Below are 115,343 nucleotides of genomic sequence, written 5' to 3'. Positions count from 1 at the left end.
ACAGGATACTTTTGCGACTATACCGCGGCTTTTTTAAAAACCAACTGTGAAAAACCTTTAGGTTTGAGAGCATCTGTAAGTGATGCTATTTGGGTGGGCACACTTCTTCTAAGTAGAATAGGTCATAGGCAAGTATTTTGGGTTACGTTAATTGTACTAAAGCATCAATGTTAAAGATTCTTAAACAAAATTCAAATTCAAAGGCAAAAATAAAATTTGGAAATTATTTAGGTTAAGTGCACTAATCCGCAGTTTTAACATCAAATACGTCTCAATTTAGCTTATTTTAGGACTTATACAAAAACCAGAATAATACAATTCCCTATTTTTAACTTATCAAAATAGGTGAATAATTAAAAAATTGTTACTTATTTTTCGTTAATGGTAACAGATGGCTTAAATATTTGGAAAAATTCATCAGAAGACCTGATTTCTTCAAAAATCGGATCCACCAATGCTTTTTGATATATTAATTCACTAGCATTAATTGCTTTCTCTAATTGCAGTAATGCTACCTCCGTTTGTGCATTTTGGGCAGCGACCATCGCCAATCCATAAAAGCCGTACCCATAGTTCCTGCCTGACATCACAGACTCCTCAAATGACAACGTTGCGTTTGCGTAGTCTTTTGATAAGTAATAAGCCAACCCCTTATTGAAAAAATCCTTTGGTTCTGAATAAGCGTAATCAAAACGTAAAGTTGCCAACTTGTAGTCCCCTCTCATAATGTCTAATGCACCTCTTAGACTTTCGTTGTATTTCAGAAAATCTTGATTTCGCGTCAATACTGAAGCATCCGAGAGTTTTTTATATGCCTCCCAAATATTGCCTTGCAAAACTAGAATCTGTCCTTGATTATGCAAAACATATGGGTCGGTGCCTATTTTGGAAGCCTGATACAACAATTCATTCGCTTCTTTCCAGAGCTTAGCCTTTGTAGCCTGATCAAGCGTTCGCTGGGCTTGACGCATTTTCACTACTGCCAAATTGTTATATGGAACCACAGAACGAAAAAGCTCAGTCATTTTACTATAAATTTTAGCTTTATCCTCAAGCCGTGGAGTAGTTTCGCCTGCAATGGCCCAATCCGCTAAATCTAGATCAGAGCTAGCAGAATTATCATTCAATGCATTTTGAAGCAAGGCTGACTGAGTTTGGTTGAGCCCTGGAAGTGGTTTAGCTACCACTTCAATTTTTGCAGCACGTAAACCTGGAAACAATTCATTAGCGACCTGAGTAAAACCAGGGATCTTTTTGAGTGATAGGCTTTGAGACTGATAGTCAGAACCGTCTAACAATACTGCATAATATTGGTCTTTCCTTTGAGTGGAAAGCTTTTCGTATCCACGCAATTGCAATCGAAAATCAAACCAGTCATTTGTTCGAGCTTTTATTTCTGTCACATTCTCTTTAAGAGAGACATTTGATTCTAGTAAAAGTTTTTTTACTGCCTCTGCCCTATCCATTCCTAATTTGCTGCTTTTACCTTCTGAGCTTTCAGGAGATTGAGTACCTGTGATCTTAAAAGACATCACAGACGAATTTTCAGTCAAAAAAGATTTCAAATCAGCAATAGCTTTCTTGTTCGCAGCATTCATTTTAATAGTGGAAGAACCTGCGTCAAACTTGACTAAAAACTCTTGCGATCGTGAAAGATCTGCATCCAAGACTCCTGTAGAAATAAATAATCCTACTTGAGGTATTGGTTCATCTGGATTCACATTGCCTATTTTTGCTAACAAAGGCGTAGTAATCACACCTCTAGCTAGTATTTTTTTCTGATAAGGATCTGTCTGAGCTTTCTTACCTTGAAAAAACTGAGCTTCCAAAAAAGCACCTTCCATCCATGGTTCATAGGCCAATACAAATGATTCCTTGTATACGTATTCGGCAACTTTCTTAGTTAATTCTATATCTTCAAAGCGTATGAAACTCTCTGATGACTTGAATAATAAACTTAACTTGGGGCTTCTAGGACTTAAAGCTGATTCAATTGGAATGGTGCCTGACACCTCAAACCGAACTGAATCCCTAAAGAATTCCAACTTACCCGGTGTCACTTTAGAATCTTTCAAAAAATCGGTTTCGGGCACCATTATTGAACTGCAAAGCAGTGGCAATAAAAGCATTAAAAACAAAACAGGTTTTTTCTTAAACAATTGATCCAACATTCTTATTTATTAATACACGAGACTTTTTCTTTAAATTTACCGCAACGAACTCACCTATTACCATGGAAAAGCTGAAAATATTCTTCGAAGAAAGAGCATTTGGGGTTTGCTCACGCTTGGGTGAAAAGCTCAACTTCCCAATTGACAGCATTCGTTTATTCTTTATCTATGCCTCATTCGTTACAATGGGCTCACCAGTGATTTTATATGTGAGTATGGCAATGACCATGAAAATCAGAAAGTTCTTTCGAAAAAAGAACAACCCTGTTCTTTTTGATTAAAGCTGACCATAACTCTTCTTTCCTAAAACTTTCCAGTGCCAAAAGACTAATCCTACGTTTCCTTGTCTTTTCACCTCTTCCCTACCATTCAATTCAGGGAGAAATTTTTCTATAGAATTCTTTTTCAACTTAAAGTCTCGATAAGCATCTAATACTGCTCTCGAAAACTCCTTCTTTCCTTGAATCACAAAACTCAGGGCGGCCAAGTGTTCTAACAAAGATTTGACCACAAAAATCCTGAAAAACCGAGAAGAGTTCTCATTCTTGAAAATCATGCTGAGGCTATTCCGAATATTCAGGTACATCTTCTTGGGACTCGCCCTATCGAGCGTAGCTCCACCCAAATGATAAACTTCTACTGAGCCATTGTAACTTATTTTCCATCCTGAAGTCCGCATGCGCCAGCAGAGGTCTATTTCTTCCATATGCGCAAAAAAACCTGAGTCAAAGCCGGACAGTTGATGGAAAACTGTTGCATTTACAACCATACAGGCACCTGAAGCCCAATCCACATCGATCACATCGTTGTAAACTCCATTATCTTTCTCTATAGTATCCCATATCCTGCCTCTACAATAAGGATAGCCATAGGCGTCTAGGAAACCGCCTCCCGCACCTGCGTAGTCAAAAGTATCTTTGGCTGTCCAAGACAAAATCTTTGGCTGAAGTGCTGCGTAAGCTGGATGACTTACCATCCAAGCGATCAGATTTATATCCCAATCACTAGAAACTTCTACATCGGAATTCAAAAGAATATAGTAACCGTATTGACCTTTCAGCTGCGCAAGTCCTTCGTTATATCCACCAGCGTAGCCAAAATTTTCAGTAAGCTTAATTTGCTGAATCTGAGGATAGTTTTCTTTTAAAAAATTAATCGAGCCATCGGCACTTGCATTGTCTATTACCCAGACGTCATAAGTACTATACGCACAAACAGAAGGAAGAAATGTCTTCAGCATTTCTTCCCCATTGTAATTCAATATGACGATGGCGCAAGATTTCATGTGCTTATAATTTGTTTTTATAGGTCACATAGCTTATCGCGAACTTGATTCGGGACAAGCTCGCAAAGTTGAAAATCATCCTATGTGTGACGCTTAAGTCATGCCTATCTGCCTCAGGTACCCTCGATTTTATCCAAACATTCCGCCTAGATCCATTCCAGGTATGTTTGGCATCATGCCTTCAGTAGCAGCTTTCATCTCAGCTTTGATTTTAGCTTCTATAGCCGTCATCGCAATATTGGTAGCTGCTACGATTAGATCGCTTAACATTTCCTTGTCTTTTGGAGAAAGTAGCGAATCATCAAATTCAATGCTTACAACTTTTCTATCCCCATTCACAGATACTTTCACCATTCCTGCTCCAGATTCACCGGTTGCAGTAAGATGAACAAGCTTTGCCTGCGTATCCTTAATTTTAGCTTGGGCTTCTTTCACTTTGCCCATCATGCCCATTATATCAAACATATTTTCTTTGTTAAAACCTGCTGTAGGTGATTTTCAATTTACTTTAATCTCTCGATAGCTACTTCTATACTTACGGATTCCTGAGCTCCTGTTTCCAGATTTTTCAATGCGATTACATTCGCATCAATTTCTGAGTCTCCACAAATCCCAACAAATGGTATAGCTTTCTTAGAAGCAAAATCAAGCTGCTTTTTCATTTTGGTTAGGTCAGGATAAAGTTCTGCTTTGATGCCCGCTGCTCTGAATTTCTTCATTAAGCCCAAGGCATAAACAAATGCTTTATCGTCGAAGTGAGTTAAGAGAACTTTGGTGCTTTGAATACTGTCATCTGGAAATAAGCTAAGCTCCTCTAGCACATCATACAAACGATCCACTCCGAACGAAAACCCGACGCCAGACATTTTCTCCTTAAGTCCGAAATTCTCAGTCAAGTTATCATATCGACCACCTCCACTGACGGATCCAATTGAGACATGGTTCACTTTAACTTCGAAAATCGCTCCTGTATAATAAGAGAGTCCTCGAGCCAGCATAATATCGAGATCTACGAAATCCAGGTTTTCACCCATATCGGTCAAAATCTGAAACACCTCTTCCAACTCAGTTACTCCCTGAAGTCCAACCTCGCTCGTAGCAAGGAATTCTTTCAGGAAACTCAATTTACCAGCTTGATCAGCTTCCAACTTCACAAGAGGAACCAATTTCTCTATTGAGTCATCAGCAAAGCCTCGATCCGATAATTCTTCTTTAACTTTCTCCCAACCAATCTTATCCAGCTTATCTATGGCTACGCATAGTGGACCTTCCTTTCCAGCTTCGCCAATTGCCTCAGAAATCCCCGTCAGGATTTTTCGGTTATTCAGTTTGATACTGTAGTCATTCAGTTTTAATTTCTCGAAAACTGATCGGATCATAAGGACAATTTCTGCTTCGCAAAGTAAACTATCCGTTCCAACTACATCAGCATCACACTGATAAAACTCACGATATCTACCCTTCTGTGGGCGATCAGCACGCCAAACTGGCTGAATCTGAAAACGCTTGAAAGGAAAAGTCAAATCATTTCGATTCATCACTACGAAGCGAGCGAAAGGAACTGTCAGATCGTAACGCAAACCTTTTTCAGACACCTTAGTAAGTGTTTGCTTGTATCCATTTTGCAAATCTTCTTCGGATACATTTTTCAAGTAATCCCCACTATTCAAAACCTTAAACAGCAATTGATCTCCCTCATCGCCATATTTTCCAGTCAGCGTATTGAGATTTTCCATCGCAGGAGTCTCTATCTGATTGAAGCCAAAAAGTTGAAAAGTGCCTTTGATACTATCAAGGATATAATTTCTTCTGGCCATCTGGATGGTCCCAAAATCTCTGGTTCCTTTTGGCAGACTTGGCTTTTGCATAGCTTATTTTTTGGTGATTAGCTGCCAAATTTATTCAAAAAAAAGGAAACGCTCCCCCATATCACGAAAGTCGGAGAATTAAATCCTAATTATTTTAGGCTGAAAAGAAATCTTTATTTACTTTTGCGACTCGTTTCGAAACAATACAAATAAAAATATACGACCATGGCAGTTACTACACTGAAGAGAAAACTTAAAAGAAAAAGACAATCTCAGACCACACGTGTGATTAAGATCAAGCAATTGTCTGCTCAGCCTGTAATCAGAAACGTGGACGTTGAAGAGCTTAAGAAGTCTTTCGCGAAATAATATTTATTTCTGCAAAAACATAGAAGGCGATCATTTGATCGCCTTTTTTGGTTTGTGGATAATTTGAGATTTTAGACGTTAGACTTAAGACATTAGAATTATCCGCAGAAACTAGACCCCACTGCGACTGATCTCTGTAACTGAGAACTATTTTTGACTGCGACTGAAAACTGTGACTATCTCTAACTTTTAGCTCCACCTAATCACAATGTTGTCAACTAACTTCTCACAAAACCTTCCCTCTTTTCCCTAATTCCACCACCCGGAGATTTTTTATTTGCCCAGCCTCCAAATCAAACAGTAACATGGTCCGCATCACATGAAATCCATGCTGCCCTATAGCTCCAGGATTCATATAGAGGCAATTCACTGTTTTATCGAATTCCACTTTACATATATGTGAGTGTCCACAAATGAAAAGGTTGGGAGCCGATTCCATTATTTTACTTTTTATACCCTTGGCGTAGCGGGGAGGTTTACCCCCGATGTGCGTCATCAGCACCTTCACTCCTTCCAGCGTAAACTCCTGCCACTCCGGATAGGATTGCTGCATAGCCTTGTCATCAATATTCCCAAAAACAGCTCGTATAGGCTTTCCCTGAGGCAAAGCATCCATAACTTCAAAATTCCCAATATCACCTGCGTGCCAAATCTCATCTACCGAACCCAAGTGGGCTAGGGTTTTGTGATCTATATAACTATGGGAATCTGAGATGAGAGCGATCTTGGTAGGCATTTGAACTTAATCTTGCTAAATTTTCATTTCAATATGGAATGTCAATCTTTCACATCAAACTCATAAACCATGAAACTTCAAAAAATTATTTTCCTAATACTAGCGCTCACTTTAGTCAAGATTGACTTAACCTATGCACAATCTTCTGGGGTAAAAGCGATTAGTGTTTCAGAATTTGAAGAATTAGCCAAAAACAAAGGGGCTGTTAGGATAATTGATGTTCGCACGCCTGAGGAAAAAGCTGAAGGGCATATAGCAAACGCTATAAACGTTGACTACAAAAATGACAATTTCAAAAGTGAGATTGCTAAGCTAAATAAAAACAGAACCTACATTCTTTATTGCAAAACGGGGATCCGGTCTGGCAATGCAGCAGCTATTATGAAAGCAGCTGGATTTACTCATCTCTATTCTCTGGATGGTGGAATTGAAGCTTGGCAGGAAGCTGGAAAACCGATAGAAAAATGACAGTTATCAAATCAATCAACCCTTATTCTGGGGAACTACTAAAAGAATTTAATTCTTTAACCGAAAAAGAAATCCAAGCTAAGCTTAGTACTGGCTCAGTTGCATTTTCTATATGGAAGGAAACTGCTTTTGAAAAAAGAGCTGAGTTGATGAATAACGCAGCTAAAGTACTGAAGGAAAACCGAGAAAAATACGCTAGAATCATTTCTTTGGAAATGGGAAAAGTACTTAAAGAATCTCTATCAGAAGTAGACAAGTGCGCTTGGGCTTGTGAATACTATGCGGAGAAAGCTTCCGAATTTCTTCAAGCAGAGGCTATTGATTTACCTGATGGTAAAAAAGCAAAAGTCATCCATCAGCCCTTGGGAATTATCCTGGCCGTGATGCCATGGAACTTCCCATTTTGGCAGGTGTTTCGCTTCGCCGCACCCACCTTGATGGCAGGTAACGTAGGTATATTAAAACACGCTTCTAATGTCCCTCAATGTTCCTTGGCAATTGAAGAGGTATTTACTCTTGCAGGATTTCCCACAGGAACTTTCCAAAGCTTCCTAATTGATTCCAAAACCACCACGTCTCTTATTGAGGACGACAGAATTAAAGCAGTTACCTTAACAGGTAGCGAAAAAGCTGGCGCTTCAGTGGCCGCAGCAGCTGGAAAAAACATAAAAAAATCCCTACTGGAACTAGGGGGTAGTGATCCTTTCATTGTTTTGAAAGATGCTGACATTAGGAAAGCAGCTGAAACGGCCGTAAAAGCTAGGATGATCAACTTTGGCCAAAGCTGCATAGCGGCCAAACGATTTATTATAGAGGAAGAAGTTTATGAAGAATTCCTGTCATTGTTTGTGGAGCACTTTAGAAATCTGAAGCAAGGAGATCCTATGGAAGAGGATTCTGATTTTGCCTGTATGGCAAGACCAGATCTCGCAGAAGAATTATACAATCAAATTGACAAATCCGTCAAAGCTGGTGCTACCGTACTTTACGGTGGAGATAAACCAGAAGAAGGCTCGGCATTATTTCAACCAGCAATACTAACCGACATTCCAACTTCAGCTCCTGGATATTATGAAGAGCTTTTTGGGCCAGTAGCTACAATTTTCAAAGTGAAAAATGCAGAAGATGCAATCGCTCTGGCTAACGATTCCGAATTTGGATTAGGCGCTTCTATTTGGTCTGAAGACAAAGAAAAAGCAGAGAACTTAGCTAGCAAAATCGAAAGTGGAGCAGTGTTCATTAATGCCATGGTAGCTTCCAATCCCCACCTGCCTTTTGGTGGGGTGAAAAAATCTGGATTCGGCAGAGAACTGAGCAGATATGGGATTTTGGAGTTCGTTAATTCAAAAACCGTGTATTTAGGCTAATCAATTAGGGATTAAGCAGCCTTAATTTTTGGTTTTGGCCAATTCCTTTCTATTTTTACGAGCCAAAATTTTGTCATAAACTAATGAGAGAAATACAGTTTCGTGAAGCCCTCAGAGAGGCAATGTCCGAAGAAATGAGACGTGATAAAGACGTTTTTTTGATGGGCGAAGAAGTTGCTGAATACAACGGAGCTTACAAAGTATCCCAAGGAATGCTTGAAGAATTCGGTCCGGACCGTGTCTATGACACGCCAATTGCCGAACTCGGTTTTTCTGGGCTTGCTGTAGGCGCTGCGATGAACGGGCTTAAGCCTATCGTCGAATTCATGACTTTCAACTTCTCTTTAGTTGCTATAGATCAGATCATCAACTCTGCTGCAAAGATGCTAGCCATGTCAGGTGGAGCTTATAGTGTACCAGTGGTTTTCAGAGGACCTACAGGTAATGCAGGTCAATTAGGAGCAACACACTCCTCAAACTTTGAAAACTGGTTTGCTAATACGCCAGGTCTAAAAGTGATCGTCCCATCCAATCCCTACGATGCAAAAGGCTTGATGAAAGCTGCCATCCGTGATCCAGACCCAATCATTTTCATGGAGTCTGAAGTGATGTACTCGGACAAAGGCGAAGTGCCTGAAGGAGAATATTTACTTCCTATAGGTGTAGCTGATGTAAAGAGAAAAGGAAAAGACGTTACTGTGATTTCCTTCGGAAAAATGATGAAAGTCGCCTTAGAAGCTGCCGAAGAAATGGCAAAAGAAGGGATAGAGGCTGAAGTTATTGACCTTCGTACAGTGCGCCCTATAGATTACGCTACTTGCATGGAGTCTGTTAAGAAAACCAATCGTGTAGTGATCGTAGAGGAAGCTAACCCTATCGCGGGTATTTCTTCTGAGTTGACGTATCACTTCCAGCGTTATGCTTTTGACTACCTAGACTCCCCGGTAATCCGTGTGAACTCTATGGATATTCCTTTGAGCTACTCTCCTTCTTACATAGAGGCTACCCTCCCAAATGTGAAGAGAACAATAGATGCTATTAAGAAAGTATGCTATAAGTAGTTCTTTCTAACTTATAGTAAAGCCCGATTTCACCAGATGAAGTCGGGCTTTTTCGTTTTTAATCATAGCTGTTCTGTGTCACAAGTCGAGTGTCGGATGCAGTCAGGAAACTGCATTGGATTAGGCCCAAGTCTGAAGACTCTAACCTAGTAAGCATCTGTCTATCGTGAGGCACTTAAGGCGCAGCGTGACTTCCACTTCTCTCAGCCTAACAACCTATAAACTAATACAAAAAACATAATGAAGCACTTGTGTTTTCTGTATTAAATCTATGCTCTGCGTGCTTAAAAATCACCAAGCACAAAAAAGCCCGCCCTCAGTTGAGGACGGGTTTTTTTCTTGTAACCCAATCTACTATTTACTGTTTTTAATTTTATTTATTCTGAGTCATTTCAGCTCCACCACCTTCGGTTCCTCCGCCTTTCAAGTCATCGTTAGAAACAGACTTCTTTTTTCTAACCTTTTGATCGATACTTAGCTTACCTATTCTATAGCTGAAATTGACTTTAAAGTTCATGTTACGCATTATGTTCGTGCTATTCTGAACGATAGTTGGCGTGATGATCTCATTTTTGATCTTAAATTCTTTTGAAAGAAAGTTATCTGCTCCGAAACCGATGCTACCTCTTTTCTCATCGAACTGCTTATTGATACCCATTCCGTAAGCTGCGAAGCCTCCAGAAGATCCTTGTAATTGTACACTTCTACCTCTAGCAAAAGTGAACAATTGAACCTGCCAGTCTTTAGGAAGCGTATAGTTACCGAACATACGTCCACTGATTACAAAACCTTCATTTGAAGCAGCGTAAAGAGGATCTGTAAGACCATTATCCAGCATTGAATAATAAGCATCCACACTACCGTTCAAAGAGAATTTATTGCTGATACTGATATTGGTAAAGATGTTTGTACCGATTGCATTTTCATGACCGATATTATCAAATGAGGTATAAATAACACCATCTTCTTGAATTGTTCTTACAGACTGTATTGAACCCGTAGTGTTTCTGAAGAAACCACTGAAGCTAACCATAGTACCTTTGAAGAAGGTGCTATAACCTAATTCATAATTGTCAGTAAATTCTGGAGACAATTCAGGATTACCCTGAGACACCTGAAGTGGATTAGATGAATCGATATTAGGATTCAAGTATCTAAGAGATGGACGGGATATTCTTCTGTTATATGCAGCCTTGATCAAATTACCGTTAGCTAACTTTCTGCTCAAATTCAAACTAGGAACAAATGTGCCATAGGAAGGTATTTCTACAGTCGTTTCGTTTTTAAAATCAGCATTGATCGTAGTGTATTCATATCTAATTCCAGGCTTTATTGTATAATTTTTAAACAAGGTCGCTGTGTAAGAAACATAACCCGCAGTTACATTCTGATCATAGCTAAACTCATTATTAAAGCTTGGACTTAAGTTCTCCACATATTCACCGTCAGCACCTTCTGCCTGAAAATAAGCGAAATCAGAATATGCTTTTCTCAGAATGTTTTTGGCACCATATTCAAGAATTGATTTCCCATCCTTTCCTAGTGGCTCCACGAAATCAAGCTGTACTGTAAATTCCTCATTTTTACTAGGGTTATCATTTTTCAATCGAGAGTCAATTGTTGACATATCCTCTGAAAAAAGTGTATTTACAAATGAATTCTCCCCATTATTTCTACTGTACAATGTCAATAAAGAGATGTCTTTTCCTTTTTCCTCAAAAGTCTTCGTATAGTTCAAGCTGACATCTACAGAGTTTGAGTTGTCTTTTGTATCAGTTTCTCTAAGGCTATTTCTCACCAAAGCACCATCGACGAAGTTTTGAGTAAGGAAATTTTCCTGATTGCTAGATCTATTTCTAATACCAAAATTCACAGCTGCTGTAAGGAAATTATACTTGTCGATTTCGTAATCAACTCCGAAATTATACCTTCCAAATAGTTGGTTGCTCTTAGTATCTGCTGACTGAAGTACCGTAGAAGAAGTTCCGTTCGGATTAGTAAGCACCTGCTGATTATCAAAGCTACCGAAGGTATTATAGCCTGCTCTACCGTGACCACCTAAAGAAAATCCGAATTTACCTTTTCTAGCACTAGCATTAAGTCCTAAATCTGAACCTCTCAAACCAAAGCCAGTACGGATATTGGCCGACATACCTTGTAAGTTATTCTTCTTAGTGATAATGTTGATCACGCCTGAAGTACCTTCTGCATCGTATTTGGCCGAAGGGGAAGTAATTACTTCTACTTCTTTAATTTCATCCGCAGGGATCTGCTTTAAGGCATCTGTAATGCTACTTGCAGCAATAGCTGAAGGCCTACCATCAATCAATACAGTGATATTACTAGATCCTCTCATTGAAACGTTGCCGTCCAAATCTACCGAAAGCATAGGTACTCTTCTAAGCACGTCTGTACCGTCACCACCTGCGGTAGTTTTGTCATTTTCCGCTTTGTATATAGTACGATCCACACGCTCCTCGATCAAGTCACGCTGACCTTGTACCGTCACTTCTTCAAGCGCAAGACCTTCGTCAGTCAATTCAATCTCCCCAATATTAACATCTCCTGTCTTAGAGACTACCTGGATGTTTTTTACAGTTTTGGTTTCAAAACCCAAAAAGCTAATTTTTAAGTCATAAGACCCTGGATCCATTCCAGTGATAAAGAACTTACCGTCTCCATCGGCTACACCACCAGCGACATTAGTATCACTTCCCGCTACATAAAGTGCGGCTGTAGCATAAGCTACTGGTTCACCAGTTTTCACATCCTTGGCAATACCAATGATTTTAGAAGGAGTGGTTACTTTCTCTGGAGTCTGCTGTGCTATCAGGCTGGTCGTGCTGACCAGAAGAATAACTGCGATAATGTTGAATAATTTTTTCATTTGTAGATTGTAGTTGCTCAATTAGTCTGGTGAAAGAAAGATGACTCGTGTTCCTCTGAGGCTTTTCATATCACCAGTTTATTTCAATTGCTGGGCCTCGTGCTTATTGATACCACAAAACAACAGGGTTTGTTTCGCACATTTTTTGGTAATAGACGGAGACGGTAGTTTCATCGACAAACAGCCTCTTTCATCAGACAAAACCGATATATTTATCTATGAGTCTCTTTATCTACTCATATAGACTATTGGCAGTCAAATCAGCCTGATTCGCAGATTTCATTTTATATAGAGGCTACGTTTACGTTAGTTTGGTTACTGAAAATCAGATTATATGATCAATTTAAGTCCCAAAAGAAGCGTTTCCATTCTAGTCCACATCCTGGGCTGGTCGATGCTCAGCACTGTACTATTGTTACTCTCTCCTCTCTCTTGGCGAGTTGACATCCCAGTAGAGTTCTGGATGAGACAAGTATTCATGGCCATGCTGCTCCTTGTCATATTTTATTTCAACATGCTTTGGTTTGTCCCAAGGGTATTATTGAAAGGAAAGCACGCTGTATACCTATTATCAACTATTCTGGGGGCAGTGCTTTTTGTAGGCCTGCTTATTTATGCAGACAACTTTCTCCACCTGCCTGAATTGATGCATAAAGCATTCAATCCCGATAAACCATATGTTCAAAAAGAAAGAAGGATATCAGGAGATATTTTCAATATCATGTTGTACCTACTGACGATTGGAATCAGTACCTCAGTAGCCTCTGTTCAGAAATGGCAAAAAGACGAATCGCTTCGAAGAGAGCTTGACCAACAACGTATCAATACAGAACTCTCTTACCTGAAAGCTCAAATCAATCCGCACTTCTTTTTCAATACACTTAATAATATCTATGCACTGACGAATCTGGATGTTAAAAAAGCGCAGGAAGCACTTTTGAAACTATCCCGAATGATGCGCTATGTATTGTATGAAAATCAGAAGAATGAAACGCTCCTTAGCAGAGAAGTTAGCTTTATCAATGATTACATAGAATTGATGAAAATGAGGCTGACTGAAAAAGTAACCCTAAATATCTCTGTCGATGAACCTAAGGATGATCTGGTGATTGCTCCTATGCTATTGCTTCCTTTTTTGGAGAATTCATTTAAACACGGCGTAAGCAGCCAGCAGCAAAGTGAAATTATGATCAAATTGGAAGTAATGGGAAATACAGTATTTTTCGAAACTCGCAATCACATCTTCTCAGTGCATGCAGAAAGTCCAGAAGCTACAGAAAACGGCATTGGTCTAGTAAATACACAAAGAAGGCTGAGCCTGCTCTATCCAGATAAACATCGTCTGAAATTTGGTAAAGACGAAGCCAAACAAGAATATTGGGTAAATCTTACAATCAATCTCGAATGAAATCGAGCCGGGATGAGGCCGACAGGCATAACTCAAGAGTCACAGACCAAGATGTCGCGTTAGTTATCGGGAAAGATTTGCGAGTTCCCCGTCCGACTGGCGTCAGCCGGGCTGGCATGTGGCCGCTGAAAATCAAATTATAAGCACATGAAACTTAACTGCGTAGCAATAGACGATGAACCACTTGCACTGGAATTACTCAGCAAATTCATCGAGCAAACCGCCTTCCTGAATCTAATCGGCAGGTTTTCAAATGCCATTGAAGCATTAGGCTTTATCAATCAGAATGAAGTACAGCTTGCATTTATGGACATCCAGATGCCTGACCTCTCTGGTATGGAACTAGCTCGAGTGCTGGATGGAAAGAAAAATTCGGAGAAGACCAGGATTATCTTTGCGACAGCTTACCATCAATTTGCCATCGAAGGGTACAAGGTGGAAGCGCTAGATTATCTGCTAAAGCCTTACAGTTACGAGGATTTTTTGAATGCTGCGACCAAAGCTTTTTCCTATTTCGAAAAGCAAGCGCAAACTAAATCTGAAGCTACTACTGGTATTGATGCCGCTGCTCCTGAGTATATTTTTCTGAAAGTAGAATATCAGCTAGTGAAAGTGATGCTCAAGGATATTGGGTATGTAGAGGCCTATAAGGATTATGTAAAAGTGCATTTGCTCTCTAAGCCCAATCCGATTCTTTCTTTGACGAGCTTGAAAAGTATGGAAGAGCTACTTCCATCAGATAAGTTTATGCGAGTGCATCGCTCCTACATCGTGGCGCTGGATCACATAGACTCTGTATCAAAAAACGTAATTCAAATCGGTAAAAATCACATCAGCGTAAGTGACAATTACAAGGAGGCTTTCTTGGAGTTTATGAGTAGATGGATGAACTGAGTGTTTTAAGCAATACTGCTTAAATACTCCTCCGCCGTCATCACTGGCAAGATAGAATTCTTAAAATCCTTCCCATTTCTTGTAATGATGACTGAGCAATTTGCTTGCAATGCTGTAAAATACTGAACGGCGTCTTCGAAATCTTTAAAATCTGAGTTCAATCCTTTGTCAATTGTTTCTTCATCAACAGAACATACCTCACAGAGAATCTTAAACATCCGAAGCTTTTTTAAGACTAAATCTGAGTTTTCAAATTTGCTTAAAACGTAATCTACCGTGGTAAATGAAAGCGGGGAAACAACCAACCTGATTTTCTTTTGATCCGCTAACGTCACGACTTTGGCTATTGCATCATAAAAAGGGATTCTTTCTCCTAGCAGATCCAAAATAACATTGGTGTCCAAGAAAACCCTCCTCATCGGTATTTGCGATCCAAATAATCAGCTCGATCCTTTTTATAGTCATAATCAGCAGGTATTTCAACTCCAGTTGAAAGACTTTTGACAAAGGGAGAAATTTCCAGCTCATCTGTAGGTTGGTCTGAAGTCAAAGAATTTAAGTAATTCTCAATCAATCGAGACAAGCTCAACTTCCTATCAGATGCAAATAATTTAGCTTTTTCAATTATCTCCTGATCAAGCTTTAAAGTTAGTTTAGTATCCATAGCGAAATCAGTTGTACGTGTAAATATAGAACTTTTGTACGTAACATATATAGACTATGTTTTCCTACTTCTGATTTAAGAAGTTTTAATGAGTTAGGCCAAAAGACTCAAGTGTTAAAAAACGTAATTCAAATCGGTAAAAATCACATCAGCGTAAGTGACAATTACAAGGAGGCTATCTTGGAGTTTATGAGTAGATGGATGAACTGAATTGATTTACCAAAACCAAAAAAGGCAGTTTTCTAATTGGAAAACAGCCTTTTTTATTAGTATTATCCCTATTAATTGACCTTTACATAAACCGGTAAAAAAGTACAATAAGCATTCGATGGGCATATAAAAGAAAGTTGGGAATAATCTTCTGAATTAACATAATCACTTGTATAACCTTCCTCTTGTGATTGGATCAATTCCTCCTTCGGTATATAGTTGACATCTTCCACTCCCATGTGATATGACTTACTATAGGTGATAGTGACTTTACCTTCAATGATCGTATAGGAGCCCGAAAAATAACCTCTATAACCTAAAATTGTATCCGATCCTAAGTCAGTGGTGTAGCTCTCTCCAGTCACAGTACCATCAGACTTAAACTCCATCACGTCCACAAAATTGAAAGTTTTATCTATCCATGACATATTCCCCTCAGAGTTATACCTATACTTCCCTTCTATTTTAGCATTAGGAGAAATTTCATCGTCATCATTACAGCTAAACAAAATAAAGAACAAGGCGAACAACGGAAGCAGTTTTGTTTTCATCTGAAAATTGGTTTTGTGAAATTAAAGTTTTTGCTGAAAAGATTAAAATCGAAATCTTAAACTTTACGTCAACGATCTTCCAAACGCTACTATTTTGGTCCAATATTTTAAGAATTAGTTGAAAACAATTAATTAAGATCAGCTTCTGGAGAAGCAGGACAACTGCGTTCTCTGCGAAAACTCTGTGTCCACTGCGGTTAAAAAAGTTAAAAAAACAAAAAACCCGATCACTCGTCCGGGTTTCAATTTCTATCTTCTTCCTCCCATATCTGGAAACAGCATCTTGCCCATCGCGGCTTTGGCACTGCCCATGTTGTTCATCTTCTTCATCATCTTACGCATATCCGCAAACTGCTTCATTAAGTTGTTTACCTCCACAGTAGTTCTACCTGATCCAGCAGCTAGCTTTTTTTGTTAAGTTCTACTTAATCAATTCTCTTATAGATTAAAGTACCAGCACAGTTTGCATACGGAGGACAAATAAATGACAAGTTGGAATAGTCCTCTGCAATGCGATATTCCAAAGAAGAATCCGCTCCCTCCGAAACCACCAAATCCTCTTTTGGACTAAAATTAGCATCCATCAGGTTCATATAATATAGCTCATCGTAAGATATTGTAAGTACTCCTTCAGAGATCATATAAGTTCCCGAAAAATAACCTCTATAGCCTAAAATTTCATCCGAACCTATCTCAGTGGTATAGCTTTCACCACTTACAATACCGTTCGATTTGAACTCCAGCAAATCCACAAAATTATACTTTACATCTCCCCAGCCCTTGTTACCTTGACTGGTGAACTCATAAGTACCTTCAATTCTTGAATTTGGAGATGGTTCCTCCACATCTTTACAACTAAAAATGATTAGAAATAAAGAAACTAACGGCAATAGTCTTGTTTTCATAATTGTATGTAGTTCAAGTGAATATAAAATATAGTTAGAATAAATAAAAACGAAGTCTTAAACTTTACGTCATACATTCCCCATACGCTACAATCTTTATTTACTATTTTAAAAATTGGTTTAGAAAAAAACAAAAATCAAGTCCATATGTAAGATCAGAACAACGACATTCTTCACTCCCTCTACCCGGTTAGTCACCTTACCTACCGCGATAAAAACACAGTGAAAAACAAAAAACCCGATCTCTCGACCGGGTTTCAATTTCTATCTTCTTCCTCCCATACCTGGAGGCAGCATCTTGCCCATGGCGGCTTTGGCCCCGCCCATTTTGTTCATCTGCTTCATCATCTTACGCATATCCGCAAACTGCTTCATGAGGTTGTTCACCTCGACGATAGTTCGGCCAGATCCGGCAGCAAGCCTTTTTCTTCTATTTCCATCAATCAGATCAGGCTGCTCACGTTCGGCGGGAGTCATGGATCTAATGATTGCTTCAATAGGCTTAAAGGAATCATCGTCGATATCCATCCCTTTCATAGCTTTGCCCATGCCAGGAATCATCCCAAGTAGATCCTTGATGTTACCCATTTTCTTCACCTGCTCCAGCTGAGAAAGAAAATCATCAAAGTTAAAATTATTGGTACGAATCTTCGAATTGATACGCTTGGCTTCATCTTCGTCAAAGGACTGCTGTGCTCTTTCCACCAAGGAAATCACATCACCCATTCCTAGGATTCTCTGCGCCATACGATCTGGGTGGAATACATCCAGATCTTCCATTTTCTCACCAGTAGAAATAAACTTAATCGGCTTATTTACTACGTGACGAATGGAAATCGCAGCACCACCTCGTGTATCACCATCAAGTTTGGTCAAAACGACTCCGTCGAAATTTAAACGCTCGTCGAAGGTCTTCGCAGTATTCACCGCATCCTGACCAGTCATGGAATCGACTACAAAAAGTGTCTCTGATGGATTCAAGGCTTTTTTCAACGCCTCAATCTCATTCATCATCACATCATCCACTGCCAGACGACCAGCTGTATCGACTACAACGGTTTTCTTTCCAGTTTTCTTTGCGTAGGCGATTGCATTGTTAGCAATATCCAAGGCATTCTTATTCTCAGGTTCAGCATATACTTCTACACCGATCTGCTCACCCAATACTTTCAACTGATCAATCGCAGCTGGACGGTAGATATCGCAGGCTACCAAAAGGACTTGACGACCTTGCTTCTTCAAGTGAGCACCAAGCTTACCAGTAAAAGTGGTTTTACCAGAACCCTGAAGACCTGAGATCAAAATAATCGCTGGATCGCCAGTGATTTTGATATCCTCCTTTTTACCACCCATAAGCTTAGTAAGCTCTTCCTGAGTGATTTTGATCAGTAATTGACCTGGAGAAACAGAAATCAACACATCTCTACCTAGCGCTTCCGTCTTGATAGTATCCGTGACTTCTTTGGCAACTTTATAGTTAACATCGGCATCGATCAAAGCTCTTCTGATCTCTTTGACGGTTGTTGCGACGTTTATTTCGGTAATTGTCCCGGTTCCCTTCAGTGTTTTGAAGGCCCGGTCTAGTTTTAGGCTAAGATTATCAAACATTCCTTTATTGTGGCTATTTGGTGCAAAAGTAATGATTTTCATCAGTGATAGAAAGGAGTCTTGCATCTATTCCAGCCTGAGACTACCTATTTTTGTAGATGGGGTTTGCCTATAAATCCTTAATTTGCGTTTCCATCCATTATCCAAAGAAAAATTCTTTTCATGCAGTTGAATTTCAAAAGAGACGTACTTCCCCATTTGGTGGGAATCGCCATTTTCTATGCTATTGTAGTCGTTTATTTCGCTCCTGTAGTTCTTCAGGATCAAGTGATCACTCAGGGTGATATTCTAAAGTGGGAAGGTTCTGCCACCGAAGCCTTGGATTACCGGGAGGCTACCGGCGAAGAAGCACTTTGGACAAATAGCGTTTTCGGCGGAATGCCAGCCTATTTTGTCAGCTTGGAGTTTGCCGGTGACATCACCACTTCACTGCTTTCAATCATCACGTTAGGCCTTCCTCATCCGGTGAACAGTCTTTTTCTAGGGATGGTCGCCATGTATGTGCTCATGCTGACTTTCGGAGTCAGGCCGGCTTTTGCCATCATCGCCAGTGTTGCATTTGCGCTGAGTTCATACAATCTTCTCAGTCTCGCTGCTGGTCATAACGCCAAAATCTGGGCAATCAATCTGATCCCGGTAATTCTACTCGGCATTCATTTGGCCTTTGAAAAGAAACATTTACTCGGAGCAGCGGTCATGGCACTGGGACTTTTGCTTCAATTGAAGTTCAACCACATTCAGATCACTTATTACACTTTGATCATTTCGGTGATCTACGTGACTGTTAGACTTATTTTTGACTGGAAAAAAGAGGGTTTTCCACAACTAGCAAAAACTATAGGTTTTCTGGTTTTAGGAGCAATATTAGCTGTTGGTGGAAATATAGGCAGATTAACTACCGCCCTTGAATACACGCCTTATTCTACTCGTGGACAAGCTACTTTAGAGTCAGCATCCGCAGGATTGGATAGAGATTATGCCTTCTCTTGGTCCAATGGGAAACTAGAGACCTTAACCTTATTAGTCCCAAATTTCTATGGAGGCGGGAGTAGCACTCCTCTTGGCAAAAATACCGCGTCTGAAAAAGCTTTGCGAAGCAATGGACTTGACCCAGCACAAATCAACGGATTCCTTGCTGGCGCGCCTACATATTGGGGAGATCAACCCTTTACAGGCGGCCCGATTTATGGAGGTGCGATCTTAGTTTTCCTCGCATTTATAGGGATTTGGGCTGCGCCAAAAGAAAGTCTATACACCTTTGGAGCGATCATAATTCTATCACTATTACTTTCCTGGGGGAAAAATCTAAGTTGGTTTAACTACCTGCTGTTCGACATACTTCCTGGTTACAATAAATTCAGAGCGGTATCCATGGCACTAGGAATGACGCTATTTGCTATTCCTGCATTGGCTGCTATTTCACTGGAAAGATTGTACAGAAACAAAGATTTCAAACCATTGTATATCGCTGGAGCGGGAGTTGGAGGACTTCTACTTCTTCTTGCTGTTGGCGCTGGAGTCTTCAGATTTGAAGGAGCAGCAGATGCGGGTTTGCCAGATTGGCTGATTGATTCCTTGAGACAGGATCGTAAGTCTATGCTTTCAGCAAGTGCTTGGAGAAGCTTGGCGCTAGTTGCAGCAGCTTTCGCCTTGATCTACCTTGCCATGAAGGGCAAAATCTCTGATATCGTCCTAGGACTTGGGATTTTCGCCTTGGTCACGATTGACCTTTGGACAGTCAATAAGCATTATTTGAATGACAATTCTTTTCAAGAAAGTCCAACCAAAACATACTTTGCAGAAACTCCTGCAGACCAGGAAATCGCCAAAGACGATTCTTATTTCAGAGTATTAGACCTCACAGAAGGACTAACCTCCACAGGCAAATCTCCTTATAGATTCCATAGTCTTGGCGGATATCATGGTGCCAAAATGCGTAGGTATCAGGATCTATTGGACAATCGCTTAAACTTTGAGCTAAATGGCTTTGTTAAAAAAGCTCAGGAAGGTGAATTTGACTTCGCTGGAATTCAGACGATCAATATGATGAATACAAAGTATGTCATCGCCGGAACTTCAGCAAATTCAGTATTTGAAAACCCTGAAGCCAATGGCCCAGCTTGGGTTCCTTCGCAGATTGTCACTGTGCAGACTAACCAAGAAGAAATGGATGAACTGGGCAGAATAAACACTAAAGCTCAGGCTACGGTGAATGCAGCCGAATTCGGTGAGATAAAAGCAGGATCTGGTCAAATTACTCACATCTCCTATTCTCCAAATGAGTTGAAATATCAGGCAGAAATGGATACTGAAGGCTTGGTAGTTTTCTCAGAAATATATTACCCAGTGGGATGGACAGCAACAATAGATGGGACCGAAGCTGAAATCTTACGAACCGATTACCTTCTTCGCGGATTGATCGTGCCAGCAGGAACTCATGAGATTGTTTTCAAGTTTAGTCCAACCAGCTATACCTCCACGAAAACACCAATGATCGTATTTCAATATTTAATCATACTATCCTTGTTTGCTGGGGTGTTTTTCACGGTAAAAGAAAAAAGAGAGAACTCCACTTCACAATGAATTAGTAAAGCGGGTCAACATCCGTAAAAAGTAGGAATTATTAAAAGAACAATATGAAGATAGCAGAAAACACAGTCGTAGGACTGACATACGAACTCAAAGTAAGCAAAGAGGCAGATGAGATAGAATCAGCTCCTTTCAGTGTAGAAGTACGAGATACGGAAGACCCTTTTTATTTCCTTTTTGGAGCGAGTGACCTGCCTCAGAAATTCGAAGAATTACTTTTAGGCAAAGAGCAAGGTGAGGACTTTTCCTTTGTGGTTCCGGTACTAGAAGCATACGGAGAAATCGATGAGGAATTGATCGTCAACTTGCCAAAGTCGCAGTTTTCGGGAGAGAATGGCTTCAATCCTGAAATGCTACAAGAAGGCAACTTCCTTCCTTTGATGGATGAAGATGGCTATCCGATGCAGGCAAAAATCCTGAAAGACTTAGGAGAAGAAATTCTATTGGATTTCAATCATCCATTGGTTGGCTTCGACTTACATTTCGAAGGTAATATTGAAGAAGTTCGCGAGGCGACGGAAGATGAGTTGGCTCATGGACATGTTCATGGTGCCCACGGAGCTCATGACGAAGAATAGTCATTCGTAATCAGTAATTCATAAAGAGGTAAGAGGTCTGACTTCTTACCTCTTTGTTTTTTCACCCCATAAGACAGCCCAAATTGAGAAGGAACCTGATCTTCTTTTTAGTCCTACTTGCTGCTTGCTCGCAGAAATCTGCTGAGGAGAATATTGATTCTTCTGCGGAAAAAGAGCAAGCCTACATACGCGCAATTGAAGGTGAAGACGAGGAATTAGATCCTGAAATCATCAAAAGAGGCGAGGTTCTGATTGCCTACTCGGACTGTGCAACCTGTCATAAGTCCGATAAAAGAGCAAAAGGGCCAGCATTTCAGGACATCTCAAAACGATACCCTATCAAAGAGGTTTATATTGATCTACTTGCCAGAAAAGTGATTTCGGGAGGCACTGGTTCCTGGGGAAGCCCAGTCATGTCTCCACATCCTGATTTGAAGGAAGAAGATGCCAGGGCAATGGCGAGTTATATACTTTCGCTAAAGGAATAAGATTTAGACATCTTCATTATCAGCTTCATTTTTAACTTTTTCCTGAACGATTTCATCCATATCCTCTTCCACAATCCAACCTTTGGCAAGAGCATATTGAGATGCTTCTACCGTGTTTTTCACAAGTAACATCTCTACCCCCAGCTCTTTCATTTCTTTACTAATCTGCTTCACCGAAGCATGCTTAGAAGCATGTACATCACGGATAAAAATCATCATAATCCGTCCCGGAAACTCACGAACTACTTGTAAATAGATCGTCGGATCTTCTTGCCCACTATCGCCGATCAGCATAAAAGGCAGCTGAGAATATGTGGATAAAATATGGCGGATTTGTTCCAATTTATGCTCGGAGTGACTTCCTGAGATAAGCTCAGTCCTAGACAATCCTATATCCCGAAGCATCAATGGTCCTTTGGGAATATGATGAATTTGGAGTAGTTCATGGAGAAAATCATACAAATTCCAAGGGCTGCTGGAAACGTAAAAAAATGGGTTACTCTCTATGCCATCAATTCCCTTTTGTAAGGCCTTATAAAAAGCAGAAACTCCAGGAAATGGCACTCGAGTATGTGCATTTTTGGCGAAAGTGGTCTTTAGCATCTCTGCCATTCGCATCGCTCCGGTAGGAATAATCGTATCGTCCACATCCGAGATAATGCCGTAGTCTATATTTCCCACAGGAAGAAACACATCTCCACAAGATCTGATCTCTCCTTGATTTCTGATCACCTGATCCATCAAGGTCAACTCAATCTGCTGCCAGCGAGATGAAAACTTCAAAGATTCTTTCGGGTGAATTTTAAATTCAAAATAACCTTCCTCGTCTGTCTTTGTAAAGTATTCCTCCCCTTGAAACTCAGCTTTCAATTCTACTCTAGGTATGACTACGCTCATAAATCTCCTGCGCATTTTACTGATATTCTGCCAGACGCTATCCTCAGGATTTGATGCGCCTATTCTATTATCTCGAATTACTCTCCCTACTAATAGGATTTCCTTCTCATTGCCAAAACCCTCAAAAGGAATGATCAGGAGTGATTTCACCAAACCAAATTTGATCCACAACCACAATACTGCCTGACTAATTGCCAGCTTGATTTCGTAGAGAATGGTAAGTGGAATATTCCTTTTTTTGGACATTGGAAAAAGTATTAGATGCTCAAAGACTCATTACTTTAGTGTCCTTCCAACTCAGATAAACGCGGTCTCCTTGCTCATATTTTCTTTGAGGATCATCTACTTCCCATGTGATGCTACTTTCTTTGAGTTGCACCTGCAGAGAATTGTAGTGCACCAAAAAGCGTGAATCTGTCACATGAGCCAATACCCCACCTTTGGTTCTCAGCTTTACATCCGCCGGCCTGACATAGCAATTTTTGGTATCAGGAAGTTTGTTGATTGGGCTAAATAACTGCGCCACATACTTGGTTTTCGGTTTCTCGCAGAGTTGACGGGAAGTGCCTTTTTGCGCTACTTTGCCTTTTTGTAAAATGATCAGGTTGTCTGTCAACCGAAGTGCATCATCGAGATCATGTGTCACAAAAATCACGGTAGTCCCCATTTCCCGAAAGGTAGTCTTCATCTCCGAGATCAACTGCTGAGTCTGTATGCTATCCAATGAGCTAAAGGGCTCATCCAGCAGCACTATTTCTGGTTCTACACTTAACGCTTTTCCTATTGCAACTTTTTGCTTTTGCCCTCCGGAAAGCTGATGAGGAAAACGATCTCGATAATCTGTAAGCCCCAACAATCTCAACAAGTCCTCCACCCTACTTTTGGCATATTCGCGTTCATAGTGCAACAATGGCCTCGAAAGATTCTCCTCCACCGTAGAATTAGGATATAGATGGAAATTCTGGTGAATCAGCTTTATCTCATCGTAGCCAGACACTATCTTCTGATTGGGATTCAAAATCGGATTTCCCTCCAACATCACAGTTCCAGAATCCTGAACCTCTAATCCAGCCATAATCCTAAGTAGTGTACTTTTGCCAGAACCACTTTCTCCGACGATCGCAAGGAATTCGCCTTGCTTCATCTCCAGAGAAAAGGGCTGAAGAGCAAGTTGGGCATCGTAAGATTTGGAAACATTGGTAATGGAAAAATAACTCATGGGCGGATTTCAGCTTGCAGTTTTTTGGTCAAGCTGCCAAAGATAAGCGCGTAAGAATGATCCGCCAATTCCAAAATCAATCGATCCGGCACATTTCCCATCGTACTTACCGAATTCCACTGCTGTTTGTTCATGTGAAAACCAGGAGTAATCCCATCGTACTGCTCACGTAACTCCACCGCGCGTTCAGGATCGCACTTTAGATTGATGTATTGAAATGCCGAAATGGAGCAGATAGAAAAAATCTTATTTCCTACGCGAAAGCAAAGTGCATCCTGATCAAAAGGTGTGTCTTCGGTCACTCCAGGTTTGGCAAGGCAGTAATCGCGGTAATATTCTAGGGTCATGTCAAATCTTGATTGAAAAAGGAAATTAAGGAAAAGAGCTTGGAGAAAAAACAATCGGAGAGTAGAACTACACCTTATCGAACCACCACTAGCCAAGTAGAAATGGCAGTCTGGAGATTGCAATAGCTATAGGTCCAAGTCTGGAGACTCAAATCAGTTAAGTATTGACTTTTGCGGTAATAATAAAACTTTTCACACAGCTGACAATTCAGTATTTTTCACAAAATATCACCTCCAAATGAAAAACACTTTATACACACTTGCCCTACTTTTCTTCCTGAGTGGCTGTCATTCTTTGAGCAAATCTAAGGTCAGCAAGAAGGATTTGAAGAAAGACATAGAATTTGTAACGACTGAAGGAACAATTGTTTTAAGGCTTTACGATGACACTCCCATAAGTCAAAATAACTTTCTCCGTTTAGTAAAGGAAGGTATGTATGACAGCATTCTATTTCATCGGGTGATCGAAAAATTCATGATTCAAGCTGGTGAGAGATTTGACGAAGATGCTTTCCAGAAAAAGAAGAATTCATTGAATCCATCTGAAACAGTTCCAGCTGAGATCAACTCCATTCATTACCATAAAAGAGGGGCATTGGGGGCTGCGAGAGAAGGCGATGATGTGAATCCTGATCGAAAAGGCAGCTTTATTCAATTTTACATTGTTCAAGGCCGAACCTACACGGATAGCACGCTGGAAATAGCAGAAAAACGCCTCAACACTATGCTTGCGTATAACCAGGCCATTAACAATCCCGTCAACAAATTGGCTTTTTCTCAATATCAGGAATTACTAGAAAAACGAGACTCAAAGGACAAAGAAGCCATTGCTTTGAAAAAAAGTGAATTTGATGCCTTAGCTGAAATAGAGTTAAAAAGCATGACTCCATATCGCTATCCTGAATCCCATCGGGAAGCTTATAAAACTACAGGTGGAGCAGCTCATCTGGATCAAAATTATACAGTATTTGGTGAAGTGATTTCCGGAATGGAAATCGTAGACAAAATAGCCGCAGCAAAAACAAATAATCGCGACAGACCAGCGAATGACATCTTGATTCTATCTACAAGTTTGGTCAAAAGACAGAAGTAAATCCATTGATTCGCTCCTATCAAACACAATTAATTTCAATAAACACACAAAGAACTCAATCTGAAATTTCCAGAAAAAAATCACTATCTTATTGGTAACATGGCTATTGCGAAATTTTAGCCTTAATCTTAATTATAACAAAAACCAAAACTACCATGGGAATAGTAAAAGTATTAGAAGTGATTTCCTCATCAGAAAACAGTATTGAAGAAGCTATTCAGAATGCAGTAACCGAGGTATCGAAAACTGTGCACAACATTGATTCAGTGTATGTGAAAGATATCAAAGCACATGTAAAAGACGGTAAAGTCAGTTCTTACGGATGTGTCTGCAAGATCTCTTTCCGTGTGGATAAACTATAAAGTGATGATTAAATTAAGAGAGTGCGGCGACAGTTGCACTCTTACTTTTTTGGAGAAAAGATAATGCGCATGCCTACTTTTCTGAATTAAGTCTAGTGATCTTCGCGCTTGCTCTCATATATTTCTAATTTCAGAGCTTATTCACCAAATACTCATTAAATGAACACCAAACTAATCATGACTTTGAGTGCAATATTCTTGTTATCAGCAGGAATTTCCCTCACCTTTTTCCCTGATTTGATTTTGGACTATCTCAATCTTAATCCAAATCAAATCGTCGTATTTTTACTTCAACTACTTGGAGCACTCTATTTCGGTTTTGGGATGCTCAATTGGATGAATAAGGGAAGGCCTATTGGTGGTATTTATAATCGACCTGTTGCCATTGCCAATCTAAGTCATTTCATGATTGCCGGATTGGCCTTGCTAAAAGGACTTACTTCTAATCCAGAACTCCAATTTACAATTTGGGTAATAGGAATCATTTATATTCTTTTTGGGTTTGCATTTGGAGTCATATTCTTCAGACATCCACTCAACGCTAAATCCTAAATCCTGCTTCATATCTAAATGGAAAAATACATCAAAGCGATTCTAGATGGCTACTACGGCTATTGGAATTACTTTACTGGAGAAATCCTTAACCCAAGCTGGCATAATTACTTCTACTGGTTGGTGGGTGCATCTTTGGTGATTTATGGATTGGAGATCCTTTTTCCATGGAGAAAAAATCAGCCCATAATCCGTGAGCATTTCTGGCTGGATATCTTCTATCTCTTCTGGAATTACTTTCTTTTTGCGCTAGTCGCCTACAATGCGTTGTCCATGGTAGCAGTGGAAGCCTTCAATGATCTTCTAGGCTTATTTGGCATCACTAATACAGTCGCTATCAAGGTGGACCGTCTCCCTGGCTGGTTGCAATTATTTATTATTTTCATTTTACGCGACTTTATGCAGTGGGCGATTCACCGCATGTACCATCATGTAGGCTGGATGTGGGAATTTCACAAAGTCCATCACAGCACCAGGGAAATGGGTTTTGCAGCTTTGCTCCGCTATCACTGGATGGAAAATATACTCTATCGTACGCTAGAGTATATCCCATTGGCTATGATTGGATTTGGGATCACAGACTTCTTCATTGTGCACATGTTTACGTTAATCTTGGGTCAACTGGGACATGCTAACCTCAATATCCCCCTTGGTCCATTTAGATATATTTTAAACGGCCCTCAAATGCACCTGTGGCACCATGCGAAAGAATTACCTGAAAGTCATCCAAATGGATTCAATTATGGGATTTCTTTGAGTCTTTGGGATTTCCTTTTCCGAACAAACTACTGGCCTTCTGATGACGAGAACCTTCCAGTAGGATTGCCTGATGGCGAGAATTTTCCTGAGGATTTTATAGGCCAAACTACAGAGCCATTCAAGCGAATCTTTAGAAGAAAAAAGACATAAAAAAAGCCAGTGAGGTTTATCCCACTGGCTTCACTTTTTACAAACAGTAATTATTTAATTTCAATGATTTTAGTATGAACTGTCTCATTGATGAAATAAACTTTTTTACCGCCGAAAGATTTTTCTTCCGCATTGTAGCTTGCCGCCTGAACTAGTCCAGCTGAGGTTGCCTTCAAAACACTCAACTCCGAAGAGGAAAAAGTCACAGAGGTAGTTTTCGATTCTTTCGTCACTGTTGTTTTGCCATCAGAAATTACCCAAAGTATATTATCCGTATTGGATGTCACTGCCTCTATTGATAGCGTTACATCCGAACCTTTGCTGTAGCTCGCTGCAACTGACGAGGAGAATTTCACTTGCGAAGGCATCTTCTTAGTCGTCGTGTGAGTAAAAGCATCGAAACCGCTACCACCTGCAACTTGCCAGGTATTAGTCTGACCTGCTACAAGTGAATAAGAAAAATCTGTAGGATTATTAATGTAAGCGTTTCCTCCAGGGATTGTAAGGGCTTTTGCGTTGAGCTTTACATCTCCTACATTGACTAGATTGGTTCCTATAGCTGCAGTAAAGAATGAGCCGGAAGCCACATCTATCGCAAGGCCTCCCACTCCAGGAATGCTGGGCACAGAGCTAGGAAGATCAGAATAAGACATCACAGCCGCCAAAACAGCATTTGCATCACCAGGTGCATTTGGAATCGGATTGGTCTGTGTAGTTTGAGTGGGATCAATATCGTCATCGGAGCTGCATGCCGAAAAAATGACCGCTATTCCCAAAAATAGAGCACAAAGAGTAGTGTTATAAGTTTTCATGGTTTTGAAGATTTAAAATACAGTTCAAATGTATATCCATCCCCTACCTCTCACCATACGACAAACAGCGTATATTCTTCAAGTCTGTGAAAAGTGATAAAGCCGTAGTTCGTTTCCTTCAGGCAGAAGTTTTTGATACCTTCGCAAATCTTATCAAATCAAGAACTAAGTTTATTCATGGATAACGTCCTTGCTTTCACACTATCCGTTTTTACAGGCTTTTTCGCGATCATGAACCCGATCGCCAATGTGCCTATTTTTGCATCGTTAACAGATGACCTAGACAAGGCAACCAAAAGAAGCATAAGTAAAAGAGCTACGCTTACAGCATTTGTGATCGTTGTTGTATTTGTAGTACTCGGAAAATTCATTTTTGAAATCTTCGGAATCACCATTCCTGCCTTCAAAATCACAGGTGGTATTCTGATTTTCTACGTGGGTTTCGAGATGCTTCAGTCCAAAAAATCAAGTGTCAAGCATATCAAAGACCCTGTTACCGAGGAGAATATTGCGATTTCACCTTTAGCAATTCCGATCCTTGCAGGTCCGGGCACCATCGTGACTGCGATGAACTTTGCCTCTAAAGGCAATTACATTAATATTCTAATTGTTATCGCTGTGTTTGCCGTGATGTGCCTGCTCACTCACATAGCATTTGAATTAGGGGATAAAATCGTAAAACGATTAGGGAAAAACTTAATCGTAGTGATCGGAAAGATCATGGGTTTGATCATCGCCATCATCGGTACCAACATGATCATTTCAGGAATTAAGGCTGCTTTTTTTGAGTAAAAGTATCCAATCTCCTACTTGACCTTTACTTTTTTCGCAGAACATAAAACAAATCCAGCCCTTTAGCAGGATCATCCACAATTGGGTAATCTTCATGGGTGATATCTACCACGCTTTTTCCCTGCTGCTGATGAAGTTTGTTTCTATTCCTGCGGTTGAGAATCTCATAGGGCATTCTCAGAATGGATGCTGGCAGTTTGTGTTGCAAATCAAAAATATCAAAGCGCATGATTTTCTGCACAGACTTTCGGTTCGCCTCATGGTATGCCCAGATTTTTTCATTCCCCCCTACTCCTTTGGCCTCCACCGAGTCAAAAATGGATGCACACAAATCAATCAATTGCTGAGGAGTATATTCACGCTCATGCCAAGGATTACGCGAAAGTGTATGGTTGATATTAGGCGTAGAGATCACAGCTTTACCTCCCGGTTTCAACACACGGTAGATTTCCTCCAAAAATAATCGGTCATTAGGAATGTGCTCTATGACCTGAAAGCTCACAATGGTATCAAAAGAATTGTCCGCTATTCCTTTAAATGGAGGAATTACAGCTTGCTGAAACTCAACTTTTGGGAATTTAACTTTCAACTCGTCGATTACTTCCTGGATTTTATCCAAACCAAGATAGCTTTCTGCCAAAGGCAAAAGTGTTTCCACACCACGGCCTTCGCCACAGCCAACTTCAAGCAATTTGCCAGAAATCCAAGGCTGAGCAGCAATGTATGCTTTCAGTAAGCGTTGATGAATAGGATTGTCACTGACCAACTTGTCAGAGGCGATTTCCGTTGTATAGGTAGCCATACAAAAATTTACTATTTTGGCAAAAGTAAGGTTAATTTTGAAAACCCGAGATCAACACCCGATGAACTGTAAAACAAGCCGACTCCTGATTTTTTTGATCCTCTTTGCAGGAAGTACTATACCAACCCTAGCTCAGAAAACCTTAAGCAGTCTAAATCAGACACTTCGGTACTCTAGATACTCTAGGCTTTCGCTAAAGATCATTCCGATCAAAGAATCTGAGACCAGTTTTAAGCTGCAATTCCAAGTAGAAAAAATTGAAGAAAATCCAGAATTCAATTCTTTTAGCTTCACTTATTCCATTTTGGATAGCTATAATGAAGAAATTCTTTCGGATAACACTCACATTTTGACGTCAGATGACTTGAAGTATGATACAGATAGGCATTGGGTATTTGAGAAATCCATTGACGTGCCTGCTGCCAAAAGTACTTCTATCGCTTTATTGACAGCTTTGGATACCAGACAAGGAGATGAATATCACTACTCTACTGACATCAAAAGTAGCTTCGTCTTCGATCAAGCGAACTTTGGCGCTTATTATGCCAATAATGTTGGCTTCGACCAGAACTACCTGAACGTCGGAGAATCCTTATTATTTAAGTCCAATGGAGGCCCAAATCTTCATGGATTTTACTATCCGACCAGCCTAGAGGTCCCTTATCCTCCTATGGAAATCAAGCCAGCCCCAGTCCCAAAAGAACTACAAGTAATAGATCAAGGTGATTTTCTATCCAATATCCCTAAGTCTTTTGATGAGATTGGCTACTATTTCATTCAAAGTGACACGGCTGCCATGGCTGGTTTTGTACTGAAAACAACTCATGAAGCTTTCCCAAAAGTGAAAGATTGGGATGAGATGGTGGACATGGTTACCTATATTTCTACTAGAAAAGAACATGAAACACTTCTGGCTGCTGAAGACAAAAAGCAGGCTCTAGATGCTTATTGGATAGGATTAACAAGAAATGAAGACACAGCAAAAGAGTTGATACGTGAGTATTTCCGTCAGGTAGAATTCGCTAATATTCTTTTCACTGACTTCAAAGAAGGCTGGAAAACTGACAAAGGCATGGTCTATATCGTCATGGGCCCTCCTGAGGAAGTTAACTTTTATTTGGACAGAGAAGTGTGGAGTTATGGAGGAACTAACGAGAGTTCAAGAATTCGCTTTACCTTTGCCAGGGTTAAAAACATACTTAGCCCAAACTATTACACATTGAATCGCTCACGTGCCTATCAGCCGGTTTGGTTCAAAAACATATCCATATGGAGAAGCGGAAAGATGGCTTTTTGATTGAAAAAGGCGAACACGAGAAAGATTTTATTTTTGGTACAAGAGCAGTAATGGAGTCAATCCATGCTGGCAAAGACATTGACAAGGTGTTGGTTCAGAAAGAAATCAACAATGACTTGATCAAAGAGCTATTGCAGCTTTGTAAAGCGGAAAAAATCCCTGTTGTACGTGTTCCTGATGCGAAACTCAACAGAATCACACGTAAAAATCATCAGGGCGTTGTAGCTCAGATGTCTTCCATAGAGTACGCTTCTTTGGATCACGTGATCGAAAGCTGCTTTAATGTCGGCAAATCTCCTTTGATCTTGATTCTCGATAGAATCACGGATGTTAGAAACTTTGGCGCTATCGCCAGAACAGCAGAATGTGCAGGTGTGGACGCGATCGTAATTCCTGAAAAAGGAAGTGCTCAGATCAACTCTGACGCAATTAAAACTTCTGTAGGAGCGTTGAATTTCCTTCCAGTAGTGCGAGTTAGAAATCTTTTTTACACCTGCAGAGATCTTCAGAAATCCGGTTTGGTATTAGTAGCCATTACTGAGAAGACAGAAAAGACTATGTATGATGTTGATTTTTCTGTGCCGGTAGCAATGGTAATGGGTTCTGAAGAAGATGGTATTTCTACCGAACTGATGGGAATCGTAGACGAAAAAGTCAAAATCCCAATGGCTGGTAGAATTGAAAGTTTAAATGTTTCCGTTTCAGCAGGGGTAGCGATTTACGAAGCTATCAGACAACGGAAATAAGGATAATGGGCTGGTCAACTGTCCAAAAAAGGCATACAGGCCCCTATCAAAGCTGATTCCTCACCAAGTTCAGAGACGTTAATAGAAACAGGACACCCCATAGTTTCCAAATAAGACTTAGTAGCCGGTAGATAATAATCTCCGGCTAAACTTATTTTCCCTCCCAAAATAACGCCCTCAGTATGTAGGCGGATCAAGTACGGGAAAAGAAATTCACCCAATGCCCTTCCAAATACAGTAAATAATTCGCTTGAAACCTTAGGATCAAACCCCTCGGCCAAAAGATCTTTTACTCCTGAGATCTGAAGATTGTATTTCTGCTGAGCATAATTTTTAAACCAGCCTGTACCAATATAATCCTCGGCAATTCCATCTCTAAAAGGAGCAGTCCAGAGCTTGGCATCTTTCACCACATCATGTACTTTGATCGCAGAACCGAGCCCAGTTCCCAACGTGATTCCTATCGAATTTTGAAATTCTTTCCCGGCACCTGCATAGCTTTCGCCAGACAAAAAAGCTTCAGCATCATTCGTTAAGGCTATTTGAGATGCGGGAATAGCTAAACTTTCAGCAAGTAAATCCTTTACTGAAAGTTGGTAGAGCGCCGCCATTTTCCCTTGATCCTTAATCAAAGAAACTCCATTCTCGTAATCGTAAGGTCCTGGCATAGCAATACCAATTTTAACATCGATCAGATCACCCTTAGCTCTTTGGATCACCTCAGACCAGTCAGAGATAATACGCTCTACACTTCCATAGGTATCGACATCAGCTTCATGGAAATTGGCGATTTCTGCATGGTGATTGTCCAAAACCACCTGGGCTGCGGAAATATGCGAGCCTCCAATATCTACTCCAATCAGTTTCATAATTTAATTCGCTCTACTTGTGAGAATACTCTTGCGGCATCCTTATACCCTTGGTTTAACTTCATTTCAGAATTTAACTCGTCTTTCAAACTACCTGCACTGATGCTAACTTAAAGTGAAAACAGGAAATCACAGGCTGAATGAGCTAGTGATGTTAATTCTGTCTTAAACTTACAAATCAATTTTCAGAGTCTTTAAAAGAATTCAACTGGCGTCAGAGGTATTACACTATAATCGGTCTTAAAAACATAAAACGAGGGCTACTTTTCTCTAAAAAAACACTAGTCATATCTAGAAGCGCACATCAGCAATTGCTCCTCGAGATTAAAACCAAAAAAGCCTCTCAAATACTTGAGAGGCCTTTATTAGTCATTGTAACCCAATCTATAATTAATTCACATCCCAGAAAAGAGTATTTGTTAACTTATCCTGTGGCTGAACTTTTACATAATTCTCCATATTATAAGTCTGCTCTGATCCTGGATACATCCACCTAGACGGAGGAAGATTTTGCTGATTTGAGTTGTCTGTCCAGAATTCCAAATCTACTTTTCCAAGTCTTCTCAATTCATGCCAGTTTTCGTTTGACTGAATTACATTGAAGTGAAGCCATTTCTGATCGGCGATTAACGAAAGTTTTTCGTCCATACTAGAAGCAGCACTCCAAGAAATTTCATCCATTGCCAAATAGTTGCTGATTGACTGTTCAGTTGGAACAACAGGCGCGCCTGATTCAGCATTATTACTGATACTTCTCAAGTACTGATAAAAACCAATTGATTTCTTTACAGCTTCCTCAAAGTGCATTTTTGCCGTAGCATCCTGTCCTTCTTTTAAGTAAAACTCTGCTGCCATCAAGTGAACCTCAGGGGCAGTAATAAGAATACCTGGAAAATATTGGTTTCTGCTGATAGTTGAGAAATTGTAAACACTCAACGTCTGAGTCAATACCAATTCATTTTGATCAGTAGGATTCATCAACGGATCAAGACCTAAATAGGCTCCGTTTGCATTGATGCCTTTTTGAAACACATAAGTCAATCTAGGATCTTCATTAACAACCATGTGATCCAAAATTGCTTTCCCAGCAATATTACCATTCCAGTCTTCTAAACCGCTACGGAAATCATTTGTACCGATTACAGAACCTAAAAAGTAAATATCCCACATGATATTACTAGCATTATCTGCTACAATAGGGAATTGCGAAGGGTTAGACAAAATAGAGGCAATTTCTGATTTAGCTCTAGCACTGAATTCACTCGTTCCACTTACTCTAGTAAGCATTTTCAATCTTAAGGAATTGATATATTTCTTCCACATATCAATACTTCCATTATTGATCAAATCCTGAGTTTTAAATTCGACTACTGTAGCAGCATTGATTTGCAATGAACCTATTTCAGTAGCAAAGCCAGCCAAATCATCCAACATCTTAGTGTAGATATCACTTGCTTTATCATAGCCCGCGTAGGATTTAGAATAATCACCACCATTTGTACTAAGCATACCTGCTTCAGTCCACGGAATATCACCATGTAAATCCACTACTTGCTGTGTATGATCGTAGAAATAGGTGGCAGCAGCAATCATAAACACACGATTATCTTGCTTTTTGACATCAGTCAACCCATCATATACTTTCTGTAGCTCTCTGTATTGAGCCATGAAATTATAGTAATTATTCCATCTGTCATTTACTGCAGCAGAACCCGGAACATACTGGTTTTCAATGTTCACCCATCCTACAGATTGAGTAAATCTGTTAGACGTGATTCTTTTGATCACAAAGTAATCCCAATAAGACGGTAATACAGATTGGCGGTTAGACATGATCATACCAGTAAACTGCTTTCCTACCGTAGTAGTAGCGAGTTTGGATGGATCAGAATAATCATCTGCAAAGTCATCTATTGTACAGCTAGCTAAGCCGCTGATCAATAGGGTGTATATAAATATTTTCTTAAAATTCATGTTCATATGTTTTTAACTTAACCAACAATTAGAATCTAGCTCTTAACATCACACCATATGTTCTGGTAGCAGGGTTTGTACCCGCACTAGTCAGTGTCTGAGTCCATCTAGATCCACCAGTCAATACTTCTGGATCTAGGTCCTTGATATTTCTATAAAGGAAAAACAAGTTTCTACCGTATACAGAGATATTCACATTAGATGCTCCAATTTTAGAGGAGATGTGATTAGGTATAGCATAAGCCAAGGACAATTCTCTCATTTTGATGTAATCATTATCTTGGATATACAATTCATATCTCGATTGGCTATACTGAGGTCCACCCCAATTGTAAGTATTCCAGTAGTAGTAAGCTTGAGAGATTACGTTGTTATTGTTAGACCCATCAGCTACTACACCATCCATCACCATACCATCGTGATATACTGTCTCACCATTAGGTCCCTGAGCTGTAGAATGAGATACACCTACACCTTGTCCGTCAGCATTTTTATAGTAAGCCAATCCTCCACTTGCTTCATCCATGTAGTTCAAACTTTCCTCTGTTAGACCACGACTGATCATCCAATTGATACCTGTTGGCATTACACTACCACCGATCTGGAAATCCATCACTGCAGACAAACTGAAGTTCTTGAATGAAACATTATTGATAATACCACCTGTGGCATCAGGCATAGCATTTCCTACTTGAATCCAGCTCTGGTCATCAATTTTGTAAAGACCATTTGGCTGCACAATTTTATCACCATTTGCATCAAGTGCAATAGGGCGAGCATAGAAATCACCCATTGGTCTCCCTACTACAGATCTAAGTTGAGCAGCGTTTCCGTCATAATCGGCATGCAATAGTTCAGTAGCACCGTTAGCTAACTGCTCTACTTTGTTTACATTTCTAGCTAAGTTAATAATAGCATTCCACTTGAAATTTGGTGTTGCAACGATGTCACCCGTTAACTGAATTTCAACTCCTGCGTTTCTTAGTGTACCAATGTTAGTTAATACAGATGTAGCTCCTGAAGAAGAAGGTAGGGTCAATGGCAGGATCTGATCACGGATCTGCGCATTATAATAAGAGATGTCTATACCAAATCTGTTGTTAAAGAACCTTGTATCTAAACCAAATTCAAACTCATGTTTTTGCTCTGGTTTGATGACGTCATTCCCAAAAGATGATGACAAAGTAGTGTAAAGCACATTTGCTCCACCAGTCTGCTGCACACCCAAAGTATTCTGAGAATAGGCAATGTTCGCTCTATAGATATCAGGATAATTACCCACAATACCCCAGGAGCCTCTTAACTTCGAGAAAGTAATAAATTCAGGCAAATCAAATGCGTCTGAAATAGCAAGAGCTGTATTGACAGAAGGATATATAAACGCATTATTATCAGGATTCATAGTAGAAACTCTATCTCTACGAATTGTACCTTCTACAAACCAAGTATTTTTGAAATCAAAGTTTGCAGTACCAATAAATGCATCAATAGTTCTGTATGAACGACCGGAGTTATTGTTAGGAAGGTTTGTCGAAGCAACGACATCAAAAAGATTTTCCGTACTCAAACCACCACTTGTACTTCTACCTATGCTACTGAAACTTTCAGTTCTAGCTGTATAACCAATCATGGCACCAACAGTAATCTCGTCAGTGATTGCTTTTTTGTAATTAAGCATCAAATCTCCGTAAAGGATATTGAACAATTCAGATTGCATACCAAAAGATCCAGATGGGCCAAATGCAAGTGGTCTTTCCGTCGAATTTTCGTTTTCAGAATATCTACTTGTAAAGTCAGTAGATACACGTGCTCTCAAATTCAACTCTTCAGTAATTTGGAATGTGTTAGTCAAACTACCAATCACACGATTACTAAGCTCTGTAGATCGATTTTCGTTAACTCTCCAAACATAATCTGCAATATCACCTCTAAAACCATTGCCTGTAATATTCTCATCAGGAGTCAAACTCTGTCCATTTCCTGTCACATAACGATAACCTCTACTGGTCTGATATTTATCTAAATACCATGCTCCATTGTCAAAACGGGTCATCATACCACCAAAGTTATTGATCATACGATCGATTGAATATGGACGGTTTTTAGTGTTTTGATTAATGTAATTAATCATCAAGTCAGTCTTCAATCTTTTGCTTACCTGATAACCAGAATTAAGGTTAATTATATTTTTACTGTTCTTAGAATTCAAACTCAACGCTTCATTGTCCTGACGAGTCAAAGAAAGACGGAAGTCTGATTTATCAGTTGCATTAGAGATAGAAACGTTCACTTGAGAACTAACAGGATTGTTAAACAAGGCTGCATAATTATCTTCTTGTGCTACGTAAGGTCTAGCAACACCATCCCATGCTAACATTGGCTTACCGTCGAACACAGGTCCATAGTTAGTAGTAGTATTAGGCACTGTTCGTACTCCATCAGCCGTATAGTTAAATCCATCTTCAGCTTGGCCCAAATTCTGCACTTGTGACGGCATACCTGGACCTCTTACATTTTGATATCTAGGTAAATATGCAATCTCATCTACTGAGTAACTGGTGTTAAAATCTACCTGCATACCTTTTTTGCCTGCCTTACCTTTCTTAGTGGTAATCAGAACAACACCATTCACAGCTTCAGAGCCATACAGTGCAGCAGCAGAAGCTCCTTTCAAAATTGAAATATTTTCAACATCAGCAGGGTTGATATCCAATAGTCCATTACCCCTCAATCGTTGATCACCCCAATAGTTATTATTGGTTACTTCCTCATTTCGGATAGGAACACCATCTAATACAATCAATGGCTGGCTTTTACCCGTGATAGAGTTTATACCACGAATTTGGATGTTAACAGCGGATGTTGCTCCGCCTGCACCAGCGTTAATTTTCACACCCGCAGCTTTACCGTACAAAGCAGAAGCTACATTCGATGTGCCTGTTTTTACCAGTTCGTCTGCCTTAATTATACTGTTGGCATAACCTAATGACTTTTGTGCTTTTTCCATACCAAAGGCCGTGACCACCACCTCATCAAGTTGGCTGGAATCTTCAGCTAAACTAAGATTGATTTCAGATCGATTACCTACTAAGTATTCTTGCGCCGCATATCCAATAAATGAAAACACCAATACGGAAGTGGATCCTACCGAAATAGAATATTTACCATCTAAATCCGTAGTGGTACCTGTCTGGTTTGTCTTGTCTAAAACCGTGACGCCGGGCATTGGAAGTCCATCCTCCTTAGAGGTCACAACTCCCTTCAAAACTCGCTTTTGTGTCTGTGCCGTGGCTGTATAGCCCAACATTAAGACCAGAGCGAAAGCAATTGATAAAATTTTTCTCATAGCTGGTAATTTGAGGTTAATGAAAATTTGAAATTCGTTCCAAGCACATTCGTCTCATTCTCTCGAGGAATTGTTGGTAAATACTGCTCCATACTAACTTGAATAATGGTTTATGTTAATTTTTTAATGAAATCACATCGAGCATTTTTAAATGAAAAAAATCACTCTAAGTGCTTACTGCTCATAAAGCTAGAAAAAACAATAGTGTATCAAAATAAACGACTAGTTTTTTTTCATAAATATCGATGATCTTATTATATATTTTTTGTTAAGTCTTTATCAAGAAAGCTAAATTTTACTCTCTCATTCAATCTTTAGCCACATTTTGCATTTTTGAACTTAAACAAAAGTTTTTTTTGCTCGATTAATAAAATCTAGACAAAGAATCTTAAGAAGTCCCGCTTCCTTTTAATTGTTTGAAGAAAAAATCGATAAGGAGCTTAGAAGATTATTGACTTAAAACATAAATAGTTGTACTCTTAAAAAAATAAGGAGTGTGAAGTATATAGAATCGTTTTATTTAAAAACCATTATGCCACACGGGTCATTTACATCTAAGACAAACTCTGGAAAAAAAATACTGAATTAACTCCTAAATAAATTTTAGGCAAAAAAAAGCCGTAACGAAATCGCTACGGCTTGTACTCAAACTCTTATATCTTATGCTTTCGCTTTGATCAAATTAAGTGCTGATCCAGCTTTAAACCATTCTATTTGACCTTCATTGTAAGTATGATTCACTTGTATAGTATCCGAAGTACCATCTGCGTGATTTAACACAACTTGAAGTTGTTTACCTGGAGCAAATGTAGTCAAGCCTACGATATCAATTGAATCATTTTCCTGAACCAAATCATAATCAGCAGGATTAGCGAAAGTCAATCCAAGCATTCCCTGCTTCTTCAAGTTAGTTTCGTGGATTCTAGCAAAAGACTTCACCAAGATAGCACGTACTCCTAGGAAACGTGGCTCCATTGCAGCATGCTCTCTTGAAGACCCTTCTCCATAATTCTCATCACCAACTACGATAGAACCTACTCCATTAGCTTTATAATCACGTTGTGTAGCCGGAACTTCACCATAAGCACCTGTCAATTGATTCTTCACTGAGTTAGTAGCATCTGTGTAAGAATTAACAGCTCCTATAAGCATGTTGTTAGAGATATTATCCAAGTGCCCTCTGTATCTCAACCATGGTCCAGCCATAGAGATGTGATCCGTGGTACACTTACCTTTTGCCTTGATCAGAAGTTTAAGACCTTTCAGATCTGTTCCTTCCCAAGCCTTAAATGAATCTAACAATTGTAGACGATCAGATGTAGGGCTTACCACAATAGTAACTCCAGAACCATCTTCCGCTGGCTGCTGATACCCAGCATCCTCTACTGCAAAACCTTTTGCAGGCAGCTCAAGTCCACTTGGCTCATCCAACATCACAGATACGCCATCTTCGTTGATTAGGCTATCCGTCATAGGATTGAAAGTCAAATCACCCGCAATTGCCAATGCCGTCACGATCTCAGGAGAAGCTACAAACGAGTGCGTGTTTGGATTACCATCCGCACGCTTCGCAAAGTTTCTGTTGAAAGAAGTGATGATTGAGTTTTTCTCTTGCTTCTCAGCTCCATGACGAGCCCACTGACCGATACAAGGTCCACAAGCGTTTGCAAGAACTACACCACCCATTTGACCAAAAGTATCCAAGAAACCGTCTCTATCGACAGTGAATCTTACCTGCTCAGATCCTGGAGTGATTGTATATTCAGATTTTGCTACTAGTTTTTTATCAACTGCCTGCTGTGCTAGTGAAGCAGCTCTTGAGATATCTTCGTAGGAAGAGTTGGTACAAGATCCGATCAAACCAACTTCCAATTTTGCTGGCCAGCCGTTTTCTTTCACAGCAGCAGCGAATTTAGAAATAGGCCAAGCCAAATCTGGAGTGAATGGTCCATTCACGTGTGGCTCCAATTCAGAAAGGTTAATCTCAATTACCTCATCGAAGTAAGTAGCAGGATTAGCATAAACCTCATCATCACCAGTAAGGTGCTCAGCGATTCCATTTGCTAATTCAGCCACGTCAGCTCTTTCTGTAGAACTCAAGTAAGCTGCAGATTTCTCATCGTAACCAAAGATCGAAGTAGTTGCTCCGATTTCAGCTCCCATGTTACAGATAGTGCCTTTTCCAGTAGCTGAAAGAGATCTAGCGCCATCGCCGAAATATTCAACAATTGCACCTGTGCCACCTTTTACAGTTAGGATGCCAGCTACTTTCAAGATTACATCTTTTGCAGATGTCCAGCCAGAAAGCTTTCCGGTAAGTTTGATACCAATTAGTTTAGGGAATTTCAGTTCCCAAGGAAGGCCAGCCATTACATCACATGCATCAGCTCCACCTACTCCGATTGCTACCATTCCAAGTCCACCAGCATTTGGTGTATGAGAATCGGTACCGATCATCATTCCGCCTGGGAAAGAATAGTTTTCCAACACGACCTGGTGAATGATACCTGCTCCTGGCTTCCAGAAGCCAAGTCCATATTTATTAGAAACAGAAGCTAAGAAATCATAAACTTCTCTGTTTTTATCTTTTGCTTTGATCAAATCCTGATCCGCTCCTACTTCAGCCTGAATCAAGTGATCACAGTGAACAGTAGAAGGTACTGCCACTTGGTTCTTACCAGCTTGCATAAACTGTAGCAAAGCCATTTGAGCAGTAGCATCTTGCATCGCAACCCTATCTGGCTGAAAATCAACGTAAGAAACACCTCTGCCGTATGCCTGTGAAGCGGCACCTTCGCTCAAGTGAGCGTAAAGAATCTTTTCTGTCAAAGTAAGTGGACGTCCCACAGCCTTGCGGGCTGCTTCGATACGCTCAGGGTATCTGGCATACACTTTCTTGATCATTTCAATATCAAAAGCCATTGTATAGGGAATTTTATGGTAAAATGTTCGGTATTTTCGTGTGCAAATATAGAACTATAGGTTAATAATCAGTAACCAAATCCAGACAACAAAGGTGCCTTTTCCTTATTTAAAACCATTTTACCTTTATCTGCTAACCTGAGACTTCCGTAAACGCGTGTCTAGCATTTGAATCAATAGATAAGGATAGCTGGATATTCTCCCTTCTATTCACACATCAATTGTTCTTTACTACATTGATATTTTGTACCAAAACTCTAAAAAAGCACACTTTTTCTAGTCGCTTAAAAACATTTACTTTTTTAGGTCTGAGATATCTGCTATAATTATAGCCTGATTAGACTTCTTTGTTTCAAAAGCCTCAAATCATCAGCCCACAAACTTAAATGGAGTTCGTACTCAATCCATTTTCTATTACACTTTTGCTCTCTGGATTACTGGTTGGAGCGCTTTCCCTATACATCATTTTCAAAGTAGAAGGTCCTATTCGATGGATTGCAATTACGATGCTATGTGCTAGTATTTGGGGATTTTTCTATGGCTTAGAACTCAGCGTCTCTGCGAAAGAAACGATGATGGTATTCGTCAAACTTCAATACTTAGGAATAGCCTTCATCGGAGCATTCTGGATAATATTTAGCTTAAAGTACACTAGCTATAAATCCAAAAACTATGGGCTCCTTATTTCTCTTATCCTCTTTATACCCATCCTGACCTATTTGATCGTCTTGACAAATGAGCAGCATGATGTGTTTTACACCTCCTTTGAGGTGGTTAATCTAGGCCCATTCCCTACTGCAAAAATCGAAACAGGACCATGGTATTATATCAACATGGCCTATATCTACTTTGCTTTTGCATGTGGCAACCTGATCATCTGGAAGAGATTCCGATTCTCTGATCAGCTATTCAAAACTCAGACTAGGCTGATGCTATTGGCGGGACTATTCCCCTTGATCTTCAATATTTTCTACCAATCACATATTTTCAGACCATTTCAAGTTATTGATTTAACACCATTCGCATTTTTACTTTCTTACCTCATCATCGGCTTTGCTATTCTTAATTATCAGCTTTTTAATATCAAACCTATTGCTCGAAATAAGATCATGGAGGCAATCACCAAAGGTGTCTTGGTACTTGATTCAGAAACAAAAATAGTAGACTTTAACCCAGCTTTTTTGGATTTCGCTAATAGTTCCAGAGAAGTTAAAGTCACCGTCAAAGCAGAAATAATTTTCAAATCAAGGGTAGATATTCTTGAGCTCATCTCCATAGGAAAGGCAAACATAATTGAGAGTAAATTCCAATTACAGGAGAAAATAAAAATCTTTCAAATTGAAGCAATACCATTGGTGGGACGAAAATCAGCTAATAATGGATTAGTCTTACTATTTGACGACATCACTGAGCAAAAAACTATAACCGAGAAACTGGAAACCCAAGCCCTCGAACTCCAACAACTAAACGACCTCAAAGACAAATACTTCAGCATAATTTCTCATGATCTGAAAGGCCCAATATTCGGCGTCAAGGAACTGATACACATGACCAATTCTGGACTAGTGTCACAGGAAGAATTTATGGAAATGCTTCCTGAGGTCTCTAGAAATATGGAGCAAGTGGCATTGTTACTTGAAAACCTATTGGCATGGTCTAGTTCTCAGCTAAAAGGTGGAGAAGTAGTACAGATACAAGAATTTGATATCCACAACACATTAATTCAACAAAAGAGTATTTTAGAAAGAATAGCCAGCGAAAAGAAAATTGAAATTTTGATAGATCCTCAAGCCAAATCTACCGCAATGGCTGATAAAAACATGGTTGAACTAGTCGTGAGGAATCTTATCAACAACGCTATAAAATTCTCTGAACGAGGAAGTAAAATCAAAATTTCAACTCATGATGAGCTTGGCTTGGTAATCATTTGCATAGAAGATAGAGGCAAAGGAATGTCTGACTTAAGCCTCAAAAAAATCAAAAGTGGGATATCCTTTACCACGACTGGCCAAAACAATGAATCAGGAACTGGCTTAGGGTTAATATTAGTGAAAGAATATATACACAAAAACAATGGCCAACTGGAGGTGACCTCCGAAGAAGGAAAGGGGAGCAAATTCTGTATCAAATTACCTGCAGTAGCCCTGAGGAATAATCCTTAGGAAAGCTCAAGCAGAAAGGCCATTGTATCTACGCCATCAGCATATTCCCAAGGCTCAGGATTTTGAGCTGTTCCAAATGGCACTTTTTCATCTCCATTCCCCACTACACATTGAATCTTTGGCTCAAGCTCCTGCAGCTTTTCGTTCAACAACTCTATGCTCTCATATACTTCATAGAAAAGCACGGAAATCGGAGATACCAAGGCCTCACTTTCTTTCAAAAGCAGAAAACCGTTATCTAGATGATCTTCTAAATTCACCAGATAGATCGATTTATTGTAATCGTAATTATTATGGTATTTGTGATGAGAGCTTATAGGTGAATAGACCTCCAATGCTCCTAGCAAATCCTGCAGTTGATTCTTAGATTTTACATAAATCTTAGAGACATTTCTACAACCCAGTCCATAATATTGGAAGATATCTTTACCAAGATTGATATAATCCTCAGTACTCTCCTCTCCAGTCAATACCGCTACTGAAGTTCTATTTTGACGAATGACGTGCGGATATTTACCGAAATAATAATTGAAATAGCGAGAAGAATTATCACTGCCTGTAGCAATATAGGCGTCCATTCCTTTCAACATTTCGGCTACACGAATCTGAGATTCCATCCTCGGGTCTATTTCGATCAGCTTTTTGATGAGCCATTTCATCACAACCTCATCAGAAGAACTCAATTTGATCACAACTTGATGACCAGACAAGAGAACGCACATCATATCATGAAAACCCACTGCAGGAATATTCCCTGCCATCATCAATCCTATGGATTGGGGATTTTCCACTTCTTTCAACTCATATATAGAAAGCCAAGCATCCAATTTCTCTTCGGAAAGCATTATTGAAATACCTTCAAGTGCGGACTCTACAGAAGCTTTGGTGAACCAATTATTATTGTTCTCTGCTCTCCAGAGCAATTCATCTTTTTCTTCTGGATTTAAGTCCTGTATTGCTTTCCCAAGTTTGACAAATACGGAAATACGTTCTGCTGGCTTCATGTTTTTGAATTATTGAGGCAAATTTAGCTTTTTTGAAAAGAAGCATCCTTAGAATCGAATTAAATTAGTTAGTATGACAACTTTTTTATTGCCTCACAGTTTTAAGGTTGTTACTTTTGATCTTTAAATAATTGAAGTTATGGCTATAATGATTACTGACGAATGCATCAATTGCGGTGCATGCGAACCAGAATGTCCAAACACTGCCATCTACGAAGGTGGAGTTGAGTGGACTTGGGGTGGCGGTACTAGTTTGAATGAAGTTACTTTAGAAGACGGTACAGTCGTAGATGGGAATGAGAAGCAAGATCCTGTATCGGATGAATTCTACTATATCGTAACCGATAAATGCACCGAATGCAACGGCTTTCATGAGGAGCCTCAATGTGCGGCTGTATGTCCAGTAGATTGCTGTGTGGATGATCCCGATCACCGTGAATCAGAAGAAGCTTTATTAGCCAAAAAGGCGATGATGCATGGTGAGTAAGCTTTCCTAATAAGTCAGGATCTTTATTTTCACACCTATTTTCTTATTATACGGTTTTGATAAAGGCAGCTTTGCTAAAATAATTAGGCTTTGGACTTGAATTCTCGAAGCTAATTGTTTTATCTTGGGTTGTATTTTAAACAACCTTATACTCATAACATTTAGAATTGTGGACGATCAAAGAGGCTATGACAGAGAGGAGATTTTCTCTAAGAAAGTAAAAGCAGGTAAGAGAACGTATTTTTTCGATGTAAAATCAACTCGTTCAAATGACTATTACCTGACCATAACGGAAAGTAAGAGAAAAGTAAACGGAGATAACTTTACCTACGAAAAGCATAAAATCTTCCTTTACAAGGAGGATTTCTTCAAATTTGTGGAAGCACTCAACGAATCTGTTGATCATGTGAAAAATGAGCTTCTTCCGGATGTTGATTTTGAACAATACGAAAAAGAAGAATCAGAGTCAGAGTATAATGACGAATTGAAGTGGGAATAATTCAGCTAGATTGATCAGATATCTAGTTTCAAAATAGAGAAATAGTATATTAGAGGAGACAGTAATGTCTCCTTTTCTTATTTTAGAATATGCAGCGTTTTTTCATTTATCTCATTTTATTCACCGCAGTTTTTCTGCTTTTCGGCTGGTATTTTTCCAATATCACGCTTTACCTAGTCATTTCTTTAATACTAGCAGCACTGCTACGCCCACTTACTAACCGACTAAATGACTTCCACTTATTAGGTCAGCATATTCCACGATGGTCCGCAATTCTGCTTTCCTATTCAGCGATCGTGCTTTTGATGGTATTACTTAGCTTTCTGTTTTTCCCGCTGATTAATAATCAGATTATTATATTAAGCGAATTGGATTTAAATGGAATCTACGAGCAAATTCAAATACCTGTAACTAGAGTTGAAGGGTTTCTTTTCAGACATGAGTTACTGGAAACAGAACCTGGGTATTTATTTGGTAGTTTGAAATCCAGCATGATCGAAATGATCAAAGGATTTGATTTCACTAGCTTTATAGGCGGAGTAATAAACACTACAAGCAGCCTATTTATAGGCACCATGGCTATTGCTTTTATTAGCTTTTTCTTGCTGTTGGAAAATGGGCTTCTGAGAAGGAATCTTCTTAATCTAATCCCAAACCCCTATTTTGAACTATCAGTAGCAACCTTTACTAAGGTAGAAAAACTACTTTCTAATTATCTATCGGGGCTTTTACTTCAAATGCTGGCTATCTTCTCTTTAGCAAGTTTTGGTCTCACCGTCATGGGGGTAGAATATGCGCTGACCATTGCGCTTTTTGCAGCTGTAGCCAACCTCATTCCTTATGCAGGCCCTTTACTTGGTGCCACTTTCGGTATCATAGTCGGGATTTCATCAGGTAGTTTTGAGACAAACAGCGAATTAAATTACCTTATCATCAAGATACTTTCCGTATTTGGGCTGGTTCAGATCACGGATAATATATTTCTTCAGCCTATGATTTTTTCTAAATCAGTGAAAGCGCATCCCCTTGAAATATTTGTTGTTATCTTTGCCGGGGCAAAAATCGCAGGCGTAGTCGGGATGATTTTTGCAATACCACTTTACACCATCTTTAGAGTTTTCATTTTGGAGTTCTACAAGGGGTATAAATCTTACAGAATATTTAAAATAAAATAACGAATTAATGGCATTACAATGTGGCATTGTAGGACTTCCAAACGTAGGAAAATCCACTCTGTTTAACGCCCTATCCAGTGCGAAAGCTGAAGCAGCTAATTTTCCTTTTTGCACTATAGAACCTAATGTGGGTGTAGTTACCGTTCCCGACAAGAGACTTCAGATCCTTGAAGAGCTTGTCAATCCTCATCGTGTTCTTCCGACCGTGATTGAATTTGTGGATATCGCTGGACTAGTAAAAGGTGCGAGCAAAGGTGAGGGCCTTGGAAATAAATTTCTTGCAAATATCCGCGAGGTAGATGCAGTGATCCATGTGATCAGGTGCTTTGACGATGACAACATCGTCCACGTAGCTGGTGGTGTAGACCCGATTTTCGACAAGGAAGTAATTGACACTGAACTTCAATTGAAAGATTTGGAGTCTGTGGAAAAGAAAATTCAGAAGTCTGAGAAGATCGCCAAATCCGGAGATGCTAAAGCAAAGAAAGAGCTTGAAACACTTTTACTATTCAAGCAAGCACTGGTAGACGGTAAAAACGCTAGATCTGTAGATGTAGATAAGGAAGAGCTTGAGGCTGTTCGTGACCTACATTTATTGACGATCAAGCCTGTGATCTATGTAGCCAATGTGGACGAAAACAGTTTGCAAACTGGCAACAAGCACGTAGACAAGCTGAAAGAAGAAGTGAAGGATGAAAACGCTGAAGTAATCATCCTGTGCGCGGCTATCGAAGAACAAATCGCAGAATTCGAAGATCCTGAAGAGAAGGAAATGTTCCTTGGAGAATACGGACTGGAAGAAAGCGGATTGAACAAATTGATCAGTGGTGCGTATTCTTTATTAGACTTGATTACTTATTTCACAGCTGGAGTGCAGGAGGTTAGAGCTTGGACAATCAAAAAAGGTTGGAAAGCACCAGCCGCTGCAGGAGTAATTCACACAGATTTTGAAAGAGGTTTTATCAAAGCTGAAGTAATAAAACTAGCTGAATATCAGAAATTCAAAACTGAAGCAGCGTGCCGAGAAAATGGAAAAATTGCTATTGAAGGCAAAGAGTACATTGTCCAGGATGGTGACATTATGCATTTTAGATTTAATGTATAACAATTTCTCAAAAAAAATGATAATTTTGTAAGTGCGTATTCACCCCAAGCGTTACAATTTTATCTTATTTATTGTCTCATTTTATTTTTAATTTACCGTGAGAGTTAGACTAATATTTTCCCTAAAAAACAAGGGTTCCTATTTACCTTTTCATCATCAGTATATACTGGCGCAATTCCTTAAAGGATTAATTGTGAAAGGTGGAAGAGAAGAGTTTTACAACTACAACTATTTCAATTTTTCTGGCTTGAAGGGCCAGACTAAAGTTAGTAGAAGTGGATTGCATTACTATTCCAGTTTGGTAACCCTAGTGTTGTCTTCCCAAAGTGAAGACTTCATGGACTATCTGTTAGAGCAGGTTTTTGCCACCCCAAAAATCGAGCTTGGCAATTTAATAATGGTTCCAGAATACACTGAAATCGAAGTAGAACCAGTTTTGGAGACTTCAAACAAGTTTGTTTGTATCTCCCCATTGGTATTGATCACTCCTGCATTTAATGAGGAAGCTGGAAAGCGTTTTATTAGCCCGGATAGCGATGAGTTCTCCGATCTACTATATGAATCTACGCTTACTCGAATGGAGCGTTCAGGCTGGTATACACCTGAGCAAATGGAAACATTCTACAAGTTCCAAGTGGTTCCAGACATGGTTTATGTAAATAAGCTTAAGGAAGCACAGAAGAAATTTGCAAGAATCTATGCCGTTTACGACATGGATGTGAAATACGAAGTGAGAGGCTATACGCTACCAATCACATTATACGCTGCACCTGAGGTTCAGGACTTCGTATTCAAATGTGGTTTGGGGGCATTTACTCACAAAGGTTTTGGTATGCTGGACTTGGCTAATCACCCAACAGGTCCAAGAACTACTACCTACAAATTCAAAAGAGAAGGGTTTGTTCCTTACAAGCCAAGTGAGCGTATTCGAGAGAACGTCGCTCCACCTGCAGAAGAGGACAAAGAATCACCTGCTTCTACAGAAGAATCATAAAATTGAAAAACGCCGGCTCATATCAAGCTGGCGTTTTTCGTTATATGGAAAAGAAATCCTTTCCAGCAATTCATGCTTAGTAAGGCAAAGAATTAATGCTGCTGAAACTTCCACAATCAATCTGGTCTCGAGGCTAATCTGATTATTTCAGCATCTTCCTTAGAAAGTTTAAACAAAGTTTTAATCCGATCAGGAGTCGGCTTTGCTATAGAAAAGAAGAAAAGTGCGCCTGCAAAAATAAAATTGTAAATCGCTGAGCCGAAAAAAAGCAAACCAACTGAGCAAATCAACGCAACCACGAAGAGGATCAAATACCGTTCACGCGTAGCATTCGCATAGATTTTAAGCTTTACTAGCAAATCCTCCGTCAAAAAAACAGCCTTCACTTTCTTGCGAAAAAGCAAGTATTGAACTACTAGAAGGCCAATTCCAGCACTAGACAAAATTTGCCCTACCAAGGATGGCAATTCTGGGAGGTTCCAAGTTAATTTCCCGGAAGATTGATACAAGTAAATCATCCCAAAAATGGGTAATACCAGTACTAATAGAATCAATATAAGTTGATCAAGGTTTTTGTAAACCTTCCTGAATTCCTGAATTTCCAAAATAAGAGTTTTATAAGTTGCCTGAATTACTCAATCGTCACCTTGACATCATCTGTCAATGGATGCGACACGCAGCATAGCACGTAGCCAGCCTCAATTTCATTCGGGCTCAACCCTGCATCCTCGTCCATCTTGACTTTACCACTAAGCAATCTGCCTCTACAAGCAGTACATAGACCACTTTGACAACTGTAAGGCATATTTAAATCCTGAGCAAGTCCGGCTTCAAGGATAGTCTTATCCGGAGACACCGTTACAGCATACTCTTCTCCCTCTAGAATCACTTTAACATCTCTAGTCAACAATCCACCCGTGATGCCGTGTGCTGCGTCGTCATGCGCTTTGTCTGCAGCAGCTGAATAGAAGCTTTCACGATGTACTTTCTCACTAGGAACTCCCAACTCATCCAATATAGAAACCACATTATCCATGATACCTTCTGGTCCACATGCAAAGTACTCCTTATCGAATTCCGGTTCTGATTCAGCTTTTTTGGCAAACTCAAGAATAGTCTCTTTGGTCACACGTCCTTTGAGACCAGTCCAAGCTTCACTCGGTTGACTCAAATTATGAATCACTTCAAGTCTATCTGTATTTTTCTCTACTAAAGATTCTAATTCCTTCTTGAAAATAATTTGCTCTTCATTTCGGCTACAGTAAAGCAAAGACACCTTGGAATTTGGCTCGTTTACCAAGACAGACTTCAAAATCCCCATGATAGGTGTAATACCACTACCTGCAGCCACTAGGAAGAAATGCTTTCTATTTTTGGAATGAAAATCAGTTGTAAAATTACCCAAAGGCTTAAGCACGTTGATTGTTTTCCCAGGGAAAACTCGCTCATTCAAAAAATTGGAAAATTTGCCTTTGGGAACACGCTTAACAGAAATCCCAGGAAATGGATCTACATATGGAGAAGTACAAAGGCTATAAGATCTACGCTGCTCCTTGCCTTCAAAATCCATCACAAGCGTCAAAAACTGACCTGGCTTATAATCAAGAAACGGCTTTGGCTGCTCAAAATACAAAGTGACTGTATCTGCCGTTTCCTTCACTACCTCCCTCACTTTCAGCGGTAAATACTGTGACGCCTTTACCTCTTCCTTCTTTTTCTTAAATATATTGAACATTCCTGATCTGAGCTTTTATCTGTTTAAACGGTTGCAAAATTAACCCGCTAAGTCAAATATTCTGGCTTGTAACTGATTATTTGTAAATCTTAACTTAGATAATATCAAGCTAGTTCGAATTAATTGAATGTTATTTCCTGAATTAGGTGATTCAAAACCCAAGTTTTGGCTTCAAAAAATTAACTTTGCACCTTCCTAAAACCAAATTGATTAAAAGAGATGGAATTAAACGCATTGACCGCAGTGACCTCTGTAGATGGACGCTATGCTGGCAAAACAGCTCCGTTAAGAGCATATTTTTCTGAATTTGCCCTTATCAAATACCGTGTTCATGTAGAAGTAGAATACTTCATTGCGCTCTGCGAACTTCCATTGCCGCAACTAAAGGGTTTTGATAAAAGCCTTTTTGAGAATCTTAGAGCTATAGTTTCTGACTTTTCGCTAACTGATTTTGATACAATCAAAGCCACCGAGAAAATCACTAATCATGATGTGAAGGCCGTGGAATATTTCTTGAAAGAGAAATTTGATGCACTAGGATTAGAGGCTCACAAGGAATTCATACACTTCGGACTGACATCTCAGGACATCAATAATACGGCTACGCCATTGATGCTGAAAGAAGGTCTCAATGAAGTCATCTTGCCTCAACTAGATGCTGTAATTGATAGACTTCAATTTCTAGCTACCGAATGGAAGGACATCCCCATGCTGGCAAAAACGCACGGACAGCCCGCCTCTCCCACTCGCTTAGGAAAGGAAATCGAAGTCTTTGTAGTTCGTCTTCAAAAGCAACTTATACTACTAAATCATATTCCTTACTCTGCGAAATTTGGCGGTGCCACAGGCAATATGAACGCACATCATGTAGCATATCCAGCTTACGAGTGGAATGAGTTTGCTTTTAAGTTTGTCGGAGAATATCTAGGCCTGGAAAGAAGCTATCCTACTACACAGATTGAGCATTATGATAATTTGGCTGCTGTATTTGATGGATTGAAAAGAATCAATACAATCCTGCTGGATCTCTCTAAAGATGTTTGGCAGTACGTTGCGATGAATTATTTCAAGCAGAAAATCAAAGCTGGCGAGATTGGCTCTTCAGCAATGCCACATAAAGTCAATCCGATAGACTTCGAGAACGCCGAAGGGAATTTGGGTATCGCGAATGCTTTGTTAGAGCATTTAGCTGCAAAACTCCCTGTTTCAAGATTGCAGCGAGATTTGACCGACAGTACTGTATTAAGAATCATCGGTGTACCACTTGGACATATGTTGATTTCTTTTGAATCCTTAATAAAAGGTCTTGGTAAGTTAGAACTTAACGAAGCTGCTATCCATGCAGATTTGGAAGAAAACTGGGCTGTAGTGGCTGAAGCTATTCAAACTGTACTGAGAAGAGAAGGCTTTCCAAAACCTTACGAAGCACTTAAAGATCTTACCAGAACTAATACCAAAATCACCGAAAAATCTATCTCAGAATTCATCTCTAATCTTCCAATTTCAGAGGAATTGAAAGCTGAGTTGAGCGTGATTTCTCCATTCAACTATACAGGGATTTAAGCGCGGGTAAGCTTCTAGAATATTTCACTCCATTTGGGCTAATAGGATTAAGAATTGCAATCACTTCTTAATCCTATTAGCCCTTTTTATTATAAAGCTCATTAAAAGCGCTTTACACTCAATAAACTTAATTGACGCTGAGTTTTCAGGTGAAACCCATCAAGTAGGAGTTCAAATACAATTTAAGAGCTATAGGATTGCATTATTATTAGAAAAAAGCATTATTTTACTTTCATAAAATTAAAAAAGCATTTCAAATACAATAGAATGCTTGTAAATATTTTAACCTTTAAATAAAAAGTAAAATGGCAGGTAAAAAGATAATCAAACCGACAGATCAAGCTACAAACTCAACTACAGAGGCTATTAAAAGCATTACAGATCTAAATAATTTGGAGATGGAAAGAAAAAAGAAAGTAGATCCGATTGTGGAATAACATTTCAAGTTTACACTTAAAAACTTTCATCGAAAGGTAAAAAAATCTCTGCCATCATACAGCGAGCACTTCCACCTCCCAATTTTTCGATGGTGGGAATAGAAGGGCTGATGATGGTGGAGTATTTTTCTATAAGTTGAATCTGGCCAATATTCAGTGAATCAAGGGCTGTTTCAGACATTATGGTAAATTTTTCTCCCCCCTCATTACCTACCTCTAGCATATTTCCCGCAAAGTGAAACTTTTGTTTAGGAGTAATAGGCACTACCTTTTTACCGGCTTGGGTCAAGCTTTTTTGCACCAATTGCTTTTCTGAAGCTTTTGAAATACTATCTAAACATACCACTGCCAACTCAGAACCAATATGCATCATCACGTTGGTATGGTAAATCGGAGCAGATACACCATTAATCTCTTGCGCAGCTCGAAATCCAACTACTTTGTATCCAAGGAGCTTACCTACATAATCTAAAGGGATTTGATGTGTACGCTCCGAGTAGCAGGCAAAAATTGTTTTGGACTGATGATCCAGTACTATACTTCCAGTGCCCTCCAAATACTGCTCATCTTCTTCGAAAAAGCTTAAGTCTATAATGTCATCAACTTTAAACTTGCGCTTCATCAAATTCTCGATCAATTCCTTTCTTCGCTCCAGCCTTCTATTAGGAGAAAACATGGGATACAAAATCAACTTTCCGTCAGGATGTGTGCTAAACCAATTGTTAGGAAATACTGCATCTGGCTTGATTGGGTCAGAAGTATCGTCCTCTACGAGCACATTGACACCCTGATCTCTCAGCATCGCCACAAAGCCATCAAATTCTTTTTGGGCTAGCAGACTGATTTCACCCGCAGATCTACTATCTGGTAATTGATAAAAGTTATTCTCCGCAGTTTCAGGATTAAAGCCAAAATTCGCCGGCCGAACCATCAACACAGTAGTGGAAGTCTGCATAAGAATTATTTGGCTGTGTATTTATACAATACCGGCTCCAAATCAAATCGTTTTTCGCTTAGTGTATAGAATGCTTTCCCATTAGGTAAAAATCCAATTGCTTCTCCCTGAGGTTCTGGAGAGTAAGGCAATTCTTTAGGTTTTCTACTCATTGCCTGAACAACAGATTCACCAGGATTTCTCTTCCAAAAATATATTGTAAGGTAGTTTTTTACTAGAATTTGACTACCATCAGCAGAGATATCAGCCGCAGTAGCACTTGTTAATGGAAGTTTGATCAATTCTTCAAGTTCTGCTTCACTACTTCCAAATTTACCTGCAGCTAAGCGATAAAGCGTATTTAGACTATCCCGTTTTGAAATAATGAAGATATCGCCAGAGGTTGGATCAACCATCAATGACTCTGCATCTCTAGCTCCTCCTGGATACTTAAGTATGGTCCTCTCTGGAGTAATCTGGGCGGTAGAATTATGGACACTTGGCTCAGGAATTCGATAAAGCACTATTTCTTCATGAACGGCATTGTTATCTCCTATCTCTCCAATATAGATATAAAACTTACCATCTACCCCTGGACCTATGGCTATATCCTCCCAATCCCTATTTTGCGTACCGAGGAGTTCGATTTTCCCTACATTATTCCCTAAGGAGTCCAACACATAAACGGCAGCTTCTCCTCCACTATCGTTGTGAACGTATATCAAACCTTGAATATTTCTGCTACATGCCATTCCAGAAATCTCATCAAGTCCATCGTCATTCAGGGTCGCAACTGCAATTCCTTCACCAAAACTGGTAACAACTTCTTCCTGAGCACTAACACAAGAAACTAAAAAAAACAAGAGTAAGACTACTATAGGAGTTTTCATGGGAACGCTTTGAATACAGGTTAAAAGTAAATAAAATGCTTAGCAGACGTACTATCTATTCAGCTCTTAATAGGTTATTTTTATATTAGCAAACATCTATAAAGTTGAAAATGGATCCAATACTTAAGAAAATGACTTGGAAGGAGGGGATGAATATTCAACTATGGAATATCCCTTCTGAATTAAAGGAATTGATTTCTACATGGGAAAAAGATGGCTTAATCAACCCTGAAGCTAAGCCCGATTTCATGGTAGCATTTGTTCAGACTGAGGAAGAAGTGATGCAGTATTTCTTTGAAATGCAGGCAAAGGCCCCGGATGATCAGCAACTATGGATGGCTTATCCAAAAGGCACATCGAAGAGATATAAAGCAAAGATTAATCGCGATTTCGGTTGGAAATATTTAGGAGAGTTTGACTATGAAGGCGTTCGTCAGATTGCCATAAATGAGGATTGGTCCGCGCTCAGATTTCGAAATAAAAAGCATATTAAGACACTCACAAGGAGATTCAGTGTGAAAGATCAAAAGTAAAAAGACTCAACTCCAATTGATAAAATGAAGTTGAGTCTTCCTATCTGAATTAAACTTTGAAGGGTAATTTATAGATCCTTTTTCCATTCATTTGGTACATGGCATTTGCCAATGCCGGAATAAATGGAGGAACAGGAGGCTCTCCTACTCCTGTAGGTTTTATTTGACTTTCTATAATATGCACATGGATATTTTTGGGGGAAGCTGGCATTCTAATGATCTGATAGGTATCAAAGTTGTTTTGCTGAACCTGTCCCTTATCAAAAGTGATTTTGGAAGTTGTCGCTAAACTGGTCGCAAATTGAGAACCACCCTCAAACTGAGATCTGATTCGATCTGTATTGACCGCAACTCCGCAATCCACCACATAATACACATCTGAAATAGTGTTGTTTCCATCGGACCCTTTTTCCAACATCACCACACAGGCTACATAGGTCAGAAAGCTTTTATGAGCTGCAAAGCCCATGATTTTCCCATTAGCTTTATTGTCCGACCAATTCGACGTTTCCGCAACTTTTCTGATGACATTTTTCATCCTTCCCGTATTCCAAGGATAATCTTCTATTTTCTCTCCATAGTTCCCAAACTCACCACTTGTCATTTCAGATTGAAAGGTAATATCTCTATCCACCCCCAAAAGTTCAATTGCATTTTCTATGGGATCTTTGCCTCTTGCCTCCGCTATTTCATCCATCATAGAATGTATGGCAAAAGCATGGTGGATATTGCTCACCGATCGCAGCCATCCAACTCTTGTGTTCCCAGTGGACTCATGGGATTCTATCCTAATGTTTGGCACATCAAAAGGAAAATCAACACAGCCTAACTCCAATTCCCCATCAGAAGGATGTAATTCCTCTTTGCTGCCGGTGGATCCGATCGCTGGAAAAACAGTATGATGGTTCCAGCCTGTTAGATTTCCAGTTGCATCCAAACTCGCTTCGATACGCTGCGCACTATGGGAATGGAAAAAGTCAAAGTGCAGATCATCTTCACGTGTCCATTGAACTCGAACGGGCGCTTTGGCAGCTTTTGACAGCAAGGCCGCCTCTACGATAAAATCAGGTTTGGATTTTCTTCCAAAACCTCCACCTAATAAGGTTACATTTATTCTGACATTGGCGATATCAGCACCAATAGCAGCAGCTACCGCTCCTCTTGCCCATTGCGGGTGCTGACTTGGTGCCCACACTTCACAGGAACCATCTTCTTTCACATCAGCTATTGCTGCCGGCGGCTCTATAGTTGCGTGTGCATAAAATGGAGCCTCATAGGTTCTTTCTAGAGATTTAGATGCTGATTTACTTGCCTTGTCAAAGTCTCCTCTTTCTCTTCTTATTTTCCCATTTCCTTTTGTGCTCTTTAGCATTTCTGTCTGCTGCTGATCAGAATTGTAATTCTGGTTTTCTCCCAAATCCCACTCTATCTCCAATGCTTCCCGACCTTTGATCGCCGACCAAGTAGAATCAGCAATTACTGCTATGCCCTCCAAAGCCTTATCCAAACCAGGAGGAAAACCTGAGCCTTCAATTTTCACTACCTGAACTACCCCAGGAACAGCTAAAGCATTTTTATCATTGTATGAAATAACTTTGGCTCCAATGACTGGGCTCCTCTTTACTACTGCAATTTTCATATTGGGCAGATTCACATCTGCTCCAAATACGGCTTTGCCACAGGCTATATCTTTAAGATCATAGATGGGCACATCAGTGCCTATTAGTTTATAATTAGAAAAGTTCTTCAATTTCACACTCGCGGGATCTGGCATTGGAGCATCTTTCAGCTTACCTACCAAGTCACCAAAACTAACCTTCTTCCCGTTTCCTGAATGTATCACCATACCATCTTGCGTGTCACATTCGGAAGCTTCTACACCCCATTCGGAAGCAGCTGCCGCAATCAACATGTACCTCGCAGTAGCTCCAGCTTTGCGCATTGGCTCATAGAACATCCGAATAGAGAAGGAGCCATCTGTGTTCTGATTACCATATTTCTCCTCATCTCCTTCTGCCTGAATAATCTTGATTTTAGACCAATCTGCCCCTAACTCATCAGCAACGATCTGCGGAAGTGAAGTTCGGATACCGGTTCCCATCTCAGATCGGTGGGCAACCAAGGTCACCTCATTTTCTGAATTGATACTTATATATACATTCGGCGCAAAAGTTACCGATTCTCCCTTAGGCCCCGAACATTGGAAACTCACCCCTAATAGGAGTCCTCCCGAAGCCAATGAGCCTAGTTTTAAAAAATCTCTTCGTGAAGCCAGGAATATCTTACTCTGATCTTCTCTTTTACCTTTTTTGAGAAATGGAATATTTGGAAGCATAGGTATAGTGGGTTTGATTAGAAAAATTAAAGAGATTTGGAAGCGGTCACGATAGCTTCTTTGATACGGTTATAGGTGCCACAACGACACAAGTTCCCCGCCATTCCCTGTTCTATTTCTTCATCAGTAGGGGTCGGGTTAGCTGTAAGTAGTGCTGCAGCATTCATGATCTGTCCAGATTGACAGTAGCCGCACTGAGGTACGTTATGCTGCACCCAAGCTTTTTGGACTGGATGATCACAACCCTCCGAAAGCCCTTCAATAGTGGTGATTTTGCCTTCGCCCACGGAAGATACCGGAAGTGAGCACGAACGAATAGCAACACCATCCAAATGAACAGTGCAAGCGCCACATAGCGCCTGACCACAGCCAAATTTGGTCCCCTTCATGCCTAGCAAATCCCTGATTACCCACAAAAGTGGCATATCCTCCATTGCTTCTACTTCTTTATTTCCGCCATTGACGGTCAGTGTGTATTTAGCCATTACTTTCAGATTTATATTCTAATCAATTTACCCTTTTTGTTTTATCAAGCTCCTATTAGATTCCACTTATCTCTATATGGCCTGAACAGTAACTGATTGGCAGCGTCATTATTCTTGAAAAGCTCTTTTTTAGCATCCCACTTCAATTCCTCTTTGAGGCGGAAAGATATAAGTGCTAAATGCATAGGCATGGTCATGCTACGTGCGTACTCCAAATAGGATTCAGGTTGTGTACGGGATTTCACAGCATCGATGAAGTTTTGCTGATGTCCCGGAGAGCGAACAATCGTCTTTGGTATTTCTGGAATATCATTCATGACCTTGCCATCAATCCTGATTTCACGACTGGAATAGTCACAAACCAAAGTACCCTTACTCCCTTCAAAATAGGCTCCAATTCCCTTTCCGGCTGCACCAGGAACATCGGGCGGTATAGATGTCCAATGAAGGTCAAGTTTTTTAAATTTAAAATCCACATCGATCCATTTAGGAGTATCCCCAACCCCATCCGAACTCTCCCCGTTTGCTTTTATCTTTTTAAGTCCCGACGGCTCCATAGACCACCAAACTATATCTGCTATATGACACCAGAAATCTTGAAAAACTCCACCGGAATATTCCATGAAGTAACGGTAGTTGAAATGGCATTTTTCTGGAGCATATTCTGAAAAAGGCGCAGGACCTAACCACATATCCCAATTCAAATTAGAAGGAGGTTTCTGATAAGTTAAGGCTGGAATAACTGGAGGCTCTCCACTTTTCCAAAGCCGAACTGTCTTGATTTTTCCCAACACCCCAGATTTGATGATTTCGGCAACACGATGGTAATTATCTCCCGCATGAATCTGGTTACCGAGTTGAAAGATCTGATTTGTTTGATTTTGCGAAGCTAACATCAGCTTGCCTTCATGCTGAGAGTATGAAAGTGGCTTTTCGCTGTATACGTCCTTACCTGCCTGGAAAGCTAATATGGTAATCTGCGCATGCCAGTGATCAGGTGTTGCGATAGTAACTGCATCAATATCTTGCCTATCTAACACATGTCGGAAATCTGTAAACACTTCAGCTTTGGTAGTAGGATGGACTTTTTTAAGCTGTAGCAGAGCTTCCTTAGCACGATCTTCATCCACATCACAGAGCGCTACTATTTCCACATCAGGTAGGTTGGCAAACCAGTTCAGATGATTAAGTCCCATTCCGCCTAAACCAATGTGGGCAACTCGTATACGATCTGAAGTAGCTGCTCTCAGGCCTTGAAAAGGTAAAAATTGTAAGCCTAAGGCTGTAAGAGCTGAATAACGGACAAAGTCGCGTCTATTTATTGAATTGGACATGAATAATGAGTTAGTGGAACAATTGTATTCGCCTATCTCAAGTTACAAATCTTACTGAGTTTTGAGAAATACCCCTTTAATATGTTGAGCTAATAGTTTTTTAGTAAAAAATTGAAAAATTAAGTCTCTGATTTAGAAGACCAAAACTACTAATAGGCCAAAAACCTGGAGTTTTTTAGGATACTAGTTTGGAATAAATGGAATAGCCTCCTACATTTGCATCACCAATTCGGAACAAGCTCCGAATGAAACACAAAATTCCTTCTTAGCTCAGCTGGTTAGAGCATCTGACTGTTAATCAGAGGGTCCTTGGTTCGAGCCCAAGAGAAGGAGCGTCCAAAACCTGTTAGATTTATTTCTAGCAGGTTTTTTTTTGTGTTTAGTCAATAAAGACATAGGCGCCCTCCTTCTTACAGATAAGTATATTCATCGACTACTCTACACAATTAAGCAATTGAAGCCTGCGACAAAGACTTCCTCTTCGAGGTTTGATTATGAGGATTTCAAATTAATCACAAAAAAAACCGAGGAACAGCATCTGCCTCGGCTTATTAAAATCATTCAAATTCTGCTATTGTTTCATAATAGATATAAGATGATCAATTACTTGACTAAAGGGTAATGAACAAATATTTGCAACGAGAAAATCTTTGAAAAGGTAGTTTTACCCCAAGTACTCATCATCAGAGTTAATCGCCCAGATCTCCCTTTTTGAAGGCTCGCCTTTCTCAAAGAGCTCCACTGCTTTGAAAGCTGTCAACATCGAGTGGTCTTGGTTATTATATTTATGCAGACCATTTCTGCCCATAAGAAATAAATTCTCCTTGGTGTCTAAATATTCAATGACTTGATTAAGGTGATGGTAGCTACCTGAATAAGTAGGATAGGCTTTAGGACAGCGAACTACTTTTCCAGACAGATATTCTCCTTCTTCCAAGATCCCAATTATAGCGAGTTCTTTCAAAGCAAATTTGATCACATCTTGATCTGAAGAGTCCCAAAGTTCATCATGTTGCTGGCAGAAATATTCTGCTCCTATCCAAACCGTATCAGCTGATGTCATATAAGGACTCCAATTATTGAAAATCTGAAGTCTTCCTACCTTGACATTCCCTTCCTGGATGTACAACCAATTATCTTTAATCAATTTACCTTTCTCCTGTTCCAGTTTGAGTTTCTTAAGCTCCAACCCCACAATCATAAAATCTCTATATTCTAATTGCTCAGCTATTTCTGCTATTTCTGATGGGACTTCTGCTTGTAGGGACTCAAACAAGTTTTTAATCGGCATGGTACTAAAAACAGCATCACATTTCAGCTCGACTTCATTGGCGGGTTCTAAGGTTGAAAAATAGCTTACCTTATTTACCAATCCATCCTCTATATGAAGTTTAGTCAATCTAGACTGAAAGAGAATTTCTACACCAGCATCCTGACAAGAATCTGCTACCTTCTCCCACAACATACCAGGACCTTTTGCTGGATATAAGAACTTCTCAATCAATGATCGAGTATTTTCTTTTCTGGCACTTCTCGGGACAAAGATTTTCTTAACGCTATGCTTGACCAAATCCCTCACCTTCAAACTTTTGATGCGCTGCCGGCCCCACTCAGAACTCAAATCTGTACAGGCCTTTCCCCAGACCTTTTCAGTATAATCTTTAAAAAACGTTAGGTATAGCTCTTTACCAAAATTATTGATGAAGAAATCCTCCAAATTATGCTCCTCTTTTATAGGAAACAATCTTGCATGAGCTATGCCTTTTACAATCCTTAGTGATTTGAAAACCCCCAAATTGAGTAGCAATTGAATATTTATTTTCAATGGATAATCAAAAAGCTTTTTATTAAAGTAAATCCTGGATTTTCTCTTCCGAACTAGCATGGAATTTTCCGAATTTTTCTGGATAAGATTATCTAGGTCTTGCGTTTCAGAATGATAGCCAATCTTAAGATGGTGGGTAGTATCCAATATCGGGAGAAACTTCATCCACCATTTCAACACTTTTTCTGATTTTGAAAAGAATCGATGTCCTCCTATATCGATCAAGTTTCCTTGATGATTCACTGTTTTACTAATTCCGCCGACTTGATCATCGGCTTCCAGTACTGTAATATGGTATTTTCCAGTTTGTGACAATTCGTAGGCAGCAGTCAATCCCGCAGGACCTGCACCTATAATTACAATCTTCTTTTTATTCATTAATATAATAATTCAACGCGTGCTTTTTAATGCTATCATCGTTAAGTCAAAAGGTGATTAAGACTATATATCCTTCTTGAAACTGAAAACCCCAAGAAAGAAACCTGTGAGAGCGAAAATGAAATAAATATGATGTAGGACTAGTACTGAGGGTAGAAAACTAAATTTTCTGGAAGCAAGCCGGTAGAAGCTCAACTGCGTTAAAATAAAAATTAGAATAGTTACTGGAACCAAAGCCCAAAGCCAAGTCCAAGTGAATCCGCAAAGTAACAACCCTAGGGTAAGCAAAGTGAACAACGCACTTGTTTTTTCCAATGAATCAGTATTTAGATGATTTCCTGCTTGATTTCCATGACGATACATTAGGACTGCCCACGGCTTGGCCCTTAAAAAAATATCCGTCCTCATCCAATTATAAAAAGTCCAATTTTTCAGATGTTTCACTTGAATGTCTGCGTCAATACGGATAACATAACCTCGGTTAGCTAGACGAATGCCTAGCTCCACATCCTCAATACTGGGTAAGTCAAAATTTTCATCAAAACCACCTACGTCCTCAAACGCCTTCTTCCTAATGATTGAAAAAGCTCCCCAAAAAACACCTGCTTTATGATGATTTCTTTGATGATGATGGTGATGCAAAATATTGCGGAATTTCGAAACAAAACTAGGTGCAGAAGGGGTATTGTCATAGGACCCAATCAATCCATCCTCTCCGTTCTCACTTAAACTATGTAAGGCTACCGCTAGGGTGTTTCCCTCAATTAATACATCGGAATCCACAAAGGAAATCCAAGTTCCATTTGAGATTTTCACACCATAGTTTCTGCATACTGCAGGACCAGATTTTGGAAAAGGAATAATTCGAACTCGAACATCTTTTTCCCAAGCTTGAAAATAATCGAGGGATTCCCAGCCATCCAGTATAATCACCACCTCAAAATTAGTTAGAGTACTCGCACAGACAGCTTTCAAGCAAGCTACTATTGTCTCATCATTTTTCTTCACAGGGATAATCACACTCAAATCCATCTCGAAAGATATATTGAATAATTTCAATCCATCTACTACTACTTGCTTTCTCCCCCATTTAGGGCAGTTATTTTATGGATTTGAAGTAAAAAATCTTCCATTCTTCCTTCACCTTAAATTATAGTATATTTATATTAGTAATATTGAAGTCATATATAACAAGCATGCCAGCAATAGCTGTAATTATCCCCACCTACAATCGTCCTGATGCCCTCAAGTATTGTCTTGATTCATTAAAAACTCAAACGCTAAACCCATCACTTTGGGAGGTCATTGTGATCAATGATGGAGGCTGTGCTATAGAAGAATTAGGATCAGGCTATGGAGAAAATTTCAGATTTATCAGGCAGGAAAATGCTGGCCCAGCTAACGCAAGAAACTTCGGAGTTTCCCTAGCTAAATCTCAAATCATTACTTTTTTGGATGATGATTGCCAAGCTCAACCCACATGGCTGGAAAACATACTCAACTTCAGCAAGGAAGGAGTGCTTTTAGGTGGAAAGGTAATTAATAGCTACACCGAAAATATATACTCTGAAGGCAGTCAGTTGCTCATAGACTTTTTGTATTCCTATCAACAAAATAGTCCAAACCAATTTTTTACGTCCAATAATTTCTCCTTATACAAATCAGATTTTGATCGATTTGGAGGATTCGATAGCTCTTTCTCCACCTCCGCCGGGGAGGACAGAGAGTTTTGTGTTCGGCTACAGAAAAATGGGATGAATCTAATCTTCAATCCACAAATCCTAATCGAACATCGGCACTTTCTGGACCTTTGGAAGTTCATCAAACTCCACAAAAAATATGGCAAGGCTGCTGTTTTATTTCAAAAATCGGCAAAAGAACAAGACATCAGCATTGACAGAAGACCTAAATTGAATTTCTACAGAAAGCTCTTCTTCTATCCCTTCACTCTGGAACATAAACCCTTCCCTACCAAAATAGCTTTGAGCCTCAGTTTAGCACTTTCTCAATTTTGCGTGGTTTGGGGTTTCCTTGATGGAAGGAGATAAATCGACTTATACTTCTCTAGTCATTTTCGAAAGAAACTCCTCCGGATCTTGCCCAGTATGATCCACATCCCTTTTCCCAACTACACATTCGAGCAACCCATCGATTTCTTCAGAATCCCTTTTTTCTATAACTCGACCTTTACACTGTTGGCCTAGCTTTTCCCAATTAGGAAAATCATCTAGTGCCTCCTGAAGTGCTTTTTGAATAGTTTCTACCTGATGACCTGAAACCACAAATCCTGACTTAGATAGCCAAATAGCTGAATCACCTACTTGGGTCACAAGTGCTGTTCTACCGCATGCCATAGCCTCAATCAAACTGAGCGGAGTTCCTTCTGCCAGACTACACAACACTAATAATTGATGAGTTCGCCAAATTTCACTCACATCGGCAACATGTCCCCCAAAAAAGACCTTTCTCTCCAACCCGTAATAACTGACAAGATCCCTAAGATGCTTTTCATCAGGCCCAGTACCATAAAAAGTAAGTTCAAAATCAAGTCTACTAAACCTCTGGGAAGATAGGGCCTGCAAAAACAAATCTTGTCCCTTGATTGATGTCTCCAAACGTGCCACATAAGCCATTTTTGGAATACCAGATTTGGGATAAGACAGGTTGCTTTCTAAACTGACCTTCAACGGGTTTTGGATGATTCTAGCTCTGGGTATATCCATCGCCAGTTGGCTGCATGCCATCTTATAATTCTGGTAGGACACAAAGAAAAAGCCTTGGCAATCCTCAATCAGACGCCTTCTTGATTCTCTGAACTCTTGATCTACAGACATATCCCATTCCCAATTCCGCTGAGAAATCAGGTAAAATGGCACTTTGTTATCTTTACAATAAGTAATCAGGTAAGATTGATGGTGCAAACAGTGATCAAAGGTTTCTCCACTAGAGATTACGACCACTTCCGGTTTCCATGCTTTTACAGCTCTCCAATCAATTGAGGTTTTGTCCATTCCCAATCGAGACTTAACTTCTGACAACGCTCTGTAGGCAAATGGCTGCTCGTTATAATAGGAAGGTAAAGGTCTCTGATGAAGAATTGCTCCATGCGCTACTAACTCGGCCACATTTGGATTTAGATTCTGATGTGCAAAAACAGACACCATCACCTCGTTGCCTTGGGCTAGACCTTTCATGGCAAGGGATTTCCAGAGCTCTTCACTCCCACCCCAAGGTGCCACATTGATGCTCACAACCAAAATCCGCATTAGCCTATTTCCTTAATTTGTAAACAAAATAATCTCCGTATTGCATTACAATATCTTCTTTTGGAAGCGTGTCTAACTTGTCCATTCCCTTATCAAGAACAAAATCGGCTGATATGATAGTAGATGTACTCATCCTGCTCAGCCCATCCTGTTCTGGAATATTCCCATAATCATCCACATCAAAGGCTCCCAAAGCTACAGGAACCTTGTAGTGAACATCCGCATGATGCAGCCCCATTTCTTTAAAGCGATAACTAATCGCATAATGATCCTTACCTGCAAGGCTGTACCACTCCGATAAACTATGATTGGAGAATTTGAAAAAGTTAACCATATGAAAACTATGCTTGGAAAAAACTACAGTAAAAGCTACTAGAGTTAAAACGCCAAGGGCAATATTTTTGAAATTCCCGAGAAGTTTAGGTCTGGATTGAAGTAACTCATCTATTGCTTTCAAAAGTATAACTATACCCAAAATCAAAGGCGCCCAAATAAAGCGTAGAGGCTGATTTGAATTCCCTAAAACAATAAACCAAGGCAAAAACATGAGTAAAATCAAAATCAGACTTTGAGCTAATTCGACAGAAATTTTAACTTTTCGAAACCAAACTACCCAGATTAAGGCAACCAAGATTACGCCTAATGGAAATATGAAATCATTAAGAAGCTCAGACATAAATGATAGATTCTCATTTCCATCATTCACCAATTCAACTAGAATTTGCTCATCGGGCATCTTTCCGTGAGTTTCCACAAATCTGGATTCATTACCGGTAAGTAATATTGGGGCTAGTGGATTATTAACCTCTAGCTGATTACGGATCATTACTGAACCAGCAAAAAACAAGGGGACCATTGCAAGTAGAGCTACTTTTCTAAATTTTTCCCCTCTGAACAATTCATAAAACAGGTAGCAAAGCGGCAAAATTAAGAGCAACCAGTTGGTGAACTTTATTCCTAGTGCAATTGAAAATATCAGAAATACTCCAGTAAATTCCCTTTTGCGATAGTTCTGTATAAAAAGAAAAATGCCTGACACGATAACATAAGTATTCCAAGTATCTATTTTACCGGTTCCAAACAAGTAAAAAAGAGTGCCTTTAATTAATAGAACAGTAAGGACCAGCACTTGGGCCATTCTTATGGAAAACAACTTCTTACCTACGGTATAAATCAAGTGAAGTAAAGCAATTGACCCTAAGGCATCAAAAACCAATACTCCCGGAATACCTGTAAAACCAAAGGGAATAGTAAACACATACTCAATCCCAAGTGGCATGAGTGTGTAGTTGGTCAGATAAGGGTTGAATTCGATCCCTTTTGCGAAAATCCAGGCCACGTTAGGCAAGTAGAAACTCAATCCATCATCGCTAAGCGGTAGGCCCACAAGCCGGAATATATAGGGAAGAAAGAGCACAAAAAGTACCCAAACAAAGGGGTCTGACCACTGAATTAGACCTAGACTTTTTACTATGAAATTTCGCTGAGTCAGTATTGCCAGTGCAAAAAGAAATATCCACGCATACCACAGAAATGCTGGCGGAATAAACAGTGAAAACAAAAAAAAAGAAAATGAAAACAGACCAACACCTAGCGCAACTTTACCATGCCCATTAATCGAGCGAAGTCCAGTAGTTGAGGCAAGAATATTCCCTAAAGAAAACAGGCCAAAAAAAGTAAAACCCGCTGCAAGTAGTGAAAAAAGCATCTCTACAAAACTCATGCTTCAGGTATTTCCTTCGAATGAAACAGACTTGTAACCAATGCTGAATTTCGAAGTATATCATTTGGAAAGATTAAAACAAAAACGGGAATTAGTAGGTAAACCCATGAGTGATACATACCAAGCATTCCTAATAAACCGATAGGAAGCAATACTTGATAATAAGTTGCCATTAAAATATTCCAATCGGGTTGCGGAGGATGAAGGATGATCACAAAAGGAACATTCCTCTTCCACCTCAACAGCAAAACATACCCATAATATAGCGTCAGTAAGAGAAGTAAAAGTCCAATCTTAAAATATACGAGTAAGCCGATTAACGCCAGTTGCTCCACAAGAAGAATCGGCCATTCCATTTGCCTCATTTTATCAATCGGAAATCTAGTAGCAAAGGTATTCAGGCCCACTGATTCATCATTTTCTAGATCTGAATACTGATGCCCCAGGATCCCTCTAAGGCCATAAAACAAGCTCCATGTCCCGATCAGAAGGAGCACCATCCAGTCTACAGATTCAATCATAAATTGAGACAGAATCGCGAATATTCCCATAGATGGGAATGCATGAGCTCCAAGTGAATCCGCCAAAACACCCCATCCTCCTCTATTTTTCAGCCGAAAAGGAGGAACAGAATACAAGGTGTAAACCAATAGCGCTCCTAAAAAAAGAAGAAGGCCTTCAACAAAAGGAAGTAAGATGTAAATGGCAATTAAAATACCCACAAGAGTGGCTGAAATCAGTAAGCGTTGTTTCGACTTTGATACACCTAGCAGTCTATTACTTTTGCCTGCTTTCAGATCCTCCTCTAGATCAGTGAAGTCATTTATCAAGCTTACATAACTCGCTCCAATCCCTAGAGATACAAAGAGGAAAAACAGGAAACCCATTCCATAGGCAGCTGATTCGAAAGCATAAACATGAATTGTCAACAGACCAATGGAAAGGATTGGAGCCAGCTTAGGCTCCCACCATTCTTGAGTCCTAAAATATCTTGGAACTATCAAAAGCGTGTTGATTCAACGTGGAGGGATCGTTCATGCGATTGGTAGCGAACCAGCGCTTCCAGAACTATTGCAGTGGAGATTTCTTCTCCTCCAAATGCGGCCGACTCATCAGCTCTCTCATAAGCATAATAAATAACACCCTTTTTCCACGCACCATTAGAATTCTGAGCAGCTAACAAATACTGAATTGACTTGGCGGGAATTTCATCATAATAGCCCATATTTTCTAAAGCAGCAATTGCCAATGCGGTATCAAGAATACTCTCAAAAAACTGCCCATCTGACTTGGCTTGGGCTAAAATCCTATTCTTAATGATCGGTTTGAGTTCTTCGAGTTTTTCTATCCCTTTGTTCATGTTTTTACTAAAAAAATAGTAAATCAAAACAGGTCGGAGATACCATTTATCGCACATTTCCTCCCGCTCTTCCACAATCACCCGAACCATCAAATCTATGGCGGCAGCTGTGTATTGATTTTCACCCAAGTAGTGAATCACATTCGAGTTGACAACTGCGTCAATGTCATTCTTGGCGCAAGGCATCAATTTCCAGAAATAATACTGTCCTATTGGGTGCCTAAATTCCCTCCAGAGTGACCTCCAGTATTTTGGATTGGAATTCCACTGCAGCCTTAGCGTAATCCAGGAATAAAAAGGGCCTTCTTTAGATCGATTACTTATAAAAAGATCCCGATTATCTAACGCGGGTCTGCCTAATTGTTGGAGAAACCAAGATGCCATTGCTGTATTGTCCAAATCATTTGCAGCGAACTGCTCCAATTGATGTGGTTTAGTATAATGCCTCCAAATTCCAAAAGAGGATCTTTTTTCAATTAAAAAATCAGCTATCTGATTTAATATTTCTTTCGCTTCTGAATTATCCCGTAAGTACAGTAACGAATGTCCAATAAGGGTTGCAGGAAAAACGGTGGTCTCTTCAACTATGACGACACACTTCTTATCCCCCATACTAAACTCTTCTAAAGCATCAGCCGTGCAATTTTCAGAACATGCAAATAGACAGGAAAAACCGCCATTCGACAACTGACGATCCTTTAGAAATTTTAACCCTTTTGAAATCGCGAAATCTAATTCATCTATACTCATTGTAATAAAACCACCTTTGGAAATTTAAATTTCTAATGAACAAGTATAAGGCTTATTTTTCTCTTTTCGCTTGGAGAAGCACTGCATTCCTGTCAGAAGGTAGATATACGTATCTGACTTACTTATTCACTTGAAATGCTTCCAAGAGGTATTTTAGCATCCTAATAGTAAAGCAAATCCTGAAATTCAAAAAAGATGGTCCTACAAAGGAAGATTATTAAATTACCTTCCGAAAAAACTTGCTCCAAGCTATATCCAAATGAAATTTATTTACCTCATTTTTCTCAGCATTTTCTTATTCACCTCCCCTTCCAGCCTAAGTAAATCTGAATATCTAAAGGACTTAAAAGTTGAATTACAAACGAAGTGGCCAGAAAACAGAACCATCAACTTGGTTTTCCATGGTCATTCGGTTCCGGCTGGTTATTTCCAAACTCCTGTTGTCAATACGCTTTCTTCTTACCCTTACCTTGTGTTACAGGAGTTGAAAACCCAATATCCATATGCAGTGATCAACGTCATCAATACTTCCATCGGTGGCGAAGATTCTAAAAGCGGCGAAAATCGATTCGAATCAGACGTTCTAAGCCATAAACCCGATGTGTTATTTATCGATTATGCACTAAACGACAGAAGAATCGGACTTGATAGTGCAAAAGTTGCCTGGGAAAGCATGATTCAAAGCGCGCTGGCAAAGGACATAAAAATCATTCTGCTCACCCCTTCTCCTGATAAAAAGTTGGATTTAAAAGAAAACAACACTGTTTTAGACGAGCATTCAAATCAAATTCGTCAGCTATCAGAAAAGTACGAGGTAGGCCTAGTTGATAGCTATGCGCTATTCAAAAAAGAAATTGGTTCTGGTGCTGATCTAGACAACTTCATGTCTCAGGGAAATCATCCGAATGAAAAGGGTCACGCACTGATTGCAAAGGGGATTTTAGGCTATTTCAACTAGCATCGCAATCAGTAATTTATTGTATAAAACCTTAGCCACATGAAAACACATCACCTAGGAGTTCTCTTACTTTGCTTACTAAGTTTAAGTTGTACCAGCGGAAAAAGTATTTCTAGTCGAGACCTAAACAACTCTGACTCAAAAGAAAACTTTCATCTCTACCTTCTCATGGGCCAATCGAATATGGCAGGAAGAGGCAAAGTGCAATCCCTCGATACACTTACTCATCCTCGAGTTATGATGTTGGACAAAAACCTGAACTGGGAGTTGGCAAGAGATCCTATGCACTTCGATAAGTCGGCGGCAGGAGTTGGACTAGGTTTGACTTTTGGGAAAATCATGGCCAATGCAGGTAGAGATATAAAAATCGGACTGATCCCCGCGGCAGTGGGTGGAAGTTCGATCAATCATTGGTACCAAGACTCACTTTTTCAGCAAACCAATACTTATCCCTATAATGACATGATCAAGCGAGCTAAAGCAGCAATGACTCAGGGAACGTTAAAAGGGATACTCTGGCATCAAGGTGAATCTGACTCAAATACTGAACTTGACATGAAAAGCTACAAGCAAAAATTCGAAGCCATGCTGGATTCCATGAAACAGGATCTCGGCATTGAATCTGTTCCGATCGTCATGGGAGAAATCGGTTATTTTTTCTATCCTAAAGCCACCTATGCCGAACAAATCAATGATATAATTGCCGAAATCGCAGCTTCTCAACAGTGCATTGGCCTAGTATCTTCAGAAAACTTGAATCACAAAGGTGATAGCACTCATTTCGACTCGGATTCCTACCATGTGCTGGGCATAAGATATGCTGCCAAAATGCAAGAAATTCAATCTAAGTGCTCGTCAATTTTGATCAAATAAGATCATAGGCTAATTAGCAAAAGATTTAACTCACGAAACTTTTTCCTCCACACAACACTCAAAAAATATGGATAAATGGCTGAAAGAATTAACCCTGGAAGGCAATTCGGTTAGATTAGAACCCATGTCTCTAGATCACACCAATGAATTAACTCATGCAGTAAAGGATGGCAACCTATGGGAACTTTGGTACACTTCTGCCCCGAAGCCGGAAAACGTAGAAGCCTATATATCAAAAGCTCTCCAAGAGTTTGAGTTAGATATTTCCTTACCCTTTGTGATAGTAGAAAAGATGACGAACAAAGTTATTGGAACTACACGCTACATGAACGCAGTAGCAGCAAATAGGCATTTAGAAATCGGCACTACCTGGTATTCCAAGTCCTATCAACGAACAGGAGCAAACACGGAGTGTAAGTATTTATTATTGAAATACGCCTTTGAGAATTTGAATTGTATCGCTGTGGAATTCAGAACCAACTGGCACAATATGCAATCCCGCAATGCAATTCTAGGTCTTGGAGCGAAACAAGATGGGGTACTGAGAAATCACATAATCGACAGTACTGGTTGCCTGAGAGACACGGTAGTTTTCTCTATTTTAAACTCTGAATGGCAAATGGTGAAAAAATCTTTGGAGTTCAAAATGAGCAGAAAATACAGCAACAGCTAAGCTATTCTAAAAGTCAAAGCCATCAAAATAGATGCTTTAACTCCTCATAAATCTCCTTGAATTCAAATTATTTTATCAAAACAGGTCATAAACATCTAATTATTACTCTATATCTCAACAAATAGGCTTCGGTTACCTTATTTTTTTTGAAAAGTATTTTTTGAAAATTAAAAATTACCGTAATTCAAGCTCAACTTGAACCTATGCATCTAATAAACCCTCAACAGGTAATCGATAAAATGGACGGAGTGGTAGAAATCAAAAGCTACCTCAACAAAATTAAGATTATTAAGAACCTCTACGCCAAAGGCGCCAACACTGCAAGTGAGATCTGTGCTGAAGTAGGAATATCCTTACCGACAGTCAATTCACTATTGGGAGACCTGATGACAAGTGGCGAAGTAATCAAACAGGGACGTGCCGAATCCCAAGGCGGCAGGAAACCTGATCTGTACAGACTTGCACCCGATGCATTCTACGTGCTGTCTGTGGATCTTTCTAAGTTCAACATGAACCTCGCGCTCTATTCCTGCAATCAAACTATTGAAACAGAAAAAGAAAGCCATAAAATTAGCTTAGATAACGAGAAGGAGACTTTTGACCATATCTGCGAGCTAATCGAAGCGTACCTCATCAAAACTGGAATTCCTCAGGAGAAAGTAATTGCCATAGGATTCTCCATGCCTGGCTTAACCGATTCCATCGGGGGAGTAAATTATACTTACCTGAGATTTGGCAAAAACACGCTTCTTGAAAACCTGGAAACAAGATTTTCTAAAAAAATATTCCTGGAAAATGATGCCCGCGCCATGACCTTAGCGGAATTCAAATTCGCTACTGATCATCATTACAAGAATGTCCTTGGACTCTTCATAGGTTGGGGAATCGGACTTGGTATCATCATAGACGGCAAACTTTACCAAGGCGGATCTGGTTTCGCGGGTGAGTTTAGCCACTCTCCTATTTTCGAATCCAGAGATGTCACCTGTATTTGCGGCAAAAAAGGATGTTTGGAGGCTGTAGCCTCCGGAACGGCTATAGTCAAAATGGCGGAGGAAGCTATCAAGCTAGATAAAGACAGCATACTAGCCCGAATGGCGAGAAACCAGGAAAGCAGTATAGAGCCTAGTCTTGTGGTAGAAGCCGCTTTGTCTGGTGACCAGCGAGCGATCACCATTCTATCCGAAGCTGGCTTGGATCTTGGAAGAGGAATCTCCATGCTGATCCAAGTGCTCAACCCTGAGTTGATCATCATCGGTGGGTCTGTAGCCGAAGCCAATCAATACTTGATCACTCCGATTCAACAGGCCTTGAATATCTACAGCATGGCCAAGTCACGCGAAAAGTCCCAACTCGTACTGTATCAATTAGGTGAAGATGTTGGCCTTTTGGGTGGTGTCGCCGTTGTAAACGAACAGCTCTTCGAAGATGTAATCAATCGACTGGGGTAAATCTCAGCTTTATATAAGTCCATGTGCTACCTTATCAAATCCAAAACAGCAATACTACTGTTTTTAGGATCTCTCATATTTCTTCATCAGGAAAACACTCTTGTAGCACAATCTTCCTCTGGAAATTTTGAAAAAATCTCAAATAAAAAATCAGGGATTCCTTTTAAAAACCAGCTGAAAGAAGATGAGAAAAACAATATCCTACGCTATGAATACTTCTATAATGGAGGTGGTGTAGCCGTTGGAGACTTGGACAATGATGGGCTGGAAGATGTGTTTTTCACCGGAAACATGAGCTCCAATAAAGTTTATAAGAATCTGGGGAACTTCAAGTTTGAAGACAAAACCAAATCGGCAGGTGTAAGCGGGAAAGACGTCTGGACTACCGGCGTAAGCATGGCCGATGTAAACGGTGATGGATTGTTGGACATCTACGTTTGCTATTCAGGTAAAGGTGAACCGAACTTACGATCGAATGAATTATGGATCAATCAGGGAGACTTCATCTTCAAAGATGAAGCAAAACAATACGGCTTAGCTGATCCTTCCAATAGCACACAGGGCTTATTTTTTGATTTTGATAAGGATGGAGACCTAGACATGTACTTGCTCAATCATCATATTCAGGCCATTAATGAACTTGAGTTTAATGAAGTAAAAAAAATCAGACATCCTTATGCTGGTGATAAACTTTTCAGGAATGATGGCGGGAAGTTCACCGACATCAGCGAAGAAGCAGGCATTTTAGGCTCTGCTTTGGGATTTGGTTTAGGCATAGTTTCGGCAGATATCAATCAAGATGGATGGCCAGATATCTTAATCACCAATGACTACATAGAGCCTGATTATCTCTATATCAATAATGGCGACGGTACATTTACGGATCGCATGAAGGAGTATTTTCAGCACATTTCTCACTTTTCAATGGGTGCTGATATCTCAGACGTGAATAATGACGGCAAGCCCGACATCTATACATTGGATATGCTTCCGGAGGACAACGAGCGACAAAAGCTTCTCTATGGGCCGGAGAATTACGAGCAATATGCCTTGATGATCAAAGAAGGCTTTCATCATCAAAGTATGAGAAATATGCTTCAATTAAATCAAGGTGATGGGCTTTTCTCAGAAGTAGGTCAACTTGCAAATATTTCCAATAGTGACTGGAGCTGGTCAGCTTTGTTTTTTGATGCAACAAATAATGGAAAGAAGGATCTTTTCATCTCAAATGGCTACTATCGGGACTATACCAACCGGGATTTTCTAAAGTATAAAGGGGACTATTATTTCAAGCAGGCAATTGCCAACGAAAAAGCGGACACCCTTCATCTAGTAACTACCATGACATCGACCCCGATTCACAATTACATTTATGAAAACACGGGAAACCTTGATTTTATAGACAGATCCATCGAATGGGGCTTTGACGAAAAAGGATTTTCCAGCGGTGCAGCCTATGCGGATTTGGATAATGACGGTGATCTTGATTTGGTGGTCAATAACTTGAATGAACCGGCTTCTATTTATAAAAATGTAAGCGCTAAAAAGAATTGGCTACAAATCACACTCAAAGAGGAATCCAAAAACACCTTTGCCGTTGGAGCAAAAGTTGAAGTGTTTACTGGCGAGGAAAATCAAACGCTAGAAGCACAACCAGTTAGAGGTTTTCAATCTTCGGTAAGCCCCAGACTTCAATTTGGTCTGAATGACATTTCAGTAGTTCCTTCGATTCAAGTTATCTGGCCCGACGGCACTATTCAATTCCTCGAAAACATTCCTGCAAATCAACACCTCACAATCCAAAAAGACAGTTCAGAAGGCTCGCTAGCTACATCGAAACCAATCCCTTTACTGAACAAAAGTAATTTCGCCCCAGATTTCTCTCCTATCGCTAATCAATTTAATGACTTTAAGCGCCAGCCTCTGATGCTTACCATGCCGAGCTACATCAGTCCGATTTTATCTCAAGGAGATTTGGATGGAGATGGAAATCCAGAAGTCTTCATAGGAGGTTCAAAAGGGCAAACTGGAAAAATAGTGTCGTTTGAAAATGAAAGCTGGCAGGACTACCCAGGTTTTAGATCCTCCAAAGAGTTTACTGATGCAATCGCGATTTTCGAAGATTTCAATGGAGATGGAAAGCAGGATTTATTTGTAGGAAGCGGTGGATACCACGATTATCTAGGTTCCGATGAATCCCTTCAGGACAGGCTCTATTTAAATGATGGCACAGGCAAACTAACACGACAATCATCATTTCCAGATTACAAATTCAGTACTGGTACTGCAGAAGCTTTTGATGTAAATGGAGATGGATACCTTGATCTGTTTGTTGGAGCTAGATTGATACCTGGACGTTATCCTATAATCCCAGAAAGCAAACTTTTGATTAATGACGGGAAGGGGAATTTCACAGATCAGACAAGCACTTATTTACCTAAGGCTGGAAAAATAGGCTTGATTACTTCCTCTGAACTTATTGATTTGAATGCAGATGGGAAGATGGATCTAGTACTAGTAGGCGAATATATGCCGATCACAGCCTTGATCAACACCGGTTCATCGTTAACAGACAAAACCTCCGTTTATTTCAATTCCCAGCTTTCAGGCTGGTGGAATACTCTGGAAAAATCGGATATAGATGGTGACGGTGACTTAGATCTGATCGTTGGAAATTTCGGCCTCAATTCCCAATTTGAAGCCAATGAGCATAAAAAACTTCGGCTCTATGCGGCAGATTTTGATCAAAATGGTTCAATCGACCCGATCCTGGAATGCTTCGTGGGGGACAAAATGTATCCTTACCCAAGCCGCGATGAACTGCTAGATCAGATGGCAAGTATGAGAAGTCGATTCACCGATTATGCTTCCTACTCGAAAGCTACCATGACCGACCTTTTCTCTTTCCAAGAATTGGAGAAATCACAGATTCTGGAAGCGAACACGTTGGAGTCAATGGTGCTAGAAAACACCGAAGACGGTTTTATAGCTAGGCCACTTCCTAGACTGGCCCAGTCATTTCCTGTATATAGTATTCTACCAATCGATCTGAATAGGGATGGTAACATGGATTTGATACTCGGCGGAAACCAAGCTTACACACGAATTCGAATTGGATTGATGGATGCAGGTCTCGGTCTAGTACTTATAGGCGATGGTAAAGGTAATTTTAGCCCGCTCAGCCCTTCGGAATCTGGCCTGGCCATCAAAGGCGATATCAAATCTATTCTACCGATAAGAACAGCTTCAGGAATCCAACTACTTTTTGGAATCAATCAACAAAAGCTCGAAAGCTATACAATAAGATGAGTCAACCCTTAAAGACATACGTCACGTCACTACTTCTTATTTGCACTTTCATGCAAACTTCTTTGGCTAAACCAAAGGATGTCAACTGGCCCAAGGTCTATTCGGAGCAACTTTTTCATATTACCGAAGTGATGGTCACAGATGTGGCTAGCCCACCCGTTGCCGCCAGAATTTATGCTTACTCCAATCTAGCTGCCTATTTGATCACAAAAGAATCTGGAAAGGGTTTTAAATACAACGACATCTTGGATCAAAGCTATTTGGCAATACAGAATTGGGACATATCTGAAACAAGGATTAGCTCACCAGAATTTGCTGCTATTTACGCTATGCTAAAAGTCGGAGAAGCTATTATGCCTTCTGGTTATCTTTTGAAAGAAAAGCAGGCAGAATGGATAAAAATTGCCACAAAACAGAAAGTGATTTCTAAAAAGGAAGTCCAAGCCCACATAGCTTTCGCTGAATCAGTTGCTTCCAAAGTAATGGACATTGCCAAAAAGGACGGCTACTTACAGCTATCCACTCTTACGCGCTATTCCCCTCAAGAAGGTGAAGGTTTCTGGTATCCGACTCCTCCAGCATACATTGCTGCTGTAGAACCTGAATGGAAGACCATTAAGCCTTTTTTCATCACCAACCTGTCTAACTACTCACCAGCACCTATGGCTCCTTTTGATATGACGGATGGGAGCTCCTTTCACAATCAATTGATGGAAGTCTATACTACGACAAATGAATTGAGTGATGAGCAAAAGTTGATAGCCAACTTCTGGGATTGCAATCCTTTTAAAGTGGAATTCTCAGGCCATATGGCCATAGGAGTAAAGAAAATATCCCCTGGAGGTCATTGGATTGGCATTACCGGAATTGCTGCGCAAAAAGCAAAACTATCTTTTCAAGAGACTGCTTTTATCCATGCATTGGTGGGAATGACGCTTCACGATGCATTTATTTCCTGCTGGAAAGCCAAATACGAAACTGACAGAATCCGTCCTGAGACTGTAATCAATCAGAAAATGGACCAGCGTTGGAGACCTTTGTTACAAACTCCACCATTTCCAGAATACACCTCAGGGCACTCGGTGATCAGCCGAGCTTCGGCAGTTATCTTAACGGGATACTTTGGCGACAATTTTGAATTTATTGACAGCTCAGAAACCTATTTCGGTTTACCAGAAAGACCTTTTCCTTCCTTTCTATATGCTTCAGAAGAAGCTGCTATTTCCAGGCTTTACGGAGGAATTCATTTTCGGGATGCCATAGAAGAAGGTGTTAAGCAAGGAGGAAAGATTGGTGATATGATATGGGAGAAAGTTGGGAAATAACCTGATAAAAAGTACACTCAACCTTACAGCTATCTATAGGACGCCATTACTCTTTAATGATCCGTTCCAGGTAAAAGGAGCAATCATTCTTTTGTGTCTATACGGAAAGAATACCTAAATTTAAGAAGAGAAGGATGGAACTGTCACTTTCAATCTCATCAAAGATTTAGTATCAATTCCAATGATACTTGATGTACTACGCCCTAGTGATCTTTATACTCAGTTCATAGAATAATATAGTCCTAATAATAAGATTCCATTCACTTCCTGAACTTGGCAATTGGACATAAAAAAAGAGGCTTCGAACTTAATCGAAACCTCTTTCTATAGTTTAATCTAGTGAAGGAATATTACTTATCCCACCACACATTTTTCACCCAAGTATCTCCACCCATATTAGAAATTGCATTAGCCAATCCCTGTGGGTTGGTAGTGCTTTCACCAGATGGATAAAGTTGTCTTCTAGGAATCTGACCTGAAGAGAAGTTACCTGAATAATTAACTGGAGTTAATTGTGGATAACCTGATCTCTTCCAGTTGTTCCAAGACTCTACAAAGTTTGCAAGTGTACCAGTAGTAGCCCAGATTTGCTCATTAATCATTTTCAATGATGCAGCAGGACTGCTAGTATCCAACGGATTAGCTGCCGCAAAATCAGCAGCTACAGCTGCAGAGACACTCGCTCCACCAAATTTACCGATAGTAGTCAAAGCACCTTCCAAACCTGCAGCATAATAAGCTGAAGCAGAACTTGGCACAGAATAACCTCTAGCAGCAGCATCAGCTAGCAATAACTGAATCTCTGCATAAGTAAGGATAAACACAGGAGCATTTCTATCTCTGTAAACAGCTGTTGGTCTAGAATATGCTCCGATCGGAGCAACATCTACACCAGCGCCAGTTGGACCTGGATAATTAGGCTCTTTAGTTACATCAGTAGCTCCGCCTTTCAAATCATAACCATTTGGCAAACCAATTTGAACCATTGGATCATTGTTACCTACAACACTACCACTTTTATTAGCAGCAAGTCCTGCAGGAGGAACTTCAGCTATAATAGATAGACGTGGATCATTGTTAGATTTCAAGAAGTCAATCAATTTCTTTGACCAACGAACTTCGTACACATCATCTACTACATTCAGCGCGTTCGCACTTGAATTGGCGTAGCCATTACTTTGATCTGAAACCAAAACTGCCTCATCTGCTGGCGAAGCAAATACACCACCTGCGATAGCTTTTTGTACATATGATTTCGAAGTACTTGCATCTACATCCACCAATCTCATTGCCATACGCAACATAATAGAATAGCCTAACTTCTTCCATTTAGCTAAATCACCACCGTAGAGCACATCATTCTTGATTGGATCTCCTGAAGTATTGATAGAGCTAAGAGCGCTTTCTAGATCAGCAAGCATAGCCATATAGGCTTCAGACTGAGAATCGTATTTTGGCTGAGTAATCCCAGCTTCTGCCTTCAATGCTTCGCTATAAGGAAGATCTCCATAGACATCAGATACGAAGGAAAGAGTAAGTACCTTCCAGATTTGACCCACCGCAATTAAGTTGGTGAAGCCTTTTTTCTCAGCAAGAGCTTGCATTTGATAAACTCTAGATGCAGTAGAATATCCGTCATTCCACACACTTTGGATATAACTGTTTGTACTTCCAGACGCTACATACTTATCTGCATTGGAATAGTAATTTGCTCCTCCTGTTGAAGTAGAAGCCATTACTTGTACCCACATACTTTGGAATAGAATAGCTCCCGTGTAGCCGGTCATCATGTTCCCGTAGTTATGGGAAACTGTAGGCAAAATCAAATTAGGATCAAAGACATCCCCAGACGCACGATTTGGGTCCGTATTGATATCGGCGAAATCCCCGTCACAGCTGGATACGGCTAATAAAATGCCCGTAAGAAATATGCTTATATATTTTTTCATATTAATTCAATTTGAAATTAAGGTTGAAACCAAAAGATCTAGTGCTAGGAAGGTTACCACCTTCAATACCTGTGTAGTTAATGTTAGAACCAAAATTAGCTTCAGGGTCAATATTTTTAGCTTTACGCATTATAAAGCCAAGATTTCTACCGACTAGAGATGCACTCAAACCTTTCAAGACCGGAGTATTACCAAACCATTTAGCAGGGAAAGTATAGCCCAAAGTCAACTGTCTTAACTTAATAAAATCACCATCAACAACACTTGTGCTTGTTACATTTTGTGCCAAAGCTTGGTAATAGGCTTGTGCAGGTGCAGTTACACCACCAGTTGTCACACCGGATTCTCTTCCTTCAAGAGTAACTTGATTTAATCCTCTGAAAATGGAGTAGAACTCAGTTGCAGAAAGAACTTTATTACCATAGTTGTAATCTATCAAGAATGAGAAAGAAACACCTTTGTAGTTGAATTCGTTATTCCATCCACCATATAGTGTAGGTAATACTGTACCCATGTTGATTAATTCACCACGAACAGGAAGTCCGGCCTCATTTACCTTGATGCTTCCATCCGTATTATAAGCATAATCATATGCTCTGATCTGAGGGCCTGATTCACCTACCACGTAAGCAGTAATTGCATTACCAAGCGTTCCTCTATTTTGTCCCAAATTGATCGGGTTATTATTAGGATCAGTGCTTAGGATTTCATTTTTCACTTTTGACAAGTTGAATGAAGTCTTCCAGAAGAAGTTTGGCGTTTGAACTGGAGTACCAGTTACCAACACTTCAAGTCCTTTGTTACTAGTAGAACCAGTTGCAACTACTGAGCTATTGAAACCTGAAGTAATACTCAAATTGGCATTCATGATCTCATTATGCGTCTCTTTCTCATAGTAAGCTATATCAAAACCTAAACGGTTATTGAAGAAACTAAGATCCAAACCTAACTCAAGCTCACTTGTAGTGAACGGCTTTAAGTTCAGATTAGGAAGAGATGTAGGAGAAGACCCTGCTGGCACTCCATTGTAAGAGTTTGCAGAATTGTAGTAGAACGTACTTTGATATGCATCAAATGGCTCACCACTGGTAACTGCATACGAAGCTCTAAACTTACCAAAATCAAGTGCCGGCATATCGATCAACTGATCAAAAACAAATGCTGCAGCCACTGATGGAGAGAAAATGCTATTGTTATCCGTAGGTAATGTACTGTAGACATCATATCTACCCGTTGTGGTCAAAGTTAAGATGTTGTTATACCCGATACCAACTGAATAGTATGCAGATTGAACTTCTCTCTCATTATATCCATAAGATCTTGAGAAATTTTCCACGTTAAATGGAGAATACAAGTAAGGAATCACGAAACGGCTTCCACCTACACCTACTGACTCAAATTTATTATTTCTCCTATTCGCACCAGCCAATAGATCCAGATTCAACTTACTTGTTAAATCAAAGTTAGCACCTAAAATTCCGTCTATGTTTGTTTCTGATCTAGTAGATTGACCTCTTCCACTAAGACCTCCTTGTAAGTTTGCAGAATATGCAAGCCCTGAAGGATCTACACCGAAAAAGTCATCATTGGAAGCGTCATTACCCATTCGGATCATCGCGTAGATATCTTTCGTAAAGCTATACTTAGTTGATATAGCAGAAATAGTACGCTTTCTTCCGATATCGTTTACTCCTTGATTTGATATAAAATAAGGGTTAGTCACATAGATATCATCACTAAACACCGTCTCAGCACCATTGTCCGGATTATAACCAGGAGCAAAAATACTTTGTTGAATGTTTGGAGCTAGTAATAAAAAGTTATTTGGATTTTTAGGTCCATCACTTAAGTTCGGAACATTGGTAGATTGCTGATCCGTGTAATTAACCATCGCAGTCACAGTGAACTTATCTGTAATGTTCTGCTCTACGTTCAAATTTATCGACAATCTATCTACTCCACTGTTTGGAACGATTGATTTCGCATCAAGATTAGAAACAGACATTCTGAAAGATCCATCACTACCTAATCCCTTAGAGATAGATACTGTGTTGGTGAAGTTCGTTCCTGTTCTGTAGAAGTCAATGTAACGATCATTAGAAGGAGAATAAGGATACTGATTTCCATCAAAACCAATAACTGAGCTACCATCCATCTTGGAACCCCAAGCTAAACGACCTGATGTTTGCGCATCAGTAGCTGTTGTTGGCTTCATCCCTCCAACACCTTGACCATATACATTTTGAAAATCTGTGAAATCCACTGGATTTTCAGCCATTACGTTCATAGTATAGGTCAAAGACCAATCGCCACCTTTAGCTCCTTTTTTGGTAGTAATCAAAATAACACCATTGGAAGCTCTGGATCCATAAAGAGCCGAAGCAGCCTGGCCTTTCAACACAGTCATTGTTTCGATATCATCTGGACTAAGGTTACCAATACCATCACCGGCATCTGCTCCACCCCACTGACCGGCTGAACCTCTTTGCGTGTTATCCATAGGAATACCATTAATTACATAAAGAGGAGATCCAGTACCACTGATACTTGGCAAACCTCTCAATGTGATCTTTGACGTTCCGCCTGGACCACTATTGGTTCCTTTAACTACCAAACCAGCAACTCGGCCAGCTAGAGAGTTAGCAACGTTAGTCTCACGTGCAGTAGTAAGGGATTCACTACCTACTTGAGTCACCGAGTAACCTAAGGTCTCTTTATCCTTGCTAATACCTAAAGCAGTCACTACAACTTCGGAAAGCTCACTAGCATCTTCCTCTAACAATACATTTAATTCGGTACGATTCCCTACTTCAATCTGCTGAGAAGAGTAACCAATAAAAGAAAAAACCAAAACTGAATTTGGACCTACTGACAGAGAATACTCTCCCTCCACATTGGTGGTAGTACCTGTCTTACTACTCTTGTCAAGGATGGTGACACCCGGCATAGGCAATCCATCTGGTGCTGCCGTCACTACTCCTTTCAAGACTCTACTCTGACCTTGTACTAAGTGCACTGCACATAGCATAAAACCCAGAGCAAAAGCAATTGATAAAACTTTTTTCATAGCTGGTAATTTAAGGTTAACAATAAACTAAATCTAACGCCAAGCGTCATACCCCGATCCTTGTATTGAATCATCGGTAAAGGTTGTTCTATAATATGTGCTAGCTGGGGCATATAATGACGCTCGTTTCAGTTAACGCGTCAGTTATTGTGTCAAATAAACACACAAAGTGCTTTACGGGTATAAAGCTATGTAAAACAAATCTCTATCAAAATTCATAAAAGTATTTTTTCTGAGAAAATCACAATCTTATCATATTTTTTTTGTTAAGTAATTAGATCAGCAAACCATTTTAGATCATGATTATTAAACCTTTACTAGATTTTGACAATCTTCTGAACTGAAAGTAGAAATTTCTCGAAATCATACGATTTTAACATTTTATTTCGAATATGGATTTAGAGCGAAAGTCCTAATAACTATATACTCATTTATAACTAAGACAATGTTTATTGAATGCTTATTATAAGTATTTAAGATTTTATAATAACAAAAAAAGCCGCCCCAAACGGGACGGCTTTCAATAATATGAGTTAGAAATTCCTATCTAAGGAAAAGCATTTCTCTGTATTTCACTAATGGCCACGATTCATCGTCTACCAAAAGCTCCAATTTATCAACTGCATAACGGATTTTGTCGAAGTAAGCTTCTTTGACATCAGTCTGGTAGCCTTTCGCCATTTTCACAATATCTTCCTCTTTGTTGAGTTTCTTACGTGCTTCTACCATCGCAGTGATGTTAGATTTCAAAGATTCAATATGCTTAGACACTTCTTTGATCGTCTCTACTGCAGCAGTATTATCCAAACCTAGACCTTTCAAGCCATTCGCATTTTGGATGATTTTGTTTTGGTAAAGAATAGCAGTTGGAATAATATGGTTCAATGCCAAATCTCCCATCACACGACCTTCGATCTGAATCTTCTTCATGAAGCTCTCAAGCATGATTTCGTGACGTGCATGAACTTCAATCCCATTCATTACATTATGTCTTTCAAAAAGCTCTTTTGTAGCTTTAGTAGAATAAACGTCCAATGCCGATGGAGTAGACTTCAAGTTTGACAAGCCTCTTTTCTCAGCTTCTGCAGCCCACTCATCAGAATAGCCATCACCTTCGAATCTTACTTTCTTGCTATCCTTGATGTACTTTCTCAATACATTTACAATTGCAATCTTCTTCTCCTTACCTGCAGTCATTTCTTTCTCGATGTCCTTAGCCATTTCAACTAAAACATCTGCAACAATTACATTCAATACCGTCATTGGCCCAGCCACATTCGCCTGAGAACCTACTGCACGGAACTCAAATTTGTTACCTGTGAAGGCAAAAGGAGAAGTTCTATTTCTATCAGTATTGTCAAGGATGATTTCAGGAATCTTAGAGATACCCAATTTCATATACATGTTATCACCTTTCTCGATTTTGATGTTACCATTTTTCTCAAGCTCATTCAGAACCTCAGTAAGCGTAGCACCTAAGAATACAGAGATAATAGCAGGAGGAGCTTCGTTAGCACCAAGACGGTGATCATTGCCCGCAGAGGCAATACTAGCTCTCAATAGATCTGCATTATCATAAACAGCTTTTACAGTTGCTACTAAGAAAGTAAGGAATTGAAGGTTTTCTCTTGCAGAATTGCTTGGCTGGAATAAGTTAACTCCTGTGTCAGTAATCAACGACCAGTTGTTATGTTTTCCACTACCGTTAACACCTGCAAATGGCTTCTCATGAAGAAGTACTTTCAAGTCATGTCTTTCGGCAACTTTATCCATCACGTCCATCAACAATTGATTGTGATCCGTTGCTTTGTTTATTTCTTCGAACAAAGGAGCTACTTCAAATTGACCAGGAGCTACTTCATTATGTCTTGTCATTACAGGAATTCCCAATTGAAGTGCTTCGTTTTCGAAGTCAACCATGAAATCCTTTACTCTTGTAGGGATTGTTCCAAAATAGTGATCATCCAATTGCTGACCTCTAGCAGGGCTGTGTCCAAAAACAGTTCTTCCACCCATAACCAAATCTGGTCTTGCTGTGAAAAGTGCTTTGTCGATCACAAAATATTCTTGCTCTATACCTAGAGAAGGAGTGATTTTTCTAACATTTCTGTCAAACAATTGGCAGATAGCTACAGCTGCATCGTTGATTGCTTCGACAGATTTCAACAAAGGAGTCTTGTAATCCAACGCCTCACCAGTGTAAGACACAAATATAGTTGGGATACAAAGGGTATTTTCAAATATAAATATCGGAGATGTCGGATCCCACGCAGTATATCCTCTAGCCTCAAATGTTGAGCGGATACCACCATTAGGGAAAGAAGATGCATCTGGTTCTTGCTGTACAAGTGCACTTCCTTTGAATTTCTCTAAACCACTGAAGGCATCGAAAAATGAATCATGCTTCTCGGCAGTAGATCCAGTGAGTGGCTGAAACCAGTGAGTATAATGTGTAACTCCTTTGGACAAAGCCCAAGTTTTTACAGCGGAAGCTACTTCTTCTGCAGTTGAACTGTCAATCTTGCTTCCTTTATCAATAGCTTCCATCACTCTTTTGTAAGCTGAAGGAGCCAAAGACACTCTCATTTGAGCTGTCCCAAAAGTGTTTACACCAAAAAAGTCTGAGATTTTGTTGGATGGTGCGGTGACAGTTACTCGCTGTCTCGTCTGCACCATTGCTAGGGCTTGTTGTCTAAGTGTTGCCATTTCTACAATATGTGGTTTAAATTTATACTCACAAAAATAGAAAAATATGTATTCGAAAATGCTTTTGAGTCATTTTTGACCTCAATTTTCTAAAAAATTACACTTTTTTCAATAATTCATCGTAAAAACGGACCATTCTCAGAAAAATGAGGTGAATACCGAAGGAAAATTGGGAAATTGAAAACATGCGAAGATTAATTACCTTTGCAATCTCATTGTCAGAAGCGTAATTGTGAAAAAAGTAGCCTTTTATACACTAGGATGTAAGCTAAATTTCTCCGAAACCTCCACTATCAGTCGCCAGTTTGAAGAAAAAGGCTATCTGAAAGTCGATTTTCAGGAAAACCCCGACATTTTCATCATCAACACCTGCTCAGTAACCAAGAATGCAGATAAGAAGTGTAAGAAGATTGTAAAGGAGGCTAAAAAAATATCCCCTAATTCATACGTCACCATTATTGGATGCTATGCTCAGTTGAAGCCACAGGAGATTTCCGAAATCGAAGGAGTAGATGCCGTACTTGGTGCTGCAGAGAAATTCCGTCTAATTGAGCTTTTGGATGATTTTGCAAAAGCTCAGGAAACAAAAGTCTTGGCCTCGGAGATTCAGGAAGCTACGGTATTTAATAACGCCTATTCTATTAATGACCGTACACGTACTTTTCTGAAAGTTCAGGATGGATGTAATTACGGTTGCGCATTTTGTACTATTCCACTTGCCAGAGGTAAAAGCAGAAGTAATACTATAGAAAGTGTAGTACAATCCGCCCACGAGATTGCCGCTACTGGCGTGAAAGAAATCGTTCTTACTGGTGTAAATATCGGCGACTTCGGTATTGTTGATGGTAAGAGAAATGAAAGATTCGCAGACTTAGTATATGCTTTAGACGAAGTAGAAGGCATCAATCGACTGAGAATATCTTCTATCGAGCCGAACTTGCTAACCAACGAGATCATCAGCTTTGCAGCCCAATCCAAACGCTTTGTTCCGCATTTTCACGTACCGCTGCAATCAGGTTCCAACACCATTTTGAGAAAAATGGGCAGAAGATACCTTCGCGAACTTTATGTGGACCGTGTCACCAAGATCAAAACACTCATGCCTCATGCATGTATAGGAGTAGATGTGATCGTCGGATTCCCAGGTGAGACGGATGAGCTTTTCCTCGAAACCTATAATTTCTTGAATGAACTTGACATTTCGTATCTACACGTATTTACCTATTCAGAGCGAGCAAATACCCGAGCAGCAGAAATGGATGAGGTCGTTCCAATGAAAAAGAGAAACGAACGCTCCAAAATGCTTCGTATTCTTTCGGAGAAAAAGAGAAGAAAATTCTACACAGAGAATCTCGGCCAAACCTTTACTGTCCTCTTCGAGGAAGATGTAGAGGATGGTAAAATCCATGGCTTTACTGAAAACTACATCCGTGTAGCTGCCAAGTATGATCCAATGCTGATCAATGAATTGAAACAAGTCACCCTAGATCAGATCAATGACAAAGGAAATGTAGAAGTGCTGGAGCCAGAATTTGTGTTCGAAAAGCACTAAAACACTACTATATAGTAAACTACAAACAGCCCGGAGAGATACTTCTTCGGGCTGTTTGTTTTTGGAGTCAAAAGACTAAATCTTCAAAAGTCTAAGAATGCTAATTACCTACTAAACTTTATAAGTGCTTATTCGACATCTTGCAGACAACAGGTGGGAATTTGATTCGATGCTCAATTTAAGGCGCTATGGACTTTAGTATATGCACAGGATTAGCCTGAATAAATTTAACATGCATGATTGCGGGTACTCAGATTTTTCTAAATTCAAATCAGCTAAAAAAACAATAGGTGGAAAATTCACAAAAAATCGCTTTAATTCGAGAAGAAACTTGGCTTGCCCAATACGAACCACAAATTCAACGTAGGTTTGATCGGTATCAGGAAGCAATTCGAGAAATCGATGATTTCAGTGGAAACATTCTCGAATATGCCTCCGTCCACAATTTTTACGGGGTACACTACGAAGCATGGAGAAAAGGCTGGGTATATAGGGAATGGGCACCAGCGGCCACACAACTCTATTTTTTTGGTGATTTCAACGACTGGGACCGAAGCGCACATCCCATGAAAAAAAGTGGTCGTGGCGACTGGGAGATTTTCTTGCCTTTTGAACAATACAAAGACAGTTTCACCCATGGCAGTAAGGTGAAAGTCCACGTTATCGCCGAAAACGGCGCTTTGGACAGAATCCCGGCTTATATCAGACGAGTAATTCAGGACGAAATAACACATGATGTCGCTGGGCAACTTTGGTTTGCAGAGAGTTTTAAATGGACTGATCATTCTTTCACCACGAAGAACAGCCTCAAGCAACCTCTAATCTATGAGTGCCACGTGGGGATGTCTCAGGAGAAACTGGGAGTTGGCACTTATCAAGAATTTGAAGAACTAACACTTCCTAGAATCAAAGCTGCTGGATATAATACCATCCAAATGATGGCTGTAATGGAGCATCCATATTATGGCTCATTCGGTTATCATGTCTCTAATTTCTTTGCACCAACCTCACGATTTGGCACTCCAGAAGAGCTCAAGTCCATGATCAATAAAGCGCATGAGATGGGTATCGCAGTGGTAATGGACATTGTACATTCTCATGCCATCAAAAATGTAAACGAAGGACTAAATGAGTTTGATGGCAGCGAAAACCAATATTTCCATCCTGGAGATAAAGGATATCATGAAGCATGGGACTCTAAAGTTTTCGATTATGCCAAGCGAGAAGTGCAGCAATTTTTGCTTTCAAATATTCGCTATTGGTTGGAAGAATTCCACTTTGATGGATTTCGTTTCGATGGCGTTACTTCTATTATGTATCATCATCATGGGTTATTCATGGATTTTGACTCAGTCGATCTGTATTTTGATGAAAACGTAGATGAAGATGCTGTACTATACCTGCAGCTAGCAAACACATTAATTCATAACCTCAATCCTCAGAATATTTCTATAGCAGAAGATATGAGTGGGATGCCGGGCCTTGCCAGACCGATAGCGGATGGCGGAATTGGGTTTGACTTCCGCATGGCGATGGGAGTGCCTGATTTTTGGATTAAAACCCTTAAACATAAGCAAGACGAAGAGTGGGACATGTTCGAGCTTTGGCATCAATTAACTAATCGTCCTCAAGCTGAAAGGTCTATAGGTTATGCAGAAAGTCACGATCAAGCCTTAGTAGGTGATCAAACACTAGCATTTCGCCTGATGAAAGAAGACATGTATTTCTCCATGTCTCTCCTTCAGCAAAATTTGGTGGTAGACCGAGGGATTGCGCTGCATAAATTGATCAGATTGATCACACTCACGCTGGGAGGTGAAGGCTATTTGAATTTTATAGGAAATGAATTTGGTCATCCTGACTGGGTGGATTTTCCTAGAGAAGGAAATGATTGGAGCCATCAATATGCTCGAAGGCAATGGTCACTAGTCGATGATCCTTTACTTCGCTACGGACAGCTGGATACTTGGGACAAAGCAATCATCAAACTGGCAACAGACTACCAACTTTTGGCTTCTGCTCCTGCTGTGCAACTCCAACTAGATCCTGATAAAAAGATTTTGGCATACGAAAGAAGCGGATTGATTTTCGTGTTCTCCTTCCATCCTACTGAATCATTTTTTGGGCTACCAATTCATATCAAAGATGCTGGAGAGTACAAAATTCTTCTCAACTCAGATGAAAATAAATTCAGTGGGTTTGAAAGATTAGATAGTAAAGTACACTATTTCACAGATGAGCATCAGTGCATCAAACTATATGTTCCGAATAGAACTGTGTTGGTGCTGGAGAAAAATTAAGGCAAAAATCTAAGCCGTGCTCGAACAGCTATAAATGACAAAATACCTTTACCTAGTCTTCCTTATTTCTGCATGCAGCACAAATCCTTCTGGAAAGCAGGTTTTGAAAAAGAGCATAGAATTCCACGACCCAAATAGCAATTGGAATAGTTTGCTGGAAAGGTTCAGTCTCCAAAGTGATTTTATCTATCCTGAAACTGCTCTCTATAACCTTCTCATCGGACTAGACAATCTAAACAAGCGAGTATCCTACTCAAACGAAACTTTAGCACAACGTGTGGATTTTACAGACACGACCTGTGTGGTAATATTGGGTGACAAATCATGTGAGCAAACTGCTTGGACAAAGAATTTCTACCACTTTATCTTGGGTTTACCCATGACCCTTCAAAACGATGAAGGGATCATTCAAGAATCAGTTGAACCAATGACTTTTCATGATGAAGCATCCTATAGAGTAGCTGTTGATTTTGAAAAGGAAAAATGGCACTTCTATTTCTCGAAAGCAGATTATCATCTTGTGGGCTTTGCTTTCAACAAAAATTTTGAGTCCAAAGCAGAAGAAATCCGTACTAATGGATTGATCGAAATCGCAGGAATGAAACTACCAAAAACTCGATCATGGTGGATCACAACAGATTCAATTCGCCCTATCTACTCCGGAAGAGATGAAATAATGGGTTCTTCTTCCTGGGAAAAATTGACTAATTAATCCAAAGGGATGGAGCTTATTATAGTCAGCTAGCATGCAATTTCCCAACTCCTCGAACACCAAAAAAGCCAGAGATTCATGAATCTCTGGCTTTTCAATTTTTACAAAAGTTCTATAATTACTCGTATCTCAAGGATTCGATCGGGTCTAACTTGGATGCTTTGTATGCTGGAAAATATCCAGACATCAGGCCTACTACTATGCAAATCGCAAAGGCTATTATCATCCAAAGCCAAGGAATTAGGAAACCGCCTACTCCGATGACAAGTGCTATAATATTTCCAATGGAAATACCCAAGAGCACTCCCATAGCCCCACCTATAATACAGATCATAATGGCTTCCATAAGAAACTGCTGCCTGATTCTAAGCGGTGTAGCTCCTAGTGCCTTGCGGATGCCGATCTCTCTAGTACGTTCAGTTACGGAAACTAGCATAATGTTCATCAAACCAATGGAAGCTCCTAGCAGCGTAATAAACCCTATACCAAAACCTCCCATTCTAAGATATCCTGCTACCTCCTCCAAACTTTCTGCTACAGACTCACTTTTGGTCAAGTCAAATGAATCGTCTTGTGCCACTCGATCTTGACGGATTTCTCTCATCATTCCTATGGCCTGTCCCATTTCATAATCTATCCGCTCAGGACCAGAGGCTACTCCAGTAATACTATAACTGAAATTACCTCTTTTATCCAAACGACTGGCATTTTCAATTGGAACCAAAATCTGTCTGTCCGCGCCAGAATCCTGACCTACTCCTCCTTGCTCTTCAAGTATCCCTACAATAGTATATGGTCTCCCTAAAACAGTGATTTTTTGATTTAAAGGATCTTCACTTGCTTCAAAAAGTGTTGTTCCAAGTTCTTTCCCGATGATGCAAACGTTATAACCATTTTGAATTTCCATACTACTGAAATTCCTACCTGACTCAAGCTTCATCGCTTTAATGTTCAAATAGTTATCATCACCACCACGAACACGAACATTTGGATTGGTAGTTTTAGAGCCTCGCTTGATCTCAGCATTCCCCGTTACGGAAACGTAGACAGTGGAAATCCCAACACTATTGTACTTCTCTTTGAAGTTCATCACTTCACGAAAAGTAAGTTTAGGATAAGTTTTCTCTGACTTACCATCCTGAATTGCTCTACCGCCACTAAATCCTTTATTTCTTATATCGAATGAGTTTGCCCCCAAACCCGAGAAGCTATCTGCTATTTGAGCTTTAATTCCATCTATGGCAGTCAGCATACCTACAAGGGATGAGATACCAATTGCAATGATGGCACCCGTCAGGATTGTTCTCAGTAAATTTACTTTTACGGAGCGGACAGCTTCCCGTACATTTTCGATCAAATTCATAGTGTGTTCATATTAGAACGACTTTCTTGCGCAATCGCGGCTAGATAAGTCAAGTATAAATAATTACAGGGGAAATGACTATTCAGTAAGAAAATTTAAGATTCCCTTAATGAATTCTATCACCTCGAACTTCAAGGTTCCTCATCACTTCAGCTTCAAAATCAAGCCATTCCTGCCATCTCTCATTCACTACCTGAGGATCTTCATATTTTTTAGCCAGCTCTATAAAAGTCACGAAATGTCCAGCCTCAGAAACCATCAATTCATAGTAAAACTTTTGTAGCTCTGGATCTTCCAATTGAGTTGAGAGCAACTTAAATCGCTCACAACTTCTTGCTTCAATCAAGGCATTCATCAACAATTGTTCTGTCAGCTGCTGGATTCTGCTTCCGCCCTTCTTTGAAAAATTCTTAAGTTGAAGGGCATATTCATCTCTTCTAACAAATCCAAGCTTCAAGCCTCGCTTGCGCATCTGCTCAAGCACCCGCTCAAAATGCCCCCACTCTTCTGCAACAATTGGTGTAAGCGTATTCACTACCTCCTCTTTATCATTGAATCTCACAATGATGCTAATACAGGACGAGGCTGCTTTTTGCTCGCAGTAAGCATGATCGGTCAACACATCCCCCAATTGCATCTCTGCTATACTGGCCCACCGTGGGTCGGTTGGCAGCTTTAAATGCAACATCTTCTGTCTTGTACTTTCCTCCCAACTCATCATTAATCAAATAAATACCAGGTGATTCCCAGATCAATAAATGACTTGTAGCCTGTATAATCTGGAGTTATAAAATATCCTTCCTTGTTCATCAAACCACTATTGAGGTGATTGTATTTGAGCAAAACACGAGTTCGATTAATACGGAAATCAAGGAAAACATCTGCTACAGGATAAGCATAGACATTGAAGCTATTCTGAAGGTAAAACTGCTGAGTAGATGGGAAATAAGCTTCCGCAAAATAATCGGAATGATAACGGATGTCCAGTCCAAGTTGAACATAGACATTGTCGTTGAACATTGGACTATCGAAGTAAAACTTGGTGTTTCCGTAGAATTTAGGAATTCTAAATTTATCGCTCGCTTCACCAGAAATCTGAGTGTATATCACCTCAGTATCCCACTGAAATTTCCGACCGATACGCACTTTAGCTTTCAGCCCTGGAATCAACATAAATGCTTCTCCACTAGCTTGCTCAGCTTTACGGTCTTCATTGAAATAAACGTAGTTATTTACTCTATTAATTGTCACAGAAGGCCGAAGCTGGATTTTATCAAAATCCAACTTTAAAACTCCACGAATCTGATCTACTCCTACATTACCGAAATCATTTTCCCATTGGTAGTGATTCCCGTAATACATCTGTTGCATGGAAGTAGGTTTATAAACAGCCTTGGTATAATCCACCTCAAGCCAAGGAGAAATAAACAATCCATGTAACTTGAATGCTCCAGGAATCAAATATTCCCCATCGGCACTGATAGACCATTTATCAGAAATCTTACCTATCAACTCTCCACCCAAATAAACCTCATTGAAGTTATTTTTATCAGGATAAAAAGTGCTTTTCATCCTGCCTGCCCTAAATTTTGCGTGAGCATTATAATAGAATCCCTTGAAGCTGCCTTTAAAGCCGACTTCATTGCCCCACTCTTTGAAATCACTATAGTTCCTCGTCGTATCCGACTGAGTGTTCTCCAACGTTGCATTGAGGCGAGTACTTGGATAGAAAAGGGAATCACTTCCAGTCAAGGCCGCAGTTAAAGTGAAGTCCTTATTCTTTTGATCAAAAATATGATAGATCTGCAACTCATCCCTGACACTATACTCGTGATAGAACCTATACTCTTGTCTCAAATCACTCGCTTGCGTATTACTCAGCCATACTTTAGCATCTTCGTAGGTAAAATAGACCGAAGTGGTATCAATCCCCGGAGGAATAATACCTCCTATTTCGTTGACCTTGTGGAGCATCCTGGAAAAGTTGCCCAAAAACCAATACTTCCCATTTTCCGAGCGATAATTAGTATGAAGGGAATAGGAAGTTTGTGACACCATATTATCATCCCTTGCCACTGGATTCAATGTCTTTCTCGCTCTTATCGTATGCAAATCAAACCCTACATTCCATCGAGAATTAATATTCCTTGCAAACGCCAAATCCAGCATGTTTCGTTGTCCTCCACCGAAGAACGCTGACATTTCAGTGAATGGGGATTTGGTATCGAAATACTTGTTATTCTCCGGTGCATGATAATACAAATCGTACGCGGAGAATCCAGATCTAGCCCCGATTACATCAGGTATTTCATAATAAATTGACTTAGTAGCACTTCCTATATTTCCCAAATCCTGATATTTCCAATTGCTTTTACCAACTGGATCATAGTTGTGGAAATTGGTCAGAGCAGTATCCTGAGGATAAAGAATCAGGTTGTTTCGTTTGATATCTTTCTCATAAAAATACAAACTGGTTTTAGGCCCATAAACCATCTTCGTACTATCATCTAATAGAGATCTTCTCCCCACTATGCCTTCCTCCTCTTCATCTGGATCAGTTACCTCTCTATTTCCTTGCTGATTTGTATTCTGTCCAGTTCTGGGAATAGTACGCTGTGCAAATGCGAATTGGACACTCGCAATCGTGAGGAAAAATAAGAAACCGAGAAACCGTTTATTCACTTAGATATTGTCCTTTTTGAAGACCTTTTGATTGATTAATAGTGCCAAAGTTAACTCGTCAGCTGGTGAAAACTTCACTTCTATAGCAAGCACAAAAATCGGAATTTCTTCCAGAAATCCTTTGGGCGCGTTGGATTTAACTTTCACAGCATCTTTTTCGGTCGTAACAACAACGGGATTCTGCGATGCATGTTGCTTCATTGCACTCCGTACTCTATCGAAATCAGTCTCAGAATACTCATGATGATCCGGATAACTCATCACCTCTACTAGCTCAAATTTTTCACTTACAAAATCAATCAGCGGTTGATCGTTTGCGAGGCCTGTAAGCAGTATTATTTTAGACGAAAAAGAAAACGAATCAACCAATGGGGTTGGCATACCATAAGAAATAGATGAAAACAACACGGGTGTATTGGCTTTACTGTAAGTAACTACCTCTCTTTCCAATCTAGATCTTTCGGCTGTATTCAGATTTTCGGGGCATTTAGTAATGACCACTACATCAGCTCTTATTGCGCCAGCTCTATTTTCTCTGAGTCGGCCCATGGGCAAAAGAAAATCAGAAAAAAAAGGACTCTGGTATGTTGACAAAAGAATATTCAAATCAGCGGTCACGTAGCGATGCTGAAAGGCATCATCTAAGATAATTAGCTCTGGTACATCTGACATTTGAGCTATCTTCTCTAGTGCATTCACCCGATCTTCTCCTACAAACACAGAAATCTCTTGACCAAATTTTTGATAAATCTGAAATGGCTCATCACCTATCTGGTCGGGGAAAACCTGTGGATCAGCTTCTAGAAATCCTTTGGTTTTTCGACCATATCCTCTACTCAGCGTGGCCACACGATACTCTTTGTGCAGCATCCGAATCAAAAATTCCACCATGGGAGTTTTCCCTGTCCCTCCTACACTCAGATTTCCGACTAGGATACTTGGTATCGTAGATGACATACTTTTCAGCCAGCCCAAATCGAAAAACCAATTTCGAAGTAGGGTGACCAAATCATACAATAAAGCAAAAGGATAAAGTAAAAAAGCGTACCAGCGCATTCCAGAATTACTATTTTTGATCAAATAAACAGAAAAATTATGGGATACAAGATTAGCGATGTGATTTCCTACTTGGAGCAAATCGCCCCTCCATCCTATCAGGAGTCGTACGACAACGCTACTTTGATCACAGGAGACAGCAATTCCGAAGTGACGGGAATTGTTTGCTCACTTGACTGCATAGAATCTACCGTCGAAGAAGCTATAGAACTGGGCGCCAATATGATCGTGGCTCATCACCCTATCGTTTTCAAAGGATTGAAAAGCCTCACGGGAAAGAATTACGTAGAGAGAACGATCATCAAAGCGATCAAAAATGACATTGCCATCTATGCCATTCACACTAATCTAGACCATGTAGCTCACGGAGTAAATAAGCGGATTTCAGATCGATTGGATCTTCTAGACACTAAAATCTTAAAGCCAAAAAGTCAAGTACTAAGCAAACTCGTTTTTTACGTTCCTGAGCCGGAGAAAGATAAAGTCCTTCAAGCAGTTTATGCTGCGGGAGCAGGCAAGATCGGGGAATACGCAGATTGTTCTTTTCAGGTAAAAGGTACAGGAACCTATACACCTTCGGCAAAAGCTAACCCAACTATCGGAGAGCGCGGAAAAGCTCAAGAAGAACAAGAGATCCGCGTGGAGGTTTTGGTTTCTAACCATGCACTCCCAAAAGTATTGCGTAAAATGCGTGAAGCGCATTCTTACGAGGAGGTGGCCTACTATGTGCAAAGTCTTGAAAATGAAAATCAAGAAGTTGGTGCAGGAATGATAGGAACGCTAACTCAAGAAATGGAAGGCGAAGAGTTTTTGGATTACCTCAAAGCCAAAATGAACCTCGACGTAATCAAGCACACGCAAGTAATTTCTAGGAAAATCTCGAAAGTCGCAGTCTGCGGTGGAGCAGGCATTTTCCTACTCAGAGACGCTATTCGTGCCGGTGCAGACGTTTTCGTCACTGCAGATGTGAAATACCATGAGTTTTTTGATGCGGACGGAGCATTAATTCTCTGTGACATCGGACATTATGAGAGCGAAATTTTCACAAAAGAATTACTCCAAGAGTTATTGTCACAAAATTTTCCTAATATTGCACTCTATTTGACAAAAGTAGTTACAAATCCCTCATCCTACCGATAGTACATGGAAAGTACAGTAGCACAGAAACTCGAAGCTATTCACAACCTTCAACTTTTAGATTCAAAACTAGACGCCATCATCAAGGTTCGCGGAGCTCTTCCAGAAGAGGTTCAGGACTTAGAAGATGAAATTGCTGGTTATGAAACTCGATTGGAGAAATTTCAAAGTGAAATAGATTCTTTTGATAACGAAATAAAGGCGCTTAAAGAAAGCATCAAGGACTCTGAGAAACTGATCAAAAAGTACCAGGAGCAGCAGATGAATGTTCGCAATAACCGCGAATACGATGCTATTACCAAGGAGCTTGAACTTCAGGATCTAGAGATTCAGGTTGCGAAGAAAAAGATCACTGAAGCTGGATATCGAATAGATACCAAAAAAGTGGACTTGGAGGAATTAAGTGCCGTGAAAAAAGATCGTCAAAAAGATTTGGATCAGAAAAACAGCGAATTAACTTCGATTGTTTCTGAAAGCGAATCTGATGAAGCGAAACTTAGCACTGATCGTGAAAAAGCCAATAAGAAAGTTGACGAACGTCTTCTGAAATCATACACTAAAATCAGAGCGAACGCCAAAAATGGCCTAGCAGTGGTAATGGTTAAAAGAGGTGCTTGCGGTGGATGCTTTAATACAGTTCCGCCACAAAGACAGGCTGATATTCGTGAGAAGAAAAAATTGATCGTTTGTGAGCATTGCGGTAGAATCCTCGCTGGAGTTGAAGATGAGGTAGTAGAAGAAGTAGCTCCAAAGAAAAAAAGAGCAACTAAGGCTACTAAAGCCACCAAAGCTTAAGAATAGAAGATCATACGATTTTATATACAAAAAGAAACCCCGGACTTTCAGTTCGGGGTTTCTTTTTATAACTTTTTTGCTTTCAACGTATTAAATTTTATATATTGAGAGCTATGAAAAGTCTTGGAATTCTAACTATAGTCCTATTTCTCTCTCTTTCTGCTTTTGCAGGAGAGACTGAATCCAAAACTTTTTTGGTCTTATTCAAATCAAAGGAATTAAAATCGCTTAATACCTCATTGAAAGACATCCAATCCCAATTTTCTTCTGCTTTCAAAGTAAGATCTTATGCTGGTAATTCTGAGCTTGCGATGATTATCAACATCCCAGAATGCGAATTCGATGCTTGCTTTCTAGGTCAATTTCTAGTCTCACTAGAAAAAGGTGAAGAGATGAAACTTCAGGAGATCGCCTTCCGATTAGTGGATATGACCGCCAACAAAAAGTTCTTGGACAACTACTTAATCGCTTTTGAAGCAAATCAACAAAAGAAGAAAAACGATAAACGCCCTACCCCAGCTCCTTAAGATGCTCGGTATCGTTTCTTTTTAACAATTCAAAAGCACCATCTTCTTTTTGCTCGAGTAGATATAGGCATAGATTTTTATGCTCAAACATATCCATGTGACATAAATCTTGCTTCATAATCAAACTCAAGAAAATGCGCATTGCTCGTCCGTGCATGCAAACCAATATCGTATTTCCAGGTCCTGATATAATCGCATCTATACCTCGCTGCATACGCTTAGCTACTATATTAGGGCTTTCCCCACCCGCAATGCAATAATCTAGATTACCCAGTTTCCATTGCTCCAACATATGCTGATAATATTGATTTTCTTCATGTGACATCGGCAATCCTTCGTAATCTCCCCAAGAAATCTCATTAAGGTCAGTAGTGGAAACGGCAGGAATACCTAAGTCCAAAAAAGACTGAATTGATTGTTTAGTACGCTGAAGACCAGTATAATACGAATGATCAAATGGAATGCTTTTGTAAGCTTCAAAAAATGCATCAGCTTGCTTTCTCCCGTTCGCGTTGATCGGCGCATCGATCCCACTTCCTTGCACTACTCCTTTGAGATTATAGTCAGTTTGTCCGTGCCTAACTAAGTAAATTTTTTTTCGATTCAAGATTATCTATTTTTGTCTGCACCCCAAAGAAAACTCATTTACTTTAAACTTCATGGTATTCTCCCAAAAGCCTTCATTGGATCAAATTAACCAGAGCGGAAGAAACACAATGACTGAACATCTGGGAATTCTGTTCACAGAAATCGGTGATAATCATCTTACCGCAACGATGCCTGTAGACGAGAGAACAAAACAGCCAATGGGTTTGTTACACGGAGGAGCAAATGTTGTGCTTGCTGAGACACTTGGTAGCGTGGCGTCATCACTTACGATTGACCTGGAAAAACAAATTTGCGTTGGCCTTGAAATCAATGCAAATCACCTTAAAGGTGTAAAATCAGGCATTGTCACAGGTGTCACCACACCAATACATATTGGTAAAAGCACGCAGGTCTGGGAAATAAAAATTACGAATGAGCAAGGTCAACTTTGCTGTATCAGTAGAATCACCATGGCGATTTTAGACAAAAAGTAATGCATACCAACGTAGCTACTAATCATACTAAAACAGAAATTCTTCAACTCCTACTTCAACTAGGTTTGACTTCTGGCGGTTCATTTGCCATCTGGCGAAAGCCAAAATCCAATACCGTAGAAATTGTTTTAGACGATACAACGGAACCAGTTAAAGTTGGTTTATCTATTGAAGGCCTTGATCCAGGGTTTATCGTTCATCCTTTTGCTGATCAAGCAGATAAAAAAGCCTACTTTATCAAGGCTAACAAGTACTTTTCCTTTGAGATTGACAGACCACTGGACAGCGATGAACTTCCTGAGTGGGCTAAAGTTCAATTGAATAATCAGAATAAGCTTTCCCCAGAAGAAATCAGGGAATTATTGATTAATCAAACTTTAGTGAGCAAAGTACAAAACTCTAAACTAAGTGAAGAGAAGGATCATTTTACTCAGTTAGTCAAAGAAGGCATTAAAGCAATCCAAGAAGATAAACTGGAGAAGGTAGTTCCTGCACGGACAAAGACGATCTCTATTCCTTCAAGTTTCAATTTGAGCTGTACTCTTTTGAGTTTAATGGAGGCATACCCAAATGCCTTTATCAACTTCTTCCATTTGCCCCACGTGGGCACTTGGATTGGCGCTTCACCAGAGACTTTGATTGAGACCAAAGGTGATATTTTTTACACCATGTCTCTAGCTGGTACGCAAAAGGCAACTGGTGATAATCCGCTCAAGTCGGTAGCTTGGACTCAAAAAGAAATAGAAGAACAAGCATTAGTTAGTAGGTATATCGTTTCCTGCTTTAAAAAAATACGCCTTCGAGAATACGAGGAGCATGGTCCAAAGACAGTTCTTGCTGGCAATCTTCTTCATTTACGTTCTGATTTCAGAATCAACATGAATGAAACTGGATTTCCAGAACTTGGATCTATTATGCTCGGTCTTCTTCATCCAACCTCTGCAGTTTGTGGAATGCCTAGGCGCGAAGCACATGACTTTCTTCAGGAATATGAAGGCTTTGACCGTTCATTTTTCTCAGGATTTTTAGGTCCTGTGAATATCCAGGGAAGCACTTCTATTTATGTCAATTTAAGGACTGCAAGTCTTCATGACAACCAAGCAACACTTTACGCGGGTGCGGGAGTGACTGAGGATTCTGACCCTGAAAAAGAGTGGGAAGAAACAGAACTCAAGTGTGAAATCATCGGTAAATTCATTCAAAATCCAAGCGCTTGATACTTCAATCAGTTGTTGATTTAGTGGCGATTTGCGCCAAAAAGGGCATCCAAAACGCCATTCTTTCTCCTGGCTCACGTTGTGCTCCACTTACGCTTGCTTTTGCTAGACATCCACAGATTCACTCCAGAACTATCTCTGACGAGCGTTCGGCTGCTTTCATAGCCTTGGGTATGGCTCAGCAATTGGAGGAACCTGTGGCCTTGGCTTGCACGAGTGGATCTGCAGCTTTGAATTACTACCCAGCTGTCGCTGAGGCATTTTTCCAACAAATACCTCTATTGATTTTAACTGCAGACAGACCTGCGGAATGGATCGATCAATATGACGGACAAACTATTTTCCAGCAAAGCGTGTACGGAAAACATGTGAAAGGCAGCTTTCAATTGCCTGATTCCACGAGCAATTCGGATCAGCTTTGGCATTCTTCACGTATTGTAAACGAAGCAATAAACCTAGCTAAGCAATTTCCTGCTGGACCGGTTCATATTAACATCCCACTTCGTGAGCCGTTCTATCCTGAGCATGATGAAAAAATTAAATTCCCTGCGAATCCGAGAGTTTTCAATCTGGAACATTATTCAGTTCAGCTTTCTGAGGAAAGTTTGAAAAGGCTTTCTAATAGACTCCAATCCTTTAGCAAGATTCTGATCGTCGCAGGGCAGCAGTATCCCAACTCAGCACTACAGGCTGTTTTAGATCAGCTTTCGAAAGAGAAAAAAGTGGTAATCATCACTGATACCATCAGCAATTTGCAATCCGAACAGACTATTTCGCTGCACGATCACTGGCTTGGAAACTCCTCCCTGAGTCAAGAACTGGAACCTGAACTTATTATTTCCTTTGGGAAGTCGGTGATTTCAAAATCACTGAAACTATTCCTACGAAAGACTCAAGCGTCACACTGGCATGTGCAGGAAGACGGGAAAGCAAAAGACACCTTTCAGCGATTATCTCGAACAATACCAAGTAGCCCATCTTCATTTTTCAATTGGCTTGCAATAACTCTTAAACCACAGAATCAAGACTTTCAAAATAACTGGGTAGATCTGGAACAAAAGGCAAAGGCTGCGCTGGGTAAAGTATTCGAAATAACTGAATTCGGGGAATATTCTGCTTTGGCATTTTGTCTGAGCAAAACTCCTTTACTTTCCAAAATCCATGTGGCTAATAGTATGGCAGTGCGATACTTGAATTTACTGGGAAAAAGAGACCAAGAAGTAAGCTGTAACCGAGGAACCTCAGGTATCGATGGATCAAATTCCACTGCTGTCGGTTGCACCTTTACAACCAAGGATACCGTCACGCTTATTACGGGCGACATGGCATTCTTCTATGATCGCAATGCTTTTTGGCATAATTACGCCATTCCTAATCTTCGGATTATTTTGCTTAACAACCATGCAGGGGGAATATTCAGGCTAATTGATGGACCAAAAAATCAACCCGAGCTAGAAGAATATTTCGAGACTAAGCAAAAACTCACAGCCCAGCATTTGGCAACTGAGTATGGATTTTTCTATTCGAAAGTCGTAAATCAGGAAGAATTAGAAGCTTCGCTAGAGGACTTTTATAAAGATTCACTTCATCCCAAAATCTTGGAAATCGAAACTTCAAGTCCAGACAATGCTGAGATTTTGAAGTCGGTGAAAGAAAAAATTAAGCTGTCACTTGAGAACTGAAAGTGGAATCGGGAGAAGAAGTTCTCCCGATTTTGTTGATAGCCCAAAACAAAAAACCGAGTTGGCTAAGCTTAAATAAGGTGAATGGAACCGAGACAATATAAGCTCCTATCACAGACATGATTAGAACTCCAGACAAAATCCCCAGTACTCCAATGATCTGAGTGTAATTTGACCAAACATTTTTATAGGATAGAAAACCTATTCCTATAAGCACGAAGAAGGAGCCAAAAACAATTGATCTAATAATATAAAAACCCACTATCACTAAATTGAGCTCGGTACCTAAAGCAAGCTCGACTGAACCGAAAATTGCATTGATGATCAACATCACCCAAAGTGTTCTTCGCAAGATTCTATTTGGGAAAATATGAGTCATTTTGATCATCCCAGCCAAAAACAATGTCGATAAAAGAGCTACCCCGATTTTAACCCACCAGAAAGTTGAGACATTAACTTCATCTACTTTCATTGGGTTTACATCCAGACCACTTTCAAAAAATGGCAAAATCAAATTGATAACTCCTGCGGCTAAAGCGAGGTAAAGCAATATCAAATTTGGAACAGCTTTCTTTACAATGGAATTAACTTCCGAAGACTTTTCTTCCTCAATTTTTTCTTGATGCTCTGCTTTACCTGCCTCTACCCAGTCTATTTCCAAAGCCTCAAATAAAGCTTTAACGGAGTGATTTCTGGGAGACACCTCCCCAGCTTCTATGCGCTGTATGGTACGCACATTTAGATTGCACTTTTCCACCAACTCTTCCTGAGTCAGTCCTTTTGCCTTTCTTCTTTCATAGATTTTCTTACCAAGTTCAGGTTGTTTCATTTTGTATATACTTTGATTGACCATGGCAATATCAAGGATTGAATTGTAATCAGGGACGTAATTACCTCGGCTTTAAACCGACTTTTAGGCGACTCTTAGGCTTAATGGCTAAAAATAACAAAAAATAAACTTAGTCTTTAATTCAAAATCGAGATTCTATCCTATTAAAAACGATCAAGCTGTCACTTGAGAACTGAAAGTGGAATCGGGAGAAGAAGTTCTCCCGATTTTGTTGATAGCCCAAATCAATAGACCAAGCTCACCCAATTCAAATAAAGTAAGCGGAATCAATCCGAATAGTGCTCCAGCAACAGAAAAGATCAATATCCCAGATACAATCCCCAATGCTCCCAAGATCTGCGGGATGTTTGACCATAGATTTTTATAACAAAGAAAGCCCGCTCCCATAAATCCGTAAGCCAAGCCAAAAGTGGCCAGCTTGACGAAATAATAATCCTCCATTTTAAATATAGAAGTCGCTAGAGAAATCAAGTCAATTGAATACCAGATTCCATTTGCAATCAGCATCACCCAAAGTGCTATCTGTAGAATCTTGTTTGGAAAAGCTGAAGTCATTTTGATCAGTCCAAAAATAAATAAAGAGAATGTGATCAGGACGCCTGCCTTCACCAATCCAAAATTTAAAGGATTTCCGAAACTTCCTTCCATCCATTCAATCTCCATACTAATCTCAAAATAGCTCAAAAAGAAATAGATTAATCCCGAACCAAACCCAACATATAACCAAGTCAAAACTGGTTTAGACTTAGATTCATTTACTTCCTGTTCAGAATTTTGCCACGTTGCACCCAACGCCTCAAACAAAGCCTTGATCGTATAACTTCTCGGAGTCACCTCCCCTGCTTCGATGCGCTGGATAGTCCGCACATTCAGGTTGCATAGTTCGACCAACTCCTCTTGAGTCAATCCTTTTGCCCTTCTCATTTCAGAGATTCGCTTGCCTAGTTCTGGTTGTTTCATTGTGTGTACATTTTGATTTACCATGGCAATTTCTCTGATTGGATTGTGACTTAAGGCGAAATAGGCTCGGTTTTGACCCGACTTTTACCCGACATTTGGATTTAGAGATCAAATTAAGGTTTTTGGGTTAAATCACCTTGAAAAATAAACCTCCGGATCTATAGGTCTTTCAGCCGTAAACTCTGGAACGCCTTGAATGATCTAGTAATATTCTGCACCCTCATTGATAACTGATTGGCAACAGATTCAGTTTGAGAAGGACGAGGAGCAAAACAATAAGGAAGGTGCCAATAGCTGCAATACTATTAATGTACTTCTGCGCCTTTAGATGGTTGCCAATAAATTTTTGCAGTGCCCAAAATAGCAAGTAGCCAATGATACCACCAGTCGTATTGGTAAGTAAATCTGTGATATCAAATGTCCCAAATTTGAATACAAACTGCAGTCCTTCTAACATCAAACTTGTCAGAAAAAAGAAAAGTAGATTAAAGCCAAAAGCTCCATCTCTAAATAATATTCTCGCATAAATTCCAAGCGGAATAAAAATCACCACATTCAAAGTGGTTTCCATCATGCTATAGTAGCCATTTGCAAAAGGGATCAGATTTATTTTTCTCTCCTCCATGTAAGAAAACTGTACACCTAGCTTAAGCAAAATGATCCAACCCAAGACAATCAAATAAATAAGCAGTAAAGACTTTGTCTGCCTGTCAGCACTTTTTTCAATCTTTCCCATTCTACTTGTTTTGAACTCCCTGCATTGTCGAATTTGCTAAAATTATTACTTAGGAAAACACTAATTCCATTTTTCTACAGTAATGGCAAAACCTGCTTCAAAGCAGGATTCCGATTCTCTGCTTTCCAGATGGCAGAAAGTTCTGTGAACTGAAAAATATTCGGGATCTCCATAAATCGCACGTTCAGCTCATAGCCATGCTTTAAAGAAGTCGGAACTATCGCCACCCCCATCCCATTTTCCACCAATTTGAAGATCGTCAGCGCATGCACAGACTTATGCCGGATATTGGGAGAAAAACCTGCATCTCTACAAATTCCAATGATTTGCTCATAATAGAGGTTGCTATAATCAGAGGAAAAAAGGACGAAAGATTCATCCTTAAACTGGTTTACCGAAGTAAAAGCTTGTTCATGAAGCGGATGGTTTTTGGACACTACCAATGAGAAACTATCCCGCAAAACAACCTTCATTTCTAGGTCGCTTGGCACGGAAGCCAAGCGTACAAACCCCAAATCCAACTTATCCTTTTCGATCATTTCCACTTGAACAGAATTGCTCAATTCTTCCAAACTGGTGCTGATCAAAGGTTGCTCGGCATTCAACTTAGCAAGTAAATCCGGTAAAACCTGATTGGATGCCGAACCCAAGAAACCTATCCTCAATTCTCCTATTTTTCCCGCCGCGATTAATTTCAATTGGCTTTTGGTAAGATCCAGATGGTTCAACACGAAGTCAACTTCATTTTTGAAAAATGCTCCAGCTGCAGTCAATTCCACATGCTTTTGATCACGCTCAAAGAGTTTAACCTCCAGCATTTCCTCCAATTGTTTGATTTGTCTACTCAAACCTGGTTGGGAAATAAATAAGCGCTCAGCTGCCTTTCGGAAATTCAACTCCTCTGCAACTGCTTTGAAATAACTCAAATGTCTTAATTCCATGATGCCTTAAAGGTATCAAATCATGACAATATTGATATCAAAACTTATCATTAATGCTCGGTATCTTTGTCAATACCCTAGAATTGAGACCCAAATAGTATGAATACATTCCAATACGGCCAAGATCAACTAACGGTGGGCACTGCTTTGCAACTCGCTAGAAAAGAGATCAAAGGAGAATTAAGCTCTGATACTCGTGACAAAGTTCAAGCATCTGCGCTTGCTGTGGCTAACATAGCCAAAGGTGAAAAAGCTGTTTATGGAATTAACACAGGTTTCGGGCCACTTTGCACGAGCAAGATTTCAGCAGCTGATACGCAGACTCTTCAGGAAAACCTCCTGAAGAGTCATGCTGTTGGCTTGGGAGAACCCGTTCCAGTTGAAATATCCAAACTGATGCTCGTGCTGAAACTTCAGGCTTTGGCTCAAGGATTTTCGGGAATAAAACTCGAAACACTAGAGAGAATGATTTGGATGTTGGAGAACGACGTCATTCCCGTCGTTCCTATCCAAGGTTCAGTTGGTGCGTCTGGAGATTTGGCTCCACTTTCGCATTTGTTTCTGCCTTTATTGGGTTTGGGAAAAGTACATTATGAAGGCAGCATTGTAAAAACTTCAGAACTTTTTGCGAAGCTAGAAATCACTGCGCTTCACCTTGGCCCTAAAGAAGGTTTAGCGCTGATCAACGGCACTCAATTCATGGCAGCTTATGGTGTGAAAGTCGTGGATCGCTTGCATAATTTACTCGTTCATGCAGACATTACCGGAGCCATGATGATCGAAGGCCTAATGGGTTCGATCAAACCTTTCTCTCCTGAATTGCATCAATTGAGGCCATTTGTAGGAAATAAACACGTTGCTCAGACAATCCTGAATTTGTTACATGAATCCGAAATTATCAATTCGCATTTGAATTGCGCGCGAGTTCAGGACCCCTATTCTTTACGCTGTATGCCACAGGTTCACGGCGCTTCGCGAAATGCTTGGCTGCACCTCAAAGATGCCATTGAAACTGAAATAAATTCGGTGACTGACAATCCAGTTGTGTTCAGCGAAGATCATACGATTTCGGGAGGCAGCTTCCACGGACAGCCTATTGCGTTGCCATTGGATTACGCTTGTCTCGCAGCTTCAGAATTGGGTAATATTTCAGATCGAAGAATCTATCTTTCCCTAGAGGGTGATACTCCAGGAGTGCCCAAATTGCTTTTGAAGGAAACTGGTTTGAATTCCGGTTTAATGATCCCCCAATACACCACTGCGGCTCTAGCTTCAGAGAATAAAGGGCTTTGCTTCCCTTCTTCTGCAGATAGCATTCCAACTTCCCTTGGTCAGGAAGATCACGTGAGTATGGGCTCGATAGGTGCGCGAAAGGCCTTGCAAGTCATCGGGAATGTGGAGAAAATTCTAGGAATAGAGCTATTTTATGCTGCACAAGCGATGGATTTCCACGCTCCTTTGAAATCTGGGAAGGTAATGACAGCGATTCATGCCCACGTAAGAAAGAGTATTGCTCCTGTAATAAATGACCGAGTGATGACTGAGGATATGGAAGCAGCGATTGAGATGATCCAAAGTGGTGAGTTGGTCGAAATCGCAAATCAAGTAGCAAAGGAGGAAAACTTACCTTTTGCAACTGAGTGGAGTAAATTATTCGATTGTTAAAACAAGTAAGGTCAAAAATAACCACTTACCTCAATTAAAATATTCTGCGTCTTCAGCTGCGACCTTATCAGCGTCAATCTGCGGGAACTACGAGAAACTGTTTGAAACATAAACCTCATGAAAAAACTAATCGGCCCAATAACTCAATTGCTTACACTTGACAAGCTTTCGTTAAAAGGAGCTTTGAAGGATGAGCAATTAGAAATTCTTGAGAATGCGGGATTTCTAATTGAGGATGATAAGATTCTAGAAGTTGGTATTTTCACTGATTTACTAGCAAAAGCAGAATCTCAGAACACCGAGGTCATTGAGCTGAAAGGTGACTTTGTGGCACTGCCAGGATGGATAGATTGTCATACGCATATTTGTTTTGGAGGCAGCCGAGCACAGGATTTCGCTATGCGAAATGCTGGAAAATCCTATTTGGAAATCGCAGAAGCCGGTGGTGGAATTTGGGATACAGTCACTCAAACGCGCAATCTCAGTCACGCCGAACTTGCTGAAAGAACCGTTACAAATGCAAACCGACATCTAAGCGAAGGTGTGACGACTATAGAAGTGAAAAGTGGCTATGGGCTGAATGTTACAGAAGAGCTCAAAATGCTTCGCGCTATCCAAGATGCCAATTCCCGAACAAAAGCAGATTTGATCCCTACTTGCCTTGCTGCTCACATGAAACCACGAGATTTCGAAGGCTCCAAGGAAGAATACCTTCAGCAAATCAGCGAGCAGCTTTTCCCTATTCTGAAGTCAGAAAATCTCACGAATCGGATCGATTCATTTATTGAGCAAAGTGCTTTTTCACCAGCGGAAATTGAAAGCTATTATCAAAAGGCAAGCGATTTAGGCTTTGACCTTACTGTACATGCAGACCAATTTACTACGGGAGGATCTGAAGTAGCGGTGAAATTCGTAGCCAAATCAGCGGATCATCTTGAAGCTTCAACAGATTTAGAAATAGCGCTTTTAGCAAAATCAAACACAGTTGCTGTCGCACTCCCGGGAGCTTCGATAGGCTTAGGCTGTGCATTTACTCCTGCTAGAAAAATCCTCGATCAGGGAGGTTCTTTAGCAATTGGAAGTGACTGGAACCCCGGTTCTGCTCCAATGGGAGATTTGGTGGCTCAGGCTTCAATTTTGGCGACTTTCGAAAAACTCAGCACAGCTGAAGTTTTAGCAGCACTCACTTTCCGAGCAGCAGCAGCATTAGGATTAGAAGATCGCGGGATTTTAAAAAAAGGATTACTAGCAGATTTCAATATGTATGCTACAGCTGATTTTCGGGAGATCCTTTATCATCAAGGTAAATTGAAACCTGCGCAGGTATGGAAAAGAGGCTTGAAGATTTAGGATTGAAGGCATTAGAATAAAGATCCAAGAAGTAAGATTTAAAGAATAACGCTCGAGGTTCACACCAACCTCGTAAATCACCAATCGTAAATCGTAAATCCCATGGTTTTTCAAGATCAAATATCCCAAGGCATACCTTCACAGCTCCCTCCCAAAAAACATAGAAGTACAACTGTGAGTCATGCTCCAAAGCGAAAGGATATATTAATAACTGAAGAGAAAAAACTGGCTCTCCGGAATGCACTGCGGTATTTTCCGAAGGAATGGCATGTGGAATTGGCAGAGGATTTTTTAGCGGAGCTCAAGGAATTTGGCAGAATCTACATGTATAGATTTCAGCCTGAATATGCGATGTATGCGAGACCAATTCAGAATTACCCTGCAAAATCTCAGCAGGCAGCAGCTATCATGCTGATGATTCAAAATAACTTGGATCCAGAAGTTGCTCAGCATCCCGAAGAATTGATTACGTACGGTGGAAACGGTGCAGTTTTCCAAAACTGGGCACAATACCTTTTGGTGATGAAGTATTTGTCTGAAATGACAGAAAATCAAACACTTCACATATACTCTGGTCACCCAATGGGACTTTTCCCTTCTTCCCCAGAAGCACCGCGTGTGGTAGTCACCAACGGCATGATGATTCCAAATTATTCCAAACCAGATGATTGGGAGAAGTTCAATGCACTTGGAGTGACACAATATGGGCAGATGACTGCTGGATCGTTTATGTATATCGGGCCGCAAGGGATTGTTCATGGCACGACAATTACGGTAATGAATGCGTTTCGCATGAAATTAAAAGCAGGAGAAAAGCCAGCAGGGAAAATATTTTTGACCGCAGGTCTTGGTGGAATGAGTGGTGCTCAGCCAAAAGCAGGAAATATCGCAGGTTGTATTACCATTTGCGCAGAAGTAAATCCAGCTGCTGCCAGGAAGCGACATGAGCAAGGTTGGGTCGATGAATTGATCGAAAACTTGGATGAATTAGTGCTCCGAACTCAACTTGCAAAACGCAATGAAGAAATAGTCTCTATCGCGTACATAGGCAATATCGTCGATGTTTGGGAGCGCTTTGATGCCGAAAATATTTTCATAGAATTAGGTTCAGATCAGACCTCACTTCACAATCCTTGGGCAGGAGGCTATTATCCCGTTGGGCTTACCTTTGAAGAATCCAATGAGTTAATAGCTGGGAATCCTGAGAAGTTCAAATCAAAAGTGCAGGAGACGCTTCGTCGTCATGCAGCGTCCATCAATAAACATGTGGCAAAAGGCACCTACTTTTTCGATTATGGAAATGCTTTTTTGCTAGAAGCATCACGAGCCGGAGCCGATGTGATGGCAGAAAACGGAATCGACTTCCGCTACCCATCATACGTGCAAGATATTTTGGGACCAATGTGTTTTGACTATGGATTTGGGCCTTTCCGCTGGGTTTGTACTTCGGGGAAAGCAGAAGATTTGAGGAAATCAGATCAAATTGCTGCACAGGTTTTGAAAGAAATCATGCAGAACTCCCCTGCTTCCATCCAGCAGCAAATGCAGGATAACATCACCTGGATCGAAGAAGCTGAAAAGAACAAACTTGTAGTGGGTTCTCAAGCTCGTATTCTCTATGCAGATGCAGAAGGTAGGGCGAAGATTGCTCAAGCATTCAACAATGCTATTTCAGCAGGAGAAATCACTGCTCCAATCGTCCTTGGTCGAGATCATCATGACGTAAGCGGCACGGATTCACCTTTCCGGGAAACCAGCAATATTTACGATGGTAGTAAGTTCACAGCTGACATGGCCATTCACAATGTAATTGGCGACAGTTTCCGAGGTGCTACTTGGGTTTCTATCCACAATGGAGGCGGTGTAGGCTGGGGAGAAGTGATGAATGGAGGTTTTGGAATGCTGCTTGACGGAAGCAAAGAAGCTGAACGAAAGCTGAAATCCATGCTTTTCTACGATGTGAATAATGGGATCGCTCGACGTGCTTGGGCTAGAAACTCAGGTTCTTTGGAAGCTATTCAGCGGGAAATGGATCGAAGTCCAGGTTTGAAAGTGACTATTCCTAATTTGGTAGATAAGGTGATTTTGAACGAAATTTTCTAAAAAACCAGTTTTTCCAAAATTTCAATCTATGGAAAAACTGGGAACTCAATCAATCCTGCGAAAAAACTCCCTCCAAATCAAGCACAAAACCTGGAAGAACAGTGGACGTAATCACATCTCCAGAGGTAAAAAGTCTAGAAGGAACGAATTTCCCTTCAACCAAGGTGTAAATCAAAACGGTGCAATCTGTTGGATGAACTATCCAATATTCTCTCACTCCAAATTCTTCATATAGCTCATATTTATTTTGTAGTTCCACCCGGCTATTTCCTGGGGAAAGCACCTCTACCACCAAGTCTGGCGCACCAAAGCACCCTTTATCGTCCAATTTTGAGAGATCGCAAATCACAGAAATATCTGGCTGAACTACGGAGTCTATTTTTGAATAAGCTGGATCTCTTGAAAACCTTACATCAAAAGGAGCTGAATAGACTTTGCAGGGATGTTTTTTCAGGAAACTGAAGATTTCGAAAAACAAATCCCCAGATACCTCTTGGTGTCGGCGATTAGGAGCAGCAGCTTTAGCAAATATTTATCCTTTGATTAATTCTACAATTTCCTCAAAATCCCACTTGAGATAATCCGCATAAGTATAGCTTTTAGAGTGACCATCAGGTTCGTTGAACGCATCCAAGTCAATATTTTCTTTCTGGGGAATCCTATATTCTTTCATGTTTATATAATTTGATTTTTATAGGCCACATGGAATCTCGCATTACTGCTCCCAATTTATAGCATACTTCATCATACTGGATTTCATTGCCAGCAAATTTGTTCACACTTCAATTGTTGAATTTTACCTAAAAACCGAATACATTGTTTCTGATATTTAGAATATCAAAGTGTAATTTTTAAGTTAGTACAAAATAATTCAAAACTCAATATGCTCCATCAAAACCCGAATCCATCACTTTGGTCAGGCAGGAAATCTGAAACAATCGAATATTGGCACCAGGCTGCTATCTCAATAAAAGACCTCAAAGTGGATGAAACTCAAGAGTATCCGAAGGTTGGAATCTTAGGATATGCAGGCGAAGAGGGTGTCAAAAGAAATCAGGGAAGATTGGGCACTGCAGAAGGGCCAAATGCAATAAGAAAAAGTCTTGGAAGCTTGGCATTCCACTTGCCTGAAACAAGCAGAATCTTCGATTATGGGGATGTTTATACAGAAAACTCAGATTTAGAATCAAGCCACGAACTAATAACTGACACGGTTTTCAATCTACTGGAGACGAAGCATTTCCCTATCCTGTTGGGTGGGGGGCATGACTTGGCTTTGGCACATGGACGGGGAGTCTACAAGCATCTAGCCTCCAAAAATCAGACTCTAGGCATCATTAATATGGATGCGCATTTTGATTTACGGCCGACTATAGATGGAAAAGGACACTCTGGCTCTCCATTTCTTCAACTGGCTCAGGAAAATCAGGACGCTTTCAAATACCTATGCTTAGGAGTTCAGCGTTCTGTAAATCCAAAATCACTTTTTGAAACCGCAGATAAAGTAGGGGCAAAATGGATGGTTATGGAAGATTTTAGACTGAATAACTGGGAAGTAATTCAAGAGAAAATTCTATGGTTCTTAGACTCAGTTGACAAAATCTACCTAAGCATAGATATGGATGGTTTTTCCTCAGCATTTGCCCCAGGCGTATCAGCACCATCACCGATGGGATTCAGACCTGAGTTTGCGTTTAAAGTATTCGAACTACTTTCTTCCAGTAAAAAGCTTATCTCCATGGATGTCGTAGAGCTCAATCCCGCTTTCGACCACGATCAGGCAACCGCTAGATTAGCAGCAAGATGTGCTGAATATGTCGCAAGGAAGGTATTGAGATAACCATTAGATTGGAAAAAATTAATGATGAATAGCATACTACTAACCACACAAGATCTAAATCTATAATTAGTACACATCAGGAAAAGTTTATAGTTAGATGAACTCCTATTATTCAGCTCTGTCTCTTCCATATTTATGAAAACAAGTGAAGAATACTTTCACTCTTTTCAACTAAGTCATTTTAATCCCTTTTAAGTTCATCGCTTAAAAGGGATTTTTTTATTTACACTGCTCAATCCAACCACAACATCTACTTCGTATATAAAAAAGACGTGTTTAAAAGCCTTAAAAGTCATTTTATAATAAAAATGAAATTCGTGAAAAACACTTATTGGCTTTAAATGGTACTGTTTTTTTAATCTTTTCAGGTAGCAATCAGAGTAGTTTAGTATATATTTTATTCTTTCTTGGATTAAATACTACCAGTTTATTAGCTGAGTTGAGGTGCTCTGATTGTTCAAACAATTTTAACCATTTAAAACAATCATCATGTCCAAACAAACTTTAACAGACGAGTCAACTTCTGTATTAAGCCAAAACAAAGGCAATCGCAGAAGTTTCCTCAAATTCACCGGAGTAAGCATCGCTACTACGGGGATTTTACTATCAGGCTGTCAGGAAGTATTCGAAGCACTTCCAAATCAAAGACAATCTCCTAAAGGGCCAGTAATGCAAGCAGTCCCTCTGGGAAAGGGAGATATTGGTATTCTGAATTATGCATACGCATTAGAGCAATTGGAGGCAGCTTTTTACTTACAAGTGGTGGCCAATATGTACGCTGGAATTAGCGATTCGGAAATGGTAATGATGGAAGACATCAAAAATCATGAAGTTGCGCACAGAGATTTTCTAAAAGCTGCCTTAGGAAAAAATGCCATTATCGACCTTACCTTCGATTTCAGCAGTGTTGATTTTAACGACAGGTCAAGTGTTTTGGCTACTGCAAAAACATTTGAAGACCTAGGAGTGGCAGCCTATAATGGCGCAGGACAACTTCTAGAAAGTGCTGATTACCTATTAATTGCAGGGAAAATCGTCTCTGTTGAAGCACGTCATGCAGCGGCAATTAGAAGTATTTTTGACAATGACTTCACTTCTTTTGCCGGAGATGATATAATTGATTCAAATGGTTTGGACAGGGCTTTTTCTCCTAGTATGGTATTGGAAGCTGCTGCACCATTTATTACTAACAAAATCATCGCAAATCAACTTCCTACTTCCTAACCTTAAAAAGTCACAACATGAAAATATTAGAAGTCCTCAATAAATATGATATCAAGACAGATGAGCTTGATACGTTTACCTCAAGACGTGAAGCTTTTAGAAAACTGGCTAGTTTTGGGAAAAACATCGCATTTGCAGCTATTCCTGTTGGTCTGGTCGTTGGAAGCACTCAAAAAGCTTCTGCTGCACATATTCCTACTGTGCTCAATGTGCTCAACTTTGCGCTCACTTTGGAATACCTAGAAGGTGAATTTTATACAACAGGAATCAATTCTCCTGGACTGATTCCTCCTGGCAAAGACATGGCTATTTTCCAAACAATCGAAAAACATGAGGTAGATCATGTTGCCTTTTTGAAGTCAGCAATAATGAGTTATGGTGGAACACCTGTAGAAAAACCAACCTTTGATTTTACAGCTGGAGGTAACTTTACGCCATTCTCAGACTACGAACAATTTCTAATTTTAGCACAGGCTTTTGAAGACACTGGGGTACGTGCCTACAAGGGGCAGGCTGGGAATTTGATCGCAGAAAACTCTGCTCTCACAGCTGCTCTACAGATCCATTCGGTGGAAGCTAGACATGCATCTGAAGTTAGAAGGTTGAGAGGGTTGAAAGGATGGATTACTCAAGCGGAAAGAGGAGAAGGTATGCCTGAAGTAACTCAAGCAGTCTATAATGGTGAAGATAATTTAATCCAAGGAGGAGTAAATGTAACCACCGTCACCACAATCGGGGCAGATGGGATTACAGAAGGATTTGATGAGCCATTAACCACGGAAGAAGTATTGACTATAGCTGGATTATTCATAGTGGTAGCTTAGACAAACTTTTATAAACACTAAAGGCTGGATTTTATATCCAGCCTTTTTTTTTCTGTAAACTTAATTTTATACCTCATTAAGCGCCTCCCACAATATCTCCACAGGATGCTTAGCTTTTCGGCCTGTTCCGTCCGCAATCTGATGCCTGCAAGAGGTGCCCGGCGCAGCGATGACAGTTTCAGAATCAGCATTTCTTACAGCTGGAAATAACACCAACTCTCCCACTTGCTGAGAAACTTCATAATGCTCAGCTTCATAACCAAAACTTCCTGCCATTCCACAGCATCCACTTGGAATAGTTTCTACGGAGTAATTTGTAGGCAGAGACAGTAATTTCTGCGTCCAAGTCATGGAAGAAAGTGCCTTCTGATGGCAATGTCCGTGAAGTTTAATCTTCTTACTATTGGTAGTAAAAGAATCAGCTTTGATGTTTCCTGCGGCAATTTCCTGAGCCAAAAACTCATCTATTAGCTTCACATGAAATTTCAATTTCTTTGCTGCTTCCGTCAATTCTTTCTTAACAATTCGAGGATATTCATCCCGGAAACTCAAAATAGCCGAAGGCTCTAAACCGATCAGCGGCGTATTTCCATCAATGATTTTTGAGAAAATGGCCACATTCGCCTCAGCATGTTTCTTCGCCTTTGGTAATAAACCTTTGGAAAGTGCAGAACGACCACTTTCTTCATGATCCACGATTTTCACATCGTAGCCTAGTTTTTTAAGCAGCGAAATCGCCTTAATACCAATCTCAGTATCATTATGATTGGTGAATTCATCCACAAAAAAGTAAATAGATTTAATCTGCTTTGCTGCAGCTGGAAGCGCATCGTAATTCTTTTTATACCATTTACGCAAGCTGACTTTACTGATCTCAGGTAGATTTCTTTTTGGGGCTACGCCCAAAATAGACTTCACCATTCCGCCAGTCAGACTATTGCTCAGCATGAAATTAGCCAGACCACCAGTTTTTGAACCCAGCTCATTCAACTCATTGATGTAAGCAAAAGCTCTGGAACGAAGCGGAATTCCATTCGCCTTTTGATATTGATAGAGGAATTCAGCTTTCATGCTGGACATGTCCACATTAGAAGGGCACTCGGCTGTACAGCCTTTGCAGGAAAGACACAAATCCATCGCTTCCTTGATTTCAGGATGGTTGAAAGCATTTTCCTTATTATCCATCGTGAGAAACTCGCGAAGCGTATTGGCGCGACCACGAGTAGTATCCTTTTCATTTCGAGTAGCCATGTAGCTCGGGCACATTGTGCCTCCAGAACCTGGAAGTTTGCGACAGTCACCTGATCCATTACACTTTTCAGCCAAACGAAGAATCCCGCCCACATTGGAGAAATCCATTAACGTATCATGAGTTGGAGTCTCCATATCTGGCTCATAGCGCAGAAATTTATTCATCGGAGCGGCATCCACGATCTTGCCTGGATTGAAAATATTCTGGGGATCCCAAGAGAATTTGATCCTGCGGAAAAGCTGATAATTCTTTTCCCCAACCATCAGCGGAATGAATGCAGCACGTACCCGACCATCTCCATGTTCCCCACTTAATGAACCCTGATACTTTTTCACCAATTCGGCGGAAGCTTTAGAAATCTGATAGAACTCCTCCACATCCTCAGATTTTTTCAAATCCAAAATCGGTCGCAAATGTATCTCTCCAGCACCAGCGTGAGCATAATGAACAGGTTTCTGCTTGAAACCGGCCATCATTTCATCTACTTCATCAATGTAGTTGGCGAGATCTTCGATATCCACAGCGGTATCTTCAATACATGCCACAGCCTTCGCGTCACCAGGTATATTTGCCAACAGGCCCAATCCCGCAGAACGAAGTGCCCAAGCAGTGGACACCATCGCTGGTTCAATGATAGGATACGCATAGCCAAGTCCTGTAGCTATCAAGTCATCCACCAGAGCCTTGCCTTTAGCCATGGCTTCCTCCAGCGTTTGACCGCGAAACTCCACCATCAAAATCGCCTCAGGATCACCTTCTACGAAGTAGCGATTTTTACTGTATTCAATGCTTTCTTTAGTACAATCCAAAATGATTTTATCCATCAACTCCACCGCAGTTGCTGGATGCTTCATAGCCGTCTGGGCAGAAACCATACTTTGATGAATCGTCTCGAAATGCGCAGCAACTACGATTTCAATAGGTTCAGGAAGTGGATCGAGACTGATTTTTATTTCAGTAGTGAAAGCCAAAGTTCCCTCGGAACCACTCAAAAGCTTACAGAAATTGAATTTTTCATCTCCATCAAACACATCTGCCTTCAGCAATTCATCTACAGCATAACCCGTATTTCTACGGTGAATAGACTTCTTTGGAAATTGAGCATGAATCTCTTGCCGAGCTTCTTCGTCTCCTAACTCCTCAGCTACTTTTCTATAAATATCACCTTCAAGTGATTGAAGCTTGGTCTTCTGCTCAAACTCATCTTTTGAAAGATCTTCGA

At 40.0% G+C, this 115,343-nt stretch carries 96 protein-coding genes, 1 tRNA gene and 2 pseudogenes (1 of these 99 running past the window's edge); 49 read left to right on the top strand and 50 right to left on the bottom strand.

The window, feature by feature from the left end:
• Nucleotides 1-368: 368 nt before the first annotated feature.
• Nucleotides 369-2,075 (bottom strand): OmpA family protein, encoded by a 1,707-nt coding sequence (locus BM291_RS09060; RefSeq protein ID WP_175499670.1) that lies wholly within the window; start codon nt 2,073-2,075, stop codon nt 369-371.
• Between the two features lie 158 nt (nt 2,076-2,233).
• Here BM291_RS09060 and BM291_RS09055 point away from each other — a divergent pair, with 158 nt between their 5' ends.
• Nucleotides 2,234-2,452 (top strand): PspC domain-containing protein, encoded by a 219-nt coding sequence (locus tag BM291_RS09055; protein WP_091695064.1) that lies wholly within the window; start codon nt 2,234-2,236, stop codon nt 2,450-2,452.
• On the opposite strand, the gene BM291_RS09050 is transcribed toward BM291_RS09055, so the two are convergent.
• The 3 genes and pseudogenes from BM291_RS09050 to hisS all read right to left on the bottom strand — a co-directional run bounded on the left by BM291_RS09050 (nt 2,449) and on the right by hisS (nt 5,324).
• The gene (locus BM291_RS09050; protein WP_092896470.1) at nt 2,449-3,456 is read right to left on the bottom strand and encodes a glycosyltransferase family 2 protein; all 1,008 of its coding nucleotides are present in this window, start codon (nt 3,454-3,456) and stop codon (nt 2,449-2,451) included. The genes BM291_RS09055 and BM291_RS09050 overlap by 4 nt on opposite strands.
• A gap of 129 nt (nt 3,457-3,585) precedes the next feature.
• Nucleotides 3,586-3,933 (bottom strand): annotated as a pseudogene (locus tag BM291_RS09045) (YbaB/EbfC family nucleoid-associated protein); the annotation flags it as partial.
• A gap of 26 nt (nt 3,934-3,959) precedes the next feature.
• The gene (gene hisS, locus BM291_RS09040; protein ID WP_092896466.1) at nt 3,960-5,324 is read right to left on the bottom strand and encodes a histidine--tRNA ligase; all 1,365 of its coding nucleotides are present in this window, start codon (nt 5,322-5,324) and stop codon (nt 3,960-3,962) included.
• A 165-nt stretch (nt 5,325-5,489) separates the two neighbouring features.
• Between hisS and BM291_RS22035 the strand changes: the two genes are divergently transcribed.
• Nucleotides 5,490-5,633 (top strand): hypothetical protein, encoded by a 144-nt coding sequence (locus BM291_RS22035; RefSeq protein ID WP_170857096.1) that lies wholly within the window; start codon nt 5,490-5,492, stop codon nt 5,631-5,633.
• Nucleotides 5,634-5,859: 226 nt separating this feature from the next.
• On the opposite strand, the gene BM291_RS09035 is transcribed toward BM291_RS22035, so the two are convergent.
• Nucleotides 5,860-6,369 carry a metallophosphoesterase family protein gene (locus tag BM291_RS09035; RefSeq protein WP_092896464.1) on the bottom strand — a complete coding sequence of 170 codons (510 nt, stop codon included), beginning with the start codon at nt 6,367-6,369 and terminating at the stop codon, nt 5,860-5,862.
• A 69-nt stretch (nt 6,370-6,438) separates the two neighbouring features.
• On the opposite strand from BM291_RS09035, the gene BM291_RS09030 reads away from it, so the two are divergent.
• From BM291_RS09030 to BM291_RS09020, 3 genes are all read left to right on the top strand, one after another.
• Nucleotides 6,439-6,837, top strand: coding sequence for a rhodanese-like domain-containing protein (locus BM291_RS09030; protein WP_092896462.1), 399 nt, complete (start codon nt 6,439-6,441; stop codon nt 6,835-6,837).
• A complete protein-coding gene (locus BM291_RS09025; protein ID WP_092896460.1) occupies nt 6,834-8,204 on the top strand; it encodes an NAD-dependent succinate-semialdehyde dehydrogenase in 1,371 nt (456 codons plus the stop codon). The genes BM291_RS09030 and BM291_RS09025 overlap by 4 nt, the downstream gene beginning before the upstream one ends.
• Nucleotides 8,205-8,287: 83 nt before the next feature.
• Nucleotides 8,288-9,265 carry a pyruvate dehydrogenase complex E1 component subunit beta gene (locus BM291_RS09020; RefSeq protein WP_092896458.1) on the top strand — a complete coding sequence of 326 codons (978 nt, stop codon included), beginning with the start codon at nt 8,288-8,290 and terminating at the stop codon, nt 9,263-9,265.
• A gap of 373 nt (nt 9,266-9,638) precedes the next feature.
• On the opposite strand, the gene BM291_RS09015 is transcribed toward BM291_RS09020, so the two are convergent.
• Nucleotides 9,639-12,152, bottom strand: a complete 2,514-nt coding sequence (locus BM291_RS09015; RefSeq protein WP_092896456.1) for a TonB-dependent receptor domain-containing protein — start codon at nt 12,150-12,152, stop codon at nt 9,639-9,641.
• 334 nt (nt 12,153-12,486) lie between these two features.
• Between BM291_RS09015 and BM291_RS09010 the strand changes: the two genes are divergently transcribed.
• Nucleotides 12,487-13,560 (top strand): sensor histidine kinase, encoded by a 1,074-nt coding sequence (locus BM291_RS09010; protein WP_092896454.1) that lies wholly within the window; start codon nt 12,487-12,489, stop codon nt 13,558-13,560.
• 147 nt (nt 13,561-13,707) lie between these two features.
• Nucleotides 13,708-14,454 (top strand): LytR/AlgR family response regulator transcription factor, encoded by a 747-nt coding sequence (locus tag BM291_RS09005; RefSeq protein WP_092896452.1) that lies wholly within the window; start codon nt 13,708-13,710, stop codon nt 14,452-14,454.
• Nucleotides 14,455-14,459: 5 nt separating this feature from the next.
• Here BM291_RS09005 and BM291_RS09000 read toward each other — a convergent pair whose 3' ends face one another.
• From BM291_RS09000 to ffh, 6 genes and pseudogenes are all read right to left on the bottom strand, one after another.
• Nucleotides 14,460-14,873, bottom strand: a complete 414-nt coding sequence (locus BM291_RS09000) for a type II toxin-antitoxin system VapC family toxin (protein ID WP_092896450.1) — start codon at nt 14,871-14,873, stop codon at nt 14,460-14,462.
• Nucleotides 14,870-15,118 carry a DUF6364 family protein gene (locus tag BM291_RS08995; RefSeq protein ID WP_092896448.1) on the bottom strand — a complete coding sequence of 83 codons (249 nt, stop codon included), beginning with the start codon at nt 15,116-15,118 and terminating at the stop codon, nt 14,870-14,872. The genes BM291_RS09000 and BM291_RS08995 overlap by 4 nt, the downstream gene beginning before the upstream one ends.
• A 281-nt stretch (nt 15,119-15,399) precedes the next feature.
• The gene (locus BM291_RS08990) at nt 15,400-15,879 is read right to left on the bottom strand and encodes a hypothetical protein (protein WP_092896446.1); all 480 of its coding nucleotides are present in this window, start codon (nt 15,877-15,879) and stop codon (nt 15,400-15,402) included.
• Nucleotides 15,880-16,128: 249 nt separating this feature from the next.
• Nucleotides 16,129-16,278: pseudogene (locus BM291_RS08985) on the bottom strand (signal recognition particle protein); the annotation flags it as partial.
• A 26-nt stretch (nt 16,279-16,304) separates the two neighbouring features.
• Nucleotides 16,305-16,784, bottom strand: coding sequence for a hypothetical protein (locus BM291_RS08980; RefSeq protein WP_092896442.1), 480 nt, complete (start codon nt 16,782-16,784; stop codon nt 16,305-16,307).
• Nucleotides 16,785-17,048: 264 nt separating this feature from the next.
• Nucleotides 17,049-18,392 carry a signal recognition particle protein gene (gene ffh / locus BM291_RS08975; RefSeq protein WP_092896541.1) on the bottom strand — a complete coding sequence of 448 codons (1,344 nt, stop codon included), beginning with the start codon at nt 18,390-18,392 and terminating at the stop codon, nt 17,049-17,051.
• Between the two features lie 162 nt (nt 18,393-18,554).
• Here ffh and BM291_RS08970 point away from each other — a divergent pair, with 162 nt between their 5' ends.
• The 3 genes from BM291_RS08970 to BM291_RS08960 all read left to right on the top strand — a co-directional run bounded on the left by BM291_RS08970 (nt 18,555) and on the right by BM291_RS08960 (nt 22,047).
• Nucleotides 18,555-20,975 carry a glycosyltransferase family protein gene (locus BM291_RS08970; RefSeq protein WP_092896440.1) on the top strand — a complete coding sequence of 807 codons (2,421 nt, stop codon included), beginning with the start codon at nt 18,555-18,557 and terminating at the stop codon, nt 20,973-20,975.
• Nucleotides 20,976-21,028: 53 nt separating this feature from the next.
• Entirely contained in the window at nt 21,029-21,559 is a 531-nt protein-coding gene (locus BM291_RS08965; RefSeq protein WP_092896438.1) for an FKBP-type peptidyl-prolyl cis-trans isomerase, read from the top strand.
• An 83-nt stretch (nt 21,560-21,642) separates the two neighbouring features.
• Nucleotides 21,643-22,047, top strand: coding sequence for a c-type cytochrome (locus BM291_RS08960; protein WP_245786814.1), 405 nt, complete (start codon nt 21,643-21,645; stop codon nt 22,045-22,047).
• 3 nt (nt 22,048-22,050) lie between these two features.
• Here BM291_RS08960 and BM291_RS08955 read toward each other — a convergent pair whose 3' ends face one another.
• From BM291_RS08955 to BM291_RS08945, 3 genes are read right to left on the bottom strand one after another with little or no spacing between them, the layout of a single operon-like run.
• Nucleotides 22,051-23,190, bottom strand: coding sequence for an App1 family protein (locus tag BM291_RS08955; RefSeq protein ID WP_092896436.1), 1,140 nt, complete (start codon nt 23,188-23,190; stop codon nt 22,051-22,053).
• A 19-nt stretch (nt 23,191-23,209) separates the two neighbouring features.
• A complete protein-coding gene (locus tag BM291_RS08950) occupies nt 23,210-24,163 on the bottom strand; it encodes an ABC transporter ATP-binding protein (RefSeq protein ID WP_092896434.1) in 954 nt (317 codons plus the stop codon).
• Nucleotides 24,160-24,510 (bottom strand): MmcQ/YjbR family DNA-binding protein, encoded by a 351-nt coding sequence (locus BM291_RS08945; protein WP_092896432.1) that lies wholly within the window; start codon nt 24,508-24,510, stop codon nt 24,160-24,162. Before BM291_RS08945 ends, BM291_RS08950 begins: the two co-directional genes overlap by 4 nt.
• A 238-nt stretch (nt 24,511-24,748) precedes the next feature.
• Here BM291_RS08945 and BM291_RS22460 point away from each other — a divergent pair, with 238 nt between their 5' ends.
• The 4 genes from BM291_RS22460 to BM291_RS08925 all read left to right on the top strand — a co-directional run bounded on the left by BM291_RS22460 (nt 24,749) and on the right by BM291_RS08925 (nt 27,426).
• Nucleotides 24,749-25,603 carry a peptidylprolyl isomerase gene (locus BM291_RS22460; protein ID WP_092896430.1) on the top strand — a complete coding sequence of 285 codons (855 nt, stop codon included), beginning with the start codon at nt 24,749-24,751 and terminating at the stop codon, nt 25,601-25,603.
• Between the two features lie 155 nt (nt 25,604-25,758).
• A complete protein-coding gene (locus BM291_RS08935; RefSeq protein WP_092896428.1) occupies nt 25,759-25,965 on the top strand; it encodes a dodecin family protein in 207 nt (68 codons plus the stop codon).
• Between the two features lie 159 nt (nt 25,966-26,124).
• On the top strand, nt 26,125-26,517 hold the full coding sequence (locus BM291_RS08930; RefSeq protein WP_092896426.1) for a hypothetical protein: 393 nt from the start codon (nt 26,125-26,127) through the stop codon (nt 26,515-26,517).
• 18 nt (nt 26,518-26,535) lie between these two features.
• Nucleotides 26,536-27,426: a sterol desaturase family protein gene (locus BM291_RS08925; protein WP_092896424.1), complete on the top strand. Its 891-nt coding sequence runs from the start codon at nt 26,536-26,538 to the stop codon at nt 27,424-27,426.
• Nucleotides 27,427-27,476: 50 nt separating this feature from the next.
• On the opposite strand, the gene BM291_RS08920 is transcribed toward BM291_RS08925, so the two are convergent.
• A complete protein-coding gene (locus BM291_RS08920) occupies nt 27,477-28,238 on the bottom strand; it encodes a hypothetical protein (protein WP_092896422.1) in 762 nt (253 codons plus the stop codon).
• 177 nt (nt 28,239-28,415) lie between these two features.
• On the opposite strand from BM291_RS08920, the gene BM291_RS08915 reads away from it, so the two are divergent.
• The gene (locus tag BM291_RS08915; RefSeq protein ID WP_092896420.1) at nt 28,416-29,030 is read left to right on the top strand and encodes a MarC family protein; all 615 of its coding nucleotides are present in this window, start codon (nt 28,416-28,418) and stop codon (nt 29,028-29,030) included.
• 25 nt (nt 29,031-29,055) lie between these two features.
• Here BM291_RS08915 and BM291_RS08910 read toward each other — a convergent pair whose 3' ends face one another.
• On the bottom strand, nt 29,056-29,832 hold the full coding sequence (locus tag BM291_RS08910; RefSeq protein WP_092896418.1) for a class I SAM-dependent methyltransferase: 777 nt from the start codon (nt 29,830-29,832) through the stop codon (nt 29,056-29,058).
• Between the two features lie 61 nt (nt 29,833-29,893).
• Between BM291_RS08910 and BM291_RS08905 the strand changes: the two genes are divergently transcribed.
• Both BM291_RS08905 and rlmB read left to right on the top strand, forming a co-directional pair.
• The gene (locus tag BM291_RS08905; protein WP_092896416.1) at nt 29,894-31,129 is read left to right on the top strand and encodes a GWxTD domain-containing protein; all 1,236 of its coding nucleotides are present in this window, start codon (nt 29,894-29,896) and stop codon (nt 31,127-31,129) included.
• Nucleotides 31,102-31,875, top strand: a complete 774-nt coding sequence (gene rlmB, locus BM291_RS08900) for a 23S rRNA (guanosine(2251)-2'-O)-methyltransferase RlmB (protein ID WP_092896414.1) — start codon at nt 31,102-31,104, stop codon at nt 31,873-31,875. The genes BM291_RS08905 and rlmB overlap by 28 nt, the downstream gene beginning before the upstream one ends.
• Before the next feature lie 14 nt (nt 31,876-31,889).
• Here the strand turns inward: rlmB and BM291_RS08895 are convergent, their stop codons facing one another.
• The 4 genes from BM291_RS08895 to BM291_RS08880 all read right to left on the bottom strand — a co-directional run bounded on the left by BM291_RS08895 (nt 31,890) and on the right by BM291_RS08880 (nt 40,986).
• Complete coding sequence (locus BM291_RS08895) at nt 31,890-32,744, bottom strand: ROK family protein (protein WP_092896412.1); 855 nt, start codon at nt 32,742-32,744, stop codon at nt 31,890-31,892.
• Between the two features lie 390 nt (nt 32,745-33,134).
• Nucleotides 33,135-34,718: a SusD/RagB family nutrient-binding outer membrane lipoprotein gene (locus tag BM291_RS08890; protein ID WP_245786813.1), complete on the bottom strand. Its 1,584-nt coding sequence runs from the start codon at nt 34,716-34,718 to the stop codon at nt 33,135-33,137.
• Between the two features lie 28 nt (nt 34,719-34,746).
• A complete protein-coding gene (locus tag BM291_RS08885; RefSeq protein WP_092896408.1) occupies nt 34,747-38,064 on the bottom strand; it encodes a SusC/RagA family TonB-linked outer membrane protein in 3,318 nt (1,105 codons plus the stop codon).
• A 660-nt stretch (nt 38,065-38,724) separates the two neighbouring features.
• Nucleotides 38,725-40,986, bottom strand: coding sequence for an aconitate hydratase (locus BM291_RS08880; RefSeq protein WP_092896406.1), 2,262 nt, complete (start codon nt 40,984-40,986; stop codon nt 38,725-38,727).
• Between the two features lie 386 nt (nt 40,987-41,372).
• On the opposite strand from BM291_RS08880, the gene BM291_RS08875 reads away from it, so the two are divergent.
• Nucleotides 41,373-43,148 carry a sensor histidine kinase gene (locus BM291_RS08875; protein WP_092896404.1) on the top strand — a complete coding sequence of 592 codons (1,776 nt, stop codon included), beginning with the start codon at nt 41,373-41,375 and terminating at the stop codon, nt 43,146-43,148.
• Here BM291_RS08875 and BM291_RS08870 read toward each other — a convergent pair.
• Nucleotides 43,145-44,152, bottom strand: coding sequence for an acyl-CoA reductase (locus BM291_RS08870; protein ID WP_092896402.1), 1,008 nt, complete (start codon nt 44,150-44,152; stop codon nt 43,145-43,147). The genes BM291_RS08875 and BM291_RS08870 overlap by 4 nt on opposite strands.
• 139 nt (nt 44,153-44,291) lie before the next feature.
• Here BM291_RS08870 and BM291_RS08865 point away from each other — a divergent pair, with 139 nt between their 5' ends.
• The 5 genes from BM291_RS08865 (at nt 44,292) to cas6 (ending at nt 48,412) form a co-directional block, all read left to right on the top strand.
• Nucleotides 44,292-44,639: a 4Fe-4S binding protein gene (locus tag BM291_RS08865; RefSeq protein WP_092896400.1), complete on the top strand. Its 348-nt coding sequence runs from the start codon at nt 44,292-44,294 to the stop codon at nt 44,637-44,639.
• 169 nt (nt 44,640-44,808) lie between these two features.
• Complete coding sequence (locus BM291_RS08860; protein ID WP_092896398.1) at nt 44,809-45,138, top strand: DUF3276 family protein; 330 nt, start codon at nt 44,809-44,811, stop codon at nt 45,136-45,138.
• Between the two features lie 89 nt (nt 45,139-45,227).
• The gene (locus tag BM291_RS08855) at nt 45,228-46,313 is read left to right on the top strand and encodes an AI-2E family transporter (protein WP_092896396.1); all 1,086 of its coding nucleotides are present in this window, start codon (nt 45,228-45,230) and stop codon (nt 46,311-46,313) included.
• Nucleotides 46,314-46,320: 7 nt separating this feature from the next.
• On the top strand, nt 46,321-47,418 hold the full coding sequence (gene ychF, locus BM291_RS08850) for a redox-regulated ATPase YchF (protein ID WP_092896394.1): 1,098 nt from the start codon (nt 46,321-46,323) through the stop codon (nt 47,416-47,418).
• Between the two features lie 97 nt (nt 47,419-47,515).
• Nucleotides 47,516-48,412, top strand: a complete 897-nt coding sequence (gene cas6, locus BM291_RS08845) for a CRISPR-associated endoribonuclease Cas6 (RefSeq protein ID WP_092896392.1) — start codon at nt 47,516-47,518, stop codon at nt 48,410-48,412.
• A gap of 116 nt (nt 48,413-48,528) precedes the next feature.
• On the opposite strand, the gene BM291_RS08840 is transcribed toward cas6, so the two are convergent.
• Nucleotides 48,529-49,017, bottom strand: coding sequence for a hypothetical protein (locus tag BM291_RS08840; RefSeq protein ID WP_092896390.1), 489 nt, complete (start codon nt 49,015-49,017; stop codon nt 48,529-48,531).
• A 26-nt stretch (nt 49,018-49,043) separates the two neighbouring features.
• Nucleotides 49,044-50,147, bottom strand: coding sequence for a ferredoxin--NADP reductase (locus tag BM291_RS08835; protein WP_092896388.1), 1,104 nt, complete (start codon nt 50,145-50,147; stop codon nt 49,044-49,046).
• 219 nt (nt 50,148-50,366) lie between these two features.
• On the opposite strand from BM291_RS08835, the gene purB reads away from it, so the two are divergent.
• Complete coding sequence (gene purB / locus BM291_RS08830; RefSeq protein WP_092896386.1) at nt 50,367-51,710, top strand: adenylosuccinate lyase; 1,344 nt, start codon at nt 50,367-50,369, stop codon at nt 51,708-51,710.
• A gap of 305 nt (nt 51,711-52,015) precedes the next feature.
• Nucleotides 52,016-52,147, top strand: coding sequence for a hypothetical protein (locus BM291_RS22390; RefSeq protein ID WP_262481213.1), 132 nt, complete (start codon nt 52,016-52,018; stop codon nt 52,145-52,147).
• 16 nt (nt 52,148-52,163) lie between these two features.
• On the opposite strand, the gene ctlX is transcribed toward BM291_RS22390, so the two are convergent.
• Both ctlX and BM291_RS08820 read right to left on the bottom strand, forming a co-directional pair.
• Nucleotides 52,164-53,108: a citrulline utilization hydrolase CtlX gene (gene ctlX, locus BM291_RS08825; protein ID WP_092896384.1), complete on the bottom strand. Its 945-nt coding sequence runs from the start codon at nt 53,106-53,108 to the stop codon at nt 52,164-52,166.
• A complete protein-coding gene (locus tag BM291_RS08820) occupies nt 53,108-53,971 on the bottom strand; it encodes a hypothetical protein (RefSeq protein WP_092896382.1) in 864 nt (287 codons plus the stop codon). The genes ctlX and BM291_RS08820 overlap by 1 nt, the downstream gene beginning before the upstream one ends.
• A 110-nt stretch (nt 53,972-54,081) precedes the next feature.
• Here BM291_RS08820 and BM291_RS08815 point away from each other — a divergent pair, with 110 nt between their 5' ends.
• Entirely contained in the window at nt 54,082-54,504 is a 423-nt protein-coding gene (locus tag BM291_RS08815; protein ID WP_092896380.1) for a hypothetical protein, read from the top strand.
• A 49-nt stretch (nt 54,505-54,553) separates the two neighbouring features.
• On the opposite strand, the gene BM291_RS08810 is transcribed toward BM291_RS08815, so the two are convergent.
• Genes BM291_RS08810 through BM291_RS08800 form a run of 3 tightly spaced genes read right to left on the bottom strand, consistent with a single transcriptional unit; the run spans nt 54,554 to nt 58,658 of the window.
• Nucleotides 54,554-56,839 (bottom strand): xanthine dehydrogenase family protein molybdopterin-binding subunit, encoded by a 2,286-nt coding sequence (locus BM291_RS08810; protein WP_092896378.1) that lies wholly within the window; start codon nt 56,837-56,839, stop codon nt 54,554-54,556.
• A gap of 26 nt (nt 56,840-56,865) precedes the next feature.
• Nucleotides 56,866-57,324, bottom strand: a complete 459-nt coding sequence (locus tag BM291_RS08805; RefSeq protein WP_092896376.1) for a (2Fe-2S)-binding protein — start codon at nt 57,322-57,324, stop codon at nt 56,866-56,868.
• A 44-nt stretch (nt 57,325-57,368) separates the two neighbouring features.
• Complete coding sequence (locus tag BM291_RS08800; RefSeq protein ID WP_092896374.1) at nt 57,369-58,658, bottom strand: Gfo/Idh/MocA family protein; 1,290 nt, start codon at nt 58,656-58,658, stop codon at nt 57,369-57,371.
• A 259-nt stretch (nt 58,659-58,917) separates the two neighbouring features.
• Here BM291_RS08800 and BM291_RS08795 point away from each other — a divergent pair.
• Nucleotides 58,918-58,991 (top strand) — tRNA-Asn (locus tag BM291_RS08795).
• Nucleotides 58,992-59,322: 331 nt separating this feature from the next.
• On the opposite strand, the gene BM291_RS08790 is transcribed toward BM291_RS08795, so the two are convergent.
• Nucleotides 59,323-60,861 (bottom strand): NAD(P)/FAD-dependent oxidoreductase, encoded by a 1,539-nt coding sequence (locus tag BM291_RS08790; RefSeq protein WP_092896372.1) that lies wholly within the window; start codon nt 60,859-60,861, stop codon nt 59,323-59,325.
• 63 nt (nt 60,862-60,924) lie between these two features.
• A complete protein-coding gene (locus BM291_RS08785) occupies nt 60,925-61,893 on the bottom strand; it encodes a glycosyltransferase family 2 protein (RefSeq protein WP_092896370.1) in 969 nt (322 codons plus the stop codon).
• 164 nt (nt 61,894-62,057) lie between these two features.
• On the opposite strand from BM291_RS08785, the gene BM291_RS08780 reads away from it, so the two are divergent.
• Nucleotides 62,058-62,909 (top strand): glycosyltransferase family 2 protein, encoded by an 852-nt coding sequence (locus tag BM291_RS08780; protein ID WP_092896368.1) that lies wholly within the window; start codon nt 62,058-62,060, stop codon nt 62,907-62,909.
• Nucleotides 62,910-62,915: 6 nt separating this feature from the next.
• Here the strand turns inward: BM291_RS08780 and BM291_RS08775 are convergent, their stop codons facing one another.
• Genes BM291_RS08775 through BM291_RS08760 form a run of 4 tightly spaced genes read right to left on the bottom strand, consistent with a single transcriptional unit; the run spans nt 62,916 to nt 67,633 of the window.
• On the bottom strand, nt 62,916-64,127 hold the full coding sequence (locus BM291_RS08775; protein ID WP_092896366.1) for a glycosyltransferase family 4 protein: 1,212 nt from the start codon (nt 64,125-64,127) through the stop codon (nt 62,916-62,918).
• A gap of 4 nt (nt 64,128-64,131) precedes the next feature.
• Entirely contained in the window at nt 64,132-65,850 is a 1,719-nt protein-coding gene (locus BM291_RS08770) for a hypothetical protein (protein WP_092896364.1), read from the bottom strand.
• On the bottom strand, nt 65,847-66,854 hold the full coding sequence (locus BM291_RS08765) for a UbiA family prenyltransferase (protein WP_092896362.1): 1,008 nt from the start codon (nt 66,852-66,854) through the stop codon (nt 65,847-65,849). Before BM291_RS08765 ends, BM291_RS08770 begins: the two co-directional genes overlap by 4 nt.
• Nucleotides 66,851-67,633, bottom strand: coding sequence for a hypothetical protein (locus BM291_RS08760; RefSeq protein WP_217647300.1), 783 nt, complete (start codon nt 67,631-67,633; stop codon nt 66,851-66,853). Before BM291_RS08760 ends, BM291_RS08765 begins: the two co-directional genes overlap by 4 nt.
• Before the next feature lie 586 nt (nt 67,634-68,219).
• Here BM291_RS08760 and BM291_RS08755 point away from each other — a divergent pair.
• The 6 genes from BM291_RS08755 (at nt 68,220) to BM291_RS08730 (ending at nt 76,549) form a co-directional block, all read left to right on the top strand.
• Complete coding sequence (locus BM291_RS08755; RefSeq protein ID WP_092896358.1) at nt 68,220-68,918, top strand: SGNH/GDSL hydrolase family protein; 699 nt, start codon at nt 68,220-68,222, stop codon at nt 68,916-68,918.
• Nucleotides 68,919-68,957: 39 nt separating this feature from the next.
• Entirely contained in the window at nt 68,958-69,791 is an 834-nt protein-coding gene (locus BM291_RS08750; protein WP_092896356.1) for a sialate O-acetylesterase, read from the top strand.
• 67 nt (nt 69,792-69,858) lie between these two features.
• Complete coding sequence (locus BM291_RS08745; RefSeq protein ID WP_092896354.1) at nt 69,859-70,464, top strand: GNAT family N-acetyltransferase; 606 nt, start codon at nt 69,859-69,861, stop codon at nt 70,462-70,464.
• A gap of 203 nt (nt 70,465-70,667) precedes the next feature.
• Entirely contained in the window at nt 70,668-71,915 is a 1,248-nt protein-coding gene (locus BM291_RS08740) for an ROK family transcriptional regulator (protein WP_092896352.1), read from the top strand.
• A gap of 21 nt (nt 71,916-71,936) precedes the next feature.
• Nucleotides 71,937-75,224 (top strand): VCBS repeat-containing protein, encoded by a 3,288-nt coding sequence (locus tag BM291_RS08735; protein ID WP_092896350.1) that lies wholly within the window; start codon nt 71,937-71,939, stop codon nt 75,222-75,224.
• Between the two features lie 50 nt (nt 75,225-75,274).
• The gene (locus BM291_RS08730; RefSeq protein ID WP_245786812.1) at nt 75,275-76,549 is read left to right on the top strand and encodes a vanadium-dependent haloperoxidase; all 1,275 of its coding nucleotides are present in this window, start codon (nt 75,275-75,277) and stop codon (nt 76,547-76,549) included.
• Nucleotides 76,550-76,899: 350 nt separating this feature from the next.
• Here BM291_RS08730 and BM291_RS08725 read toward each other — a convergent pair whose 3' ends face one another.
• The 3 genes from BM291_RS08725 to BM291_RS08715 all read right to left on the bottom strand — a co-directional run bounded on the left by BM291_RS08725 (nt 76,900) and on the right by BM291_RS08715 (nt 84,271).
• Nucleotides 76,900-78,498, bottom strand: a complete 1,599-nt coding sequence (locus BM291_RS08725; RefSeq protein WP_092896346.1) for a SusD/RagB family nutrient-binding outer membrane lipoprotein — start codon at nt 78,496-78,498, stop codon at nt 76,900-76,902.
• Between the two features lies 1 nt (nt 78,499).
• Nucleotides 78,500-81,565, bottom strand: a complete 3,066-nt coding sequence (locus tag BM291_RS08720) for a SusC/RagA family TonB-linked outer membrane protein (RefSeq protein ID WP_092896344.1) — start codon at nt 81,563-81,565, stop codon at nt 78,500-78,502.
• Nucleotides 81,566-82,108: 543 nt separating this feature from the next.
• Complete coding sequence (locus BM291_RS08715; protein WP_092896342.1) at nt 82,109-84,271, bottom strand: glutamine synthetase III family protein; 2,163 nt, start codon at nt 84,269-84,271, stop codon at nt 82,109-82,111.
• 232 nt (nt 84,272-84,503) lie between these two features.
• On the opposite strand from BM291_RS08715, the gene mtaB reads away from it, so the two are divergent.
• The 3 genes from mtaB (at nt 84,504) to BM291_RS08700 (ending at nt 88,835) form a co-directional block, all read left to right on the top strand.
• Entirely contained in the window at nt 84,504-85,823 is a 1,320-nt protein-coding gene (gene mtaB, locus BM291_RS08710) for a tRNA (N(6)-L-threonylcarbamoyladenosine(37)-C(2))-methylthiotransferase MtaB (RefSeq protein ID WP_092896340.1), read from the top strand.
• Between the two features lie 290 nt (nt 85,824-86,113).
• On the top strand, nt 86,114-88,123 hold the full coding sequence (locus tag BM291_RS08705) for an alpha amylase C-terminal domain-containing protein (protein ID WP_092896338.1): 2,010 nt from the start codon (nt 86,114-86,116) through the stop codon (nt 88,121-88,123).
• Between the two features lie 34 nt (nt 88,124-88,157).
• Complete coding sequence (locus tag BM291_RS08700; RefSeq protein ID WP_092896336.1) at nt 88,158-88,835, top strand: DUF6503 family protein; 678 nt, start codon at nt 88,158-88,160, stop codon at nt 88,833-88,835.
• 118 nt (nt 88,836-88,953) lie between these two features.
• Here BM291_RS08700 and BM291_RS08695 read toward each other — a convergent pair whose 3' ends face one another.
• The 4 genes from BM291_RS08695 to lpxK form a co-directional block, all read right to left on the bottom strand.
• The gene (locus BM291_RS08695) at nt 88,954-90,198 is read right to left on the bottom strand and encodes an ABC transporter permease (protein WP_092896334.1); all 1,245 of its coding nucleotides are present in this window, start codon (nt 90,196-90,198) and stop codon (nt 88,954-88,956) included.
• 106 nt (nt 90,199-90,304) lie between these two features.
• A complete protein-coding gene (gene miaE, locus BM291_RS08690) occupies nt 90,305-90,916 on the bottom strand; it encodes a MiaE family protein (RefSeq protein ID WP_175499671.1) in 612 nt (203 codons plus the stop codon).
• A 2-nt stretch (nt 90,917-90,918) separates the two neighbouring features.
• On the bottom strand, nt 90,919-92,880 hold the full coding sequence (locus BM291_RS08685; RefSeq protein ID WP_245786811.1) for a putative porin: 1,962 nt from the start codon (nt 92,878-92,880) through the stop codon (nt 90,919-90,921).
• A complete protein-coding gene (lpxK, locus tag BM291_RS08680) occupies nt 92,881-93,936 on the bottom strand; it encodes a tetraacyldisaccharide 4'-kinase (protein WP_092896332.1) in 1,056 nt (351 codons plus the stop codon).
• Nucleotides 93,937-93,975: 39 nt separating this feature from the next.
• Here lpxK and BM291_RS08675 point away from each other — a divergent pair, with 39 nt between their 5' ends.
• The 3 genes from BM291_RS08675 (at nt 93,976) to BM291_RS08665 (ending at nt 96,395) form a co-directional block, all read left to right on the top strand.
• Nucleotides 93,976-95,076, top strand: coding sequence for a Nif3-like dinuclear metal center hexameric protein (locus BM291_RS08675; RefSeq protein ID WP_092896330.1), 1,101 nt, complete (start codon nt 93,976-93,978; stop codon nt 95,074-95,076).
• A gap of 3 nt (nt 95,077-95,079) precedes the next feature.
• Nucleotides 95,080-95,868: a zinc ribbon domain-containing protein gene (locus tag BM291_RS08670; protein ID WP_092896328.1), complete on the top strand. Its 789-nt coding sequence runs from the start codon at nt 95,080-95,082 to the stop codon at nt 95,866-95,868.
• 113 nt (nt 95,869-95,981) lie between these two features.
• Nucleotides 95,982-96,395, top strand: a complete 414-nt coding sequence (locus tag BM291_RS08665) for a hypothetical protein (RefSeq protein WP_092896326.1) — start codon at nt 95,982-95,984, stop codon at nt 96,393-96,395.
• Here BM291_RS08665 and BM291_RS08660 read toward each other — a convergent pair.
• Entirely contained in the window at nt 96,379-97,002 is a 624-nt protein-coding gene (locus BM291_RS08660; protein ID WP_092896324.1) for a histidine phosphatase family protein, read from the bottom strand. The genes BM291_RS08665 and BM291_RS08660 overlap by 17 nt on opposite strands.
• Nucleotides 97,003-97,054: 52 nt before the next feature.
• Here BM291_RS08660 and BM291_RS08655 point away from each other — a divergent pair, with 52 nt between their 5' ends.
• From BM291_RS08655 to menD, 3 genes are read left to right on the top strand one after another with little or no spacing between them, the layout of a single operon-like run.
• Entirely contained in the window at nt 97,055-97,477 is a 423-nt protein-coding gene (locus tag BM291_RS08655; protein ID WP_092896322.1) for a hotdog fold thioesterase, read from the top strand.
• A complete protein-coding gene (locus BM291_RS08650) occupies nt 97,477-98,694 on the top strand; it encodes a chorismate-binding protein (protein WP_092896320.1) in 1,218 nt (405 codons plus the stop codon). The genes BM291_RS08655 and BM291_RS08650 overlap by 1 nt, the downstream gene beginning before the upstream one ends.
• Nucleotides 98,691-100,376 (top strand): 2-succinyl-5-enolpyruvyl-6-hydroxy-3-cyclohexene-1-carboxylic-acid synthase, encoded by a 1,686-nt coding sequence (gene menD, locus BM291_RS08645; RefSeq protein WP_092896318.1) that lies wholly within the window; start codon nt 98,691-98,693, stop codon nt 100,374-100,376. The genes BM291_RS08650 and menD overlap by 4 nt, the downstream gene beginning before the upstream one ends.
• Here menD and BM291_RS08640 read toward each other — a convergent pair.
• The 4 genes from BM291_RS08640 to BM291_RS08625 form a co-directional block, all read right to left on the bottom strand.
• Nucleotides 100,354-101,205, bottom strand: a complete 852-nt coding sequence (locus BM291_RS08640) for a helix-turn-helix domain-containing protein (RefSeq protein WP_175499669.1) — start codon at nt 101,203-101,205, stop codon at nt 100,354-100,356. The genes menD and BM291_RS08640 overlap by 23 nt on opposite strands.
• A 174-nt stretch (nt 101,206-101,379) precedes the next feature.
• Nucleotides 101,380-102,186, bottom strand: a complete 807-nt coding sequence (locus tag BM291_RS08635; protein WP_092896533.1) for a helix-turn-helix domain-containing protein — start codon at nt 102,184-102,186, stop codon at nt 101,380-101,382.
• A gap of 220 nt (nt 102,187-102,406) precedes the next feature.
• Entirely contained in the window at nt 102,407-102,922 is a 516-nt protein-coding gene (locus tag BM291_RS08630; RefSeq protein ID WP_092896314.1) for a VanZ family protein, read from the bottom strand.
• Between the two features lie 74 nt (nt 102,923-102,996).
• Complete coding sequence (locus BM291_RS08625) at nt 102,997-103,863, bottom strand: LysR family transcriptional regulator (protein WP_092896312.1); 867 nt, start codon at nt 103,861-103,863, stop codon at nt 102,997-102,999.
• A 99-nt stretch (nt 103,864-103,962) separates the two neighbouring features.
• Here BM291_RS08625 and hutH point away from each other — a divergent pair, with 99 nt between their 5' ends.
• The 3 genes from hutH (at nt 103,963) to BM291_RS08610 (ending at nt 108,981) form a co-directional block, all read left to right on the top strand.
• A complete protein-coding gene (hutH, locus tag BM291_RS08620; RefSeq protein WP_092896310.1) occupies nt 103,963-105,528 on the top strand; it encodes a histidine ammonia-lyase in 1,566 nt (521 codons plus the stop codon).
• Between the two features lie 117 nt (nt 105,529-105,645).
• A complete protein-coding gene (gene hutI, locus BM291_RS08615) occupies nt 105,646-106,878 on the top strand; it encodes an imidazolonepropionase (RefSeq protein ID WP_092896308.1) in 1,233 nt (410 codons plus the stop codon).
• Nucleotides 106,879-106,980: 102 nt separating this feature from the next.
• Nucleotides 106,981-108,981 (top strand): urocanate hydratase, encoded by a 2,001-nt coding sequence (locus BM291_RS08610; RefSeq protein WP_175499668.1) that lies wholly within the window; start codon nt 106,981-106,983, stop codon nt 108,979-108,981.
• 49 nt (nt 108,982-109,030) lie between these two features.
• Here BM291_RS08610 and BM291_RS08605 read toward each other — a convergent pair whose 3' ends face one another.
• On the bottom strand, nt 109,031-109,459 hold the full coding sequence (locus BM291_RS08605) for a Uma2 family endonuclease (protein WP_394333447.1): 429 nt from the start codon (nt 109,457-109,459) through the stop codon (nt 109,031-109,033).
• Between the two features lie 54 nt (nt 109,460-109,513).
• The gene (locus tag BM291_RS22510; protein WP_394333446.1) at nt 109,514-109,654 is read right to left on the bottom strand and encodes a hypothetical protein; all 141 of its coding nucleotides are present in this window, start codon (nt 109,652-109,654) and stop codon (nt 109,514-109,516) included.
• Nucleotides 109,655-109,864: 210 nt separating this feature from the next.
• Here BM291_RS22510 and hutG point away from each other — a divergent pair, with 210 nt between their 5' ends.
• The 3 genes from hutG (at nt 109,865) to BM291_RS08590 (ending at nt 112,869) form a co-directional block, all read left to right on the top strand.
• Nucleotides 109,865-110,821, top strand: a complete 957-nt coding sequence (gene hutG, locus BM291_RS08600) for a formimidoylglutamase (RefSeq protein ID WP_092896304.1) — start codon at nt 109,865-109,867, stop codon at nt 110,819-110,821.
• Between the two features lie 489 nt (nt 110,822-111,310).
• Nucleotides 111,311-112,045 (top strand): ferritin-like domain-containing protein, encoded by a 735-nt coding sequence (locus BM291_RS08595; RefSeq protein ID WP_092896302.1) that lies wholly within the window; start codon nt 111,311-111,313, stop codon nt 112,043-112,045.
• Between the two features lie 17 nt (nt 112,046-112,062).
• Nucleotides 112,063-112,869 carry a ferritin-like domain-containing protein gene (locus tag BM291_RS08590; RefSeq protein WP_092896300.1) on the top strand — a complete coding sequence of 269 codons (807 nt, stop codon included), beginning with the start codon at nt 112,063-112,065 and terminating at the stop codon, nt 112,867-112,869.
• Nucleotides 112,870-112,935: 66 nt separating this feature from the next.
• Here BM291_RS08590 and BM291_RS08585 read toward each other — a convergent pair whose 3' ends face one another.
• Nucleotides 112,936-115,343, bottom strand: partial view of an FAD-binding and (Fe-S)-binding domain-containing protein gene (locus BM291_RS08585; RefSeq protein WP_092896298.1) — the 3' portion only. The gene runs 541 nt beyond the window's last position; 2,408 of the gene's 2,949 nt are visible here — the last part of the coding sequence; its start codon lies off the right edge, out of view — the gene reads right to left on this strand; it ends in the stop codon at nt 112,936-112,938.

The sequence above is a fragment of the Algoriphagus aquimarinus genome, from assembly GCF_900112005.1.
GTDB lineage: Bacteria > Bacteroidota > Bacteroidia > Cytophagales > Cyclobacteriaceae > Algoriphagus > Algoriphagus aquimarinus.
This window is presented reverse-complemented; position numbering and strand designations above follow the sequence as displayed.

Bases quoted from the DNA above. Each gene is read 5' to 3' on its own strand.
- BM291_RS09055 (WP_091695064.1), top strand. From the start codon at position 2,234: ATGGAAAAGCTGAAAATATTCTTCGAAGAAAGAGCATTTGGGGTTTGC.
- BM291_RS09050 (WP_092896470.1), bottom strand. From the start codon at position 3,456: ATGAAATCTTGCGCCATCGTCATATTGAATTACAATGGGGAAGAAATG.
- hisS (WP_092896466.1), bottom strand. From the start codon at position 5,324: ATGCAAAAGCCAAGTCTGCCAAAAGGAACCAGAGATTTTGGGACCATC.
- BM291_RS22035 (WP_170857096.1), top strand. From the start codon at position 5,490: ATGGCAGTTACTACACTGAAGAGAAAACTTAAAAGAAAAAGACAATCT.
- BM291_RS09035 (WP_092896464.1), bottom strand. From the start codon at position 6,369: ATGCCTACCAAGATCGCTCTCATCTCAGATTCCCATAGTTATATAGAT.
- BM291_RS09030 (WP_092896462.1), top strand. From the start codon at position 6,439: ATGAAACTTCAAAAAATTATTTTCCTAATACTAGCGCTCACTTTAGTC.
- BM291_RS09025 (WP_092896460.1), top strand. From the start codon at position 6,834: ATGACAGTTATCAAATCAATCAACCCTTATTCTGGGGAACTACTAAAA.
- BM291_RS09020 (WP_092896458.1), top strand. From the start codon at position 8,288: ATGAGAGAAATACAGTTTCGTGAAGCCCTCAGAGAGGCAATGTCCGAA.
- BM291_RS09015 (WP_092896456.1), bottom strand. From the start codon at position 12,152: ATGAAAAAATTATTCAACATTATCGCAGTTATTCTTCTGGTCAGCACG.
- BM291_RS09010 (WP_092896454.1), top strand. From the start codon at position 12,487: ATGATCAATTTAAGTCCCAAAAGAAGCGTTTCCATTCTAGTCCACATC.
- BM291_RS09005 (WP_092896452.1), top strand. From the start codon at position 13,708: ATGAAACTTAACTGCGTAGCAATAGACGATGAACCACTTGCACTGGAA.
- BM291_RS09000 (WP_092896450.1), bottom strand. From the start codon at position 14,873: ATGAGGAGGGTTTTCTTGGACACCAATGTTATTTTGGATCTGCTAGGA.
- BM291_RS08995 (WP_092896448.1), bottom strand. From the start codon at position 15,118: ATGGATACTAAACTAACTTTAAAGCTTGATCAGGAGATAATTGAAAAA.
- BM291_RS08990 (WP_092896446.1), bottom strand. From the start codon at position 15,879: ATGAAAACAAAACTGCTTCCGTTGTTCGCCTTGTTCTTTATTTTGTTT.
- BM291_RS08980 (WP_092896442.1), bottom strand. From the start codon at position 16,784: ATGAAAACAAGACTATTGCCGTTAGTTTCTTTATTTCTAATCATTTTT.
- ffh (WP_092896541.1), bottom strand. From the start codon at position 18,392: ATGTTTGATAATCTTAGCCTAAAACTAGACCGGGCCTTCAAAACACTG.
- BM291_RS08970 (WP_092896440.1), top strand. From the start codon at position 18,555: ATGCAGTTGAATTTCAAAAGAGACGTACTTCCCCATTTGGTGGGAATC.
- BM291_RS08965 (WP_092896438.1), top strand. From the start codon at position 21,029: ATGAAGATAGCAGAAAACACAGTCGTAGGACTGACATACGAACTCAAA.
- BM291_RS08955 (WP_092896436.1), bottom strand. From the start codon at position 23,190: ATGTCCAAAAAAAGGAATATTCCACTTACCATTCTCTACGAAATCAAG.
- BM291_RS08950 (WP_092896434.1), bottom strand. From the start codon at position 24,163: ATGAGTTATTTTTCCATTACCAATGTTTCCAAATCTTACGATGCCCAA.
- BM291_RS08945 (WP_092896432.1), bottom strand. From the start codon at position 24,510: ATGACCCTAGAATATTACCGCGATTACTGCCTTGCCAAACCTGGAGTG.
- BM291_RS22460 (WP_092896430.1), top strand. From the start codon at position 24,749: ATGAAAAACACTTTATACACACTTGCCCTACTTTTCTTCCTGAGTGGC.
- BM291_RS08935 (WP_092896428.1), top strand. From the start codon at position 25,759: ATGGGAATAGTAAAAGTATTAGAAGTGATTTCCTCATCAGAAAACAGT.
- BM291_RS08930 (WP_092896426.1), top strand. From the start codon at position 26,125: ATGAACACCAAACTAATCATGACTTTGAGTGCAATATTCTTGTTATCA.
- BM291_RS08925 (WP_092896424.1), top strand. From the start codon at position 26,536: ATGGAAAAATACATCAAAGCGATTCTAGATGGCTACTACGGCTATTGG.
- BM291_RS08920 (WP_092896422.1), bottom strand. From the start codon at position 28,238: ATGAAAACTTATAACACTACTCTTTGTGCTCTATTTTTGGGAATAGCG.
- BM291_RS08915 (WP_092896420.1), top strand. From the start codon at position 28,416: ATGGATAACGTCCTTGCTTTCACACTATCCGTTTTTACAGGCTTTTTC.
- BM291_RS08910 (WP_092896418.1), bottom strand. From the start codon at position 29,832: ATGGCTACCTATACAACGGAAATCGCCTCTGACAAGTTGGTCAGTGAC.
- BM291_RS08905 (WP_092896416.1), top strand. From the start codon at position 29,894: ATGAACTGTAAAACAAGCCGACTCCTGATTTTTTTGATCCTCTTTGCA.
- rlmB (WP_092896414.1), top strand. From the start codon at position 31,102: ATGGAGAAGCGGAAAGATGGCTTTTTGATTGAAAAAGGCGAACACGAG.
- BM291_RS08895 (WP_092896412.1), bottom strand. From the start codon at position 32,744: ATGAAACTGATTGGAGTAGATATTGGAGGCTCGCATATTTCCGCAGCC.
- BM291_RS08890 (WP_245786813.1), bottom strand. From the start codon at position 34,718: ATGAATTTTAAGAAAATATTTATATACACCCTATTGATCAGCGGCTTA.
- BM291_RS08885 (WP_092896408.1), bottom strand. From the start codon at position 38,064: ATGAGAAAAATTTTATCAATTGCTTTCGCTCTGGTCTTAATGTTGGGC.
- BM291_RS08880 (WP_092896406.1), bottom strand. From the start codon at position 40,986: ATGGCTTTTGATATTGAAATGATCAAGAAAGTGTATGCCAGATACCCT.
- BM291_RS08875 (WP_092896404.1), top strand. From the start codon at position 41,373: ATGGAGTTCGTACTCAATCCATTTTCTATTACACTTTTGCTCTCTGGA.
- BM291_RS08870 (WP_092896402.1), bottom strand. From the start codon at position 44,152: ATGAAGCCAGCAGAACGTATTTCCGTATTTGTCAAACTTGGGAAAGCA.
- BM291_RS08865 (WP_092896400.1), top strand. From the start codon at position 44,292: ATGGCTATAATGATTACTGACGAATGCATCAATTGCGGTGCATGCGAA.
- BM291_RS08855 (WP_092896396.1), top strand. From the start codon at position 45,228: ATGCAGCGTTTTTTCATTTATCTCATTTTATTCACCGCAGTTTTTCTG.
- ychF (WP_092896394.1), top strand. From the start codon at position 46,321: ATGGCATTACAATGTGGCATTGTAGGACTTCCAAACGTAGGAAAATCC.
- BM291_RS08835 (WP_092896388.1), bottom strand. From the start codon at position 50,147: ATGTTCAATATATTTAAGAAAAAGAAGGAAGAGGTAAAGGCGTCACAG.
- purB (WP_092896386.1), top strand. From the start codon at position 50,367: ATGGAATTAAACGCATTGACCGCAGTGACCTCTGTAGATGGACGCTAT.
- BM291_RS22390 (WP_262481213.1), top strand. From the start codon at position 52,016: ATGGCAGGTAAAAAGATAATCAAACCGACAGATCAAGCTACAAACTCA.
- BM291_RS08820 (WP_092896382.1), bottom strand. From the start codon at position 53,971: ATGAAAACTCCTATAGTAGTCTTACTCTTGTTTTTTTTAGTTTCTTGT.
- BM291_RS08815 (WP_092896380.1), top strand. From the start codon at position 54,082: ATGGATCCAATACTTAAGAAAATGACTTGGAAGGAGGGGATGAATATT.
- BM291_RS08810 (WP_092896378.1), bottom strand. From the start codon at position 56,839: ATGCTTCCAAATATTCCATTTCTCAAAAAAGGTAAAAGAGAAGATCAG.
- BM291_RS08805 (WP_092896376.1), bottom strand. From the start codon at position 57,324: ATGGCTAAATACACACTGACCGTCAATGGCGGAAATAAAGAAGTAGAA.
- BM291_RS08800 (WP_092896374.1), bottom strand. From the start codon at position 58,658: ATGTCCAATTCAATAAATAGACGCGACTTTGTCCGTTATTCAGCTCTT.
- BM291_RS08790 (WP_092896372.1), bottom strand. From the start codon at position 60,861: ATGAATAAAAAGAAGATTGTAATTATAGGTGCAGGTCCTGCGGGATTG.
- BM291_RS08785 (WP_092896370.1), bottom strand. From the start codon at position 61,893: ATGGATTTGAGTGTGATTATCCCTGTGAAGAAAAATGATGAGACAATA.
- BM291_RS08780 (WP_092896368.1), top strand. From the start codon at position 62,058: ATGCCAGCAATAGCTGTAATTATCCCCACCTACAATCGTCCTGATGCC.
- BM291_RS08775 (WP_092896366.1), bottom strand. From the start codon at position 64,127: ATGCGGATTTTGGTTGTGAGCATCAATGTGGCACCTTGGGGTGGGAGT.
- BM291_RS08770 (WP_092896364.1), bottom strand. From the start codon at position 65,850: ATGAGTTTTGTAGAGATGCTTTTTTCACTACTTGCAGCGGGTTTTACT.
- BM291_RS08755 (WP_092896358.1), top strand. From the start codon at position 68,220: ATGAAATTTATTTACCTCATTTTTCTCAGCATTTTCTTATTCACCTCC.
- BM291_RS08750 (WP_092896356.1), top strand. From the start codon at position 68,958: ATGAAAACACATCACCTAGGAGTTCTCTTACTTTGCTTACTAAGTTTA.
- BM291_RS08745 (WP_092896354.1), top strand. From the start codon at position 69,859: ATGGATAAATGGCTGAAAGAATTAACCCTGGAAGGCAATTCGGTTAGA.
- BM291_RS08740 (WP_092896352.1), top strand. From the start codon at position 70,668: ATGCATCTAATAAACCCTCAACAGGTAATCGATAAAATGGACGGAGTG.
- BM291_RS08735 (WP_092896350.1), top strand. From the start codon at position 71,937: ATGTGCTACCTTATCAAATCCAAAACAGCAATACTACTGTTTTTAGGA.
- BM291_RS08730 (WP_245786812.1), top strand. From the start codon at position 75,275: ATGCAAACTTCTTTGGCTAAACCAAAGGATGTCAACTGGCCCAAGGTC.
- BM291_RS08725 (WP_092896346.1), bottom strand. From the start codon at position 78,498: ATGAAAAAATATATAAGCATATTTCTTACGGGCATTTTATTAGCCGTA.
- BM291_RS08720 (WP_092896344.1), bottom strand. From the start codon at position 81,565: ATGAAAAAAGTTTTATCAATTGCTTTTGCTCTGGGTTTTATGCTATGT.
- BM291_RS08715 (WP_092896342.1), bottom strand. From the start codon at position 84,271: ATGGCAACACTTAGACAACAAGCCCTAGCAATGGTGCAGACGAGACAG.
- BM291_RS08700 (WP_092896336.1), top strand. From the start codon at position 88,158: ATGACAAAATACCTTTACCTAGTCTTCCTTATTTCTGCATGCAGCACA.
- BM291_RS08695 (WP_092896334.1), bottom strand. From the start codon at position 90,198: ATGAATTTGATCGAAAATGTACGGGAAGCTGTCCGCTCCGTAAAAGTA.
- miaE (WP_175499671.1), bottom strand. From the start codon at position 90,916: ATGAGTTGGGAGGAAAGTACAAGACAGAAGATGTTGCATTTAAAGCTG.
- lpxK (WP_092896332.1), bottom strand. From the start codon at position 93,936: ATGCGCTGGTACGCTTTTTTACTTTATCCTTTTGCTTTATTGTATGAT.
- BM291_RS08675 (WP_092896330.1), top strand. From the start codon at position 93,976: ATGGGATACAAGATTAGCGATGTGATTTCCTACTTGGAGCAAATCGCC.
- BM291_RS08670 (WP_092896328.1), top strand. From the start codon at position 95,080: ATGGAAAGTACAGTAGCACAGAAACTCGAAGCTATTCACAACCTTCAA.
- BM291_RS08665 (WP_092896326.1), top strand. From the start codon at position 95,982: ATGAAAAGTCTTGGAATTCTAACTATAGTCCTATTTCTCTCTCTTTCT.
- BM291_RS08655 (WP_092896322.1), top strand. From the start codon at position 97,055: ATGGTATTCTCCCAAAAGCCTTCATTGGATCAAATTAACCAGAGCGGA.
- BM291_RS08650 (WP_092896320.1), top strand. From the start codon at position 97,477: ATGCATACCAACGTAGCTACTAATCATACTAAAACAGAAATTCTTCAA.
- BM291_RS08640 (WP_175499669.1), bottom strand. From the start codon at position 101,205: ATGAAACAACCTGAACTTGGTAAGAAAATCTATGAAAGAAGAAAGGCA.
- BM291_RS08635 (WP_092896533.1), bottom strand. From the start codon at position 102,186: ATGAAACAACCAGAACTAGGCAAGCGAATCTCTGAAATGAGAAGGGCA.
- BM291_RS08630 (WP_092896314.1), bottom strand. From the start codon at position 102,922: ATGGGAAAGATTGAAAAAAGTGCTGACAGGCAGACAAAGTCTTTACTG.
- BM291_RS08625 (WP_092896312.1), bottom strand. From the start codon at position 103,863: ATGGAATTAAGACATTTGAGTTATTTCAAAGCAGTTGCAGAGGAGTTG.
- hutH (WP_092896310.1), top strand. From the start codon at position 103,963: ATGAATACATTCCAATACGGCCAAGATCAACTAACGGTGGGCACTGCT.
- hutI (WP_092896308.1), top strand. From the start codon at position 105,646: ATGAAAAAACTAATCGGCCCAATAACTCAATTGCTTACACTTGACAAG.
- BM291_RS08610 (WP_175499668.1), top strand. From the start codon at position 106,981: ATGGTTTTTCAAGATCAAATATCCCAAGGCATACCTTCACAGCTCCCT.
- BM291_RS22510 (WP_394333446.1), bottom strand. From the start codon at position 109,654: ATGAAAGAATATAGGATTCCCCAGAAAGAAAATATTGACTTGGATGCG.
- hutG (WP_092896304.1), top strand. From the start codon at position 109,865: ATGCTCCATCAAAACCCGAATCCATCACTTTGGTCAGGCAGGAAATCT.
- BM291_RS08595 (WP_092896302.1), top strand. From the start codon at position 111,311: ATGTCCAAACAAACTTTAACAGACGAGTCAACTTCTGTATTAAGCCAA.
- BM291_RS08590 (WP_092896300.1), top strand. From the start codon at position 112,063: ATGAAAATATTAGAAGTCCTCAATAAATATGATATCAAGACAGATGAG.